Origin of the sequence: Natronolimnobius baerhuensis, assembly GCF_002177135.1 — an archaeon.
Taxonomy (GTDB): Archaea; Halobacteriota; Halobacteria; order Halobacteriales; family Natrialbaceae; genus Natronolimnobius; species Natronolimnobius baerhuensis.
In genome coordinates this window covers 620130-735472 of sequence record NZ_MWPH01000001.1, presented here as the reverse complement: position 1 = coordinate 735472, position 115343 = coordinate 620130, and the positions used below count along the sequence as shown (strand labels likewise).

Sequence of the window (115343 nt, the reverse complement as noted above, 5' to 3'; positions counted from 1 at the left end):
GAGACTGCCCGTTGCCGTGACGCCCCCGAAGATCGCACCGCGGAGGGGACGGCGCGTCTCGGACGAGGCCGTTCGCCAACAGAGCGTGCCCAGAAGAAACGCGCTCACAATCGCAACCGGGAACGCGAACATGCCGCCGACGAGGAGGAATCCGAGCATATCGGACTCGAGTCCTGCTAGCAAGAGCGTCCACGTTCCGCCGAACCAGAGCACGGCCGCGAGAAGCCCCGTCGCGGCCATCGCGAGTCCACCGCCAATATCGCGTCGACTGGCATACGGTAGCCGTCCCGGTCCATACCGATGGCAGAGTCGTCGACCCATACCGGTGTGTTGTTCGCCCGCTGATATAAAGGCAGGCTCCAGCGCCGTTCGCCATAGTTATCTCACACGAGCGCAGTGACGAAATCGAAATGTCAACGCGCGCTCGAGTCGCCCTCCTGCTCGTCCTCGGTGTCGGGTTGCTCTGTAACCCGTTCTACCTCTGGCCGCACTACGCCGACGACGCGCACGAACTCCGTGCGAGCGGACCGGTGACGACCACGGATTCGACGACGGTAATTTCGCTCGAGTCCCTGCCGCCCGAAACGGCGACCGCGGTCGAGTCGGCCATCGAGACAGCCAACGCTGCGGACGATCTTCCTGACGGCTGGCTTCGCGAGGATCAGGGCGGTGGCCACGAGTGGCCACGCTACGAGAGCCGGGAGGCGGTACCCACGGACGGGCTGTTCGAGACCGCGGGATCGGTCGTCGCCGTCGGCGATGCCCACTACAGCTACTCTCTCGTCGAAGTAGATCGGTCGCCGCCTGTCCTGCCCGAACTGTTCCGCATCCCGGTTGGCTTCGCCGGGGCGCTCGCGCTTACGCTCGGCGGTCTGCAGGCTGTTCGCGGGACGGTGCCGTTGACAACACGTGCTGCATGGTGGCTTGTGGGCGTCTGGACTGCCGTTCTCCTTGCCACGGCCGCCGTCGACGGGGGGTTTGCCGGCGTTGCCTTCACGACCATCCATGAAGTCCCGCTTGTTGGCCTCTCGCTCTCATCGCTTGCGGGAGTACTCCTCGGAACGGCCGTCTGGATCCTGCCGGCGATTGGCTTCGTTCTCGGCGTTGGCTTCCGGCGCGAGCGGTGGCGCGAGGGCGTCGGAGGGCCGGTCGAACTCTTGATTGTCCTCGCGTTTCTGGCCGTGACGTGGCCGTTCACGCTCGCTGGGGGAGCGCTCGGCTTCCTGCTCGGAGCGGACTGATTCTCGTAATCGCCGCTATCTAAATCAGCCGTCAGCGTCGAGACAGTCGCTGACCCACTCGTAGTGCTCCCGAACACGCCGTTGGCCGCCATCGGTGAGTGCGTAGACGTCGTGCAATCCTGCAGTTCGCTTTTCGACGAACCCGGCGTCCTCGAGCGCCGAGAGCGTTCCGTAGAACGATTTCGGTTCGATATGCCCGTCGTAGTGGGCCTCGAGTTTCGATTTCAACTGTTGGCTACGCAGTTCGCCGTCCTCGCTCGCGACGAGCAGGAAGCAGATGTCTCGTCGCCGCCCGCTCTGGAGCCACTTGGTCATACGGGTCTCTCGAGCGGGCATCCGCTCGAGCGTTACGGTTCGAGCGTTACGGTTCGGTTGTCGAGAGTTGTTCTCGGACGGTGCCGACGAGCGCCCACGCGAGGCCACCAGCCGTTGCGAGTGCAAGCGCAAGTGGCGCACCGACCTCGAGTGAGGCGCTCGAGCCGTGGCGTTCGTGGAGAAAGAGCAGCCAGCGCCCCTCGGACGCGCCGACGATCACGTCGCCGGAGCCGACGGCGAGCGAGCCGAGTACGGCGACGATGCCGAGAGCGATGAGGCCGGCGAGCGTCCCGACTGCGCCGGTGACGACGCGAGCGAGAACGACCGAGCCGCGGCGTTGGTCGATTGCGTCGGTGCTCGAGTCGCTAGCTGACCCGTCGGCGGGCGGGTAGATCGACAGCCCTTGCACGTCACCCGGCGGGTCGCTCACGCGAACGTTCGCGGGATACTGCAACAGCGTGCCAGCCATCCAGAGGTCGCCGACGGAGCCGGCGACGTTCGCGGCGAGCGGAATAATCAGGATGCTCGAGGGGACGACGGCCAGCGCGAGCAGGCCACCGACCGTGATGACGACCAGCGGCGCGAGCAGGGTGACAAGCAACTGCGTGCGCGTGAAACTCGCGTCGGTCTCCGCATAGGCATAGGGCAGGACGAAATAGGAGACGCCGACCCCGTACGCCGTCTCCCCGCCGTAGACGGCCATGCAGACGCCGTGGAGCAACTCGTGGAGGACGACGACCAGTGCGACCAACACCAGCGAGATGACGAGCACGCGATTGATGCCAGTCGGGGTGGCCGCGATAACGAATGGCTCGAGGGGGCGGCCCTGAACCATCGCCTGTACGGCAGCGAAGACATACGCGGAGACGAAAAACGCAGCCGTTGCACCGGCGAGCCACTGCCAGGCGACACGGCGCGTGAGTCGAACCGTCGCGACCGGTTCGGTGGCGTCGCTTCCGGGCTGATCCGCACCACCGTCGTCCGCTGGGTCCGAGGCCGTCCGACACACGACAGCCAGTCCCGGCGGGGATACAAAATCGGTGTCGGTCTCCGCTCACACTGATGATCGATGATCGTCCGAAACCGACACCTTCCCGGTACTGGACTCCCGAACATGCGTATGACCGATACGGATACCGAGACATCCTCTGCGGACGAGCGAACCGCGACACAGGAGGGCATTACGGCGGCCTACAACGAAACCGAGTCCGAACGCGTCCTCGAGTTCGCAGCAACCGGCGATTCGACGACAGCCAACGCCGGTTCCACGGCAGCAATCGCCCAGAATATCGAGGGCTACGCCATGCTGAAAGTGCGTCCAACCGCCGAGGGCGACGAACTCGAGCGCTACTACGGCTTCGATATGGCGCTCGATCACGCCGCGGAACTGCTTGGAGTGTCCGCGCACGACCTGCCGGTGCCGGAGGCCGCTGCGGACATGGGAATGTGACGATTCAGCGACGACTCAACGACGCCTCGAGACAGTGTTCCCGACAGGGGGTCAAAAGCGGGAATCATAAATACGCAGAGTCGAACCTTCCAGACAAGACTAGCCGTGGCAACTGATCCGTTCCCCCGGCCGATCCGGACTCACCGGCGCTTTGCTGCACTACTGGCAGCGACCGCCCTCGGCGTCTATCTCCTGTTGATCGTCGGGGCGACGACCTCGATTACGAACGCCGCGTCGGCCTGCTCGACGTGGCCGATTTGCCACACGCCAACTGACCCACTGAGTCAGACGGAACTCGCAATCGCCTGGGGCCACCGCCTCACCGCCGTCGTCGTTGGCCTGCTCGTCGCCGCAACCGCCGTCGTCGCCGCTCTCGGTGACGCCTCGAGTCGCGTGCGTCGAACACTGCTCGCCTCGAGTGCGCTCTATATCATCCAGATCGGTGTCGGCGCAGCGACCGCGGTCTCTGGCCCCGCGGCCATCACACCCGGCTTGCATCTCGGCCTTGGCGTCGCCATCTTCGCCGGCATCGTCCTTGCGCTCGCCTGGGACCTCGAACTCACAACCGGGAGCGAGGACGATCAGATCGACATGCGCGGCGAACCCGAGCCAATCGAATCACCCGCCTCGGACGCCGACCCAGCGGGCGGCCGAACGCTCCCCTCGAGTGGATTCGCTCGAGCGCGACTCACCGCCTTTGCCTATTTCAAGATGATGAAGCCACGGCTGATGTGGCTGCTTTGTCTCGTCGCCGCCGCGGGGATGGCACTGGCTGCTGGCCCTGCGCTTGATCGCTACACCATTGTTGCGACGCTCGGCGGCGGCGTCCTCGCAATCGGCGCGAGCGGAACGTTCAATCACGTCCTCGAGCGCGACGTCGACCAGAAAATGTCTCGAACGGCGGACCGACCGCTGGCGAACGATCTGATCCCTGTCTCGCACGCGCTCGCGTTCGGTGGCCTGCTGACGGTTGCCTCGCTCGGCGCATTCGCGACAATCAACATGCTTGCGGCCGCTCTCGGACTCGCCGCGATCCTGTTTTACAGCGTCGTCTACACGCTCTTGTTAAAGCCGAATACCGTCCAAAACACCGTCCTCGGTGGATTTGCAGGCGCGCTGCCAGCACTGATCGGCTGGGCTGCGGTGACGAACGAAATCGGCATGCCAGCACTCGCACTCGCCGGTGTCATCTTCCTCTGGACGCCAGCGCACTTTTACAACCTCGCGCTTGCCTACAAGGACGACTACGCTCGTGGCGGCTTCCCGATGATGCCCGTCGTCCGTGGCGAAACCGAGACGCGAAAGCACATCATCTACTACCTCGCCGCAACACTCGCCTCGACGGTCGCACTCGCCTGGCTGACCGACCTCGGTGCACTCTATGCCGCAACGGTCGCCATCTTCGGCGGCATTTTCCTCTGGACTGCCGTCGTCCTTCACTTCGAGCAAACTGAGGCCGCGGCGTTCCGCTCGTTCCACGCCTCGAACGCCTTCCTCGGTGCCGTGCTCGTTGCCGTCCTCGTCGACGCACTCGTTCTGTAGCGTCGGAAGCTACCCGCGTCGTCTCGAGCGTGGGCTCTCTCTAATGGTTAGATGAATGACAGTAACCACTGCACGTCACTGCGCACCTGATCGCACGACAGCTGTGCGAGCAGTGTGTCACTCGTTGCAGTTGTTACTATCTCGAGTGTATTTTCGATGATCTCCATACACGCCATTTGATGTCATTTTGCAAGAACGTGTTGGGTCACAGCAATTACGCGTGAGTTCCTTGGACGCGCTCGAGGACCGACAGGGTTCCATCAGCGTGTGGCTCCTCGAGCACCTCGTCGGCGGCCGCTTTCGCGTCTGAATCGGCGTTCGAGACGGCGAAACTCCGGCCGGCAGTCTCGAACGTCGAGACATCGTTGATCGAGTCACCGACAGCGACGCAGTCTGCAAGGTCGAAGCCGACGTGATCGGCGATGACTGCGAGTCCGTCACCCTTGTTCGGGTCAGCGTCTTTGACGTGATAGGCGTAGCCGGTGTCGATCACCTCGAGGCCGTAGTCGGCGGCGATCTCTCGGAGGGGGTCGATGGGCTGTTCTAAGTTGATCGCGATTTCGGTCTCGCGCCAGCGGTTGACGGTATCTTCCTCGCCCCAGCCCAACTCGTAGCCAGCGGCACGGTACGCTTCGGCAACGGCCTGGGCGGCGTCGCGGTCGGCGGTGAAGAAGACGTCGTCGCCGGTGTAGACGACGCCGCCGTTTTCGGCGACGACGAGTTCCGGCACGCCGGCGAAGTGACAGAGCGCAACGGGGTAGGGGAATGCTTTCCCGGTGGCGATGACGACGGGGGCGTCCCACTCGCGAATCGGGTCGAAAATGCGCGGGTCGATACCCCAGCCGTCGGGGCGGGTCAGCGTGCCGTCGATGTCGAGGACGAGCGGTGGATCTGCGGTCATAGCCGTCACTCGAGGGGTGGGCGACCTAAAAGAGTCGGTTCGAGCGTGGGGCAGTGCCTACAGCGCGAGGTAGCCCGCGTTGGGGAGCACTCCAAGGAGATAGGCCACGCCGATGAGCAGCATGAACGCCGCAATCGCCATCGCTGGCGGGTCGACGTGAGTCCCCGAGTGCGAGTAGAACACTCGCTGGGAGAGTTCGCCGATGAGTGCGCTGATTGCGCCGAAGAGTCCGGCGACGACCAACACAATCGGGTCGCTTCCAACGAGCGATGCTGCAATCACTGCTCCCGTCGATCCCAGCAGCGTGATGTGGTGCGTGACGGGAATTTTCTCAACGCCGAGGTTGAGAAACAGCAGACTCATCGCTGAAATCGCGTAGCCGAGGAAGATACTCCCCGTCTCGAGCCAGATGAATCCGCCGAGGACGCCACCAACGAGTCCGATGGCGGTGACGCCGCCCCACTTGTACTGGTGGGGCAACCACGGCTCAGTTGCTAACCGATTCGTCTTGGTACCACCGTCGGCTGCGACGCGTTTTTCCTCGCGTTCGAACGGCGACATATCGAGAAGGTTCGAACCACCGACCGTGCCTACAAGCGGGTAATCGAATACGATTCGGGCCAGAAAGGCCGTCGCGACAACCGATAGCGCGATGTTATCGGTGGGGACTCCGGCCCCGTCCATTACGCGAGTGACGAGCATTCCGACTGCACCGAAGATCGCGCCGACCGCGAGGATGTCGGGCTTCGTCCCGAAGGCGTACAGAATGTCTTTTCCGAAGTGGTAATCCCAGTCAGTAGGCTCCATCTCGGGATACTTCCGTCCGGCGTAGGCTGTCGCGGCCACACCGCCAGCAAAGGCGATATGTGGCCCCGTCACTGCACCGAAGCCAATCGTATCGGTGATACCTGTCGCAATATCGCCTGCTGTGACCGCATCGACTGCGTCGAACTCCCCTTCGAGAACGGCGAGTCCCTCGCCGAGGAAGACGACGAAGCCCGTAAAGACGAACGAGGGGAGTGCACCGAGGGCTGCCCCGAACGCGCCGCCCGCAAGGGCTGCGATCAACAGGACTGCAAACGCCTCGAGTTCCATCCCAATGATCGGAATCTGAAAGAGTGGGCCGAACATGGTTACTCCTCGCCGTCACGCGCCCAATCACGCGACCGGTCGACGGCGTCGTTCCAGCGACCGTACCGTCGATCCGCAACGGACCGCGCCATTGACGGCTCGAACTCGCGGTCGACGCGCCAGTTGTCCCGCAGTTCCTCGAGGTCGTCCCAGTAGCCAACGGCGAGTCCAGCAGCGTAGGCCGACCCGAGCGCGGTCGTCTCGTCGACGACGGGGCGGACAATCTCCGAGCCGATGATGTCAGACTGCAACTGACAGAGGAAGTTGTTCTTGACTGCGCCGCCGTCGACTTTCAGCGAGGACATTTCGATGCCCGAATCGGCTTCCATCGCCTCGGCGACGTCGCGCGTCTGGTAGGCAATCGACTCGAGTGTTGCCCGGACGATGTGCTCCTTGCGGGTGCCACGCGTCATGCCAACGATAGTGCCGCGTGCGCGCTGGTCCCAATGAGGCGCGCCGAGGCCGGTGAAGGCGGGCACGACGTAGACGCCGTCCGTCGAGTCGACGCTGCGAGCGAGTTCTGCGGTCTCGGTGGGGTCATCGATCAGGTCGACGTCCTCGAGCCACTCGATGGCTGCGCCGGTGACGAAGATCGAGCCCTCGAGTGCGTACTGGACGTCATCACCGGAGCGCTGGAAGCCGATGGTCGTCAGCAGGCCGTGATCGGAGGTGACGGCCTCGTTGCCGGTGTTCATCAGGAAGAAGGAGCCGGTCCCGTAGGTGTTCTTTGCGTCGCCGGCGTCGAAACAGGTCTGGCCGAACAGCGCCGCCTGCTGGTCGCCCAGTGCGCCTGCGACCGGAATTTCGGCCTCGAGGAAGCCCTCCGGATCGGTCTTTCCGTAGGTCTCTTCGTCGCTCGAGGGGCGAACCTCGGGCAACATCTTCTTGGGAATCGAGAACTCCTCGAGTAACTCGTCGTCCCACTCGAGGTCGTGGATGTTGTACAACATTGTCCGCGAGGCGTTCGTGACCTCGGTGATGTGCTCGCCGGTGAGGTTGTAGATCAGCCAGCTATCGATGGTGCCAAAGAGCACGTCGCCCTCTTCGGCCCGGTCGCGAACGTCCGACGGGCGAGATCGCTCCATCTTGATCGGATCGCCCTCTTCGAGGAGCCACTCGGCTTTCGTCGCCGCGAAGTAGGCGTCGGCCTCGAGGCCGGTTTTTGCCCGGATGTCCTCGACTTTGCCTTCCTCCTCGAGTTCTTCGACGCGTTCGGTGGTCCGTCGGTCCTGCCAGACGATGGCGTTATGCACTGGCTTCCCGGTATCTGCGTCCCACAGCACCGTCGTCTCGCGCTGGTTGGTCACGCCGATGGCCTCGAGTTGCTCGGGGCTGATGCCGGCCTGCCCGAGTGCCTGCGTCGTGACGGTTTTGGTATTCTCCCAGATTTCCATCGCGTCGTGTTCGACCCAGCCGGGTTCCGGGTAGTACTGTTCGTGCTTTTCGTAGGCGTTCGCGACGACCGATCCGCTGTGGTCGAAGATGATGAATCGTGTGCCGGTCGTTCCCTGATCAATTGCGCCGACGTACGTGTTTGCTGTCATGAGTGTCTCCCTGCGATCACGCATTATCTTTACTGCTAATTGCGTGGCGTTAGTAAACAAAACGGACAATCAGTATAAAATTTGCTGTGGAAGACGTGCGGTATCATTTCGCACGTTACTCACCCAGATACGACGTTTAAGCGCCGAATACGGTCTACATTGACGACCAGTTAGGTCGTTCTGTCACTCGAGAATTTCTGCTCTACTCACTACTGTTTGTGATTGTTATGGTCGTTATGGGGTGCACCAATAAAATAAAGAGGTGCCGCGACGGTAGTGAGAGTGAAGGGATGGCACGGGACACCGACGTCCTCGTTATCGGCGGCGGCTCGACCGGCTGTGGCATCGCCAGAGATCTGGCAATGCGCGGCCTCGAGGTCACCCTCGTCGAACGAGGCAATCTAACGGACGGAACGACCGGCCGAATGCACGGACTCCTCCACAGCGGCGGTCGGTACGCGGTTTCCGACCAGGCCAGCGCGACGGAGTGTATCGAGGAAAACCAGATTCTGCGCGATATTGCGGGCCACTGCGTCGAGGAAACCAGTGGCCTGTTCGTCCAGCGCCCGGAGGATCCGGACGCGTACTTCGAGGAAAAACTCGAGGGGTGTCGCGACTGCGACATTCCGGCGCGCGTGCTTTCGGGACGCGAGGCCCGCGAGGTCGAACCTTATCTCGCGACGGATACCAAACGGGCAATCGAAGTGCCTGACGGCGCAATTGATCCGTTCCGCCTCTGCGTCGCGAACGCACTCGACGCGGAGGCCCACGGCGCGCGCATCGAGACCCACGCGGAGGTCATCGACCTCCTGCGCGAGGGCGACGACATCTACGGCGTCGAGGTGCGCCACGAGTCCGGCCCCGGCAAGCGGACGCACGCGACGCCTGGCACGACCGAGGAGATCACCGCCGAGTACGTCGTCAACGCGAGCGGCGCGTGGGCCGGTCAGATCGGCGCGATGGCCGACCTCGAGATCGAGGTTCGACCCTCGAAGGGCGTCATGACGATCATGAACGTCCGGCAGGTCGACACCGTCATCAACCGCTGCCGGCCGAAAGGCGACGCCGACATCATCGTGCCCCACGAGACGACCGCGATTTTGGGAACCACGGACGAGGAAGTTGCCGACCCCGACGACTACCCCGAGGAGCGCTGGGAGGTCGATCAGATGATCGACACGCTCTCCGAACTCGTCCCGATTCTCGAGGACGCCCGGACGATCCGGTCGTTTTGGGGCGTGCGCCCGCTGTACGAACCGCCGGGGACCGGTACGACCGACCCGACCGACATTACGCGCGATTTCTTCCTGCTGGATCACGACGACCGCGACGGCGTTTCGGGCATGGCGAGCATCGTCGGCGGGAAGTTCACGACCTACCGCGCGATGGGCGAGGAAATCGCCGATCACGTCTGTGCGAAACTCGGCGTCCGCGCGTCGTGTGCCACCGCCGAGGAGTCACTGCCCGGCAGCGAAAACCTCGCGCGACTCGAGGATGCGATGGACGACTTCGGCCTGCGCTCGCCCGTCGCCCGCCGGAGCAAACAGCGTCTGGGCAGTCGCTCACAGGCTGTCCTCGAGACCGACGAGCCGAATCCCGTCATCTGTCAGTGTGAGGGCGTCACCCGCGCAGAGATTCAGGATGCAATCGCCCAGTCTGGCTCGGACCTGAACGCGGTTCGGATCCGCACCCGCGCCTCGATGGGCAACTGTCAGGGCGGCTTTTGCTGTCAGAACATGGCGAACGAACTCCATCCTACCTACGACGAGGAGACGACTCGAGCCGCCCTCAACGAACTATTCCAGGAGCGCTGGAAGGGCGAACGCCACGCCCTGTGGGGCCAGCAACTCTCTCAGGCGATGCTCAACTACGCCCTCCACGCGACGACGATGAACCGAGATCGCGATCCCGCGGGCCGACCGGGGGACGCACAGCCAAACAGGGACGCACAGCCGAGCGAGGACGCACTCGAGTACGCGGCCTTCGACGGAGGTGCCTGAGATGGCAATCGAAGACGACGTGCTCGTGATCGGCGGCGGGATTGCCGGCTCGATGGCCGCGCTTTCGGCCGCCGAGCACACTGATCGAGTTCGCCTGGTCACGTACAAACAGAGCACGCTGCGCAGCGCCAGTGGGTTGATCGACGTGCTCGGCTACACGCCGGATGGAACGGGGCCGCTTGCTGATCCGTTCGACGCACTCGAGGACCTGCCCGACAGTCACCCCTACCAGCGCGTCGGCACCGACGCCGTCCGCGATGCGCTGGCGTTGTTCGACGAGATTACGGGCGACGCCTACGCGGGCGACCACACCGAGACGAACGCGCTCGTGCCGACCCATGGCGGAACGGTCAAACCGACCGCCCGCTATCCGGCCGCGACCGCCGCCGGACTCGCGAGCGACGACCGCGACACGCTGCTCGTCGGCTTCGAAACCCTGCCGGACTTCGACGCCCCGCTCGCGGCAGCGCATCTCGAGGCCGCGGGCGTCCCCTTCGATACCCGCGGCGTCACGCTCGCGTTCCCCGGCATCGAGCGCGACGACGCGAAGGTGACGCGGTATGCCCACCTGCTCGAGCGAAACGAGTCGATCACGATGGGCACGACCACTACCGGCGCACGCGAGGCGCTCGTCTCACTCGTCGACGCCCACCTCGAGGACGAATCCCGCGTTGGCTTCCCCGCGATACTGGGCGACGACCACGCGGACGAGGTACGCGAGTCCCTCGCGGACGCACTCGGCGTTGACGTGTTCGAGGTCCCGATGGGACCACCCAGTTTGCCGGGGATGCGACTCGAGGACCTGCTCTACGACGCACTCGAGGATGCTGGCGTTCGCGTCACCTCGGGCGTCCCGGTCGTGGACTACGACTCCGAGACCGTGGCCGCGTCGGAGACGGCAACGGCCGACGAGGTCGCCGCCGACGGTGGCAGCGACCGCGAGACGCCAGGTGACGGCGAGCGGATCGACCGCGTCATCGTCGACCGCAACGGGACGGAAATCCCCCACCGCGCCGACCAGTACGTCCTCGCGACGGGCGGGCTCGTCGGGAAAGGCGTTCGCTCGGAGCGAGCGGGCAGTGCTGAAAACGACGCGACCGGCGTCGTGTTCGAGCCGATTTTCGACTGTCACGTCCCCCATGCCGAGGATCGCTACGACTGGTTCGTCGACGACGCCTTCGGCGAGCAGCCGTTCGCCCGCTTTGGCCTCGAGTCGGATCGAGAGCTTCGGCCGCTCGCAGCGGACGGGACGCTCGAGTTTGTGAATCTGCGGGCGGCCGGTGCGGTGCTGGGCGGCTACGACTTTGCGGCGGAGAAATCGGGCGCGGGCGTTTCGCTCGCGACGGGCTACGTCGCCGGCAAGCGGGCTGGCGAAGAGGTGGGCGAATGAGTACACAGCAGCGACGGCGACTGCCGACGAGTCAGGTGATTCGATGAGTGATGCAGAACAACCGACGGACGATCACGGACCGGGTACAGACAGCGACGACGAGTTCGAGCCGATACAGGTGTTCCCCGAGGCCGAGGAGATGGACCTCCGGCCGGGGGCGGACAACTGTTACAAGTGCTCGACCTGCGATACGAACTGTCCCGTCGCCGAGGTCGACGACGAGTTCCCCGGCCCGAAGTTCCAGGGACCCGAGCAGTGGCGACTCAAACGCCAGGAGGATCAGGATATCGACGACTCAGTGATGAAGTGCTCGAACTGCATGCGCTGTGATAGCGCCTGTCCCTCCGAGGTGCCGCTGTCGCAGATGCACAACACGGCGCGAGCGGAGTACGTCGAGCAGAACATGAGCAAATTCTCCCGCGAGTACTGGCGCAATCGGATGCTCGCGAACTACCGGACGCTCGCGCCGCTGGGTGCGATGTTCCCGCGAACGGCGAACTTCGTGACCGGCCTCTCCGTGACGAGTTGGCTCGGCGAGAAAGTCATGGGAATCACGAGCGAGCGGGACCTCCCCGAGTTCGCCACGGAGACGTTCCGCGAGTGGTGGACGAAGCGGGGCGGTGCAAAGATAGACAATCCAGACAAACGCATCGCCTACTTCCACGGCTGCTACGCCAACTACAACACCCCCGAAGTCGCCAAAGCCCTCGTACGCGTCTACGAGCACTTCGGCTACGAGGTCATGGTCCCCGACCAGTCCTGTTCGGGCACGCCGATGTTCGCAAACGGCATGCTCGAGGACGCCCGCAGAGCCACGGAAACCAACGTCTCCGAACTCGCCGCTGCGCTCGAGGACGGCGCGGACATCGTCGCCTCCTGTAGTTCCTGTTCGATGTCGATTCGCCAGGAGTACCCCGAACTGTTCGACTTCGAGGGCACCGAGGACGTCGCGTCGAACACCTGGGATGCCGTCGAATATCTCCGGGTTCACGAAGACCTCGAGGCGGCGCTCGCGGACGCGTCAGTCGACGACGAGCGGTTCGAAGACTTTGCCTACCACGCGCCGTGTCACGCGCGCAATCAGGGGCTGGATGGACAGACGGTCGAACTTCTCGCGTTAATCGACGGCGTCGAGGCACACGACGTGGGCGACTCCTGTTCCGGTATCTCGGGTACCTACGGCTGGAAGGAGGAGAACTACGAAACCTCAATGAAGATCGGGGAAGAGATGTTCGAACACATGGAGCACGCCGACGCAGAGCAGGGCCTGACCGAGTGTCCGACCTGCTCGATGCAGATGGGACACGGAACCGGCTACGAAATCACGCACACGCTCGAGGTGCTCGCAGCAGCACTCCTCGAGTCAGAGCCGTCTCAGTCGCCCTCGAGTGCTGACTGATGAATCTGCAGGATCGCATCGCTCGGCGTCAGTCTGCCCATCAGACACGGGAAATCGTTGTCGACCGCGATCAGCTCAGCCCAACCGTCCACCGATCAGAGCCGATTGGGCGCGGGCCGGTCTTCGAAGACCTGCTCGATGCACTCGAGCCAGTCTTCGACGAGCAGTTGCCAGACCCCGTCGCTGTTGCCGGGCCGGCTGGTGCGGGAACGTCAGCACTCGTGAGCGCCCTGTTCGAGGTGATGAACAAGCGCTTTGGCGAGGCGGATCGGGCAATCGGAACGACGACTCGCTCCCGCTCGAGGCCGATTACGTGGTTCGTCACCATCGATGCTCGCCGCGTTGACAGTCCGTTTGCGCTGTACCGAACGCTCCTTGCAGCGATTTCTTCGGAGTCGGTCCCCACGAGCGGCATCGGAACGGACGAACTGTGCACACGACTCGGCGACCGTCTCGAGCGCCATGACCGACAGGCTGTCATCGCACTGGATCACCACGACGAACCCGAAACCCTGTCCTACGGCCGCGTTACGACGCTGCTCGAGCCAGTTTCGGATGCTGTGTCTCTCGTTGCGGTGGGACAGGAACCCCCGGCAGAGTGGGGCGGGCAGACCGTCTCAGTGCCGGCCTACCGCCATCACGAACTCGTCGATGTCATCACAGACCGCACATCGACTGGGCTCGCACCGGGTGCACTCGAGCACGAGTTAATTCGGACGCTGGCGGACCGAGCGGACGGGAACGCACACGACGCGCTTGCAGCGCTGTTCAGTGCGGTCGTCCTCGCGACCGAGGACGGTGCAACTCGAATCGAACAGCCACATCTCGAGCAGGCCTGGGAGGCCGTCCACGAGGATGGCGTCCACCTCGACCGAGGACTTGCGCTCTCTGAAACGCGCCAACAGGTTTTGTCACACCTCATTTCGATTGATGCAGCCGACCAACCGGTTCGCGAACTTGCGACTGCGATTGCCGAGCAGTCCGCACTGACCGAGAGCACAGTGACGCGGCTGCTGTACGAACTTGCCGACCGGGGCGTCCTCGAGCGCGTCGCGTTACCGAGTACTGGAAGCGGCCGTCGACCGAGTACGCTCGAGCCACGGATTCCGACGATTCCGTTTCGGGCGATGAGTCAGACGAAACTCGAGTGAGTTGTGGGTCATCCACAGAGTGCTGGACAGTCAGACGGTCTGTTATCCGGTCGGCTGACGAGTCAGGGACCGAAATGATAGGTTGCTTTTTGGTCGTGGAACGGGTTATCTCCCATATTGACTGACGAGCATGACAATTGAGTTTGCGCAGACGACGTCGCCGACCGGACTCGAGATTTACGATTCAATCGAGCAGCGGCGACTCCACGTGCGGACCGACGAGCACTCGTCGGTCACCGATGTCGACGTCGATGGCTTCTGTTTTCCGGTTGATCGAGCCTGTCGCTTTCGCACAGCAACACTCGAGTTCAATCAGGCGTACTCAGCAACGCTTCACGGGCCGGACGGCCAAACCGAGGCAACCGTCGACGTGGGCGAAACGGTACCCCTCGAGGATCGACCGCAGTTTATCGGACTGAGTGGCCCGATCAGGATCTACTGTCGCATCGAGGCGAGTGCAACACTCGAGAGCGGACTCACGTCGATTCGATTGACGTTCGACGAACCCGCGACAGTCATACTTGGCGCTCGCTCGACACACGACCGGCCAGCGGGGACGATCACCACGTCACCGAATCCCGAATCGGTGATGCAGGCAATTTCGACGCTTCCGTCCGCCCTGAAAACCACCTCCCCAGAGCGAACGTGGCCGACACTCCGGGGGCATCCCCCGCTGATCGAACTCGGCGAGACACTCGAGATTCCCGACTCGATTACCGAGCCAGCGAGCGACATCGAACTCATCATCCCGCCCACATACGAAGCGATCTATCAGGCTGCGCCGCTCGCGTTTTTCCTCGGCGCGACACTCCGTCCTGGCGAAGAGCCCGCACTCAAGACGCCACAGTGTACACACTTCCTCGCGGAGGAGCACTCCCTCGAGGAGTCGGTCGCCAGACTGCTCAAGCGATGTTTCCTGCTCGATTGTCTCACCCGCACTGACGGCCTCTTTCAGTACGAGTTCCACGAGCGGACAGTGCTCGCAGACGAGTTGCCGTTCGACCTCGCCGACACCTACGCGGCTCCGCTTCCGGTCCGCCTCGAGCGCTATCTCGAGGTTCCATACGACCTGCTCGAACCGCATGTTCCACGCTGGCCGCTGACGGCACACGTCGACGCTGAGCCGGAAACGGCAGAAATCGTCCCGTTCATCGTCAACGAACTCGGGATTATCCGGACCTCGAGCGGGCAACACGTCGAGACGGCACCCCCAGTTGAATCGACGCCACAGTCCCAGATCGTTCGCTCGGCGAGCAGTTCCCGCACGCCAGCCTCGGAGGTGACCGAACTCGGCCCGTCAGTTATCGTCCCCGACGTCACTGACGAGGCAGTCGAACACGCCTGGTTCAGCGACGGCGTCCCACAGAACGCCTCAAAAGCGACGCTCGAAGCCTATCGGAATCAACTCACCCGCGACGAGCGAACCGAGTCAATAGAGATCTTGCTCGTGTGTAACGACGCCCGGATGCTCGCCGAACACGACCTCCTCGATGAAACCTACGGCAATCGTGACGCGCTTCCGTTCGAAATCGACTCGGCGTTCGGCGTCGATACGGACCAACTCGCATCGCTGCTTGCCGACGGAGGCTATGACTTCCTCCACTACATCGGTCACGCTACGGAGGACGGTCTGCGCTGTCCCGACGGGGACCTCGATGTTCGAACCCTCGAGTCGGTTGATCTCGGCGTGTTCTTCCTGAACGCCTGTCGCTCCTACGAACAGGGGCTTGCACTGACTCGTCGCGGCGCGTTCGGCGGCGTCAGTACGTATGCGGACGTCCCAAACGAGGAGGCAGTCGATGCCGGCGAGACGATGGCCCGACTGCTCAATCGAGGCTTCCCGCTTCGTGGCGCACTCGAGATTGCACGCGAGCATTCCCGACTCGGCGACCAGTATCTCATCGTCGGTGACGGGTCGACGGACATCGCCCAATCGGACGGCGGCGCACCGATGGTCATCGAACTCGAGCGCGACGATGAAACCTACCAGTTCGGTGCGACCTCCTACTCAACCAAGGAGTTTAAACTCGGGACGACAACGGCCTCAACGCTCGAGGCGGCCGAAGACCGGCACCTGACACCCGGAGCGACGCCACGAACAACGGTTGATTCGCAGGCCGTCCAGGAGTACCTCACCTGGACCGAGTTCCCAGTGCTTGCTGATGATGCGTTACACTGGAACGACGGCATCGGTCCGGGGCTCTCGCTGTAGCGTCTCGGTTTCTCGGCTGAAAAATCGCGGTGCAGTCGTCTTCTCGAGTCTGGGGGTTCCTGTGTTGCTCAGGGTCCGAGCTGTGAGGTACTGCCACCGGCGACCGTTCCTGCCTGACTGAGCAGGACAAATATGGTGAACAGGACGCCGATCATTCGTGGGTGCGTGGCCAGGTAGTCGCGCATGTTGTCTGAGTCAACCATACACCAGTGGCAGTTTCCGATGGATATAAGTTTAATTTATCATTACAGACATGGGGCGCTAAAATTGCTGGTACACAGACTCTAATATAGGTAGACTCGAGCGTGGCGTGCCCACTTTTTCGACCGAAAAACTCGGTTGCCACTCCAAACGGGAGAACATGGGCGCTTGCAGCGGCGCTATCGCTACTCAATTCGGATATGGGTGTTGACTGTTCACATTTCGGACCGGGTCTGGCGCTCCCGTACTTGTTCGCACTGATTCCAGGGCGTGACCTGCGGACTGCTCACTACATCTCTCAAAGAAACAGGGTTCAACGAGACACCTCTCGAATCAGCATTCAGCGCCATCGCGCGCAAAAATCGCCGACTTCACGTACCGCTCGCCCAGGTTCCCGTTAGGAAGACACGCCAACCGGCCCGAGCGTTGCTTCCGGATCGTCGTCGTTCGTCTCCGCGTCTATCTCTGCGTCGTCGACATCCTCGAGGTCTCCCTCATCCGCGTCATCCGCATCGACGTCATCTTCTGCTGGTTCCTCGGCTTCTTCCGGTTCGTCGACCTCCTCGAGTGTGACCTCGAGTTGCTCACCGTCGAGGACGGCAGACTCGGGCACGTCGGTCTGGCCCTCGTAGTAGACCAGCGTCTCGTCACCGTCGGTCGTACTGACCGTAATCTCGTAGTCGTCGGCCGCCGCGACGCTACTGTTCGTGTAGCCGTCGTCGACGCCGCGCTCTTCGTTCGTCGCGTACGGCACCGTCAGTTCGAACGTGCCGTCATCGGCGAGGTCGACTTCCTGCGTGTACGTGAACGGGCGATCTGTCCCCGTCTCGAGGTCGACAGCGGCAGTGACGGTCGCGTTTTCGTCAGCCAGTTCATCGTCATCGACAGCGCCGGTGAACGTCGCGCCATCGACGCGCTCGAAGGTCTTCAGCGACGAGGTGATCTGGGCGTTGTGATAATAAGTCCCATCCTCATCGAACGGAATTGCCTGATTGGTCTGATTCGCCATCTCGACTTGGCCAGCTAACTCCTCGACATCGTTCCAGCTATTCCAATCTGCCCGAAGTCGATCCGCCGTACTCATCTGTGGTATCACCTGTCCCGACCGTTCATCTATCTCCACACCCGCACCGACGATGGAGAACTGCGCTGTCTCGTGGACGAGTCGATAGTGCTCGAGACCGTCTGCATCCTCGAGATACAGCGACGAGACCATCGTGTCCTGATAGCGGTCATTGCCTGCGTACGACGCGATTTCGTTCTCACCGACAAGCACGTTCTGTTGCTCGAAGTACGCCTGCCACTCAGGTTCTGTCCACTGTGCGATTGCTGTGAACTTGCCCCCGGCCATCGAGTCATCGATCATCACATAGCGCATCTCCTCGTGGGTGGCGTTCTCGGCCATCGCCTCGAGTTCCGCGTCGGACTCGTCGCCGGGCGATTCACCGGCCGCGATTGAATCGAGGACCAACTCGCCGCGTTCTTCGGACTCTGCGGTCAGGAACGCCGAGGACGATGTTGCACCGGACTGGAAGGGATTCGAGTGCGGGGCTCGCTCACCCTGTGTCGTTATCAGGTGGCCGTAGTCCCACCACGACATGATGCCGTAGGAACCGACAGGGTAGTCGTAGTTTTCGTTCTCTGGGTACTCGTAGGTGCCATAGAGGTCGAATTGACTGGAATTATCTGCACCACCCCAGTCACCCTGTTCGGGTGTGTTCTCTGCAAGCCAATCGTTCGAATCTTCCCAGAGTATTGAGTCGCCGGATGGCGCCGTTACACCGCCGCGGTCCATCGCAGTCGCTGCGCCCATTGGAGTCAACAGTGGGACGAACAGCACGATTACGATGATGAGGCCAACAATTGCCTGGTAGGTCTCGATTTCTCTGAGTGAGTTGACGCCGCTCTCGAGATCGAAATCGAAGAAGCGGATGACGTCGGCAACGAAGGCGGCGTTGATGACTGCAACCGGAAGCACGAGATAGTATGCAAACCGAACCTGCGTTGCAGCCATACTCGTCAGGAATAGCGCCCACACGATGACCAGCGTGTGCTCGGTGCGATACTCACGGTCGAAAAAGGGACGAGCGAGGAGCAATCCGATGCCAAGAAGCATCGTAAAGAACGCTGCACCTGTCTCGTTGAAGACGTGAGTCGCGAAGTTTGGTGGTGATTGGGCCTCCTGAATCGTCGCATCGGTTCCCGCATCAGCGAACGGAACAACACGGCGTGTCGCGTTATCGACGAGCGTACTGAATAGGTCCGGAAGGACCAGCCACATCACCAGGAACGTCGCAGCGATGAGGCCGGCAATCGCACCCGGGTAGTAGCGTCTCTCGAGTCCGTGCTGATTCCATTGGCGAGCGAACCACGCCATGAACACACAGCCGCCCGCGACGAGCGCCGCACTCAGTGGTTGAATGTAGCTGAAACTGGTGACACTCGTACCTGGCTCTTCGATCAGCAACGCCGTCAACAGCGCCGCCGTTCCAAGGCTGACGGCTCCGACGAATGCGGTGTGTTCCGGTGAGCGACCCCGGACGTACTCGAGACAGAGCTGGACCGTAAAGAAGACTGCGAGGATCCCGACCAAGACGACCGCCGGTGGCCAGACCCAGATGTACAGTGTCAGTGCGACACCCGCGAGCGCGCTGTAGAGCGTCGGGCTCCGTAACGTGGCCCAGTCTTTGTCGACCAGTAACTCATACACCGGCTGTTCGCGTTCTGCAGCGCGAAGTGCAACCATCATCGCGAGGACGGCAATTGCCATGAACAACACTTCGGCGACGTGGTGCTGAAGCTGGCCAATCGTCGACTGTACGAGGAATCGACCCGGAAGAAGCGCCAGAATCAACACTGAAACGACCCCGCCGATTGTGCCACCGAGACGACGACCCATGTAGAAGACCGGAATCGCGACCAGTGCAGCGAGAACCGGGACCATGTACAACGACACCGTATACAGCGTTTCAGTCGTCGGATCGCCGAGACCGACGATCATCGCTGCGGTGACGAGAATCTGGTCGAACAGGGTCCCGAACTGCCCGACGTACCGACCCGTTGGGAAACTTGTCCAGATATCATACGGCATCGTGTACGGATAATTCTCCGCCGTCCACTGGACTGTCCGCCAGTGGTACCACGAGTCAACTCCGCCCAAGCGCGGGTTGCCGTCGACCATCGCGACGTTCTCGTATGCCTGAGTGCGTACCCAGACCATAAACAGCATCACAGCCCCGAGAACAGGGATATGATACCACTCATCCAACGCCTCGAGAGCCGATGTCTCCGTGCTCTCTTCGACGTTTTCAGTATCAGTACTCATTAGCTTGCACCAGTGCCAAGTCAAGAATAAGCCTTGTCATCTATTCGCGGTGTTTTTCTCTCATCGCTTCCGAACCCGTAATTTTCACGGACTATCTGTGCCGCTGGCTCCTCGTGAACCCCTCAATACACCCGAACGAAAAGGCTTATTCCCCGTTCACGGCAATCGTTACCCAATGAAGGTCTCCGTCGTCATTTGCACCTACGCGATGGAACGCTACGACGTCTTCTCGGAGTGCGTCGATAGCGTCCTCGAGCAAACCTACGATCCACTCGAGGTCGTCATCGTTGTCGACGGGAACGAGCCGGTCTTCGAACGCGTTACCGACGAGTACGGAGACTGTGAGAGCGTTGTCCTCCACTGCAACGACGAGAATCAGGGGATCTCCTACAGCCGAACGCGTGGGGCAGAGATCGCAACCGGAGATGTTGTGGCATTCATCGACGACGACGGCGTCGCCGAAGACGACTGGATCGCGCAACTGGCTCGCGTGTACGACGAGACCGATGCAATCGCAGTCGGTGGCCACGTCAAACCCGACTGGGTCACCAAGAAGCCGGATTTCTTCCCCGCGGAGTTCTACTGGCTGGTCGGCTGTGACGAACGTGGCTTCGGCGAGCACATGGAGGAGTTGCGAAACACGTACGGCTCGAACATCTCCTACCAGCGAGACGTCTTCCTGAATGTCGGCGGCTACGACGAAAACACCGGCCGCAAAGGCGACCGACACATTCAGGCCCACGAAGCGCCCGTCTGCATCCGGATCGCAAACAAGTACGGCAAGGGTGTTATTTATAATAAGCAGGCCGTTGTCCACCACAAACTGTTCGACTACCGCGGTGACTTCCGCTGGCTCGTCGGCCGCTCGTTCTGGCAAGGCTACTCGAAACGGATCATGGACTTGCTGTTGCCCGAAGCGTCGAGTGATAAGAACGAGTATTTGGGGCAGCTCATGCTCGAGTTTGTTCCAAGACGGTTGTTGGGACTTGCTCGAGCGCCCTCGAGTGCGAAAGCCAAGCAACTGGTGACGATTTTCGTGTTTACGGCGGCGGTTGGATTCGGGTATCTCTACGGATTAATTCAATCAGATGATTCGCTCGTTGGTGCCGAATCGACTTTGACGTAGGCTACCGATCATCATCGGGTGTCAACTCACGTGGGTTGGATAACGACCCCGGGCCGTCGGTATTCTCCCGACGCGACACAAGAAACTCGTGATAGTATCCGATTCCGCGAACGCCAGTCAGCACAGTCGAGAGGAGGCTGAATCCGATTCTATCGCGACGCTCGAGTTCTCTATCGGGCGATTTGATTCCTGACGGTCGGGGCGGGATTCCAGGGTCGCCGTAGCGGTCCGGGTGATACTGCTGGAGTTGACAGAGTCCACGGCCTACGCGATGGTCTTTCGTGATGAGCGCGCGGAGCGACTCCCGAACCGGGTGATACAGCGTCACATTTTCGGCGAAATGAATCGAATAGCCGGCATCTACGACGCGGTTTCCAAACTCTTTGTCACCACCAGAGATCAGCCGATGGTCAAAAAGGCCGACATCCTCGAACACTTCGCGACGCACAAGGAGACAGCAGGTTGGTGTAAAATCCTGTCGAGAAATGTACTGTTTGACGGGGAAACCAGTATGATGATCGTACCGCGCTGGGAGCGTTGGTTCGTCGGGGAGCGTTAACTCGACGTTGCAACCGACATAGTGCTCGTCTCGCGTGGCCATTGTCCGGCGCACCTGCTCGAGCCAGTCCGGTGGGACCGTCATATCCGCGTCGACGAACGCACACACCGACCCCGTCGATTGACGAGCACCCGTATTTCGAGCCGCGTACGACGACTGGATTTCGTCCTCAACGACGAGTTCGACGTGGTCGAATTTGCGTTCGTACTCGGCGACGACTGATGGTGTGCGATCAGTCGAGCCGTTGTCGACAACGAGGAGTTCGGTTTTCGGACCAAGCTGGGGACCAATCGACTCGAGCGTCGCTGCAATACCGTCCGGATCGTTATAGACCGGCACGATGATCGACACCGTTTCGATTTCGGCGTCCGCGGCGGCTGCGTCGCCGTCCGAGTCGTGATCAGTCGTCATCATCCGTGATCCCATCGACCGTCGTTTCGGTTAGCCGAGCCGCCTGATAGACCCTCGCAGTGAGGGTCACCGGGTCCTCGGTGTTCCGATCCAACCGCTCCGTTTCGTCGTTGTAGTGGCGCTCGAGTTGTCCAGTGAGCCACTCGGTGCGCTCTGAATCCGACCCGATGTCGAACACTTCCATCGCGAAGGGAACTTCGAAGCCGACGGGATTGTACGGCGAGCCGTACTCGTTGTCCCAGACGGTGGTAGCGTACTCCGACGACGTGAGGTAAGCGAGGAGTCGTTCGCACACGTCAGTGTCCCAGAATGGATGCTCCGGATAGCGACGCCGTAGCAGCGCGAAGGCGTAGACGTTGAAGGCGTGATAACCGATTGCTTTCCACCGGAGTTGGCGCTGTCTGCTTGGGAGCGGTACGCTACTGGTCAGGAAGGTCAGGCCGATCCGTCCTCGCTCGTCGGCGCGAATGAGGTGTGCGTACCGGCGCAGCGATCGAGACGGTTTGAGCGGGTGGAAGATGAGTCCGTCGTCGTAGAGCCGCAGGTTGGTCTCGAGTTCGTTCAGGTGTTTTCGAACGCGGTCGTCGACGCGCGGGTCCGTCCACGGCAGCCCCGCGAGTATCCCGCCTGCAGCGGCGAACCAGAGTTGGTGGTTGAACGTCGCGTCGAACGGAAGCACTCGGCCGTCGATTTCGACGCGCTTCCACAGCCCGGTCCGATCATCCTGCGGGTGAGCGAGAAAGACATCCTGGGCCAGGTTAGCCAGATCTTCACGTTCCAGCGTGCGAGCGGCGACCGCAAGCGCTTCGATGGTCCACGCTTGCCCGATCAGTCCGTTGCAATGATCCTTACCCTCGATATTGCGGTGGTGAAACGTCGCTCCGTTCGGTCGAGCGGTGTCGCTCTGTAGAAACGACGCCGTCGAATGGGCCGCGGATTCGAACTGTGAATCACCCGTTTGCTCGGCGAGTTTCGCGAAGGTGACGAGCCAGTGGGACGTGTTTCGGGCGCTCGTTTCAGGGTCCTGATAGAGCCCGTTGTGACCGGCCGGCATCCTCCCGTCAGAGTCGATCTCTGCGAGCGCGGCCGCCGCGATGCGTTCGACGAATTCGGGGCACTGATCAGACATAGCCGAGATCCTCGAGATGGCGTACAGTCGCGTCCGACGCCTCGTGTTGGTTTCGGACGATATCTGCCGGTTCAAGTCGTGAGAACTCTGACTGGATGACTTCGTGGGGATCGCCGTCCTCGACGACCGTGGCGGTGTGTGCGTCGGAAATATCGACGATTACGCCGTCGGAATCCCAGGTCAGGTACTTCCGAACCGCGTCTCCTTCTTGTCGATAGACGGTCCGAAGCGTGCCCCCGTACTGATCGATGTCCTCGCAGTACTTGCCGGCGCGCTGTTCGCTTTTGGCCTTCTTGTCGACCGTTGACCCGGTAACAAGAACCGGCCCATCCGCGACGAAAGCATCGTGTTGCTGCTCGTGATCGTCCTCGGTGACGTCAAGGGCGCGTTCGACGACGTTCGGGAACGCCCGAAGCGTCGCGAGTTCGTCCCGTCGTTCGCCGGATGTCTGGCCCGGATACGAGACGACCAACGGCACGTGCAGGAGCGTCTCGTGGAGGCCAACGATGTGGCCCGCTATCTGCATGTCAGGACGGACACGGCTTCGCTCGCCGAACCCCTCCCCGTGATCTCCCGTGATGACGACCAGCGTCTCGTCGAGTTCGCCGCGTTGCTCGAGCGCGGTGAGCAGCCGCCGCACGTGGTCGTCCGCCTGTTTGATCGTTCCGTCATACAGGTCCTCGAGCGCCTCCCACTCGTCCCACGTCTGTTGCGAGCCATAGACTTTCCAGGAGTTCGGGTTCAAATCGGCTTGCATCCGCTGTATTGAGGGTCCGCCCCACTCATCGTACTCGGGTTTCGGATAGAACGGTGCGTGGGTGTCCATCAGGTTGAGACACGCCGCCCACGGGCCGTCGACGCTATCGCTCCACGAGAGGAACGGATCGACGAACCGCTCGCCGGACTGATCGAGGCGGCGCTCGAGTCTCGCCGACGAGAGCGACCGACTGAGCTGTGCCGCCGCACCGTTCGCGAGGGAGCGAACGGGCTGCCCGGAGGTAAGACAGTGTTTGAGATACGCGAGGTGTTTATTCTCATCACCGTCGTGCTCGAGGAACTCAGGACTGTTAAAGAAAATATCCGGATCCGCGGCCGCTGGAAAGAGTTGGCCACGCCTCCCAACGGCGTGCTCAAACGCGAACTGCAGCGAGTTGTCACCAGTTAGGTTAACATTATCCGAAAACACACCGGTCGAGTAGTCATACTGGTCACGGAGGCGTTCCCAGATTGTTGTCCCTTTCCGGAGACGGTGGGTCAACAGATCATGCACCCCGTGTTCGGAGACCGTATAGCCAGTGAACATGCTTGTGTGGCTTGGCAGGCTCGTCATCCCTGGGGCTCGCGCCTGTGTATAGACCGTCGCTCGAGATTGGAACTCGGAGAGAAACGGCGTCGTATCTCGCTCGTAGCCATGAATTCCCGTATGCTTTGCGTTCAGACTATCGAGAACCACGAGCAGAACGTTGGGACGGCTCATATGGGGGAAGGTGGTATCGAATTGAAATATGCCCTTTGATCCTGCGTTATGCCGAAAAATGGATTGTCTGCATCAGAAGGCTAACGGTCCTTTTAATATGCCACGATTTAGTCTGTCGGTAATGGCGACGCTTCTACGACGAGCGCGTCGTGTCTATCGTGAGGAGGGCGTTCGGTCGACGGCTACGAAGATCAGTTCCTATATCATTCGACGGACGTTCCACACACTTGGTACGTGGGGTCTCTATAACTCTAAACGCTACATCTCGTTTTTACGCTGGAAAAACAGTGGCTTCAGTCGGTACCACGCGATTGCGGACCCGTTCAAGATCGTGCCCGCTGATCCGGAATCGATCAAATATGTGACCGGCCGCGGACCAAATCCAGGCAGGTTTCAATGGCAAGATATCGGGATGATCGCTGATGGCGACTGGGATCAGAGTTCCGAACGAGTCGACGAGTTACCTGTCGTTCGTGCGCTATCTGAACGGTTTGAGGAGGGACGCAACTGGGATGAAATCGACTTCATCCAGCGAGTAAAACGGGAAGCAAGACAGGGAAACGCGCTCTGGCGTGGTTGTACGAGCGAGGACGATGTCCGTACACAGTGTCACGCTGTCGATAACCTATACGCTGCGATTGCGGAACATGACTACCAAAGCAAGAAAGAATTGATAATGGCAACGGAGGAGATTCCGTCATCCAGACAGCAGATACCGACCCAATTTGAGCCATATGATGAGGTGGTTGTCGACATTAGTCGCGACGGCGAGTTTCTCTTCGTCGACGGCCGGCACCGACTCGCGATCGCGAAAATTCTCGAGATCGACGAGATTCCGGTTCGGATTTCAGCACGACACGCCGAGTGGCAGCAGGTGCGCGAAATGCTCCACGAGACACCATCTGAAGATGTTCCTGCAGCAGTGAAACAGCATCTCGATCATCCAGATTTACAGGCGCTCATCGACGCCGAAAAGGAGATGTAGAAGAGTTATGGTTACGGACTCGTCTATTACCAGAATAGATGACTGATCACGCTGATTTTCCGTTCTCGGATGCAGTTCTCTCGTCTCTTCGGACGGAGTTGAAGGAATTTCTGGAAACAAACGATATTGAGTTGGAGGATTGCTGTATTATCGGGAGCGTCTGTCTTTCGATTCGCAACCTCAGAGAGCACGGGGATATTGACGTCTGTGTTGCACCATCGTCTCGAGGGAAGTTTGAGCACACCAAAGATCCGATCGAGCTCGCGTCGAACAAATACCAACATATCGGAATTTCGGACGACTCGATCGTCTATGACGACTCGTATCATGATGTCGTCGACGGGATAAAGATCGTTCGACCCGAGATCGAGTATTCCCACAAGTTGTATCGTCAGTGGGACAAAGACCAGCGAGATATCGAACTGCTTGAAGAATACCGGCAGGAGACTGGGGATTGGAACCGAGAGCTCGTCGTCGAAGACTACTCACCGAGTGTCTCGCACGTTTTCAACCGTGGAATACAGTCAGTTCGAAGGGACGGAATCAAGCAAACGCTCGAACACGGAGTCGAGTTCACACGACGTCACGGTCCGTTCAGTCGACGACCACGAAGCGATTACGAGACGAAACCGATGTCCATCCCGGCCAGGGCAATACAATCGTATCAGCAGACCGGACTTAAAAAGACGCTACAGCGGGGCGTTCGCCTCGTAAAGGTTGCCGATCCAACGGGGATCCTCCACCAATATACGAATTTTCGACACAAAATTAAAGTCGGCACTCTAGTTGAAGAGAAATTAACGCTAAAATACGATGCTGCGAAGTTTATCGCCGCACAGTACTCCGGTGGCGAATTTGCTCAGTGTGATCTGCTAGTGTATCTGTTAGCAATCGGAGAATACAGGAGTGGGGGTGAAGGCGACTTTGATCTCTACGAGAAATTCCACCGCTACGCTGACGTCCGACCGCTTGAGGAGTTCCTCGATGTTGTCGACGAGTATTTCGAACAGCAGGACCGTCCACCAGTACCGATCGGGTATTCGTCTGAAGTCCTGGATCCAGTGGTAGCGGCATGTGTACTCTACGAACAACCTGACCAGTTCGAGGTGACGATCGAAAATTCTGCTGCGGACGCCGATCAGTATCCGATGACGTGGTTTGAAAACCGTGATTTCACGGAAACTGCCCTCGATGATCTTCGGACCAAATTTAGTATGCTCCTCGATAGCCACGGCGTTTTGTTCGAGGTAATTGTTTGGCCGCCTGCGAACGATTACTTCGAAGAAATACTCGACAGTCTAATAGAGGAGGAATCTGTCCACTCTTGTACCCGCCTCACGTTTGATCGGGAGACGTTCGATGAGTTCGTATACGATCTCTATGCGACACAAACTGAAGTTCGCTGGGATTATATCGAGCAGAAAATTGAACGGATTGGTGGAGACCCATCGGAGATTTTGTCCATTCAGATTGAAGTCCCGGATCCCCGAATTAGAGAATGTAATTCACACGAAATGAAAGAGATAAAAGAACGCTATAGAGAACGATATAATCCCCAAATAGCACCAGACGATCCAAATACGAGGCGGACTATTCATGCAACTGATGACTACATTCACAACCGAAAAAGTAGGGATGTCCTCGAAGCGTATATGGAAAAGGCAATGGAGATCGACGAACTCATATCACTTGAAGAGCCACATACAGTTGAGCAATTCGAGGAATTAATATAAATGGTGCAGCTATGTGGCTCAAATCTCCAGTTCCGAAAAACTACCACTAAAGGGTAACTAACCGACTATGCGCCTTGGACAAACATCTGTTATTTTCTTCGTTTCCAAAATCGCTGGATCTGCGATTGGTTTTCTCGCAACGATCTATTTTGCTCGGACTCTCGGTGAAGAAGTACTTGGATTCTATGCGCTTGTACTTGCGCTGGTTACGTGGCTTACCTTTATTGGGAGTATAGGTTGGACGGGCGCAGTGACAAAGCGAGTTAGTGAAGGAAACGAACGCGAAGAGTATGTCACTGCCGGTACCATCATCATTGGTTTGTTAGGTTTATCTGTTGCAATTGGCGTCTTCCTATTTCGAGAGCAAGTGAACGCCTACGTCGGCCAACCAGTTGCTGAATTTCTCATACTAATTGTTCTTGCTGTATTGTTCAGGTCGCTCTGGTTTTCAGTTCTCAAAGGATACCATCTAGTTCACATCTATGCCCCCTTGTCGACGTTAAAACTTGGTGTGCGAAGTACTGCACAGATCTCGCTCGTGCTTCTTGGATTCGGGTTAACAGGATTGCTCGTTGGGTACGTGCTAGGAGGGGTTTTCGCCGTCATTGTCAGTATCGCCATTCTCCGATTTCGTCCGTCTCTACCGACTCGAGATCACTTTTCTAGCTTATTTGACTATGCAAAATTCTCGTGGCTTGGTAGTATCCGAGGCCGAACGTTTGACCAGGTGGATATTATCGTTCTCGGCTTTTTCGTCCCGGCAGGTCCCATCGGTATCTATTCTGTTGCGTGGACCCTTTCAGAATTTCTCGACATGTTCGGAAGAGCGATTAGTAATAGCCTCTTTCCAGAAATGAGTGAAATAGCTGCACAAAACGATCCCCAATCCGTATCTGGATTGGTTGAAGATGCGCTCGCATTTGGCGGCCTTATTATTACTCCTGGGCTCGTCGGTGGAACGTTGTTGGCCGATCGACTGATGGCGATTTACGGTGACGGATTCGTTGCTGGTCAAACTGTCCTTCCAATACTTATTGCTGCCCTCCTCATTTACACCTACAACAAACAACTGCTGAACACCCTCAACGCGATCGACAGACCCGATCTCGCCTTCCGGGCCAACGGCGTCTTCATCGTCACGAACGTCGTCCTCAACGTCGTCCTGATCTGGCAGCTCGGTTGGGTCGGTGCTGCCATTGCGACCGCGATTTCGGCCGCCGTCGGACTTGTGGTCGCCTACCACTACGCCAGCTCACACGTCCCGTTCTCGCTGCCGGTCGCCGAGATCGCACGCCAGTGGACGGCCGCGATCGGCATGGGCGCCGCCGTCTACGCCCTCCGGAAGGTCGGCGAACCATATTGGATCGCCGATTACAACGCCGCGTTCGTCGTCGCTCTGGTCGCCGTCGGTGCGTCGATCTACTTCGCCACGCTGTTCGTCATCTCGAGTCGGTTCCGAACCACGGTCACGAACAACCTGCCGTCCGATGTTCCGTTCCTTCCGACGTGACGAGCTCATCGGCTCCCGAGCTAATGATATACCACCTTACAAAGAAAGTCTTAGCGCGTCTGAACCATGTAAAACGTGCAATCAGGCGTGCTGGCCGCAGGCAAAGGAACCCGTCTCCAGCCGTTGACCGACAACAAACCGAAGTTCTCCTCGAGATCGGCGCGACCGAGTTCATCGTTGTCGTGGGCTATCAGAAGGAGGAGATCATTGAACGTTACGTCGGTGAGTACGAAGGGGTGCCGATCACGTATGCTCACCAGCGCGAGCAGTTGGGGTTGGCCCACGCCATCTTGCAGGCGGAGCTCCACGTGGACGACGAGTTCGTGTTGATGCTTGGGGAGAACGTCTTCCGCACGAACCTCAGCGACGTTATCAACCGCCAGCAGGAGGACCGCGCTGACGCCACCTTTCTGGACGAGGGGTGCCCCATGAGGAGGTCTCGAGGTACGACGTGCTCAATACGAACAGAGTACGGCGAGATCGTCGAGGTAATGGAGAAACCCGACGATTCGCCGTCGAACCTCGTCATCGCCGGTTTCTATACGTTCACGCGGACGATTTTCAATGCCTGCTATTTCGTGCAGCCGAGTGACCGCGCGAGTACGAACTTCCGGATGCGATCGATCTCCTCATTCAGTCGGGCTGAACCATCAACGCAATTCACATGGACGGCTGGTGGATTGACGTCGGCTACTCCGAGGACAGGGAAGCGGCCGAAGAACGGCTACAGGAGTCAGCTGTTTCGACACTCTCCGAGTAAGTATCCCATCGGATATCTGTGATTACCCTCGAGCGGTCCCCATCCAAAAACGACTAACACCCACCCGCCGTTGAGTACTGTATGAACGTCTCTATCGTCGGCAGCGGCTACGTCGGCACGACGATTGCCGCCTGCCTCGCCGACCTCGAGCACGACGTCGTCAATATCGAAATCGACGAGGACATTGTCGACGCGATAAACGCAGGCGAGGCACCGATTCACGAGTCGGGTCTCGAGGAGCGCATCGCCGAGCACGCTGGGTCGTCCCTGCGCGCGACGACGAACTACGACGAGGTTCGCGACACGGATGTCACCTTGCTCTGTCTGCCGACGCCCCAAAGCGAAGACGGCAGTCTCGATCTGGCACCGATGCGGGCCGGTTCGGAGATGCTCGGTGACGCCCTCGCGGACAAGGACGACGACCACCTCGTGGTCGTCAAGAGCACGGTCCTTCCGGGGACGACCGAGGATGTCGTCGCACCGATTCTCGAGGAGCACGCTGGCACGACCATCGGTGACGGCATCGACATTGCAATGAACCCCGAGTTCCTCCGGATGGGGACCGCGGTCGAGGACTTTCTCGAGCCGGATAAGGTAGTTCTCGGCGCGCAGACGGACGACGCTACAGCCACGCTCCGGGAGCTGTACGCGCCGATTCTCGAGCGCGAGGAGACGAACCTCGTCGAGACAGACATCCGCGAGGCCGAGTTGATCAAGTACGCGAACAATGCGTTCCTCGCCTCGAAGGTGTCGCTGGTGAACGAGCTCGGGAACGTCGCCAAGGAGTACGGCGCAGATGCCTACGAGGTGCTCGAGGCGGTCGGGCTCGACGACCGCATTTCGTCGCGGTTCATGCGCTCGGGGCTGGGCTGGGGTGGCTCGTGTTTCCCGAAAGACGTCGCAGCGATTCGGGCGGGTGCGCGAGAGCAAGACTACGAGCCCGAACTGTTGGATGCTGTCGTCGGGATCAACGACGAGCAACCGCACAGACTGGTCGAGTTGCTCGCTGAGCACGTCTCGCTTTCGGGGGCCCGAATCGCTGTCCTCGGCCTGTCGTTCAAGCCGGGAACTGACGACATCCGGAAGTCGCGCGCGCTGGACGTAATCGAGTCCCTGCTCGAGCGCGACGCGTCGGTCGTCGCCTACGATCCGGTCGCCGTCGAGAACGTTCGCGAGCAGTACGACTTCGATATCGAGTACGCCGACTCGGCCGGGGCTGCACTCGAGGGAGCCAACGGCGCGGTCGTCGCGACGGATTGGTCCGAGTTCGACGACCTGTCGTTCGACGGGATGGCCCAGCGCGTGCTCGTCGACGGGCGACGGATCGAGGTCGCGGAAGACGCTCTCGAGGTGTACGAAGGACTGACCTGGTAGCGGTGGGGCTGGTGGTGCCACTGCAGCAGCACTCAGAACCCGTTCTCGAGGATAAGTGTTCACTCTCAAGAACGGTCACAACATGTTACGCAGGGATCAATCAGTACGCTTTTGCGCCCGTAGAGGAGAGTCACAGGCGATGGATGATGATGCGGTTCGTGCAGATGGCGGCGCTCCCGACAATGGCGGGGAGGTCCTCGCTATGAGCGAGCGAACGCAGACGCGCGACATCTCCGCCGACGAGGTCTGTATTCTCATTCCGACGCTCGATGAGGCCGCGACGATTGGCGACGTGATTGATGACTTCTACGAGGAGGGATTCGCAAACGTCGTCGTCATCGACGGCGGCTCGAGCGACGACACCCAAGAAATTGCCAGCGAGCGGGGCGCACAGGTCCTCGTCCAGTCCGGCGACGGCAAGGGTCAGGCTGTCCGGGAGGCAGTCGAGTACATCGACGTCCCCTACGTTTTGATGCTCGACGGCGACGGCACCTACGATTCGGCAGATGCAGAACGAATGCTCGAGCCACTGGCGCAGGGCTACGAGCACGTCATCGGCAACCGGTTTGCGGATATGGACGACGACGCGATGAAGGCGCTGAACGGCTTCGGCAATCGGATGATCAACCGGGCGTTTCGGTTCATCCACGGCGCGGATTACGACGATATTCTCTCCGGGTACCGGGCCTTTACGGTCGACTCCTTCGAGCGGCTCTCGCTCGACTCGGACGGCTTTACAATCGAGACGGAACTCGCCGTCGAGTGTGTCAAACACAGCGTCGACACGACGGTGGTCCCGATCAGTTACAGTGCCCGACCCGAGGAATCGGAGACGAACCTCCACCCCGTCAAAGACGGTGGGACGATTATCCTCGCGCTGTACTCGCTTGCGAAGACCAATAACCCGCTGTTTTATTTCGGGAGCCTCGGCGCAACGGGAATCGTCGCAGGTGGCGCGATTGCGACTTACGTCCTCTGGCGCTGGCTCCAGTACGGCATCGGCCACGAAATCCTGGCGCTGGCGTCGGCCGCCGCAATCTTACTCGGCGTCCAGTTGCTCATGTTCGGCGTCCTCTCGGATATGCTCGTCAGCCTGCACCGCGAGCAACGCCAGCGTCTGGAGCAGATTACGCGAGAGGCTCGTGACTCGAGGGCATCGGAGTCCCGTCGACGCGAAGACGACTGAGGCGACAGGTTGGGAAGTCAGTGTCGAATCGGACGCAACGGCACGAGGCAAGTTAGAACGGCAGCATCGACCGCATTTGCTGGAAGACGCCACCTGAATTCTCTTTGCGGTAGGCTTCGAACGGGCCGTGGAGTTCGTTCAGCAGTTCCTGTCGCGAGCGGAATTCGCTCGCGTTGACTTCCTCGAGCATTTTGTGCAGTGCGACGTCGTTTCCGTGGACATCGTACGCAATTCGTTCGTGCCCGAGTTCGGCGGCAACATCGTCTTTCGATGCCGGGAACGAGAGGTCTGTTCGCTTGAGTGTGGCATCGACGGCGGCGATGCCGAATTCGATACTCTCGGGGTCGTCGTTGTCTCCGTTCGAAGGTGGCCGAACGCCCATACACTGTCATAGGCGAGCGGACGTAAAAATCGCTACGAAGACGGGCCGAGACGAGTCATCGATATGCGGAGTCCGTCTGTCGCTGTCGGTACGCATTTGGGTCCGGCAGTGGAGTATCCACTATGACCGAGTACACGACCGTTTCGATCCCGAAGGATCTCGCAGACCGCGTTGACGATACAATCGAGGGAACGAGCTTTCAGAGTACGAGCGATCTCGTGCGCTTTCTGCTGCGCAGCATCGTCATCCAGCACCAGAAACGGGGCGAACTGACTGAAGCCGAGTTCGAGGAGATCACCGAGCAACTTCGAGGCCTGGGCTACCTCGAGTAGTGCATTAGTACTCCGAGAGCGACTGTTCTGGCGGCCGGGCATCGATGACCTCGAGCGGCAGGCGCTCGCCGCTTCGGTTGAACGCGCCGAACGTGTCCTCGCCGAGTTCCCACGGCGGCACGGCGACGAAGATTACCTGCGCAAGGTCGTCGCGTTTCGTCACCTCGAGTTCGCGAACGGGGTGTGAGACGAACTGGCCCTGAGCTTGGCGAGCGGGTGTCGAGAGGTCGACGCCGAAGACGGCGTTGACGGCGTTGCCGGGGTCGGGAAGGAAGAAATCCGTAAAGACGGGCGTTTCCGGCGGGACCGTGTCTGCACCCTCGAGTTCGCCGGCAGAGGTAATGGAGACGCCGGTCGTCACGCGGTCGGGATCGGCGTCGCTGGCCAGATCGAGCAAGACGTCGACGAGGGCGTGCGTGATGTAGACCACGATGAACGTATGTACAGCACGTAGTTAGCTGTATTCCCCGCGAATGCCCGGCGCGGGTCGACTCAGAACGGCAAGGCGCGCCAGAGCGCACCCGCGTAGACCCGCGGCGTCCGTCGCCGTGCCGTTGCCAGCGCATCCTCAAGCGATCCAGTCGCCTTCGAGTGCACACCAGGCCCGTGGCCGACGAGAATTCGGTCGGGGGCGAACCCACCGAGTGTCTCCCGTGGCGGAACCAGTCGCTGCATCGGATGGACGCCGAGGGGTTCAGCGCCTGCACAGAAGTACTCGACCGTGCCGACGGATTCGGGGACAACAAGGGTTCCGTCGTCGGGATTGTAGAGTGCGACTTCCTTCCAGAAGCGATTGTTGACGACTGTGTGTGCCTCGAGTCCCGTCGTCGAGAGTTTATCGCGAAAGCGGGCGACGGGGGCCTCGAGATCCTCGCCGGTGATATCGTCGAAGCTCTCGGGGAGAAACACCGGCACCTCGTGGCGGTTTGCAATTGCGGCGGCGTCGCGGGTGTGACGGTCGAGCAGGACGACAACGCCGGTCACGTCGCCGTAGTCGGCGAGCAACTCGTCGAGTCCGTCAGCGTCGACCGGGTCGATTACCCAGACCTTGCCGTCGATCTCGAGGGCGTGGCTCGCCCGTTGCATCGCCTCGTCGGGATGGGCGATCCAAGTGACGCCGTTTTCGAACTGATCGACCACCGCAAAATCGTCTGCACGCTCGTCGACGCGGAGTGCCATATCGTCCGTACGGTCTGTGGGCGTATAAACGGCCGTGCGTTCGGTCTTGGTGGCACTCGAGGAGGCGGGCAGGGACACCAAACGGCACTGGAACTATAGCGCTCACGCGAGTACTGTGTGTATGCTCACTGGACTCGCCTGGCTCGCACTCGAGACCAAATCCCTCGAGCAAGCCCGGTCGTTCTACGCCGACCTCCTCGAGTTGTCCTGTCGCGAGCGCGGCGAACGGGAACTCGTCTTTGCGGCCGGCGAGACCGATCTCGTGGTTCGCCGACCCGACTCGGTCCCGCGTGGCGGAGTGCACACCCACTACGCGTTCTCGATACCTGCCACGGAGTACGACGACTGGTGGGACCAGCTATCGACTGCGGGCTATGACCTCGAGGACGCACAGTTCGGCGAGTTGACGTCGCTGTATCTGTACGATCCGGACGGCAACTGCGTGGAACTCGGGCAATCGGACGTGGCTGGACCGGGCATCGACGGCATCTTCGAGGTCGTTCTCGAGGTCGAGGATCTCGAGCGATCCCAGGCGTTCTACGCCGCACTCGGGTTCGAAACGGTCGATATGGGGGCAGATCGCAAGCGCGTACGGATGAGTTTGAACGGTTCGACCGCGCTCGAACTCTGGGAGCCACACCTCGGCATCGCCGACGCCCGCGGCGGCGTTCACGTCGACCTCGGATTCGAGACCAGCGAACCGACCGGCGCGCTCGAGGCAGTCTCGGATCACGTCCAGCAGGTCGACCACGTCGCTGACGAGCGGGTTGTCGTACGCGACCCGGACGGGCACGTCATCACGTTCACCGTGTAACCGCTGGGACGAGGCAAGGGACAGACTGGAGGCACAGTACATCTCGCACAACGTCGCTCGAGGCGACAGAACAACCGAGTACGTTAGAGGCGGCTGGTGTCCACGTCGATTCCCGGCGGCGTCACAATCAGGAAGCCACGGAAGTGGACCAGATTCCCGCCCGATTCTTTCACGTCGCGGGCGAATCCGCCCGCGAGTTCATTGACCTCGCCGTCAACATAGAGGATCAAGACGTTTCCGCCCGCAATCGCCTCAAGCCACTTCTCGTCCGATGTCTCGCCGTCCAGTACGCCGAGTACGATGCTGCCCTCGAGTTCGAACTCCTCTTCGATATGCTCCTCGACGGTTCGCAGGTCGAGGTCGAAATCGCTCATATCGCCAGCGTCGAACCGGGATAAGAAAAACGTTCGCCTCTCTCGGTCTGTCGACATGATGCAGACAGTGCGCTGGCACGACGGGAGTGATGCACTCGAGCAATCTGTGAAGCGTCGAATCGTGCTTATTGTGCACAGTACAAGAGCAAGTCTCACGCCGAAACCGAACTCAGTAGTCAACTGTCCATAGCGACGACTCGAGAATGGACAAATTGAAATTACACACTCACAGCGCGGCTGGCAGTGGGCAACTGTCCACTCGTCCCGCGCGCCAGCACGTTGGACTCGCTATCAGCGGAAAATACTGCCCAATTCAGCGCGAAGTCGATGTTTCGGTGGTCGTCGACTGGTATGATACTAGTCCATATAGAATGTATAAGGGCGTTTATGTCGTGCGGTTTTCCGATATCTGTGTCTCTCTGTGGCGTGGTAACTCATCGATTTGGACGGGTATCAGCGGTAGGTTTATATATGTAGTCGCACCTCGGATTTGGATACAATGTCTTCACACGACGCCTCGTCCTCTGACACCAGTCAGGGGGGTCGAGTTCTTCCAGGGCACGTTAGATTCCACTGACGAAATAGAGTCAGCACGTGTCTTCGATACCACCCTCCGGGATGGTGAGCAGTCGCCCGGAACCTCGTTCTCGTACGACGACAAACGGCAGATCGCCGCGATCTTAGATGAGATGGGTACCCACGTCATCGAAGCTGGGTTCCCCGTCAACTCGGACGCGGAGTTCGAGGCCGTTCGTGATATCGCATCTTCGACATCGACGACGACCTGCGGGTTAGCCCGCGTCGTCGACAAAGACATCGATGCGGCGCTGGATTCCGGCGTCGAGATGGTACACACGTTCGTCAGTACCAGCGATGTGCAGATCGAAGATTCGATGCACGCCACTCGAGAGGAGGTAGTACAGCGCGCAGTCGAGTCGGTCGAACGCGTCACCGAGACGGGAACGACGTGCATGTTCTCGCCCATGGATGCGACGCGAACCGACGAACAGTTCCTGATCGACGTGATCGAAGCGGTCACCGAGGCCGGCGTCGACTGGATCAACATTCCCGACACCTGCGGCGTCGCCACGCCGACGCGGTTCCGGGCCATGATCGAAAAGGTCTGTGCCCACACCGACGCGCGGATCGACGTCCACACCCACGACGACTTCGGGCTGGCCACCGCCAACGCGCTGGCCGGCATCGAAGCGGGTGCAGATCAGGCCCAGGTCTCGGTCAACTCCATCGGCGAGCGAGCCGGCAACGCGGCCTACGAGGAGTTCGTGATGGCCGTCGAATCCCTGTATCAGACCGATACGGGCATCGACACGACCCGCATCACGGAACTGTCGGAGATCGTCGAAGAGAAAAGCCAGATGGAGACGCCGGGCAACAAGCCCGTCGTCGGCGATAACGCCTTCTCTCACGAGAGTGGCATCCACGCCGCCGGCGTCATCGAAAACTCCGACACCTTCGAACCCGGCGTCATGACTCCCGAAATGGTCGGCGCCGAACGGAAACTCGTCATGGGCAAACACACCGGCACGCACTCCGTGCGCGAGCGCTTACACGAGCGTGGATTCGATCCTACCGAGGACCAAGTCCGCGCCGTCACCCGCCGCGTCAAAGACTACGGTGCCGAAAAGCGCCGTGTCACGGTCAGCGATTTGGAGCGCTTCGCCGAGGAAGCCGACGTTGACCGCCAACAGGAAGGAGAGGAGGTGCGCGCCTGAGCGATGTCTTCCCCGTTTGCCACCGCTCGCGAGCATCGGCTACGGCGCTCGCGGGCGACGACCCCGTTCACCTCGGCGCACTCCGGCCGCTCGACTCACAAGGATTATATGGCTCGAGCGTCCTACATCGGTAGTAATGACGACCCGCGCTTCACTGTCGGCTCAGCTGGGCGACAGCAGCGCGCTCGCACCGATTCGTATTGTAGGGGCGTCCTAGCCCCATCCCTAGTACTTCGTTGTTCCGGACCCGAACGCGTATCGTTTTCAGAGCGATCAGCCACACCAACAATGAGATCACACCAGCCATCCGGACCAACCGCTCGCCATATCGCGGCGGGGGAGAATCGATGAGCGAACGCGCAGCCAAAATCACTCCGACAGACGACGATGAACAGCCAGACGACCAGATAACAGACAGCGCCACACCGGACGCTGCTGCCGAGACCGAAACCGAGGCCGACAGCGAGTCGACGCCAAAACCGGTCACGAACGGTGCCGAATCCGTGATTCGTGCACTCGAGAACGCGGGCGTCGAGTACGCCTTCGGCGTGCAAGGCGGGGCGATCATGCCCGTCTACGACGCACTGTACGATTCGGATATCACGCACATCACGATGGCCCACGAGCAGGGCGCGTCTCACGCGGCCGACGCCTACGGCATCGTCGCGGGGAAGCCGGGCATCTGTCTGGCGACCTCGGGGCCGGGCGCGACGAATCTCGTGACCGGGCTCGCGGACGCGGACATGGACTCGGATCCGATGGTCGCGCTGACGGGCCAGGTGCCGACGGAGTTCGTCGGCAACGACGCCTTCCAGGAGACGGACACGACGGGCGTCACGACGCCAGTCACCAAGAACAATTCGTTCGCGACCGATCCCGACCGTGTCGGGACCGACGTCAGCGAGGCGTTCGCACTCGCAAGCGAGGGCCGACCGGGGCCGACGCTGGTCGACCTGCCGAAAGACATCACGAAATCGGAGACAGACGTCGAACCTGACGCGCCAAAAACCCCTGATACCTACACGGTTCAGGAGGAGGCGGATCCGGAGATCGTCGAAGCAGCAGCCGAACGGATCGAGAACTCCGAACGCCCCGCCTTGCTGCTTGGCGGCGGCGTCATCAAAGCCGAAGCGAGCGAGGTCTGTCGCGAGTTCGCCATCGAACACGAGATTCCGGTCATCACGACGATGCCCGGCCTCGGCTCGTTCCCCGAGGATCACGAACTCTCGATGGAGATGGCCGGCATGCACGGCACCGGCTACGCCAACATGGCGGTCACGCACTGTGATACCCTGATCGGCATCGGGACTCGGTTCGACGACCGCCTGACCGGCGGCATCGAAACGTTCGCCCCCGATGCGGAACTGATTCACATCGACATCGACCCCGCCGAAATCTCGAAGAACATCCACGCGGACTACCCACTGGTCGGCGACGCCGCGACGGTCGTCGAACAGCTCCAAGAGGCCGTCGACGCCTCGCCACAGGCGACGAAGTGGCGCGCGCAGTGCCAGCAGTGGAAATCCGATTACTCGATGGCCTACGACACGCCGGAGGACGAACCCGTGCAACCGCAGTTCGTCGTCGAAGCCTTAGACGAGGCGACGAGCGACAACGCCATCGTCACCACCGGCGTCGGCCAACACCAGATGTGGGCCTGCCAGTACTGGACCTACACCGAACCGCGCACGTGGGTCTCGAGTCATGGACTCGGGACGATGGGCTACGGACTGCCCGCGGCAATCGGCGCACGTGTCGCGGCCGACGACGATCAGGAGGTCGTCTGTATCGACGGCGACGGCTCGTTCCTGATGACCCTACAGGGGCTGTCCGTGGCCGTCCGCGAGGACCTCGATATCACCGTCGCGGTGCTCAACAACGAGTACATCGGGATGGTCCGCCAATGGCAGGACGCCTTCTTCGACGGCCGTCACTCCGCGTCGGACTACGGCTGGATGCCCGAGTTCGACAAACTCGCCGAAGCGTTCGGCGCGCAGGGCTTCCGCATCGATGAGTACGACGACGTCGCAGACACGATTCAGGATGCCATCGCTTACGACGGGCCGTCCGTGATCGATGTCCACATCGATCCGCAGGCAAACGTCTACCCGATGGTGCCAAGCGGCGGCGACAACGGCCAGTTCGCACTGACGGAGGACCAGCTATGACAGACGAGAAACGCCAGCAGGGACTCGAGGGGCCACCACCGGAAGAGCGACGGACGCCAGCGGGACGGCGCAACAAGCAAGGAATTCGCATCGACCCCGAAGTCGAGGCGACCCACAAGCCCCGCCGGACCGTCATCTCGGCGCTGGTCGAACACGAACCCGGCGTCCTCGCGGAAGTCTCGGGACTGTTCTCGAGGCGGCAGTTCAACATCGAGAGTTTGACAGTGGGGCCCACGAAAGACGACGACCGTGCGCGGATCACCGTCGTCGTCGAAGAGCCCGACCCCGGGATCGACCAGATCAAAAAGCAGCTGCGGAAGCTGCTGCCGGTCATCTCGGTCCGGGAACTCGAGCCGGATGCGATGCGCCGGGAGTTGGCGCTCGTGAAAGTCGACGCCCACGATCCCGCCGCAGTCAGTGCGGTCGCGGAGATGTACGACGCGAAAACCGTCGACTCGAGTCCGGAAACGGCGACGTTCGAGATTACGGGTGCGCGCCAGAAGATCAACGCCGCGGTCGAGACGTTTAGCCAGTTTGGCATTCGGGAGATTTCCCGAACCGGGCTGACGGCGCTCGCACGCGGGACTGACGAGACGGCAGCAGCCCCGAGCACAGACGCAACTGCATCGGCCGCCGACGAGGCGAACCAACAGCAGACCCAACAATACACGCAGACAACAACAGATGACTGACGAATTCACCACCGAGATCTATTACGACGATGACGCAGACGTATCGACGCTTGACGACGAGACCGTGGCCGTGCTGGGCTACGGCAGCCAGGGTCACGCCCACGCGCTGAACCTTCACGAGAGCGGCGTCGACGTGATCGTTGGGCTGCGCGAGAGTTCGTCCTCGCGCTCGGCCGCCGAAGCAGACGGTCTCACCGTTGAGACGCCCGCCGAGGCCGTCTCGCAGGCCTCTTACATCTCCGTGCTCGTTCCCGACACCGTCCAGGCAACGGTCTACGAGAACGACATCGAGCCAAACCTCGAGGACGGCGACACGCTGCAGTTCGCCCACGGGCTGAACATCCACTACGACCAGATCGAGCCATCCGCAAACGTCGACGTGACGATGGTCGCCCCGAAGAGCCCGGGCCACCTCGTCCGGCGCAACTACGAGAACGACGAGGGGACGCCCGGTCTGCTCGCGATCTATCAGGACACGACCGGCAACGCCGAAGAGCGCGCACTCGCATACGCGAAGGCAATCGGCTGTGCTCGCGCCGGCGTCATCGAGACGACGTTCCAAGAGGAGGTCGAATCCGACCTCTTCGGTGAGCAGGCGGTGCTGTGTGGCGGCGTGACGTCGCTCGTCAAACACGGCTACGAGACGCTGGTCGACGCAGGCTACTCGCCCGAAATCGCGTATTTCGAGTGTCTCAACGAGCTCAAACTGATCGTCGACCTGATGTACGAAGGTGGCAACATGGAGATGTGGAACTCCGTCTCTGACACCGCCGAGTACGGCGGTCTCACCCGCGGAGACCGCATCGTCGACGACACGGTTCGCGAGAACATGGAGGAAGTCCTCGAGGAAGTCCAGAACGGCGAGTTCACGCGCGAGTGGATCCTCGAGAACCAGGCTGGCCGCCCAAGCTACGGACAGCTTCGACAGGCCGAACAGGAACACGACATCGAAGAAGTCGGTGAACGACTGCGCGACCTGTTTGCGTGGGCAGACGAGGAAGACGCCGACGCTGAGACACAGGAAGTTCCAGCGGACGACTAATACGGTGATGACACGATGAGCGACAACCAGAACGACACCACACGAACGATGGCCGACGTCAGCCACTCGAATCCCTACACGGGACGGCGTGCTGGCCACCTGTTCCATCGCGGCCCGACGGTCGCGGCGGACGGGGGCGAAGAAGCGGCCGCTGAGGGGACTGACGACGAATCAGAGACGGAACGAACCATGGCGGAAGTCGACCATACGCCGCCACACGATGCCGAAGATGCAAACCGCGTCTTCGAGCGCGGAACCCGGTCTGTAGAGGGTGAAGAATGAGCGAGGGAACCCTGTACGACAAGGTCTGGGACGAACACAAGGTCACCGAACTGCCAACCGGGCAGGACCAGCTGTTCATCGGCCTGCACCTCATCCACGAGGTCACCAGCCCACAGGCCTTCGGCATGCTCGAGGAGCGCGACCTCGAGGTTGCCTTTCCTGAACTGACCCACGCGACGGTCGATCACATCATCCCGACTTCGGACCAGTCGCGGCCGTATGACGAGGACGCAGCCGAGGAGATGATGTCCGAACTCGAGCAGAACGTCCGTGATGCGGGCATCGAGTTTTCGGACCCCGACAGTGGCGATCAGGGAATTGTCCACGTCGTCGGCCCGGAGCAGGGACTGACCCAGCCCGGCAAGACGATTGTCTGTGGCGACAGCCACACCTCGACGCATGGCGCGTTCGGCGCGCTCGCCTTTGGGATCGGCACCAGCCAGATCCGTGACGTGCTCGCGACGGGCACCGTCGCGATGGAGAAACAGAAAGTCCGCAAGATCCAGGTCGACGGCGAACTCGGCGAGGGTGTCGAAGCGAAAGACATCATCCTCGAGATCATCCGCCGACTCGGCACCGAAGGCGGCGTCGGCTACGTCTACGAGTATGCCGGCGAGGCCATCGAAAACCTCGGCATGGAAGGCCGGATGTCCATCTGTAACATGTCCATCGAGGGCGGTGCTCGAGCCGGCTACGTCAACCCCGACGAGACCACCTACGAGTGGCTCGAGCAGACGGACTACTTCCAGGACAACCCCGAGAAGTTCGACGAACTCAAACCGTACTGGGAGTCGATCCGGAGCGACGAGGACGCCGACTACGACGACGTCGTCCACATCGACGCGAACGAACTCGAGCCGGTCGTCACCTGGGGGACGACTCCGGGACAGGGTATCGGCATCACGCAGCCGATTCCAGCGCCTGAAGACCTGCCCGAGGACAAGCAAGATACCGCACGACGCGCCCAGGAACACATGCGCGTCGAGCCCGGCGAGACGATGGAAGGCTACGAAATCGACGTGACCTTCCTCGGGTCGTGTACGAACGCTCGACTGCCTGACCTGCGACGCGCAGCGGCGATCATCGAAGGCCGACAGGTCGACGACGACGTTCGCGCAATGGTCGTTCCCGGCAGCCAGCGCGTCCAGCGGGCTGCCGAGGAGGAAGGCCTCAAAGACACCTTCGAGGAAGCCGGTTTCGAGTGGCGAAACGCTGGCTGTTCGATGTGTCTCGGTATGAACGAGGACCAACTCGAGGGTGACGAGGCCTGTGCCTCCTCCTCGAACCGGAACTTCGTTGGGCGTCAGGGCAGCAAGGACGGCCGCACCGTCCTGATGAACCCGCAGATGGTCGCCGCGGCGGCGATCACTGGGGAGGTTACTGACGTGCGCGAACTCAAGGAGGTGACGACAGCATGAGCGATGCTGATGCAGTCGAGATTCCGGAAGTCGAGTACGTGTCTGGCTCGGGTGTCCCGATTCGGGGCAACGATATCGACACCGATCAGATCATCCCGGCGCGATTCATGAAGGTTGTCACGTTCGACGGACTGGGCGAGTTCGCCTTCTTCGATGTCCGCTTCGACGATGACGACAACCAGAAAGACCACCCGTTCAACGAGTCACAGTTCCAGGACTCCTCGGTGATGGTCGTCAACAACAACTTCGGCTGTGGCTCCTCGCGTGAGCACGCACCCCAAGCGCTGATGCGCTGGGGAATCGACGCGATCATCGGTGAGAGCTTCGCCGAGATTTTCGCGGGCAACTGCCTTGCACTCGGCATTCCGACCGTGACAGCAGACGCCGAGACGATTCAGGAACTGCAGAACTGGGTCGACGAGAATCCCGAGGGCGACCTCGAGATCGATATCGACGCCGAAACCGTCACGTATGCTGGCGAGACCATCGACGTCACCGTAGATGACGCCCAGCGCAAGGCACTCGTCGAAGGCGTCTGGGATACGACGGCACTGATGAAGTCGAACGCTGGCGAAGTCCAGAAGAAGGCAGAAGCATTGCCTTACGTCGACGAGTCAGCGATTCCGAACGCAGACTAACGGACGCAGGCGACTGACGCGAGACCCGTAAGCGCCTCGAGAACGCGACTGTTCTCCTCGAACGTGTTTCTCTTCGAACCTTCCTCGAGCATGTTTCTCTCTGCGTTCCCTCGAGCAAGGGCTGATAAGACAATCATCAGTGTAACAGCCATGTTTAACCGCGCTGACTGTCTCCAATTCAGTAATGTCTGTCGTGCAGTGGAGTCGGCGACCGTGCGCTGGTGCGTTGGCGGCCGGAGTCGTCGTTCTCACGCTTGTCGTGTTCGTCATCGCTGTTGCACTCGCTGGGAGTGTCGGAGCGATGCACTCAACCGGCGACGAGACGACAGCGCCAGCCCCGATTGATGACGATCTCCTTGAGGCGAATGGAACCGTGTCCGTGCTCGTCCGACTCGAGGCGTTCGACGAGACACACGCTGGGGCAACTGCAGACTCCATCGATGCACGACAGAGCCACGCAGAGACAAGCCAGCAGCCACTCGAGCAGTATGCGAACGCAACGTCGGGCGTCCACCTCGAGCGTGGGTTCTGGATCACGAACGCCGCGCTGGTGACGGTCGAGACGGATCGCGCGGAGCGGCCACTCGAGGATTTGGCGAGCGTCGAGGGTGTTGTCGCACTCGAGGCTGACCCGGACCTCTCGCTCTCGAGTGCGAACGCAGCAAGCGCAAGTGACGCCTCCAATAGCCAGCCAGCACCATCGCTGGGGACGACTGATGCGGCGTACACGACCGGCCTTGAGACGATTCGCGTCCCCGAGGTCTGGGACGGCTTCCACACGAGGGGTGACGGTGCCACGGTTGCCGTCCTCGACTCTGGTGTCGACGGTGAACACCCTGATCTCGATATCGACGGCTGGGCGGATTTCGACGACGACCCATCGGAGACGCCAATCGACTACGACGGCCACGGGACGCGCGTCACTGGAATCGTCGGCGGCGGCAACAAGAGTGGCAACCATATCGGCGTCGCCCCCGAGGCAACGCTGTTACACGGGGCTGTCGCGACCGACTGCGACGAGCGCTGTCGTGCCCAGTCCTCGAACGTACTGGCCGGTATCGAGTGGGCACTCGCCGAAGATGCCGATGTTATCAATCTGAGTCTGGGGTGGCAACGTCCCGGTCCGGCGACGGTCGATGCTCTCGAGAACGCCCGCGATGCGGGAACGGTCGTCGTCGCTGGCATCGGCAACGCCGGTGAGGGAACGTCGCTCTCGCCGGGGAATGCTGCGGACGTGATCAGCGTCGGTGCCGTCGACCACCGCGACCGCGTGCCATCCTTTTCGGGCGGCGAGGAGATCGACACGACAGCAACGTGGGGCTCGCACGCCCCTGACCACTGGCCCGACAGCTACGTCGTCCCGAACGTCGTCGCTCCCGGTGTCTCCATCGAGACGACTAACGACGGCGGTGGCTACACTCACGCTCGTGGCACCAGCATGGCCGCGCCACACGTCGCCGGCGCGGTTGCACTCGTCCAAGCCGGTACTGCCGAGGACCTCGAGCCCGATGAGATCAAACGCGCACTCGAGAAAACCGCCTGGAAACCCGATGGAGAATCCAACGAGACAGATACGCGCTACGGTGACGGCATCATCGACACGTACGCCGCACTCCAAGAAGTTGGGACGCACGCAACGCTCGAGGGGACCGTCAGCGACGCCAAAACGGAGGGAGGGCTGTCGAACGTCTCGGTCACGGTTGTCGACGACGGGACCGTCTATGAGCGCACGACAGCCGCAAACGGAACGTTCGAACTCCCTGGACTCGAGGGCGGAAAAGAGTATACAGTTACTGTCGAGAAACCGGGCTACGACGCGACAACGGAGACCGTCGCGGTTCCGGCGGATGAGACGACCACGCTCGACGTGGCGCTCGCTGGGAGCGGGTCGATTACAGTCGACGTGACGGACGACCACTTCGGCGACGGCATCGAAACCGCGACGGTCGAAGCTGTCGGCTCGCAGGGAACGTACGCCGGGACACACACCGGGAATGGGAGCTACCAACTCGAGAACGTGCCCACGACTGGCGAGTACGACCTTCACGTGAACGCGGCAGGCTATAGTAGCCTCAACCGATCCGTCTCTGGTACGCTCGAGTCCGAGTCTCAAGCGGAGTCTGTGTCGCTCGTCGGTGACGCCACGCTCGCAGTCACGGTCGAGACCGACGATCACGAACCAATTGAGAACGCGAGCGTCTCGCTCAAGCGAGATGGAGGCGCATACGATGCCGGAACGACTGACGAGAGCGGCGTGCTCGAGATCACTGTACCCGGGACGGGCGAACAGTACACACTCGAGGCGTCCGCAGCCGACTCGGCGTTCGAACCTGCCAGTCTCGAGACCGACCCGGTCGGCTCCGCGGAAACGATGGCCGTCACGGTGTCGTTGTCGGAGCCATCATCGGTTCCAGGGTTTGGCGTCGGTGTGACAGTCGCGGCACTTGCAGCGGTCGTGTTAAGCGCGATGGCTCGAGCGCGCATGACGGCGTAGCCCGGCTCTGAAACCGGTCTCTCGACGTGATTTCTCAGCGAGGAATCCATACCGTAGTTTTATCTGTCTGTTGCCCGCCTCTACCGACATGGAGTGGCGATCCGATACTCGTGCGGCCAGTACGCTCACCGAGATACTCCTCTGGGGGATCGTCGGACTCATCGCGCTGATGGTGGTGATTGCGATTGTGTCCGCAATCGTCACGGCTGTCGTTGGAGTTCTCACGGCGCTCGTTCCGATTTTGATCCTCGGCGCGCTCATCTACCTCGCAGTCGCGTATCTCCGCAACAAAGATTCGACCAACAATACGAGTGGCTACGGACTCGACTCGCTCGGTGGGAGCAGTCCTGAGACGTCGACCCCGCAAAGCCCACAGGACCGCCTCACCGAGCAGTACGTCCGCGGCGATATCTCAGAAGACGAGTACGAACGCCGCATCGGAGAGTACGTTGACCGCGAGGCCGGCGGACACTCGAGTTCGTACGGTTCGTCAGACTACGACACCGACCGATCCCGCAGCCGCGAGTTCGAGCGCTGATCCAACGGTCGCTCGCACACATCGATACCCTCTTTTTACCGCCCACTCGAGATGGGAGCATGACTCACGAAATCGCCGTTATCCCGGGCGACGGAATCGGTCAAGAAGTCACTCCTGCCGCTGTCGACGTCCTCGAGGCGCTCGACCTCGAGTTCGAGTTTATCGAAGCCGACGCAGGCGACGCGGTCAAAGCAGAAACCGGCGAGGCGCTCCCACAGGAGACCTACGACCTCGCGGCATCGGCTGATGCGACGCTGTTCGGTGCGGCCGGCGAGACGGCAGCTGACGTCATCCTGCCGCTTCGTGACGCGGTCGACTCGTACGTCAACATTCGACCGGCGAAAGCCTACCCCGGCGTCGACGCTGTTCGACCGGAGACGGATCTCGTTTTCCTCCGTGAGAACACCGAAGGCGTCTACTCGGGCATCGAGGACCGACTCACGCAGGACGTCGCGACGCTGACCCGTGTCGTCACCGAATCAGCCTCTGAGGATTTGGGCGAATTCGCTTGCGAGTACGTCGCAGACAACGACTACGATGGGTTTACCATCGCACACAAGGCGAACGTCATGCGCGAGACGGACGGCGTCTTCCGTGATACGATTGCCCGCGTCGCCGAGGAACACGGCATCGACGCCGATGAGGTGCTGATGGATGCCTTCGCAACCCGCGTCTGTCTCGACCCCGAACAGTTCGACGTGATCGTCTGTCCGAACCTCGCGGGCGACGTGCTTTCTGACCTCGCAGCCGGTCTCGTCGGCGGTCTCGGCCTCCTGCCAAGCGCCAACGTCGGCTCCGAGCGCGCGCTGTTCGAACCCGTCCACGGCACCGCCCCTGACATCGCCGGCGAGGGCGTTGCCAACCCCGCCGCAACGATCATTTCGGCCGCCATGCTCCTTGAGTACCTCGGCTACGACGAGGAGAGCCAGGCAGTTCACGACGCCGTTGAGGCGACGCTCGAGGAGGGGCCACGAACGGCTGATCTGGGCGGCGACGCCTCGACTGAAGACGTAACGAACGCGATTATTGACCGGCTCTAAGCTCGATTCTCCAGTTGCCTCCTGTTGCGTCTAACAGTCAATAAATTGAGTTTTTCGGGCTGTGGTTGTGTTCTTTTACAAAATAGATGTAATTGCGACGGGAGTTGCAGAAAATTCCCTCCAGACGTGACCTTCTGCTCGGATTCGGAGCTAGTGGGACGGCGACAGTAGCCGGCTGTCTCGGGAGCCGTGACGCCGACCCCGGTACCAGCGACTTCTATGCGTGGCCTCCTACAGGCGCTGCCCTCCCCAACTCGAGAGCGATTCCCGACGGTCGGGAGCGAATCCAGCGCAGGCCGAATTGATCGCGCTCTCGTGACCAGCGGACTCGAGACTGTAACGTCAAACGAGCCTCCATGCGGAGACAGCGGTGGAACGAGAGAGACGACGCCAGAGTATAGTGGTATTCGAATACATACTGGAGAATACCAGGTAGGCGACCAATATAGATCGAGAAGGAATTCGGTGTCGACCGAACTGCAAATCCGCGAACGCGCTGGCGGAGATGCTGGCAATACCGCACCTGGACGATTGCTCTGCTTCGGGAAGGAGGTCTCGTTATGTTCCCAAATAGAAATTCGACAAATGATTTTGTTGAGTTCTATAATATAATAATCCGATATATATGGGCCTATTTATCCGATATAGGAAACAATCATCGGCTCGAGTACCACAAACTTGAGAAATAACTCCTATTCCGTTGCGTACCCGGGTTTGATTTACTCGACTGGTGGACGCAGTAGCCTCATATCTGAATAATACTTTGTTATTTGTTATATTTGTTTGAGTAGTAGCGATGAGACGGCCCCAGTGAGCGCCGGCCGCGTTACACTGATACGTCGACTGCCTCGAGAATGTCTCGAGACGAGCGGCCGACGAACACTCTATTTGTTCCGTCGGCGACGGTCCAGCGGTCGTCCTCGTCGTAGTAGGCGAAGTCCTCGCGCTCGAGTGCGATTGTAACGGTCGCCGCTTCACCTGCCTCGAGCGAGACGGAGTCGAAGCCAACGAGTTCGCAGTCGGGCGTTGGAACCGGCGCAGCCGCTTTATTGGCGTAGACTTGGACGACCTCGGTGCCGGCTCGGTCACTGCTGTTGGTGAGGTCGACAGTGACGTCGATGCCGTCGTCCGTTTCGGTGACGGTTGCGTCCTCGTAGTCAATTGTCGCATACGAGAGTCCGTGGCCGAACGGGAACAGTGGCTCGAGCCCCTGTTCGTCGAAGTACCGATAGCCGACAAAGACGCCTTCGTCGTAGGCTGCAACGCCATCAACGCCGGGGAACGCTGCCTCGTCGGCGGTCGGATACTGTTCGGCGGACTGGCCGAACGTGACCGGGAGTCGACCGCCCGGATCAGCGTCGCCGAACAGCACGGCCGCGAGTGCCTCGCCGTCAGCCTGGCCGGGATACCACGTCTCGAGGACGGCGTCGACCGACTCGAGCCACGGCATCTCGACGGGACCGCTGGTCCGGAGGACGACGACGGTGCGCTCGGCGACGTCAGCGACGGCCTCGATGAGGTCGTTTTGCTCGCCCGGGAGTTCGATGTCTGGTCGGTCTGTGAACTCCGTCGCGTCGTCCTGCGCGATGACGACGGCACAGTCGGCGTCGCGCGCGGCCGAGACGGCGGCGTCGATGTTTGTATCCTCCTCGAGTGTTTGCTCGTCGTCGCCGAAAAACGACGATTCCGTGATCGGGTCGACTCCACGTTCGAAGCTCACGTCGGCGCGGTCCGCGAGTCCCTCGAGCGGGCTGGTGTCCGTCGCAGGCGTCACTTCGGAGGAGCCGCCACCGCCGAGTTTTGCAGCGTCGGCGTTCGGACCGATCACAGCCAGCGAGTCGTCGCTCGAGAGCGGGAGTGCGTCGTCGTTTTCAAGGAGAACGGTCCCCTCGATAGCAATCTCGCGGGCAAGCTTGCGATGGGCCGTTGTCTCGAGTGCACCCTCGCGAGCGTCGTCGTTGAAGCGGCCGATCTCGTCCATGACACGGAGTACTCGGGCGACCTTCTCGTCAATGACCGCTTCATCGACTGCGCCCGATTCGACTGCCTCGCGGAGTGGTTCACCGAAGTATGCTGGAACGTCCGGCACCGGCGGCAGTGAACTATCGCCGTCGTCGTTCACCTCCATTTCCTCGGGGTCGTCCGGCATGAACGCCTCGGGTTCGATACCGGGCATTTCGATGTCTAAGCCGGCGGTGGCTGCCTCGATGGTGCTTCGAGTGCCCCACCAGTCGGAGACGACGACGCCATCGAAGCCCCACTCGTCTTTGAGGACGTCCGAGATGAGTCGCTCGTGTTCGCCCATGTGGGTGCCGTTGACGCGGTTGTACGCGGTCATCACGGCGTGGGCGTCTGCCTCCTCGACGGCAGCACGGAACGCGGGCAGATAGAGTTCGCGCAGTGCCCGTTCTTCCACGTCGGCGCTGACCTCGTAGCGGTCGGTCTCGTGATTGTTCGCAACGTAGTGTTTGACGGTCGCGGCGACGTCTTCGGACTGGATTCCCTCGATTGTCCCCACTGCGAGGTCGGCCGTCAGCTGTGGGTCCTCGCTGTAGTACTCGAAATTGCGCCCGCCGTGTGGGACGCGGACGATGTTGACTCCTGGGCCGAGCAGGACGTCCTGTCCGTGGGCTGCCGATTCTCGGCCGAGCGCGCCGCCGAATTCCCGTGCCAGCGCCGGCTTCCACGTCGCTGCCAGCGCACTCGAGGCCGGAAATGCCGTTGCCTGCTTGCCGAGTGCCCGGACGCCGAGCGGGCCATCGACCATCGTCAGCGGTGGGATGCCGACGCGGTCATTCCCGGGCAGGTAGCCCGTCGCGACGCCAGCCGGATCGACTGCCCCGTGGACGAGGGCGAGTTTCTCATCGAGTGTGAGTTCCTCGAGGAGCGCGTCTGTATCCGTCATCGGTGGACCACCAGTGTGTGCATACGTGATCCACTCAGCGGCCGGTAGAGAAGGCTGCCAATGCGGTGAAACTGTCCGGAAGCACACAGCACACCATTCGTTTACATACGTATGATTGTAAACTACATACCGCTCGAGGTGGGGTCGACTCCCTAGCCTTACTCGAGTGTGAATGCGAACGTGTATGACCCGGAACCGACCTCGAGGGTGGCTGTGTCTTCGTCGAGTGACCGAACGCCAGCCGGCAGCGATTCGGTCGTCAGATCGGTTCCTGACTCTGCAATCGTCTCCGCTGCGAGTGGCCCTCGAATCGTGGCGCTGGTGTTCCAGGGAATCGTCACCTCGAGGTCGAGCACGGTGGCACGTCGCTGCCAGGAGACGTCGAGGCGTCCAGTCGGCGTCTCGAGGGTCGCATCGACCCACTCGAGGTCGTCGACGAACGCGGGCGCGATTGTGACGTGTTCGGAGACGGGCTGGTCGCCGATGGAGATTCCGGCCAGCACCTCGTAGAAGAACTCCGAGACGTGGGTAAACGGCGAGTGGTTGAGCGAGTTCATGCCGGAGCCGACGCGGTCGTCGGAGTCCCACCGTTCCCACATCGTCGTCGCACCTTGTCTGGCCATGTACACCCAGCCGGGCTGGGCGGGGTTGCTAACGAGATCGTAGGCGAGGTCGGCGTGGCCATGCTCTGCCAGGGTGTGCAACAGCGGCCGCGTACCGAGGAAGCCGGTTTTCATGCCGTCCTCTCTCTCCTGGAGTGTCTCGACGAGGGCCCCAACGACGCGGTCGCGCTCGTCATCGGGAACGAGCCCCACGAACAACGGGACCGCAAACGACGACTGCGTTCCGGGCCCGTAGACGCCGCGGTCTGCGTCGAAAAAGCGCTCGTGAAACGCCGTCGCGATGTCGTCCGCTCGAGTTCGATAGGTCTCTGCGTCAGCCTCAGTGCCGACGATTCGGGCGATTTTCGCGAACGTCTCGGTGACCTGGTAATGAAAGGCCGTATTGAACAGGTCGTGTGGGAGGCCGCGGCGTTCGTCCTCGTCGGCGGTGTGTTCGAACGCGAGCCAGTCACCGAACTTGCCGTAGGTGTCCGGAATGATACCGCCATCGACGGTCACGGCGTGCCAGTAGTCGACGTAGGCCCGCATCGACGCGTACTGCTCGCGGAGAATTCGCTCGTTGCCCTCGTGGAGATAGAGATACCACGGCAACATTACTCGCGTGATCGACCACGTTGGGTCCGCCGGATCGACCTGATTCTTGTTCGGGATGACGTCGGGAACGTAGCCCATCGGTGAGGCAGCATCGTCATGATCGCGGAGCCACTTCGACTCGAAACGGCCCGCATCGAAGTTGAACAAGAGCGACCGTGCCGAAATCTGGGCGTCGCCCGTCCAGCCGAAGCGCTCGTCTCGCTGCGGGCAGTCTTCCGGTATCGAGTGCGTGTTGCCTCGCAATCCCCAGACCGCATTGTGCTGGACCTGCTCGAGGTCGTCGTTCGAGCAGGAGACCTCACCGCGGCGATCCATCGCGGTGTGGACGACGCGAGCGCTTACCCGCTCGGGGTCGAGGTCGCCGGGATAGCCCGTGATCTGTGCGTAGCGAAAGCCGTGGTACGTGAACCGAGGTTCGTACCGTTCGTGGTCGTCACCGCGAGCGACGTAGGTGTCCGTTGCATCTGCCGTCCGCAGATCGGTTCGTGAGAGGTCGCCATCGTCGGTCAGTGCCTCGGCGTGGCGGATGGTGAGTTCGTCACCATTGTCTGGATCGACAATCTCGAGGGCGACCCAGCCGGTCAGGTTCTGGCCGAAATCGAGGATAGGACCGTCAGGATGGTCGATAACGTCCTCGACCGAGCGGGTCTCAACGACGCGCATCGGCTGGATTCGCTGTGGTCTGAGCGTTCCGCCGGGGTCGTCAACGACGGTTGCCTGCTCCCACTCGCCATCGTCAAAGCCGGCCGTTCGCCAGCCAGGCTCCTCACCGTGCGCATCGTAGCGCTCTCCGTCGTAGATGTCGTTCTCGAGGAGCGGGCTGGCAGTTGCACGCCAGTTGTCGTCAGTGACGACCGTTCGTGTGCGTCCGTCTTCGAACTCGAGGGTGAGCATAACGCGAGCACGCGGCGAGCCGTCGCCGACCCAGTAGGCGTGTCGTTTTCCGAACCAGCCGCGTCCGAGCCAGAGTCCAAGCGCGTTCTGACCCGCCTCGAGTGCGTCGGTCAGGTCGTACGTCGAATAGAGGACGCGGCGCTCGTAGTCGGTCCAGGCCGGCTCGAGTTGCCGGTCGCCGATACGCTCGCCGTTGACGTGGAGTTCGCCGTAGCCCACGGCGGCGACGTGTGCTCGGGCGCGTTTGAGCGGTGCCTCGAGATCGATTTCGGTTCGCAACTGCGGAGACGTGGCGGCGACACGGGAGCGAGATTCGCCGTTGACAAGCTGTGTTGTCCCCCACGTCGTCGATTCGACGGACGACGATGCTGTCACCGGCTGGGAGCGGACAAGATCGGTTCCAGTCTCATCGCGAACGCTCAATGCGGCAAGTGCGAAACACGACCAGAGAGAGAGAGCGATTCCGTGTGGCGACTGTCCGCGTCCGCAGCGTCTGCAAGCCACGTCGTCGGCTCGACGGTGTAGGGGTCTGTCGCGGTCACTCTGACGTACCGGCCCGTTGCGGACAGGTCGTCGTGGCGATGGACACTGGCAGCCTCCCCGTCTGCTGGCGTCGTCGCGTTGCCTTCGCTATCTACGACGGAAACGACGACCGTTGCGTCCGTAAACGCTGGATCGTTGGCGACCGCGATCCGGTAGCCAACCGGAAAGCCAAACGCCTCGAGCGGGTCGTTGTCCCACGACGGCGTGAGCGTGGCATCGTCGGGCGTCGTGACGATGTCGATTGGGTCGGTCGGGTAGAGTTCGACGGATGAAATTTCCTGGCTCTCACCGAGGTCGACTTGGAACCACTCGGTCGCCTCAGCGGGCGGTTGCCAGCGGCTTCGCCAGCCGTTCGTATCGCCGGTGCCGGGCTGGTGGGAAATCCAGTCTCCACGCCAGTCCTCGGGGCGAAGCGCCGTCTGAAACTGGGCTGGCGTCGCCCAGTCCGTCTTCGTGCCGTCGTCAGTCCAGAGTGTGACCGACCAGTAGTAGACGGCGTCGGATGCAAGTGGTGGGCCATCGTACGTGATGGCTGTCGCCGACTGGGACTCGACACGACCGGAGTCCCAGATCGTTCCCCGTCCGTTCGCAACCGCGTGCTCGTCGTCGCCAACGACCAGCCGATAGGCGGTCTGGCAACTGTCCCGGCGCGTCGTCTCGAGGCGCCACCCGAACTGTGGGGTCCGTGTTGGATCGACGTTTTCGGGAGCCGTCTCGCCTGACAGGGTGAGCGCTGTCGGCTGGCAGCGGCGGTCGCCCGTAGGTGGTGATGACATACTCTATCGCTCACGACGGGGCCACGTTAACGCTGTGATCGCTCACAGATGGCTCGAGTCTGTCCCGATTCCAGTGTCTCGAGGCCTCTTACGTGAATTGACGGCACTTTCACTCGTACAGGGTGTTAGTTTAGTTAGGGAGAACGATGTCCTTGCATGGCGAACACCTATTCTGAAACATAGATTTGTGTTGGACCCTGTCTGTACTGGCGCAGTTCGATTCGTCACATCCTCGTCGCTATTGCAGTCCACTCACGAGGTTTCTGGACTATACTGAACACGAAACAGCCTGGCACTCCCTCGAGTCACCAGCAGTACACAAAAGTTCGACAATTGTCGTAGTAACGTTTTAGTAATCAGCGATACTGCTCGCTCGTATGGAATACACATGCCCACGCTGCTCGCAGGCAGTCCCGGCCAGCGACCCGACGCTGGTCTGTCACCACTGCGGATTCACACCAAAACACGGCGCTGATTGACCGTTCGTGCCGTTCGTTCCTCCCTACTCGAGGCGGACGCGCGCGACAGCGGCCGGGTCGAGTGAGAGCGTCAAGTGACCATTTTCGATTGCAAGTTCCTGTTCGTCGACAGCGTAGCTCTCGAGGTCGTCCCACTCGTACCAGGCGTCAGGCGCATCGCCGACACCGTCCTGGAGCTCATGTGGGTCGTCAGTCGGGCGCTGGACGACGACGCTCGCATCGGTGCCGTCGAATGCATCCGGGACCTCGAGCGTGACGTCGGCGTCACTGCGGAGGTTTCGGTTCGTGAGGAACGCACAGTACGCGTCGGTGTCGGGCGTCGCAATCGCCGTGACGTCGACGTAGGAGACGTCCGCCTGCTCGCGGATCCGAACACCGGTTTCAGGGAGGTCGCGTGTCATGCCGTCGACTGATGCGTCGATCACTTCCCAGGTTCGCTCATCGTCGAAAACGGTTGCGTACAGCGAAAGTGTGTACCCAACCGGCAGCAGTGGATTCGGATTCGCCGGGTGGTCGATGTGTTCCGGTGGGAACATCCGAACAGGGAGATGTGTGTGGCTGGCTCGCCGGAGCCGGTCGCTCTGGCGGATAAATGCGTTGAACATCCCCGCGACGTAGGACGCGCCGGCCATCGTCGGCATCCCCGGCCACGGATCGCCCGGTGTGACCGTCGGGTACAACCCCCACTCGCCGATAACAAACTCGAGGTCCTTGAGGCCGTACTCGGCGGCTGCTCGCTCGGCGGTTTCCTCAACCAGTTGGCCGAACTGGGTCGGAAACGAGACCAGCACCTCGTTGTAGTCGAGTGCGTCAGCGTCGTTGTCGGCTTTCCACTCCTCGACGCTGCCTGGGTCCCCGTCGCGAATACCCCAGTTGTACCGATGCATGCCGATGCCGTCCATCTTGTCGCCGACGATGTCGAACAGCGCGTCGTTCCAGTCGTCGGGCTCCGGTAAATCCGCGTCGCCGTACATCGGATCCAGCCCGTCGGGAATCACCGTAATTGAATCGTCGACGGCCGTCATCGCCTCGATGAACTCGAGGGCGCGCTCGGCGAACGCCTCGCCGTCGTGGGTGCCGCCGGCTTGCCACTCGCCCCAGACCTCGTTGCCGACCTCCCAGACCTCGATGTCGAAGGGCTCTTCGTAGCCGTGTTCGGCCCGCAGCGCGCCGTATTCGGTGTCCGTGTCACCGTTGCAGTACTCGACCCAGTTCGCCGCGTCTTCGGGGGTAATCGGCATGGGTGGCTGGAACTCCCGGTCGGTGTCCTCGACGGTGACGCCGACCGTAATCGTCGGTTCGACGTCCGTCAGTTTGCAGAATTCGACGTACTCCGCGGTGCCCATCAGGTTCGGGTCGAGCCCGTTCCAGACCACGTTCGGTCGGATCGGTCGGTCTTCGACGGGGCCAACGCCGTTTTCCCACTTGTACGTGCTCGTGACGTTGCCGCCGGGCCACTTCAGCAACGAGACGTTGCGGTCGTCCATCAGGTCAATCGTCGTCGGGTTGAACTTCCCGTTGACCGCGTCAGCAGGCAGCAGGGACGCCCAGTCGAGGTCGAGCGTGCCCGTTCCCTCCGCGACAATCTCGAGGACATACTCGCCGTAGGGCGAGGCGAAATCACCCTGTGCACCGCCCTCGAGTTGACTCCCGCTTTCCGCCTCGAGCGTGAGTGCGATGTCCTCGAAACGCTGCCACTCGCCGGCGAGTCCGTCGACTGTCTCATTCGCGAGTTCGTCGCCGTCGGGTGCGGTCAGTCGAACCTCGAGCGTGTCAATTTCGTCGCTGCGAGCCGAGATGGCGAACTCGTAGCTCAGTGTGCGCCAGTCGGGAAGTGGGATCTGCTGGCGCAGACCAGCCGTTTCGTCCTCGAGCGTGAGCCGTTGGTGTGCATTTCGTGGCTCCTGACCGACGTCGGGCCAGCCGCCGTCGGAGTCCCAATCCTCGAGGCCGCGGACGCCGCCGGTTTCGGGTAGTTCGAACGCGGCGTCACCGAGGGGTTCCCAGGGAAAGGGCACACCGTCGTACTCGCCGACTTGGTCGAAGCCGTAGACGTGAGAGGGGCTGTCCGGCTGGACCTGCCCCCAGGCGACGAAGGCCGTGTTCGTGACGTGTTCGGCGTAGATGCCGGGGTAGATTTCGTGATCGCCGTAATGTTCGGCAAAGCGCCCGAACAGCGTCTCGGGCACCTCGCGGTCGTTTCGCTCGTCCGGATCGACGGAGACCGTCGCGTCGAACGACGCTGGATGGGACTCGTCCCCGTCCGTGTCGTCGCTCGAGTCCTCACTATCGTTGGCATCAGTCTCGTCGTCGATTCCGTTCTCGCTACCGGTGTCGTCCGAGCCGAGTTCGCTACAGCCAGCGATCAGTCCCGCGACGGCCGCGGCCTGGAGTCCAAGACACTGTCGTCGATACGTCGACCTCGTCGGTACGGAGGAGTCGTGCTGATCCGCCATACCCTAGGCGCGGACGCAACCGCCATAATAGTTATTACTTATTAGAAGTGGTTCGGTACGCGCTTACCCCTCGAGTGCATCCGCGAGCAGCGTCTCGAGGAGCGCGGCCGCCATCGGCTGTTCGTTCCCGCGGTGAGCAGTCGGTCCATCACCGAGGGCACCGGCAAGCCGGAACGTACACAGCCGAACGCGCCCGTCTCCGTACTCGCGGCCGGCAATCGTCGCCGAGGCATTCGCCAGCCAGCCTTCGACCGACCCCACGCTGACTGCTGCTGCTGCTGGCATGTCGGTCGCGACCGTGTACGGATACAGTCCCTCGAGTTCCCAGCCGAGAACCCGTCCGAGAAGCTCCTCGAAGTCGTCATCGACGGCATACAGCAGGGAAGCGACGAGGTTCCAGCTCTCGTCTTCGGGCAGGTCCCGATAGTCGAAAACCGTCTCGTCAGTTACGGTGCCGTCGCCATCCGCGAGCAACACCACGTCACCGCCGTCGGCGGCGTACTCGAGCACTGCGTCTGTCGTTTCGCTCGTAATCACGAGGTCGACGGTATCGCCGTCGCTGTCAGTAATGACATCAACGACGGTCACGCCACGATACTCGAGCGCGGCCCCAATCGACGCCTGAAGCGCCGGGGCGACGTAAATCGACGGCTCGCCCGCAACGGCGGTGATGGAGCCGTCGAACGCCGCTCGAGAAACGACAGTCACGGCCGCATCGGTTCGGGCGTCCCCGAACTCGAGCGTCGCTGTCACGCTCGTCACGTCCTCCACGGCGGGAGCGTCAATTGTGAGACAGTCCTCGAGTCGAGTCGTCGAGGCAGGCTCTACCGTCACCGATTGCTGGTCCGAGTACTCGCCGATGCGCCACGAGAGCGTCTCCTCGAGTTGTTCGTTCGTATCGTTGATGACCACCGCGTCCGCGGTGATCGAGCCGTCGTCCCAGACGACCCGCGAGTCGAACTCGAGCGAGACGGCGACGGGGGCGTTGAGCCGGGCGAATTCGTCGGTAAACGCCTTCGGCTCGCGCCGGTAGTCGAGAATGCCGTTGAACTCCCACTCGATATCGGAGAATTCGGTGATGACGTAGCCCGCAATCTCGTCTCGCGTGCGCATCTGTTCGATTACGTCCGCGTTCGAGCGGAACTGCCGCCACTGCCACGCCTCGACCAGCTCGTCGACCGTCTCGAACGCCGCGGAAAGTGATGTCTCATCGAATCGCTCGCGGTAGCCCTCGGGGCGTTTCAGCCCCGCCTCGAGGAACTCGTAGTCGAGCCACGGGGGCCGTCCGTCGGAGGACGCTTCGATTGCCGGCGCGTCGCAGAGTCCCCACGTGCCGAACTCCGAGATGATGATTGGGGCGTCCTGTGGGTCGGTTACGGTCGCTGCGTAGTTTGCCTCGGGCCGGTCGCTGATGCGGTCCAGATCGGACGCCCACGCCTCCGCGCGGTCCGGGCTGACGAAGTAGCGGTGGTAGTCGTTGACGTCGGTGGCAACGTGCGCCCAGCCGGAGTTGTCACAGACGAGTCGCGTCGGGTCCGCCGCTTTCGTCTCCGCGTACAACTCGGCGAGGTACTGTTGTTTCGCCTCGTCCTCCCAGAGCGAGGTCTCCACGTCGAGTCCCTGCGGGTTGCCGATTCCCCACTCCTCGTTGTAGATGCTCCAGATGACGACGCTCGGGCGGTTGTAATCGCGCTCGAGCAGGCCCTCGAGTTGCTCGCGCACCTCGCGTTTCGAGCGTTCGCTGTGGACGGTCGGATTCGCGGGCTCCTCCCAGACGAGCAGTCCCTGTCGGTCCGCCTGCTCGAGGAAGTCGGGATGGGCCGGCTTGATGTGCTTTCTCAGGAGGTTGAATCCGAGGTCTTTCGCGAGTTGGACCTCGGTTTCGAACCAGTCGTCGTCGAACGGCCGGTACAGCGTTTCGGGGTAGTATCCCTGCTCGAGTGCGCCCCGGATGAAGTACGGCTCGCCGTTCAGGTAGATGCGGCCGTTTCGGGACGCGACAGATCGCATGCCGAAGTAGTCCGTATAGCGGTCGAGGACGGTGCTATCGGCGTCGTCACTGCTGTCACTGCCGGCATCGCTGGCATCAGTGCGCTCGAGCGTAACTCCCACGTCGTACAGCGTTGGATTCTCCGGCGTCCAGTAGTTGGGGTCGTCGATCTCGAGCGAGACCGACGCCGAGCCGTCAGTCTCGAGTGGTGCTTCGGCGCGTGCAACATCGTCTCCCTCGCGCGAGACGACAACTGTCGCAGTCACGTCCGCGGCCAGCACGTCGGCAGTCGTTGCAGTCGTCTCGAGGGCGAGTTCGACGCTATCGGTCTCGAGATCCGGCGTTGCACGCAGCATCTCGACCCGCGTTTCCGGGACGAACGCGAGGGTGACATCCTGCCAGATGCCGCTGACGCGCTGATACCAGGGCTCGCCCTGTTTGCCGTGTGGAATCTCGCTTAAATCCTCGGGATCGGTGACTGAGACGACGATGGTGTTCTCGCCGGCGGAGAGCACGTCGGTGGCGTCGAGCGCGAACGGCAGGTAGCCGCCGCGATTCGTGCCGATTCGTTCGCCATTGACCCAGACCGTCGCCTCGTAGTCGACGGCACCGAATCGAAGCAGTGTACGAGTTGGCTCGCTCTCATCGTGATCAGGAACGCTCTCGAGGGCGACCGTCCGGCGGTACCACGCCGTTCCGGTGTACTCCCGATAGGCCTCGAGTTCCTGCCAGGCGCTGGGCACGTCGACCGACTGTGCGCGGTCAGGCCAGTGCTGTCCCGGCTCGTACCACTGCTGTTCGCCGCCGCTGTCGTTCGGATCCGTGACGAACTGCCACGTGCCGTTCAGATTTGTTTCCTGCCGATAATCGTTCGAAGAGGTCATTGAAAGTCTCGAAAACTGCGCCGTTTTGGTTATGCGGCCTCTTCGACTTCGGATTCCGAGGCGCGCTTTCTGCGGTACTCGGCGAGCAAATTATCGCCATCTCGTCGGTCGAACAGATGGATGTCCACCGGATCGAAGGCGATTTCGACCTGCTCGCCGACGTCGGGTTTCACGTCGCCCGGGACCCGAACGCGACACTCCGCGCCTGCGATGTCGAGGTAGACGAAGTTGTCGCTGCCTGCAACCTCGAGCACGTCGACGGTCGCCGAAATCGTGTTTTCGCCGCTGACACCGTAGTCGATATCTTCGGGACGAATCCCAAGCTCGAGGTCGTCGCTGGCGGTTCCGCGCTCGATTTCCTCGACAATCGACTCCGGCAGGTGGTACTCGAAGCCGTCAGCGACGAGTGTCGACCCCGTCAGTGTCACGTCGAAGAAGTTCATCGCCGGCGAGCCGATGAAATCGGCGACGAACCGATTCGCGGGGTTGTTGTAGACCTCCTCGGGCGGCGCGAACTGCTGGAGTTCGCCCTCGTCCAAGACGACGATTCGGTCGCTCATCGTCAGCGCCTCGTGTTGGTCGTGGGTGACGTAGATCGTCGTCGTCCCCAGTTCCTCCTGGAGGCGCTGGAGTTCGGTCCGCATGTGGACTTTGAGCTTCGCGTCGAGATTCGACAGCGGCTCGTCCATCAGGAAGATTTTCGGATCGCGGACGATTGCCCGGCCGGTCGCAACCCGCTGTTGCTGACCGCCCGAGAGTTCACTCGGCCTGCTCTCGAGTTGGTCGCCGATGCCCATCATCTCCGCCGTCTCCTCGACTCGTTGCTCGATTTCTGTCTCCTCGAGATCCGTCGTCAGCTTCAGCCCGTAGGACATGTTCTTCCGGACGGACATGTGCGGGTACAGCGCGTAGTTCTGGAACACCATCGCAATTCCTCGGTGCTGGGGTTCGACGCCGTTGATGCTCTCGTCGCCGATCCGGATGTCGCCGCTCGTGATCTCCTCAAGGCCGGCGATCATTCGCAACAGGGTCGACTTGCCCGAGCCGGAGGGGCCGACGATGGTGATGAACTCGCCGTCTTCGATGTGGGCGTTGAAGCCCTCGATGGCCACGAAGTCGTCGAGATAGACCTTCCGGACGTCCTCGAACGAGACTGCCGCCGAGTCGCCGCTCGTACTCGCCGGGACGGACGTGTCTACACTCGAGTCATCGGCTGTCGATGCTGCGTCGGTTTCTGGGGTGTCGGTTGCGTCACTCATAGGTGGATGGGAAGTACTGTCGCTGGTTGGGTTCGATGCGGTCGTCTGTGGTCGCCTCGGTGGCGTGATTGATCGGCTGATTCGATGGCGCTGTCCGCTTCCTGCGGGAGTTACGCCGATACTCGCTCACGGCTCGGTCACCTCCGGCCTCGCTCGCGTCTCGGCGGGGGCACTCGGGTGCTCGTCGCTCACTGTTCGATCCGTCTCGAGGTCGAAGTCACCGACGCCGGCGACGAACTCGACGTGCAGCGTGGACGCGACGCCGGCGAACAACAGCACGACGGCGACGGTCAGCAGTGAGCTGACGACGAACAGGACAGCAGTGACGACGCCGACAGCGACCGCACCGACGGCGTGGTGGGCGGTCCACCGGTAGCCGTCGATGACCGCTGCGGGGGCGGACTTGCCCGTTGCCAGTCCGAGCAGGGTTGGCATCGCCACGAGTCCCGCATAGAAGCTCGCGTACGCACAGCCGAGTGCGAGCAGGCCCGCCGTGACGCTCGCGCTGGCAAGATACGCGAGCGTGTAGTTCACCGCGACGACAAGCAGTGCAAACGGGACGAACGCGAGCAGCGTCGCATGGACGAACTGCTCGCGTACGGTCTCGAGCACCGCCGATCTATCGATCCCGTCGGTCTCGTCATCTCGCAGCGAGAGCACGGCGCGGTACGCGCCGACCGTCGCTGGCCCGATTGTCACGAGCGGGACGGCAGCGAGGAACCACGCGAAACTGATCGCGATGATCGAGACCAGATGGTCCCAAACGAACCGGGTCGTCCGCTCGAGCGTGGCGTACATCGGGTCGAGATCGGACGACTGCGTCTCGATCTGTTGGTGTGTCCCCGTCATCTTACTTGGTGGTTCCCTGCATTTCGACGGCGCGCACGAGGTGTTTTTGCATCACAAGGAAGACAATCAACAGCGGAATCGAGGCGATGACCGCCGAGGTCATGATGATACCGGGTTCGGTGACGCCTAAGTTGTCCTGCAGCGTGACGAGACCAATTGGCAGCGTGTACATCGCGTCGTCCTGGAAGATCAACAGCGGCCAGACGAAGGCGTTCCACGTCCAGATGAAGATGAACAGGCCGAGTGCGGCAAGCGCCGACCGCATCAACGGCAAGACGATGTGGCTGAAGATCCGTAGCCTCGAAAAGCCGTCCAGTCTAGCTGCTTCCTCGAGTTCTTCGGGGATGTCCTTGAAGAACTGGACGAGCATGAACACGCCCAGCGGGTTCGCAGCGCTCGGGAGGACGACCCCCCAGACGGAGTTGACGAGACCGAGTTCGCTGACGATAATGTAGACCGGGACGAGATTAACGATGCCGGGCACCATGAAACTCGCCACGATGACTGCGAAGATGACGCGCCGGCCGGCCCACTCGAGGCGGGTCAGCGAGTACGCGATCATCGCGTCGATCAGGATGACGACGGCGGTCGTGATCGCCGCCAGGATGAACGTATTGATGGTCCACTGGACGATCAGCGAGTTCGTCAGCAGGTACTCGTACCAGTAGAGCGTCACGTCCCACGGGATCATGTAGGGGACCTCGGCGTACACCAGATCGCGCGTCATGAACGACGTCGCGAACATATACCAGTACGGAATCAGGAACAACACCGCCGTTCCGTACAACCCGGCGTACAGCGCAATCGTTCGTAGTCGGGTATTCGATAGCGACACGGCCTCGAGTGGGTTTCGTGAGTCGACGCTCATCGCTTATCACCGCTGAGGAAGTAGTAGCTGGTCGCCGAGACGGCGATCAGGATCATAAACAGCACGTAGCCGACTGCGGCTGCATAGCCGAACTCGCGGCCGGTAAAGGCTGTATCGTACAGGTAGAGAACTATCGTCGTCGTCTCGAACGACGGGCCGCCGTCGGTCATGATGAAGGGTTGCCCGAACACCTGGAAGGAGCCGACGAACGTTACGATGACGACAAAGATGAGCGGATTCTGCATCTGCGGGATCGTGATGTCGCGCATCATCCGCCAGGTGCTTGCGCCGTCTAATTTCGCGGCCTCGTAGAGCCGGTCGGGGACGTTCTGGCGGGCTGCCAACAGGATGATGAAGTTAAACGCCAGTTGCCACCAGACCGTCGCAATGGCGAGTGCCGGCATCGCGAGTGTGTGATCGTTCAACCAGTTGCCGCCGCCGACGTAGTACGGAATCAGGCCAGACGCGCTGAAGACTTCCGTCCAGAGCAGGCCGACGACTGCCACCGTTAAGACGTACGGGCTGAAGAAGATCGTCCGCAGCAGCCACTTGCCTTTCACGTCGCGGTTGACACCGAGTGCCAACAGCAACGAGCCGATGACGATTGGTGGCACCGTCAGAATCACGAAGTAGACGGTGTTCCACAGCGCGTTCCAGAAGTCTGGATCGCCCAGCAGAATGCGATAGTTCTCGAGGCCGATGAACTGCGATTGGCCGGGATCGAGTGCGTTCCAGTCGTGAAAGCTCATGTACAGCGCCAACAGGAGCGGCCCGAACAGGAACAGGCCGGCGATGATGAGATACGGCACTGCAAACGAGAGTCCAGCAACTAACTCGCTGACTGACGAGTCCGAGCGATCACGCAGTCCAGAGTCGTCACCGCTCGAGTCCGATTGTTGTGTTGAGTGTGCCATCTATGATCGCCTCTCGAATGTGCGTCGAACGCCGGCAGCGGCGTCCTCGATGACTTCTTCCGGCGTTGCGTTGCCGGCGCGCATGTCATCGAGTGGCTGATAAATCTGTTCCATGTACTCTTCGACGTTCGGCGTGGCCGGCGGCCGGATGAACTGCTCTTCCTCGACCATCGTATAGAACGTCTCGAGGGTGTCGTCCCAGGTCTGTGAGTCTCGCAGTTCATCGCTTTCAATCGCCGCTTCGCTCGCCGGCAGATGTCCAGCATCGTACCCCCACCGGTCGTTGAACTCCTGTGAGAGTAGTCGAACGGTTTCGAACGCATCCTCGAGTTGGGCGTCGGTGCGTTCGTCGCTTTCGGGGATGATCAGCATGTGACTGTCACCAAGCGTGACGGGGTCGTCGGCCTCGGGCATGACGAACGGTTCGGCCAGGCCGAAGTCGAAGCCAGCCTCGCGGACGACGGTCACGTGCCAGGTCCCTTCGATTTTCATGCCGACTTCGCCGCGGTTCCAGGCGTCCCAACCGGTGCCGGGATCGACAGGTGCCCACTCGTGTTCGTGGACCCAGTCGTGCATCTCTTGGACGACTGCCAGCCCGTCCTCGGTATCGAAGGCGGGTTCGTGGGTGTCAGTCAAGAGTTCGCCGCCGCGACCGTGAAGGAGCATCCGCATCGTCTCGGCGTGAAATTCGCCGTCGGGATAGTCGAACGCGTAGTGATCCGTGTTTTCGACGATTGCTTCTGCAGCCTCCTGGAACCGTTCGGGCGTGTTCGGCGGCTCCTCGGGGTCCAGGCCCGCTTCCTCGAAAATCTCTTTGTTGTAGTAGAGCCCGAACGGGTGTGTATCGAGCGGGACGGCGAGCTGTTCGCCGTCGACGACGCCGCCCTGGGCCACCTCCTCGAGATACGGCTCGGTCCCGATTGCGTCGGTCATCGGGACGAGACTCTCCTCGTAATCGCGCATCATCCGCGAGTGCATCACGGCCACGTCCGGCGGATTGCCACCGACCATCGACGTATAGAGACGGCCGTAGTGTTCGTCCCACGGGACTCGCTGGCGGTTGATCTGGAGATCGTACTCGTCGCCGTCGTTGATCTCGTCGACCATTGCCTCCATGACGTCGCCGTCCCCGCCGCCAAACAGCGTCCAGTATTCGACGCCGTCCTGTGTGCTACCGAGGTAGCCGGTACACCCGGCGACGCTCGCGAGGCCCGCAGTTCCCGTCGCCTGTAACAGTCGGCGACGGCTTACACCTCGTCTCGAGTCAGGGTCGGGTGGACGAACCAACGTCTCACCGCTATCGCTGTTTCCCGTTGGCATACCACTATATGAATTAAACATCGCATATGTATGTTCCGGTCGTTCGAACCGATAGCGGACGACTCGGACGCGATAGTCGCCAGGCGAGCAATAGCGGTTAGGAGTGGCAATCAGCACCGGCTGATGTCTCCGGCCTCGAGACGGGAGATTCTCGAAAACAGGGCTCGAGAGCGGTCAGAACGCGCTGTCGGCGAAGCCGCCGTCGACGGTGAGGACTTCGCCGGTGACGAACGAGGAGGCGTCGCTTGCGAGGTAGATCGTCGCGCCGATCAGTTCCTCGCGGTTGCCAACGCGCCCGAGCGGCGTTCGGTCGTCGATTTTCTCGCGCTTTTCGGTGCCCTCGGCGTAGGTGTCTTGGTTCTGTGGCGTGATGAAAAAGCCGGGCGCGATGGCGTTGACGCGGATTTCGGGGGACAGCTCCTTTGCGGACGCGCGGGTGAACGCTTCGACACCGCCTTTGGCGGCCGAGTATGCCGGCAGATTCCCCATCGCGAGTCGCGCCGCAAGCGAGGAGATATTGATGATGCTCCCGCCGTCGTCCATTGCGGGTGCGAACGTCTGGGTGATCCGACGCACGCCATCGAGTTGCACGTCGGTCACGAAGTCCCAGTCGTCGTCGCTGATCTCGAGGACGCGCTCTCGAGAGATTGCGCCCGCCGATGAGACCACGATATCGACGCCGCCGAGGGTGTCTTCGACGACCTCACGGAGGGCCTCGAGCGAGTCAGGATCCGTCACGTCGCTTGTTACACGGGCCGTCGTTGCGCCCTGGTCCTCGAGCAAGTCGGCTGTCTCGTTGACGGCGTCTTCGGAGCGACTCGTTGCGATGACATCTGCGCCGTCGGCGGCGAGTCCGACAGCGATTGCTTTCCCGAGGCCGCTCGTCCCGCCGACGACAACAGCGCGTTTTCCGTCCACAGTGACCGGCGTGTGCGTATACGAGTCCATACGCCAGATACACACATGCACTGGTATGAACGTTTTCATAAGTGGAAAGGCCACACAGTGCAGGTCGAATTCGACGCGGGCCGCGACCTGTTCAATCGACCACAAGGCTGGCGGGGGAGTCACCGCTGACGCCGCCGTGGAGTGCGCGCTGTCCGCGTACGAGGTTGCAACTGCTGGGGACTTGATCCTCGTCGACCGACCACTGTTCGTTCGCTGTGATGGTTCGTTCTAACCGGATGGAACCGTAGTTGGAAGTAAAATATGAATGATGTTCCGTTCAGAACGGATCGAGTTCTAGAGGGATACCAGACTCTAGTGTACAGTATTCGAAGAATGTTATCGGTCTCGTATGTGTTTAAAGACTGTTATATCATCCGGAGCTACCGGATGGACACGAACCCAGACCGTGTACATCGAATGCGTATTGGCAGGCCGTAAAACCGATACGCGCTCGAGCGAAAGACTCGAGACAAGACACATATGCCAACCGATCCATCGATCCGCGTCGGCGTTCGCACGCGCTCGCTCGCGGAGCCACGGCTGCAGTACATCCGCCAGCTCGGCGCAACCGACATCTTCATCGACCACGCCGATACCGACGAGGAGCCGGACGAGTTCAACGACCGCGATGCCGGTGCGACACTCGCCGTCGGCCGCGACGAAATCCCGACCGTCGACGCCCTCGAGGCGGCCAAAGAGCGAACCGAGGCGGCCGGACTCTCCCTGACTGGTATCCAGTCGCTGCCGTACTCGCTGTACGGCGACATCATGTTCGGCCGTGACGGACGCGAGGAGGCACTCACGCAGATCACGACCCTCATTCGGAACCTCGGCGAGGCGGACATCCCGATCCTGGGCTATCAGTGGAATCCACGCGGCGTCGTGCCGATGCGAACGGGAACCGTTGACCTGCGCGGCGACGCGCAGGGGACGGCGTTCGACTACGACCTGCTCGAGGCTCCCGACGAACTCGCACCGGGACTCGACCGCGAGTACACCGAAGCCGAGTTCTGGGACAACTACGAGGAATTCCTCGAGACGGTTCTCCCAGTCGCCGAGGAGGCCGGCGTCGAGATGGCGCTGCACCCGGTCGATCCGCCCGTCCTCGAGTCGATGTGTGGGATTCCGCGGCTCTGTCGGAGCGTCGAGGCCTTCGAGCGAGCGATGGGACTCGTTAAAAGTGAGAACCATAGCTTGAAGCTCTGCCTGGGTTGTTTCTCGCAGATGGGCGAAGACGTGACAGAGGTGTTGCGGACGTTCGGCGAACACGACCAGATCGGTTTTATCCACTTCCGAGACGTCGTCGGCACGGTCCCGAAATTCCACGAGACGTTCGTCGACGAGGGCAACTTCGAGACGACCGGGGTCATCGAAACCTTAGACGACATCGGCTACGACGGCGTCGTGATTCCGGATCACGTCCCCGAGATGACCGACGACACGGACTGGCGACACCGCTCGCGCGGGTACACCGTTGGCTACCTGCGCGGCGTGATCGACACCGTGCAGTGAGTTCGGTCGCAATCTATCATTTCATAGTAACAACTGCAAGTCAGTGGACACCTGACCGCCAGATGGCTCGAGGATCAGGTGTAAACCGTTGCAGTGCCTACTAGAGTCCGGTGTCGCCGGACAACTGTTAAATAGATCGTGTACATAGAGGTGTGCAAATGGCACACAATGCACGCTCCCCGGTGCAGGCTGCGGCAACGACGTTTCACATCATCGAGACGCTGCACGAGTTGAATGGTGCAGGCGTCGCCGAACTCGCAGCCGAACTCGAGATGCCAAAGAGTACCGTTCACGACCACCTGCAGACGCTGACCAGCGCCGAGTACCTGATCAACGACAACGGCACCTACCACGTCGGCGCGCGCTTTCTCGAGTTGGGCGGGTTCGCGCGCAGTCAGATGAAACTGTATCAGGTTGCCTCGCCCGAACTGAAGAAGCTCGCGGACGAAACCGGCGAGCACGCGAATCTGATGATCGAAGAACACGGGAAGGGTATCTTCCTGAACAAGTTCAAAGGCCAGGACGCCGTGACGCTCGATACCCACATCGGCAAGCGCGTCCACCTGCATACGACCGCGCTCGGAAAGTCGATTCTCTCACAGCGCCCGGAGTCCGAAGTCGACGAAATCATTGAACGCCATGGTCTCCCCGGCGTCACCGAACAGACTGTGACGGACCGCGAGGAACTCAAGACCGAACTCGAGGAGATTCGCGAGCGCGGCTATGCAATCGACGACGAAGAGCGCGTCCTCGGGATGCGCTGTGTTGCGGCACCGATCTGTGACGAAGACGAGACGCCCCTCGGCGCGATCAGTGTCTCCGGGCCGACCAACCGATTCAACGACTCGGTGTTCGAAGACGAAATCCCCAAACACGTCCTGAGCACCGCGAACGTGATCGAGGTCAACATGACCTACTCGTAAGTATCGACACAGCACTGTCTGTGGCGTTTCTACTGCACGAAGACAGACGGATGCGAGTCCGCCTCGAGTCGATTAGAGTTCGTCGAAGACGAACTGGTTGTGCGCCGTTCCGTCGTGGTCCCAGAGGATGATGTTCGTCCCGGGCGCTTCGTTCGCACCCTCGACATCGAACCCTTGATCTGCGCCGTCAGGATGGATCGTGTAGACGAACTCGCCATCCGGGGTGAAGATGGGCTCGAGCGACCAGCGCTGGTGGGCTGCGCCGGTATCCTCGGCGACGACGACGCTCTGGCCGTCGTCGATGTCGCCGTCTTCGACGCTCAGGACCTCGCCAGTCCCCTCGAGTTCGATGCGGTAGAGATCGCCATCTTCCTCGACGATCCAGCGCTGGTCGTCCGCGCCGTCCCACTCGTCCATGACGACATTGTCGCCATCAGCCGTGACGGGCATACCGGTGTGGTTCGCGTTCAGCCGATAGGTGCCGGCATCGACCGTCTCGAGGTCGATGCTGCCCTCGCTGGCCTGGGTCTTGTCGATAACGTACGAGAGCGTGAGATTCTCGCCGGGGTCTGTCTCCCACTCGATGACGAGGTCCCACGCGTCGCCAGTCCACTCGAAGTAGTGTGACCAGGCCGTCGGACTGGAGGGTGCTTCCTCGAGTTCGGCGCGCAGGTCGAAATCGGCGTTGAACCGCTCGTGAATGTCGCTGATGCGTGCGGCTTCCTCGCCGCCGCTCGTGAGCGTGACTGTGCCCGAGGCGTAGCCGCCGCCGAGGTTGTCGCGGACGATGGTGTTCAGCGCGTTGACTTCGATGTTCTCCTCGCCGGCGTCGCGAACGTCGTTGTTGACGATGCGGCCGTTGCGGCCGAAGAACTCGATGCCGCGAGTCTGGGTCGGGTCGTCCGGCGCGCCGTCGCCGTCGGGAAGGGTGATCTCGGCGCGTTCCTCCTCGGAGAGATCGTCGACGATGTGAAGGTTCGACACCGAGAATCCGTTTGCGGTCGAGGTAACGCCGGCGCGGACGACGTTTTTGACGAGTCCGCCCTGAATCGTGATGTTCTCGACGGCGTCGACGACGATACCGTGGTATCGCGCGCCGATGATGTTGACTTCGCCAATCGTGATCTCGTTGGAATCGGTCGTGAGGTGAATCCCACGCGGGGCATCCCGGCTGACGACCTGCCCGACGGAGACGTTCTCACAGCCGTTTGCACAGCGAAAGGTCGCATACCAGGTCGGCGACTCGGGGTTTTCGCCGACGACGTTGTTGACCGCTGCGTTTTCTGTCTCGTTCAGAATCACGGCAGAGCCCTCCATGTCGACACCGATGACCTGATCGATCACGACACGTTCGGCGTCGTACGTCTCGACGGCGTGGTGGCGGCCGCCCTCGACGTAGACCGAACTGATGAAAATGTCCGACGTGGGGTCGTCTCGAGCGCGGGCGTCGATTCGAACGGCTTCGAAGAACGAACCGACCCAGCCCGGATCTGCCAGAATCTCCTCGCGGCTGGCGTCGGGATCGAACGAGGTTGGCGGCCAGCCGGGGGCGTCGACCTCCCAGTAGTAGTCGAAGCCGTCGGTGTCGCTAAAGCGAATGTCGATGTCGCCGAGCCTGATGTCGTCGGTGTCCTGAATCCAGATTCCGAACCGCGGATTCCCACGGACCGTCAGGCGCGGGATTTCGATTGCCTCTTCGTCGAAGGCACGGATCGGAATCACCATCGGCTGGTCGCCGGTGTCTTCGACGTAGATCGTCCCCTGAACGTCCAGGATGGTGTAACTCGGCAGTTCGATCTGCGTGAGGTCCTCCGCTGGGCCGAGCGTCCCCGACGCGGTGACCAGAACCGTTTCCTTCTCGGTCCGACCCTCGCTCAGACTGTCGACGGCGGTCTGAATTGCCTTCCGGTAGTCCGTCCCGCTGTAGACGGTCGTCTCAGCGGTATCAGCGTGATAGATTCCTTCGTCGTCCTCCCAGACGACGACCTCGGGCGTCCGGGCCGGTGTGTGAACGTGTCCCGTCTGGAGTCGCTCGAGGTTGTACAGTCCGTTGTCGCCCGCATCCACGTCCGCGTCCCACTCGTACCACGGTTGATTCCCGGTGACGGGGCCGTCGCCGTTGGCTTCGCCTCGAGCGCTCGCCGACCCCGAAAGCGCGACGCCAAGGCCGGTTGCACCGAGCATCGCCAGTGCCCCGCGTCGCCCGAGCGACAGCCCGGACGGCTCCGTGTTCGGTCGGGAGTGTTTCCGCCCCTTGCTTCCGTTCGCGTTCGTCTGCTTTGGACTGTGCTGTCCAGCGTGATTGCTATCGTTGCCCATGTTAATTACTGTCGCTCCTGCGACAGCGTAACGCTCAATATATCATTATATAATATTTTCGTCTTAGAATAATTGTGTTGGTTCCGCGTCACCACTGTGACGACTATGCTGTTCAATAGCAAGACCCAAATCCCAGCCCGCGGTAACACCACGCAAGCAATGGCGACACTAGAGACGTTCGAAACGAACCTCGAGGCGGTCCGAACCCGGATCACTCGAACGAACACGGCAGGATTCACGGACACAATTGCTGCCGTCATCGACGACCCGGCTGTCGGCGTCGAACTGCCGTTCGAGGACCTCTCGCTTGCGGAGACGGGCGTCGTTTGCAACCCAACACCGACACAACTTCGCGAGGCCGCCTGTGGCGTGACGGCCGCGACGCTCGGCGTCGCAGACTACGGCTCCGTCATCCTCGAGTCGACGCCAGACGGTGCGGAGCTGTCGGCGCTGTTCCCCGAAACACACGTTATCGTCATCCGTGAGAGCGACGTCGTTCCCGACATGACCGCAGCGTTCGAGACCATGGGCGAGCGATTCCGCGAGGGGCGAAACGACGCCGTCATCGCCACCGGCCCGAGCGCGACCGCCGACATGGGCGAACTCGTCCACGGCGTCCACGGCCCGCGCGAAACGCACGCGATCATCGTGGAGGACGACTGATGGCAGCCGACCGAGCCCAAAAGGCAGAACGCATCCGGCATCTGCTGGCCACCGAGGGCGCAAGCGTCGAGGAGAACGCCCGCGGCTTCAACGACGGCCGCTACGAATCCGTTGCCCGACTCGAGGAGTACGAGGACTACAAGGACCGAGCGCGGGCGATCAAAGAAGACGCAATCGAGCACCTCCCCGACCTGATCGAGCAGGTTCGCGAGACGGTCGAAGCCAACGGCGGGACGGTCTATCTCGCCGAGGACGCTGCGGATGCCAATCGCTACGTTCGCGAGGTCGCCAGCGACACGGAGGCCGACACCGTCGTCAAATCGAAGTCGATGACGACCGAAGAAATCGAACTCAACGAGGCACTCGAGGCCGAAGGCAGCGAGGTCTGGGAGACTGACCTCGGCGAGTTCGTCCTGCAGGTCGCCGAGGAGGCCCCGAGTCACCTCGTCGCGCCGGCAATTCACCGCTCGTGTGAGGACATCGCCCACCTGTTTAACGAACACTTCGACACGGACGAGGACCTCGAGACGGCCCAGGAACTCACCGACTTCGCGCGGGAGTACCTCGGCGATCAGATCCGCGAGGCGGACCTCGGCATTACCGGCGCGAACTTCGTCACGGCGGATACGGGGACGATGGCGCTGGTGACCAGTGAGGGCAACGCCCGCAAGACCGTCGCCGTGCCGGACACCCACGTCGCAGTCGCGGGCGTCGAAAAGATCATTCCGACGTTCGAGGACCTCCAGCCGTTCGTCGAACTCATTGGCCGTTCGGGGACGGGCCAGGATATCACCTCCTACGTCTCGCTGTTCTCGCCACCGGTGTCGACGCCGCCAGTCGACTTCGAGAGCGACGAGCCGATCGCCGACGATCCGGATGACCGGGAGTTCCACCTCGTCTTGCTCGACAACGGCCGGATGGACATGCGCGAGGACGACCAGTTGCGCGAGACGCTGTACTGCATCCGCTGTTCGGCCTGTGCGAACTCGTGTGCGAACTTCCAGTCCGTCGGCGGCCACGCCTTCGGCGGCGAGACCTACACCGGCGGCATCGCGACCGGGTGGGAAGCCGGCGTCCACGGCCAGGACAGCGCCGCGGAGTTCAACGACCTCTGTACCGGCTGCTCGCGCTGTGTCAATCAGTGTCCGGTCAACATCGACATCCCGTGGATCAACACCGTCGTTCGCGACCGGATCAACCACAGCGGCGAGGACGGCCAGTTCGACTTCCTCGTCGAGGGACTCACACCCGACGCAGAACCAGCCGGACTCGATCTCCAAAAGCGGTTCTTCGGAAACTTTTCGACGCTCGCGAAACTCGGCTCCGCGACCGCGCCGCTTTCGAACTGGGGAGCCGATCTCTCGCCCTCGAGGTGGCTCATGGAGCGCGTCCTCGGCATCGACCGGCGGCGCGAACTTCCGCGGTTCGAACGCGAGACGTTCGTCGAGTGGTTCCGCAACCGCGACGTCCCCCGCTCTGTCGACGCCGACTACCACGCCGTTGTCTATCCCGACCTCTACACGAATCACGTCCGGACCGAGCGCGGGAAAGCCGCCGTTCGAACGCTCGAGGCGCTCGGCGTCGCCGTCGAAGTACCCGATGTGGCTTCCTCGGGACGCGCACCGCTCTCGCAAGGGATGGTCGACACCGCTGCGGGTCACGCTGACGAGGTTGCAGCCGATCTCGAGTCCTATCTCGAGGCGGGCTACGACGTGGTCGTCATCGAGCCGAGCGATCACGCGATGTTCCAGCGGGAGTACGAGAAACTGCTCTCCGAGGAACAGCACGAGTCACTCGCAGACCGGAGCTACGAGGTGTTCGAGTACATCTACGGGCTTCTCGAGAACGGCGCTGATATCTCCGAGTTACGGAACGCTGACCGAGGCGCGACCGAGGAAATCGCCTACCACTCACACTGCCAGCAGCGCACGCTCGGCCTCGAGTCGTACACGACGGCCGTCCTCGAGGACCTCGAGTACGACGTGCTCACCTCCGATGTGGAGTGTTGTGGCATGGCCGGCAGTTTCGGTTACAAGAGCGAGTACTACGAACTGAGTATGGACGTGGGGAGCCGTCTCGGCGAGCAGTTCGAGACGCCCGAGGCAGCGGATCGGACCGTCGTCGCCAGCGGAACGTCCTGCCTCGAGCAACTGGATTCACTGTTGACGCGCCAGCCTCGCCACCCGATTACGCTCATCGAACCACCGAAATCGTAGCGCGATGGTTGTAGTCGGTGATTCTGGATTTATGTGAACCGTTGGCGTCTCTTCCAGTGCGACCACCACCGTCTTGTGGTCACTGGCCAATCAGGACAACAGACTATCTCACTGTCTCACAGTGGTGCCTGTGGAGAGAGCGTCCTTCCTGTCCGGTGGCTTCGGCTGTTCGTTGACCCATGGAGGGATGCGTTCTGTGCTCGGCCACTCGAGGAACCGCTCGGAGAGCGCCTGCACTAACCCGCAGTTCGACTTTCTCTCCGTTCATCTTGTGTCACTGTGTCCCACAGATGTCCGTTATCACCGGACGAAGGCCAAGCCGAGCGCTCTGGTGCAATAACAGCGTTCTGTGATGAGGTTCCCAGTTACACTTGAGTAGATACACATGTATTTACTACCGTATGAATGTAATATCTCGAGCAAAGTCTGTCGTCTTTCTCGTCGTCAGGTCCGGTTGTCCCGGATTTAGATTCGTGATGTATTGATGCTCGTTCCGGTAAAACGGTGGCTACAGGAATTGAAACGCCCGTAGTGCATTGATTCGGTTATCCCGGACGTAAGACAACCAGCCCGTCATTTTCTGGAAGGGTAAGTATCTTTACATAATGTTTTTCACCTCCCCCAGCATCGGCATAGCTACCGGAACGTTCCGGTAACTGGCACCACTTCACCAACCGCACCTTGCGGTCCCTGGCATATTCACCGGCGGCGGGAACTCCCCCTCTCGCCGCAGTCTCGGCCGGCCGGGAACAGGAGCCACGACGTGTGCGCCGCGACATCGCATACGTCGAACGGTCCCGGCCTCGAGATCTGCCAGTCGAATCCTGTCACTCCTCAGCGACGGGTGAGTCCGACTCAACTGCCCACGAGAGCGAACAGCGACTTTGAAGGACTATGCTGTCTAATCCTGTGTCAATGACACACCACGTCACCTGCACGCTGTACGGTCCCCTGCGAGAGATCGTTGGCACGAAATCACTCGAGCGAGAAATCGACGATGAGGCCACCGCTGGCGGCGTGTTCGACGACCTCGTTGCGGAGTATCCCGACCTGCGAGCGCTGCTGTTCGACGAGGACGGGACGTTCAGCGATTCCGTGAGCGTCATGAAAAACGGCCGGAACGTCGCCTTCGAGGACGGCGTCGATACCGCACTCGAGGATGGCGATACGCTCAGTGCGTCGCCGCCGGCAGAAGGTGGCTCCGAGCGGTAACGGGACTGGTTAGTCCGCCGTCGCTTCCGACTCGAGGGCGTCAGTCGGCACCGTGCCGTCGTCGTTCCAGCCGCGCAGTTCGTAGTACTCCTCGATTGAAGACTCGAGATCCGGCAGGTCGTATGGGAGTCGGTCTTCGGCGGCGTCGTAGCCACGCTGGTTTCGGAAGTGACGCTCGAGTTCGACGACGCGCGAGCCAACCTCGAGGAGGTCGTCATAGTCGGCGTCGAACAGGAGTTCGAAGCGCTCGCCCTCGACGGCGCGGCCGACGCCGAACTGGCAGATGATGCCACAGTCGCGGAAGGCGTTGCGGTTTTCGTTTTCGATCACGAGTCCGGCTTTGCCTGCGGTCCCCTGTGGGTCGATCTCACCGCCGTACTCGTCGCCGAGCGTCGTCGAGTACATGTGGTCGCCGCCGCGGTTCGCCACAGCGTAGGAGAGTCCCTGGCCGTGGAGTGCGCGGCCGTCGTGGGCGGCGAACTCCATGCCCTTGACAGTGAAGTTCTCGACGCCGAGGTCGTCGTGGATACGAGCAACGCCCTCCGCGAGCTGGTCGCCCTCGTCCTCGCGGAACGCGATTTTCTCGAGAAGATCGTGGACGAGCTCGGCGTTGCCGAACTCGTCGTTGGCTGCGAGGTAGGCTGCAACGGTGACGCCGGCCGAGATGGTGTCCATACCGTACTGGTCGCACAGCTCGTTGGACTTCATCAGGTCGACGATGTCGCCGACGCCACAGTTCGAGCCCAGCGAGTAGACCGTCTCGAGTTCGGGGCCTTCGGTTTCAACGCCGCGTTCTTCGTCCTTGGTCGGGAGTTTACACGCAAAGGCACAGACCGAACAGGAGGCCTTCGTGTACTTTTTCTCCTCGATGGCGTCGCCGTGGATCTGGTCGATGTCTTCGAACGACTGCTCGGAGAAGTACCGCGTCGGGAACGAAAAGTTGTCGTTGACGAACTCGACGGAACTGGACGTTCCCTGCCGGCGCATCATGTCGTCGCTGGTCGCGGCCTCCCGATGGACCGTCGAGTGAATCTCCTCGGCGTCTGCTGGCATCTCGAGGTCGGGCGCGGAGTCGCCCTGGAACGAGATGCACTTGACGTTTTTCGCGCCCATGACCGCACCGAGACCGCCGCGGCCGAACGCGCGACTGTCGTAGGTCATCACGCAGGCGAAGCGAACGCCGTTCTCGCCGGCGGGACCGATGGTCGCGAGGTTCTCGGCCTCGAGGCCGTGGCGGTCGTTCATCGCGGCCGTGACCTCGGTGACAGTGGCTTCCTCGAGTTCGGGCACTGCCTCGAATTCGACGCCCTCGTCGGTGACGTGGACGGCGAGCAGTTCGTCGCTTTCACCGACGAGTTCGACGGCGCTGTGACCAGTGTCGACGAAGTTTCGCGAGAGGTAGCCACCAGCGTTGGCGGAGGCGACGCCGTCTGTCAGCGGCGAGAGCGCGGTACAGTTCATTCGGCCGGTAAAACTCATCTGGGATTGCTGGAGTGGGCCAGCCGAAAGGTAGAAGCGATTTTCAGGCCCGTAGGGGTCTGCATCGAACGGAATGCGGTCGTGGGCAAGTTTGGTTGCGACACCGCGACCGCCGACGAACGCCTCGAGTTCCTCGTCGATGGATTCGGTCACCGACGACCGCTCACCGACATCAATCGAGCACAGCGTTCCTGTAGCGTGTAGCATATCATGATCGATGCAACAGATAGGCAAAAAGCTAGGGATTATCGAGGATCGACTCGAGTCGTTTGCCGGTATTTCTCACCTCGGACAGCAGCGAGCAAACAGACTAATAGTCATGCGTACTAGCTGTTCAGCACATGACCGAAACGGACGCAGACGGGGTCGCGATACGCGGGACGGACGGCCGCGAGAGCGACGGGACAGACCGTGCGGCGACCACCTCGCTCGTAACCGACTCGGCTGCACCAATTCGGTACGTCGGCGATGAGTCGGTCGTCGACATCGCAACCGGCGACCTACAGGACGATATCGAGCGCGTGACGGGCCATCGACCGGCCCGCGAACACGGCCTCGAGGACTGCGGTGAGCGAGCCATCGTCGTTGGAACGTACGGCGTCAACGATGCCTTTGATCGCGCGCTCGAGCAGATTTTCGCGACTCACGAGAGCGGAGACGATTTCGGACTCGAGGGGCCGGAGAGCTACCTCATCGCTGCGGACTCAGCAGCCGGTGCTTCCGACGCCGCCGTCCCGTTTGACGCCGAGGAGGTGTTGCTCATCGCCGGCAGTGATCCCCGTGGGACGGCCTACGGCGTCTACGAATTTGCACGGAAAATCGGCGTTTCGCCGTGGTACTGGTGGGCAGATGTCCCGACTGCAGACCACGACGAATTACACGTCCAGTGCGGCCTCGAGCGGTCGGGTCCGCCGTCGGTTCGATATCGCGGCGTGTTCATCAACGACGAGGATTTCGGCATTCGCGAGTGGGCACAACAAACCCACGAACCCGAGGTGCCGGACGGAATCGGGCCGAAAACGTACGAACGGCTGTTCGAACTGCTCTTGCGGCTCAAAGCGAACACGATCTGGCCGGCGATGCACGACGGGACGAAGGCGTTCTATTTCTGTGACGGGAACAAGGAGGCCGCCGAACGCTATCACATCGTCGTCGGAACCTCTCACTGCGAGCCGATGCACCGGAACAACGTCGGCGAGTGGGACGCTGACGCGCTCGGCGAGTGGAACTACGAGACTAACGCCGAGACGATCCGTCAGTACTGGACCGACCGCGTGGAAGACGTCGCCGGCGCAGAGAACATGTTCACCATCGGGATGCGCGGCATTCACGATTCGGGGATGCCCGGCGGTGACACGCTCGAGGAGCGCGCCGACTTGCTTCAGCAGGTGATCGACGATCAGCGTGAGATTCTCGAGGCCCACCACGAGTCGCCGGTCGAGTCCGTCCCGCAAATTTTCTGTCCGTATAAGGAAACGCTCGAGATCTATCGCAGTGGCGTCGACGTTCCCGACGACGTCTGTCTCGTCTGGCCCGACGATAACTTCGGGTTCATGCGTCGGCTGCCGAGGGCGGACGAGCGGGAGCGAGCCGGCGGCCACGGCGTCTACTACCACCTCTCCTACTGGGGCCGCCCGCACGACCACCAGTGGCTCTGTACCATCCCGCCCGCGCTGATCCGACAGGAACTGGTGCGAGCCTATCGCCACGGCGCTGACACGCTCTGGATCGCCAACGTCGGCGACCTCAAACCCGCCGAAAAAGAGACCGAGTACTTCCTCGAGTTGGCCTGGGATCTCGAGGGGACCGCGGCGCGTTCGGAGACGGAGTGGCTGGCAGACTGGGCTGCCCGCGAGTTCGGACCGGAACACGCAGACGACATCGCAGACGTACTTTCGGAATACTACCGACTCGCGCTCGCGCGAAAGCCCGAACACCTCGGCTGGAACAGCGTCTATCCGAACACCGAGAAGAACGAACCCGAGTTCAGCGCGATTGCACACGGCGACGAGGCCGAGCGCCGACTCGAGGACTACGAACGGATCGACGAACGAGCCGCCGATATCGCATCGTCGCTGCCCGACGACGCACGGACAGCGTTTTTCCACCTCGTCGAGTACCCGATTCGAGCGTCGCGGGCGATCAACGAGGGCGTGCTCACGGCGATGCGAAGTCGTCTCTATGCAGGACAGGGACGAACGGGCGCTGAGAGGTACGCCCAGTACGCCGATAACGCGTTTGCGCACCTCGAGGCGGCGACGAGACAGTACAACGCGACATCGGACGGCAAGTGGCGACGAATGATGTCCGCGAGCCCGCGGGAGTTGCCCGCGTTCGACCTGCCTGCAACCGGCGGCGTAACCGACGAGCAGGCACCGACGCTCGAGGTGACCGCCGAAGGTGAGAGTGGCGTCGCTGGCACCGGACCACAATCCCGACAAGTGCCGACAGTCGTCCAGGGACTCGAGCGCCGACGGTTCATCGACTGCTACAATCGCGGTTCGGGAGAAATCGAGTGGGAGGCGACGACCGACCCCGAGTGGCTCTCCATAGCGCACACGTCGGGGACGTTTGAGGACGAGGAGCGCCTCTGGGTCGGTGTCGACTGGGACGATGCGCCCGCCGAACCAGCGACTGGGACGATACAGCTCACTGGCGCTGGTCGCGAACTCGAGGTGTCGGTGCCGATTCAGCCGCGGCCGCTGTCGGCGGTCGGCGACAACGAACCCGAGGCTCGTACGCCACTGTTCATCGAATCGAACGACCGGATCGCACTCGAGGCCGAGCAGCCGACTGCACTCGAGCAGGGCGACACCCGTTGGGAAGCCGTCGACGGACTCAGTCGAACGACCGGGAAAACGATGGTGAGCCGGCCGATTGACGGCCCGCGACTCGCCGACGCCGAGACTCTCACGGCGGACGCGGCCCGCCTCGAGTACGACCTCGAGATTTTGAGTGCGGTTGCGGAGGTGTGTGTCGAAGTCCATCTCCTGCCGACGCACGCGCCGACCGACGAGACGCCCCACCGGTACGCCGTTGCAGTTGACGACGAGGAGCCGACAGTCGTCGACTTCGACGCGAACGGCGGCGAGCACGACCCGCAGTGGCAGGAAAACGTGCTCCGCTCGAGTGTTCTCTCACGAACGCACCACGAGGTGTCAGCTCCCGGCCGGCAGACGCTCTCGGTGTACGCGGTCGATCCGAGCGTCGTCATCGACCGCATCGTCGTCTCCACGGGCGACGACACCCGGCGGTCGTATCTCGGCCCTCGCGACACTCGAGACAGACGACTCGAGTGACAGCGCTACGTCTGTTTCTGGTATGCAAAGAACAATGTGTGTGACTGGCACACTATCCGCTATGAGTCTCGAAAAACTCCCGCGGCTCGGGTTGGGAACGTACTCCGAAGGCGACCGCGAGCAGTGGACCGACCGCGTCCAGACGGCCCTCGAGGTCGGCTATCGCCACGTCGATACGGCACAGGGGTACGGCAACGAGGCGTATCTCGGCGACGGACTCGCGCAGACGAGTGTCGACCGCGACGGGATATTTCTCGCGACGAAGGTCGATCCGGGGAACCTCGCATACGAGGACGTGATCAACTCGGTCGAAGACAGCCTCGAGCGCCTGCAGACGGAGTACGTCGATCTGTTGTACGTCCACTGGCCAATCGACACCTACGACGCCGAGGAGACGCTGTCGGCGTTCGACGAGTTGCGCGACCGCGGGCTGATCCGTCACGTTGGGGTCTCGAACTTCGAACCGGACCAACTCGACCGTGCGCGTGACGTTCTGGACGCCCCGATTGTCGCTCACCAGGTTGAATGCCATCCGTTCCTCCAGCAAGACGAGTTGCGAGCGTACGCCCGCGAGCACGATCACTGGCTCGTCGCGTTCTGCCCGCTCGCGAAAGGCGAGGTGTTCGGAACGTCGACCGACCGCGACATCGACGACCCGTTCGCGACGCCGATCACGTTCGACGTCTCCGCCATTCCGGACATCGCCGACAAACACGATACGACGCCCGCACAGGTGTCGCTTGCATGGTTGCTCTCGAAAGAGAACGTCGCCGCGATTCCAAAGGCCAGTTCTGCGGCCCATATGCGTGACAATCTCGAGGCACAACACCTCTCGCTTGAGCAGGCAGATCTCGAGCGGATCGACGCCCTCGAGCACGAGCACCGACTCATCGATCCGGAGTTCGGCCCCTGGAATCAGGAGCGCGCATAACGGACGTGTCCGGCGTCGGGTGCCGCCTTCCGAACCATTACGTATGTGGTGTGTGAACGACCCCTATGAACGTACTCGTTATCGGCGGCACGGGATTGATCAGCACCGGGATCGTTCGACAGCTAGTCGAGGCGGGCCACGACGTGACGGCGTTTCACCGCGGCGAAACCACAAAACCGCTGCCTGACTCGGTCGAGCACATCTACGGCGACCGGACGGAGTACGATGAGTTCGAGGCACGGATGGCTGACCTCGAGGTCGAGTGTGTAATCGACATGGTCTGTTTCCAGCCTGCGGATGCTCGAAGTGCAATTCGGGCGTTCGAGGGGGAGATCGAGCAGTTCATTTTCTGTAGTACAGAGTCGGTCCACAGCCGTCCGTTCGAGTCGATGCCAGTCGGCGAAGACGCACCACGAGCACCGGCGACGACGGACTACGGCGCGAACAAAGCCGACTGCGAGGACCTGTTCATGGACGCCCATCACGACGGCGCATTCGAGACGACGATCATCCGCCCCTGGTCGACCTACGGCGAAGGCGGCTCGATCTTGCACACGTTCGGCACCGAAACGTACTACATCGACCGAATCCGCCGTGGGAAGCCGATTGTCGTCCACGGCGACGGCAGCGGCGTCTGGGGCCCGTGCCATCGAGACGATGTCGCTCGAGCGTTCGTCAACGCCGTCGACAACGAGCGGGCGTTCGGTGAGGCCTATCTCGTCACGAGCGAGGAGAACATGTCCTGGCGGCAGTACCACCGCCGAGTTGCCGAGGCACTCGATGCGCCCGAGCCGGACCTCGTACAGATTCCGACCGATATCTTGCGGGCGGTCGCCCCGGACCGAACCACCCATCTCGAGGACTTTCTCCAGTACAGCGCCGTCTTCGATAACACGAAGGCCAAACGGGACCTCGACTTCGAGTACACGGTCGACTGGGAGACGGGCGTCGAGCGGACGGTTGCGTGGCTGGACGATCACGACGAAATTCAGGATAGCGACGCCGTCCCGTTCGATGATCGCCTCATCGACGCGTGGGAGAACGCACGCGCCGACGTTCTCGCTCAGTTTGAAGTGTCGTAGTGGTACTATAGTAGCCACTGCAAGTCAATGCACACCTGATCGCCAGACGGATGCGCGGTTCGGAACGAACGGAGTGAATGAGAACCGCGGGTTAGCGAGTGGGGAGGTACGACCCGTGAGCAGGCTCGGAGATCAGTGTGTAACTAGTTGTAGTTGTTACTATAGCTTGAATCCCCGGCTAGCGAAGGTTTTTGTGTCCATCGACGGAGGAACATGCCATGGCGACACACCTCACACAGGGACCGGACGCTGGTCGAACCTGGCCGGCCGAACGGGAGACGACAACCGATCCGGTGACGGGCGCGACCGTCCACCGACTGACGACGCATCCAGCGGGTGACTGGCATCTGTACTTTACCGAACCGGCGTTTTACGACGACGGCGACCGGCTCCTGCTGCGTTCGGACCGGGGCGACACCCGAAACCTCTACTCGATTTCCCTCGAGTCAGGCGAACTCACGCAACTGACCGATCTTCCCCACGATATCGGCGGCGTCACGCGGTTTCCGAACCATCCCGTTGCGCTCTTCTGGTGTGACCAACACCTCGTCTCGCTCGACCTCGAGACGCGCGCACTCGAGACCCACTACACGCTGCCCGCGGGGTACAACGGGGGCCATCTCGGTGGGACGGCAGATGGAACCCGAGCCGTCGCTGCGATCTCGGAACAACTCGACCTCGACGAGGAGAAGGATCCGGAAGACCGCGAGGCGTGGATGGCCAAGCGACTCGAGGCGAAGCCACACTCGCAGGTCATCTCGGTCCCGATTGACGAACCAGAGCGAGAGCCAACGGTACACGTCGATACGGACCGCTGGCTCACACACGTCAATCCCTCGCCCGCGCCGGAGCACTCGGAACTAATTACGTACTGCGAGGAAGGCCCCTGGGAAGACGTCGACAGAATCTGGGGACTAAACCTCGAGACCGACGAGACGTGGCAGATTCGACCGACTGCTGAAGACGAGGCTGTTGGCCACGAGTACTGGTTGGACGACGGCGAGTACGTCGGGTATCACGGCTGGGAAGGCTCTCGTGAGGAGCCAACTGCCTTTTTCGGTCAGGTCCGCTACGACGGCACGGACCGCCGCGAATGGCCCGCACCCGACATCTACACGCACTTTCATAGCCGGACTCGAGACCTCGTCGTCGGTGATGGCTCCCATCGCGGCCCCCAGGCGCTGTTGCTCTGGCAGTGGGACGACGAGACGGAGACGTACGACGATCCGCGAGCGCTTGCGACCCACGACTGGGCGGGCGATGACGACGTTCATCCGCACTCTCGGATGAGTCCAGACGGTTCCCGTGTTGCTTTCGACAGCTCACAGGGTGGGACCGACAGCGACGTGTACTTGGTTGAGATCCCCGACAACCGCTCGGAACTGCCCCCACTCGAGGAAATTCCCTCGGAGAGTGACCGTCGTCGGTCGCGATAGCTCGTCCGGTAAGAGCGAACGCCTGTGAGGTGTCGGCTACTGATTCAGGACGGCTTGAGCAGAATTTTTACACAAGTACAACTGTATTGTGCCGTCGAATGGGCGCTGTTTGTGCTGGAATGTATCGTCTGGCAGTGCTCGTGACTCTACGGTTTGCAGTCGGAAACGGTCGGCTATGTGTCTCTCGTGTCCCAATTACATCCTGTGCGACCGGAAATCATCCGGCAATAACGGACGTTTGGACATGCTGGTGCGACGTTGGGACGAGTCTGTCTTCGCTGTTGTCCGCTCGTTCCCTGTCGCTATTGGGTCTCTCGCGATCCTATGGCGAAAGGAGACGCGAAGACGTCAGGTTTCGGGTACGTTTCGGAACTGAACTGCGTTCGTTTCGACAGTTCTTGAGGTAGTTTGTCCGCTCGTGCCGGACAACTTCCGTGAGCGGTTCGTAATAGTCACCGCGTACGACTGTCACGCAGTTCAGCGGAATTCTCGGAGCCAGTAGGCTGTTTCTGTCGGGTCGTGGCGTGTCCGTCGGTCGATTGTACTACTGCAAGCGCTGTACGCTACCGAGAATCACTCTTAGTTCCAGAGACAGTGGTGGGTCTCACTCAAAACGTATCGAACGCGTCGAAGCCGGTGTAGGTAAGGATGGCAACGAGAGCCAGCATGATGAGACTGAGCGCCAACGTGATTGTCGCAGCAACGTAGGACTCACTCCCCGGTTCGAGAAACGGATAGGAGAACGCAAGCAAGACGAGTACGACCATATTGAACGCAAACACCAACTTGAGCACGGGTCGAGTACGATTCATCGCTCGAGTAATTGGCCGGCGATGAAATATAAGTTTGTGCTCCGCTGTGGGATCTCGTTTCGTTCTGACTCTGTCACTGGCTGAGACGGATTGATTGGAAAAATATATATGGTTCTATCATGAATACCTGGTCGATGCCAACGAATAGCAATGACTGGCCTAGTGCGATTACTCGGCGGACTGCGTTAAAAGCCGGGGTCGCGGGTGGTGTCGCAGCACTTGCTGGATGTGCGACCGACGAAGGGAACGGAAACGGAGACGTTGCTGGTGACCGCGACCCAGTTGACGAACGAGTCGAGCGCCAATTCACCAAGTCGCTTCACCGGGGGACCTACGGGATGGACAACGCCTCGTGGAATCCGTACGATCCATCCAACGAGATGGCGAACTTCGATCCACCGGGACTGATCTACGACCCACTGCTCGTCCACTACCACAGCCACGATACGTTCCAGGGCGTGATCGCGGACAACTGGGAAGACGAGGGTGACTCTCTCTTGCTCGAGCTCAGTGACGAGTGGACATGGCACAATGGCGATCCAGTCACAACGGCTGATATCGCGACGGATATGGATATCCGCTTCCGTATTTCTGATATTACTTCTCCGGATTCTCCGGCGAGTACGTACATCGAGGACTACGAAATCGTCGACGACTACGCGATTCGATACCACCTTCGCGACGAGTTCACCATGGAGTCCGTCCTCGCCAACGAACTGGCGGACGACCTCATAATCATCAACGAAGACGTTGGCTCGCCATCCTTTGGCGAGTGGCGCGACGACCTCATGGACGTCGATGCCGACAGTGACGATGCAACACAACTGGTCTCGGACTTCCAGGAATGGTCGCCCGAGATCGACGACGTCGTCGGAAACGGCCCCTTCGAACTCGAGGAAGTCACGGACACTTCCTTCGTTGGAACGGTCTACGACGACCACCCGAACGCGGACAACATCTACTTCACGGAGTACGTCATCGAACACCACGAGGACCAGGTGCTTGCGTTCATGGAGGAGTCGGTCGACGCTATTGGCCTCAATCTGCCGGAGTCGCCTGACGTCATGGAACAGCTTCCCGCCCACCACGAGATCAACCGGGATTACGACCACCTCTGGTCGATTCTGTTCAACTTCGGTGACTACGGCTGGTCCGATTCGCCGGCCAGCGATCCGACGAATCAGCCGATTACGGCCGATGAGAACGTCCGAAAGGCCATCGCGTGTGCACTCGACCGCGAACAAATCTGGGCGTCCGTGCCACAGGAGTACGAACTGTACGAACTGCCACCGACGTTCCTCAACCAGACCGCCGTCGACGAAGGCCTCGTCGACATCGATGGCTACGACAACTACGACGTCGATCTCGAGCGGGCAACGCAGCTGATGGAGGACGCGGGCTACGAACTGGACGACGGAACGTGGTACGACGACGACGGCGAGCCAGCCGAACTCGAGTTGCTGGCTCAGTCGGGAACGAGCGTGCAAGTCGACGCACTTGACTCCATACAGTACCAGCTCAACGAGTTCGGATTCGACGCAAATCTCAACGCAGTCGACGAGGCGACGTACGGTGAGAGCCGCTTCAACGGCGACCACGACCTCCTCTTTGACAACCACCCTGTATTCTCCATTATGGGGCTAACCTTCGTTGATTTCGTCTGGGAGTGGTTCAGCCAACTGAACCACGCGGACTACGAGAACGAAGAGTGGGATGTCCCTGATGAGATCGGCAACCCCGACGCCAGCGGGACGATGAGTCTCAATGTCATGGACGAGATCGAACAGCTCCACCTCACCGGCGAGGACGAGTACCTCGAGCGGCTGACCTGGTGGTACAACCAGTCGCTGCCGATGTACGGCTGTGTCATCGCGGGTGACTACGGGGCAATCCGCTCTGATGAGTGGCACGTCGATGGCCCCGACGAACTCCTCGACAACCGTGTTGGTGAGTTCAACCTGACGAAGATCCCGGATGGCGAACTGATCCCGTACGAAGAGTAATCTCACTCTCTCCCATATCGTCTTCATTTGCCACGGTACAGAACACCACAATACTAATGATACCGTATCACGACGTTGCTATACAATGAATTGGAAAATACGACGGCTTGGCCAGGGCCTTTTCACAATCTGGGCAGTGATAACCTTAGCGTTCGTCTTAACGCGGATGATGCCAGGGAATCCGGTCGACGCATTCGTCGCACAGATCGGTCCTGAACTGGACAACCCCCAAGAGGCCTACGAGCTTGCAGAGATTTACATGAACATCAACCCTGAAGACCCGATGCATATCGCCTACATGGATTACATGGTGGCCATGCTTCAGGGTGATATGGGCTACTCGATGAGTCAGAACGACACGGTCGCCGCCATCATGGCCGATGCGATCCCGTGGACCCTGTTCGTCATGAGCTGGGCGATCTTCATTGGCTTCGTCGTGGGCATCTCACTCGGCGCGCTGATGGCCTACTGGGAAGGTACCAAGTTCGATGTCGCACTCACCAGCTACGCGACGATCATCACGTCGATTCCGTTCTACGTGCTCGCGCTGTTGCTATTGATTACCTTCGCCTACCGGCTCAACTGGTTCCCGACCGCCGGTCGACGGCCAACAGGCGTCGAAGCGGGATTCAACCTGCCGTTTATCCTGGGGATTATCCACCACGCAACATTACCCGTCTTCTCGATGTTCGTCGCCTCCGGCGCGGCATCGCTGACGATGCGTGGTAACAGTGTGCGTGTCCTCGGTGAGGACTACCTGCGCGTCGCCAGACTTCGCGGGCTGCCCGACCGCACGATTGCCGTCCGATACGTCGCCCGTAACGCGATCCTCCCGATGTACACCGGACTGATGATCGCCATCGGGACGATGTTCGGCGGCGCTATCGTCCTCGAGGAAATCTTCGCGTACCGGGGCATGGGGTACTATATGATTCAAGCCGTACGTGCACGTGACTATCCGCTTATGATGGGCGCATTTACCGTTATCACAATCGCCGTGGTCATCGCGCTGCTGATCGCCGACCTGACCTACGGCAAAATCGATCCACGCGCAGGAGGTGAAGACCGTGAAGCCTTCTGAGGACGACACGCCCGTGGCCGACGACTCGGACTCGGGGCCATCAGTCGACGCGTTCGTCCCTGCTCGAGAGAGCGACAGTGACGCTGACGCCGATGCTGTGTCCAGCAGCGAGTCCGACGATGCGACAACGCCCGTGCGAAGTGATGGCGGGACGGTTGATCGCGACTCGCCGTTCGAGACAACAGCTTCCGTCGCAGAAACACGCAATGACCGTATCGACCGGTTCCTCGAGGAGTACATTCGGACGCCGTGGTCGATTCTACGAAGCGACTGGCGGGCGCTTGCCTCCTTTGCGATCATCGGGATCTACCTCATCATCGCAACTGTTGGAGTCTACCTGGTCGAACCGACTCATCCAGGACAGGGGGCGCAATTGGTTGGCGCGTTCGAGACCTGGGATCACCCGCTCGGAACCACGACCACCGGCCGTGATGTCCTCTCGATGACCGTGCATTCGACGCCGTCGATCCTGATCATGATGGCCTCTGGTGCCGTCTTCACTGTCGTCGTCGGGACCTTCTTCGGTATCGTCGCCGGCTACAAGGGTGGCATGGTCGACACCGTGCTGAGTTCGATCACTGACATCTTCATCAACATTCCAGGGCTACCACTCGTCATCGTCCTGGCAACGCTGCTCGAGGCGTGGATCACCAACCCGGTCACGCTCGGTGTGTTACTGGCCGTTGCAGCGTGGGCCGGCCTGGCACGGGCGATTCGGTCGCAGGTGCTGACGCTCCGAAACGAGTCGTTCGTCGAGGCTGCTCGAGCGATGGATATGCCCACGCGGTGGATCCTGCTCAAGGAGATTCTGCCACACCTGATGCCGTACATTGTGGTGAACATGGCCAACGCAGCCCGTCGGATCATCTTCGCGGCAGTTGCACTCTACTTCCTGGGTGTGTTGCCGTTCTCCGATGCCAACTGGGGCGTCATGCTGGATAATGCGTACAACAGTGGCGCGCTGTACCGTACTGACGCGCTCCACTGGCTGCTCGTGCCGATGATCGCCATCTCCGGGATCGCGATGGGGCTTATCTTGCTCGCCCAATCGCTGGACCAGGTGTTCAACCCACGAATCCGAGCACGCCACCAGGAGATTGGCGATGACGACGAACTGGAACCGGACTCCGAAAACGACACGAAGGACATGATGAACGTATGATGTTGTCTATGACACCCGCGACACCGATTCGGCGTTCGACCATCGAAAAGCGACACGCACACGGCACAGTGTCCGTGTGGGAGGTGGCCCGATGACAGTCTCGCAATCAGCGCCACAGACCGACCGCCAGGACAAAGACGTCATCGTCGAACTCGAGGATACGTCCGTCTCGTTCGGGATGAACCGCGGCCGATCCAAGGTCCTCAACGAGGTCGACTTCGAAGTCTACCGCGACGAAATCGTCGGCGTCATCGGCGAATCTGGCTCCGGCAAGTCGATGTTCGCCTCGGCGATGCTCGACGCCGTCCCCGAACCGGGACTGACGACCGGCAACGTGACGTACTACCCCGAAGAGGGTGAACCGATCTCCGTCACGGATCTCTCGAAAGAGGCGCTTCGCCAGTTCCGCTGGGAGGAGGTCTCGATGGTCTTCCAGGGGGCGATGAGTTCGTTCAACCCTGTCCTACAGATCCGAACCCACTTCGTCGAGACGCTGAGCGCCCACGACTACGACGTTGACCGTGGGATCGAACGCGCAAAAGACCTGCTCGAGGACCTGTATCTCGAGCCCGAGCGGATGCTCGAGTCGTATCCACACGAACTCTCGGGTGGGATGAAACAGCGCGTGCTGATCGCGTTGAGCCTCGTCCTCGATCCGGACCTGCTGGTGATGGACGAGCCAACCGCTGCGCTTGACTTGCTGATGCAGCGCTCGATCATCTCGTTGCTCCACGAGATCAAAGAGAAGCACAATCTGACGATTGTGTTCATCACACACGACCTGCCGCTGGTCGCAGACCTCGCGGATCGGCTCGCGGTCTTATACGCCTTCGAGTTCGCAGAGGTCGGGCCAGCAGACGACATTCTCGAGGATCCGGCCCATCCCTACACGCGGGCGTTACTCAATGCAACGCCGAATCTCTCCGCGCCGCTCGAGGAGATGCGCCCGATTGAAGGCGAGAGTCCGGATCCGGTCAACATTCCGACGGGCTGTTCGTACCATCCGCGGTGTCCGCTTGCAGACGATGAGTGTCGGTCCCACGACCCCGATGCATACGATGCCGGGTCGGAACACGACGTATTCTGTCATCACTGGGAAGACTCCATCGAGAATATCGACAAGGCATTTGCCAAGTCCGACGAGGACCAACCCAGCGTGCCGACGGTTTCGGAATTGCCCAACACCGAGCCGATGGTGTCGCTGACCGACGTCGAAGTCGAGTTTGGGTCGAAAAACGACGGGTTCTTTGACTTTGGCGACTCCGAAGTCGTCACGGCTGTCGACGGCGTCTCGCTCGATATCTACGAGAACGACGTGGTCGTCCTCATCGGCGAGAGTGGCTGTGGCAAGACAACGCTCGGAAAAACCTCGGTTGGACTGCAACGGCCTACCGGCGGTGCAATCGAGTACAACGGACAGGACATCTGGGAGGGCAGCTCCGGCAGCAGCACGCTCGCCGACAAAGAGATCCGCCGCGCGCTCCAGATCGTCCACCAGGATCCCGGTAGTTCGCTCAACTCACACCACCGCGTCCGAACGATCCTCGAGTCGCCACTCAAACGCTGGCATCCCGAACTCGACGGTAACGACCGGCGCGAACGGATTCTTGGCATGCTCGAGTACGTCGGGATCAGCCCGCCGGAAGACTACATCGACCGGTACCCACACCAGCTCTCGGGTGGAGAACAACAGCGGATCGCGCTGATCCGCGCGATGTTGATCAATCCGGATCTCATCCTCGCGGATGAGGCAGTCTCGGCACTCGACGTCTCGTTGCGTGTCAGTATGATGGATCTGATGATCGAACTCCAGGATGCGTTTAACACGTCATTCCTGGCGATCTCGCACGATCTCTCGAACGCGCGGTACATGGCCGAAAAGACCGGCGGTCGAATCGGCGTCATGTACCTCGGCGAACTCGTCGAGATCGGCACCCCCGAGCAGATCATCCACAACCCACAGCATCCCTACACGCAGGCACTGCGCTGGGCAACGCCCGAACTCGAGCCCGAAGACGAGAGCGACGAGAATCCGATGCGAACCATCGACGTTCCCGACCAGACGAACATCCCCTCGGGCTGTCGGTACCACACCCGGTGTCCGAAGGCCCGTGAGGTCTGTACGGAGCAGAAGCCGGATATGATCGACTGTAGCGACGAAAACGGCGTCCAGAACGCGGCCTGTTTCCGCGCACTCGATAACCACGAGTACTGGCACAGCGAGCCGATTCCGGACGATCCAGTAGACGCGGACTAAGCCGTCGAACTGGATTCGTTTGGGTTCTGTTTTCAGCAATTCCGAGAGTCTATGAGCCGGAACGCTTGCTTGCAGAGGGGACGTACCTGTGGTCCCATTTTCCTCGAGTGGACTGCCCCACTGTTAAAAACACAGTGATAAAAGATTACATAGTGTCGAAATACGGATTATTTTCAAAATATCGGTAGTATTATTCGATTCGGCCTGAAAGCGGTGAGTGCATAATGGTACGCTATGACTCGCTGACGCGGCGACGCGTCGCGTCGCTACTTGCGACAGGAGCCATCGGTGTCATCGCAGGCTGTGCTGACAACGGCGACGATGACACTGACGACGAAACGGACGCTGAAACTGACGACGACGCTGATGACGACACCGATCTCGAGTTCGGATCAGACGACCCCGATTTCGAGATTCTCCTCGAGGATACGAACGGCGAGGCAGTCTCGAGTGAGGACGTCACGCTCGAGATTCTCGACCACGAGACGGATATCGAATACACAATCGACCAAGAGATCGAAGACGGCGTGGCGGAGCCGGACTTCACTGAGGCGACGACGTACACAGTGGCAGTCGTCAGCGACGAATACGAAGACACAGCGGACGAAATCACGCTCGAGGAAGGCGACGACGAAGAACTGTCGTTCGAACTCGAGTCGGCATCCTAACGGCTTTTTGTGTGAAAATAGGGGTTTTCTGCGAGAACAGAGAACCGTCTTATCCGCGCGAACCACGTCGCGAGAAGATAATCAGGAGATGGGATGCAAGCCCAACCATCATGAGGCCAGCACCCCAGATCGCCAGAACCGCGGCCCAGACACCGGTGTTGATAATGAAGCCGACAGCGATGAATAGTACACCACCGAGGAGAATCTGAATCGACAGCGAGTTCGCAACCGTCTCGAGCACCGACGTCTCCTGTGCATCGGCAGCCTCACGGCGAGTGAGTTGTGAGTCCTCGTCAGTATCTACGGACATACGTTCCCAATTGTCGTGGGGCCTGTTAGCTGTTTCGGACGGAGAGGGTCGCCGGTCAACTCGCAACTCAGAACCGAAACTCAGTTTTCGAGGACGGCTGCGTTCTCGAGGTCGTACTCGTCGAAGTACTCGCGTTCGATCTCGATCAGTTCGGCGAACAGGTCCTGTGCGTCCTCGCGCGAGATCGTGACGAGCGGTTCGTTGAGGAACGCCTCGAACGCGAGGTCGAGATCACCCGCGAAGCCGGCTTCGACGAGTGTCTCCTGGTTGTGGACCGCGGTCGTGACCATGTTACGAATCTCGCGTGGCAGTTCGCCCGCCGTAATCGGCTTGACACCCGCGCCGGTGATGAGGACGTTCGACTCGACGACCGCACCGTCGGGCAAGTCCGGAATCTGGCCGACGTTTGGGTGGTTGACGTTCGTCTTGAGCGCCTCGAGGCCGACGAGTGCGCGCATGATGTCGACGGCTTCCTCGCCGGACTGGGTAAATTCGAACTCCTCGGGGTCTGCCAGGTAGGTATCCATCTTCGCGGGGCCGTCGTCGCTGTCGCTGACGCGAGCGGAACTCGGCGTCAGTCGGAATCCCCAGCGCTGGATCTCGGCCGGTTCGTCGATGTCGAGATACCACGGGACGAACTCGACGAGGTGACGGTCGCCAGCGGCACCCAGCAGGCCGAATGTGTCGTAGAGGTCGAAGGCGATCTCGTGGTGGTTGATCCAGTAGTCCGCATCCTCGAGGTCGCCGGTTTCGGAACTTGGCAGTGGTTTTCGCACCTCGAGTTCGTCATCGAGATACTGGAAGACGTCGTGGCCGTACCAGGTGGCCTCGTCGATCCAGGTGAAGTGGTTGATGCCTTTGACGTTGACGTCGATCTCGCTACCGGCGACGTCCTCGGCCTCGTCGATGTACTTCTCGGCGAGTTCGGCCAACAGAATCTGGATGTGGAACACCTCGTGACAGAGACCGATGGCGTTGATGTCGGGATACTCCTCGTACAGCGCGCGCGTACAGACGGTCATCGGGTTCGTGTAGTTGAGCACCCAGGCGTCAGGGCACTGCTCGCGGACTGCGGCCGCAATCTCGCGATACTGCGGGATGGCTCGGAGCGACCGCACTGCGCCGCCGGGACCGCAGGTGTCTGCGACGGGCTGGTAGATGTCGTACTCTTTCGGCACGTCGATATCGTGGACGAACGTCTCTTCCGGCGGGTCCTGAATCGAACAGATGACGAAGTCCGCGCCCTCGAGTGCGTCCTCGAGGGCTTCGTAGGCGTCGAACGTCCAGTCGCCCATGGCGTCTTCGCGGGCGGAAAGATCGTTACCGAGCGTCGCGTTCTGTTCGGCCGCGGCGTAGTCGACGTCGTAGAGGGCGACGTGTCCGGCGAGGTCTTCACACTGCAGGAGATCGTTAATGAGTGTGTGTGCCCAGCCATGGCTGCCGCCGCCGATGTAGCCAATTTTGATGTCCGAAACCGTGTCGGGAAACGATGTGTCTGCACTGTCCAGCTGATGCATGCTACTGTGACTGCTCGAGACACCCAAAAGCGTTGCCGTTCAGGCGGAGCCGGCCGGTGGTCTCGAGTCAGCCAACGCAGCGAAAAACGCGGTCGGTCGATTACTGCCAGTCCAGTACGTTCGCGACGGCCTCGTCAGCGTCGCCGACGGGCGAGAACTCACAGCCGACGTAGCCGCCGTAGTCGGTGTCGTCGATGGCCTCGAGAATCCGCTCGTAGGCGAGTTCGCCGGTGCCGGGTTCGTGGCGACCGGGGACGTCGGCGATGTGGAAGTGGCCGATCTTCTCGACGTTGTCGGTGATCGTGTCGATGAGGTTGCCCTCGGTGATCTGCTGGTGGTAGATGTCGTACAGCAGTGTGACGTTCGGCGAGCCCACGTCGTCGATGATCTCGAAGCCTTCCTCGGAGGTCTCGAGGAAGTAGCCGGGGTGGTCGACGGCGGTGTTCAGCGGCTCGACGACGAGCGTGACGCCTGCGTCTTCGGCGTCGGGCGCGACCGTCGAGAGGACGTCCACGATGTTGTCGTACTGCGTCTCGCGCTCGAGGCCGTCCTGATCCTGTCCGGTCGTGACGATCAGCGTCGGCACGTCGTGTTCGGCGGCGGTGTCGATGGACTCGCGGATCGTCTCGACGGTGTCATCAGCCGCGTCGGGGTCGGTGAGCGTCCCGCCGGCGACGAAGCCAGCGATTGGCACGTCGGCTGCGTCGGCGGTTTCGACGACGGTCTCGAGGTCTTTCTCGCGCCAGTCCCAGAACTCGACGGCATCAGCCCCGACATCGGCGGCCCGCTCGATTCGCTCGGCAAATGGCTCATCGTCGTAGACCATCTCGACGCAGATCGAAATGTCTGCCATCTAGTCGTCCTCCTCGGCCATTGGCTCGGGCGACAGCTGTCCGGCCTCGACCATCGAATCGAGCGGGTTGTCGTCGATATCGAGTGGCAGGTCGACGCGCCCGCGACGGCGTGCGGACTCCCAGGTGGCAAAGATCTGTTCGGTCGCGTTTAGGGCGTTCGTCGCGCTGAGTTCCGGCTCCTCGTCTTCCTCGAGACAGCGGACGTTCTCCGCAATCGCGCGGTCGATGAACTCCCAGCTATGGAGGCCGTCCTCGGTGTCGACGACCTCCCAGTCGTCGTCGCCAGCGCGTCGGATGCGCAAGACGGGAAGCGCCTCGTCTTCCTCTTCGTCGTCGCTCGAGGGGCCGAGTTCGATGGTTCCCTCGGTGCCGATCAGGCGGTTGTGACACTGGACAGCGCCGGCGGGGCCGCCGGTGCCGGTGGCGTCGCTCGTACCGAGTCCGTGGACGCCGTTTTCGTACTCCCACATGACGACGGCCTGGTTTTCGTTGTGCGAGCCGAAGACGAGATTCTCCTCGCTGTAGTCGATCTGGCCGAGGACCCACTCGGCGGAGACCTCGTCGTTGAAGTAGTTACAGAGATCGAAGGAGTGGCTGCCGTAGTCGAAGATGCCGACCGGTGCGGAGAACTCGACCCGCTCGAGGTCGCCGATTTCGCCATCATCCAGCAGTTGTTTGGCGGTTCGGACGGCGTCGCTGAATCGGCGCTGATGGTTAAAGGTCAACTGGACATCGTGGCGGGACGCCTCCTGTGTCATCATGCGCGCACCGCCGTAGGTCTGGGCCATCGGCTTTTCGCAGTGGATCGCGTCGACGCCGGCGCGGATGCAATCAATCGCGATTGATGCGTGGATGACTGGCGGCACACAGAGCGAGACGATATCCGGCTCGACCGTCTCGAGCATCTCGGTGTAGTCTTCGAAGATATTCGCATCGTCAACATCGTACTCGTCAGCGAACGCCTGGGCGTTCTCGGGGACGATGTCCGCGCAGGCGACTATCTCGCACTGATCGTGTTTCTCGTAGCCTTCGGCGTGATGGTATGCCATCGCATAGCCATCCCGTCCGGGGTTATCGGGTTCGGTTCCAGTTCCGATCATCGCAACCTGATACGACATACCATCCCATTTCTGTGCAACCAGTATAATAGTTCGTTTCGAGGGTGTTCGCTCGTGTTGGGCGGCTAAACTGTTCCCAGTAGAGTCGCAACCGACCTGCGGTGATCGATGACCGACAGTGGTCCCGGAGCGAAAGAAAGATTGAAGATTCAGGCCAGAAAGGTCGACACGATGCAATTCGTTCGATACGCGACCGACAGCGGGCCGAGTTGGGGAGTAACTGTCGACGACCAGACCTACGGTCTCGAGCGCCTCGGGGAACCGACACTCGAGGAACTCGCGACGCCAGGCTATCGCCGACAGGTCGCCCGCGCCGTCGAGACGGGTCGGCTGCCCGAGATCGAGGAGCCGACGGATCTGCTCTCGCCGGTGCCGGTTGATGACGTCGACCAGATCATCTGCGTCGGCCTGAATTACCACGACCACGCGGAAGAGCAGGATGAGGACATTCCCGAGAACCCGATGCTGTTCGGCAAATCGCCGACGACAGTCACTGACCCCGGCGCGCCGATTATCCACCCCGACGATGTCGAACAGGTCGACTACGAGGTCGAACTCGGCATCGTCATCGGCCGCACCGCAGACTCCGTCGACGCCGAAGACGCCGACGACTACATCGCGGGCTACACTGTCATCGACGACGTGAGCGCCCGAGACGCCCAGTTCGACGACGGGCAGTTCTTCCGCGGCAAGAGCTACGATACGTTCGCGCCGATGGGACCAGCGCTGACGAGTCCCGACGCCGTCGACCCGAACGACTTAGAGGCAACGCTCCGACTCAACGGCGAGACCAAACAGGACTCGACGACGGCGGAGTTCATCTTCGACGTCGGCGAGGTCGTCGAGTACATCAGCAACGTCACGACACTGCGGCCCGGAACCGTCATCTCGACGGGAACGCCCGGCGGGGTCGGCATCTTCCGCGACCCGCCGGAACTGCTCTCACCCGGTGATACGGTCGAAGCGGAAATTGAGGGCATCGGCACGCTCGAGAATCACGTCGTCGGCGAGTAAGTTCGAGTCGTGACGGCTTGCTGGCCTCCTTAAAGGCCAGCCAGTTCCGCGAACGACCGCTCAGTGAGCCAGTTACGGTCTTTTGTCGACAGTGTGTCAACGTGCTCGAGCCACGCGAGACTCTCCTCGTATGCTGCCTCGTCGCTGACGTTCGGGAAGTCAGAGCCCCAGACGACTCGCTCGCGCCCGAACGTCTCGAGCAGCCAGGTGACGTGGTCGTGCATGTCTGTGTAGGGAAAGTCCTCCTCAGAGCGGTGGACGACTTCGGAGATCTTTATTGCGACGTCGTACTCGTCGCTGGCGAGGGGCTCGAGCGGGGCGAGTGCCTCCTCAGGGGTGACATCGGGGCCGGCGTGACAGAAGTGATCGAGCGCATAGGAGAGGTCGGGATAGGTCTCGACGAGGTCGACGACCTGCTCGAGTTGGTCGACATGTGCGAGGAGCTGGACCAGCGCGTCGGTGTCGTGGGCGGCCTCCCAGAAGTCGGGTTCGTCGATGGCATCCTCGAGCCAGCTTACGTCGGGGTCGAACGTTTCCCACATGCGGTCGTAGGGACAGATCGCGCCGAGTCGAAAGCCGAGCACATCGTCCGTGGCCATGGCCTCGCGCAACTGGGCGGCGGCGTCGTCGGCGAACTGATCGAGCATGACGATGCCGTAGAGATCCTCGTACTCGGCGGCGCACTCGATGGTGTAGGCATTGTCCGTCCACTCACAGATTGGGTAGCCGACGACGACAGCTTTGTCGACGCCGATTGCGTCCATGTCCTGTTGGAGGGCCTCGGCGTCGTAGACTGTCTCGGTCGAAAACGTCTCGACAGTCTCCACGAGCGGGCCGTTGACCCAGGGATGAGCTCGTGACGGGCGCGTCCACGCGTGCGTATGCGTATCGAGTACCATGTCACTGAGAGTGATGTATTGAGCGATACTAAACGTTGTGCTGTCTGTGTGGACGAGTACCGAGCAGAAGACAGGTCAGAGCCGTAGTCGCTCTTCGGTTACAGATTCGAAAACGAAAACACCGGCTTGCAGGTTTCTGACTCGAGGAACGCTTCGAACGCTGCGGTTGGGTCGTCAATACTGTAGGAGTGGTCTGCGATTTCGTCGGCGTCGATCTCACCGGCATCGAGGAGTCGAATCGCCTGTTCGAAGTTTCGCCAGGTTGAGCCATACGAGGTGTTGACGTCGATTTCACCACGAACGACTGGCGTCATGAACAGTTCGCTTGGTGCACCCGGGAGGCCAACGACGACGACTTGCCCTCCTTTTCGGACGTATTCGATTGCCATCTCGACGCCGGTCTGGTGGCCGGTCGTATCGAAGACGACGTCGAAACCGCCGCCGTCAGCTTTCTCGTCGATCAGTTCCTCGAGGTCGTCGTTTTCGACGTCGACGGTTTCGATGCCGAGTTGTTCGACGAGCGGGAGTCGGTAGGTGGTATCCTTGCCAAGGCCCGAGACGACGACGTTTGCGCCGAGTGAGTCGGCGACGGCGGCGACGAGGACGCCAATCGGGCCGGGACCCTCAACGAGGACGGTGTCGCCGGGCGTGACCGTTGACTGATCGAAGACGGCCCGTGTCGCGATACTCAGCGGTTCGGTAATACTCGCCTGGGTCAGCGGAACGCTGTCGGGAATATAGTGGAGATCACCGGGATTGACGGTCGTGTACTCGGTGTAGGCCCCGTCTTTGTGCATGCCAGTGATCTCGAAGTTCTGGCAGACGTTGGGCTGGCCGTTTTTACACTGGAAACACGAGCCGCAGTCGTGGATTGGTTCTTCAACGACGTGGTCGCCCACCTCGAAGTCGGAAACGTCTGCACCTACCTCGACGACCTCACCGGAGTACTCGTGGCCCATGATTCGGGGCAACGGAATCCACTGATAGCCGTCTTCGTAGGTGTAGGCGTGTGCGTCACTGCCACAGAGCCCCGCCGTGTGGACGCGGACGAGTACCTCGTCATCGTCGGGCGTCGGTTTTTCTCGTTCGCGGATTTCGATAGATCGGGGTCCGGTATGAACTATAGCCTTCATTATGGAGCTACCTCACGCTCTAGTCGAGCTATCGGTAATTGGGGCGTTCACACACATATAACTTTAGGTGTCTTCGACAGTCGAGCGCTCGAGTCAACGCAGTGAGATGCGAACTCCACATCCAGCGTGCACGTTCGAGTTCGTTCCGGCCGTCCGCGAGACGTTTTTCAGTCCGTTTCACTCGAGAGTGGCTGCAATCCGGTTGGTGGCTTCGGACGGCCGCCTCGCGCGCGGCGTCGAAACGATCCCACTGCGCGCGTCCGGTTTTCCCGCGGCGGCGGAGTGATCGGCGCAGTAGAAAGGATTTTGTCGCTGCCGAAAGCACAAGCACCTACGAGGAAAATAATGGAAATTACAGACGTCAATGCGACCAAAATCAGCAACGACTCGTGGGGCGAGTTTGTCGAGTTCCCGCTCACGACGATCATGTCGAAGTACGAAGAGTACCGAAACATCGACGGCGAGAACCCCCAAGCGCGCCGCAAGTGGATGGGACCCATTGGCGACGTCGTCGTCGAGGTCGAAACGGACGCCGGCATCACCGGCGTCGGCGTCGGCAACTGGGGAACCGGGGCCATCGCCACCATCGCCGAGGAGACGCTCTCGAAGATCGTCATCGGCAAAGACCCGGCCCAGCGCGAACTCCTCTGGGAGCAGATGTACCGCGCGACGCTGCCGTTCGGTCGGAAGGGTGCTGCCGTCATGGCAATCAGCGCGGTCGATCAAGCGCTGTGGGACATCGCAGGCAAGGAAGCTGACAAGCCGGTGTACGAACTGCTCGGCGGCCCGACCAAAACCGAGATTCCCGCCTACGCATCGAACCTCCACCCCGTCGACATGGAGACACTCGAGCGCGAGGCTCAGGAGTACGCCGAGGCCGGGTTCGACGCGATGAAGATGCGTTTCCTCCACGGGCCGGAAGCCGGTCGCGCGGGGATGAAGAAAAACGAAGAGATCGTCAAGACGGTTCGGGACGCCGTCGGCGACGAGATCGAAATCGCGGCCGACGCCTACATGGGCTGGTCGGTCGGCTACGCGAAGAAAATGCTTGACCGCCTCGAGCCCTACGACATGGCGTGGGTCGAAGAGCCGGTCATCGCCGACGACATCAGCGGCTACGCCGAGGTTCGCGAGGCCGCGCCGATGCCGATCTCTGGCGGCGAGCACGAGTTCACCCGCTGGGGCCACGAGGACCTCCTCGAGGCGGGAGCAGTCGACATTCTCCAGCCCGACGTGGGCCGCGTCGGCGGGATTACTGAGATGATGAAGGTCGCCGACATGGCCGAAGTCCACGACGTGCCCGTGATTCCCCACGCCGGGACGAATCCGACGCTACACGCTATCGCAGCACACACCAACATGCCGATGGCGGAGTACTTCCCGACGCCAGAGTGGTTCCAGGAACAACAGGAGGAACAGGAATCGACCTACGCCGACGCAATCTTCGAGAACCCGCCCTCGCCCGAGAACGGGTCGATCCCAATCCCCGAGGACGCCGGCGTCAGCACCGAACTGAACCGCGAGGCGCTCGAACACTTCGCCGTCGAGTAACCCATGACATCGGATATCTCATTCGAATTCAACGTGCCGGTGTTCGCCGGCGCGCCCGACGAGGGCGACGACGAACCGGTCCATCGCGATACCCCGAAACTCGAGGGTCTCGACTGGGACCGAACTAAGGAGTCGATCCTCCTCGCTGAGGAACTCGGCTTCGACGCCGCGTGGGCACCCGATCACCTGATGCTCGGGCGCGACAAGGCCGAGTACGAGGTCTGGACCCTGCTGTCGGCGATGGCGGGCTTCACCGAGGACATCAACATCGGCTCGCTCGTGCTCTGTAACGACTACCGCAATCCCGCGCTGGTCGCGAAGATGGCTGCAACGCTCGATGTCATCTCCGAGGGTCGCCTCGAGCTCGGCCTCGGCGCGGGCTGGCACGACGGCGAGTACGAGGCCTACGGCTGGGAGTACCGCGATGGCTTCGAGCGCCTGATGCGCTTAGACGAGGGCATTCGCCTTATCAAGAACATGTGGGACACCGACCCCGGCGAGGGTGCGTCGTTTTCGGGCGAGCGCTACGAGATCGACGAGGCATACTGTACGCCCGGTCCCGTCCAGGACCCCCACCCACCGATTCTCGTCGGCGGGCAGGGCGAGCAGGTGACGCTCAAACTCGTCGCCAAACACGCCGACTGCTGGAATACCGACGTCTTCAACGGCGACGTCGACACCCTCGAGCACAAAATCGGCGTGATCGAGGATCACTGCGACACCGTCGGTCGCGATCCCGACGAGATCGAGTACTCCTGGGACGGCCACATCATCTGTACGCACGACGAGGCAAAACTCGAGAATCTGATCGATCTGATGACGCCGATCCAGTTCGAGGAGGAGTACAAGGATCAACCGCCGATTGAGACCGTTGAGGACGCCCGCGAGTACTTCATCATGGGCACGCCCGAGGAGTGTGCCGAGGCAATCCAGCGCCGGATTGACGTCGGCGTGACGAAGTTCCAGGGCTGGTTTATCGACTTCCCCGAGACGGACGGGATGGAACTGTTCGCCGACGAGGTCATGCCGCAGTTCCAGTAACGCCGTCTCGAGACCACAGCAGCCATTTTCTCGCGTTTGGTTTCGAGAGGACGTATCAGTCGCATCTGCGTATGGTAATACCTGTTCTGTCACACCCTCTCACGATATCGACAAAACCGTTCGGTCATACCGGATGTGGCTGGTTGAACGCTCTCTCTATCACCAGAAACCGGTATTTGGTCTACTAAAGCGCTCTATCTCCTATTTCTCGTTCTACGCAGTCTCTTCGAGCGCCAGTATTTACACTGGTACGACTGTATTTTCTTCGAGCAAGCACTTTGGCAATAGCGGACGTTGGGCCTACACGGCATGTGTCTTTCTCACACGCATCGGGAGCGAGTGTTGGTGTTACACCCACATGATGGTAGTCCCGTGTAGACAGTCGATATCACATATCCGCTCTCACCGGACAAATTGCTGGGAGTTACTGCGTGCAGTTCGTGCGAGCGCCGGTGTCGATACGCATAAGGAACTGTTGCGCCCATACGAGTGTATGACTGCACACACTCGAGAGTTCGACGACGAGACGGTTATCGTAACAGGTGGCAGTTCCGGTATTGGTCGCGCCGTCGCGCGACGGTTCGGTGACGCTGGCGCGACCGTCCTCGTCGCCGACCTCAACGAATCGCCGAAAGGTGACGAGGACCGACTGCCGACACACGAGCGAATCGAGCGCGACGGCGGCACCGCGACGTTCGTCGAAACCGACGTCTCGAGGCCGACCGACCTCGAGACGGTCGTCGAAGCCGCCCGGGAGTTCGGCGGCGTCGATGTCATGGTCAACAACGCGGGTATCTTCCGGGGCGGCTCCTTGTTCGACCTCGACGTCGAAACGTTCGATGCGGTCTACGAGACGAACGCGCGAAGCGTCTTCGTCGGCACGCAGGCGGCGGCAAAAGATATGGCCGACCGGGGTGTGTCGGGGTCGATCATCAACACGGCGTCGATCAGTTCCGAGTACGCCCAGACCGGTCACGCCGCCTACGACCCCTCGAAGGCCGCGATCATGATGCTCACACGGGTAGCCGCCCTCGAGTGTGCAGACGCCGATATTCGGGTCAACGCGGTCGCACCGGGACCGGTCGCGACACAGATCAATACGGACGGCGACGGCTCGAGTTCGAACACTCGAGACCTCGGCAAGGAGAATCCAATGGGCAGGCGTGCCTCACCCGACGAAATCGCCGGCTCATACCTCTTTCTGGCCAGCGAGGACGCCTCGTTCATTACGGGCCACATGCTCTACGTCGACGGCGGGCACGCGATCTACTGAGGCTGGCGTCTCGACGTCCCGTTAGCAATAACACGTTGTTCGCACGCGGTCTCATCCGACGTGAACAGCGACTCACCCGAGGCGAAAATACGACTCGAGAGTGCGTTAGCTGTCGAGGAACGCAAACAGCTGGTTACTGCTGCTGCCTGGTTCCCAGTGGCGCAGATCTGCGCCTGGGTCCGGATCGACCTCCCAGACGTCGACCGCGAGATCGGCGTGGGTCGGCTCGAGCGTGTATGCCTCCGGGCTGCGCGGAACGGCCTCGAAGCGCTGGTGGTCCGCGTCTTCCCAGGTGCCAAGCTCGAGGTTCGTTCCCGTGTCCGTCTCGCCGTCTGCCGCCTCGAGTGCGAGGTCGTCGTCACCGGCGGGACTGATGCGATAGACGCCGTCCTCGAGTTCGGTGACTGTCCACTCTTGAACTGCGGCTTCGCCGACCGTTTCGTTGTAGACGTTTGCACCGTCGACAAGTCCATCATCGTCATCGACGCTCATCACGATCTCGTCGTCGTTGAGTTGGGCGGTAATCTGGTAGGTGCCTGCCTCGAGGTCGTCGACGAGTTCGTCGCCCTGCCCGGCGTCGCCGGTGCCGAGGTTCGCCCGTGGCGCGTCGACGACGTACTGCACGTCGACGCTCTGGCCGGGGTCATGTTTCCACTCGAAGACGAGATCCCACTCGCCGCGGCCATCGTTCCAAAGGAAGTAGTGATCGTACGCGAAGGTTGCGTCGGTGGCCTCAACGGGATCGGCTCGCAGCGATGGCTGCTGGTAGCCGAACGGGCTCACACCCTCGACGACGGCGGCCTGATCCATGCCCGTCTGCAGGGTGACCGTGCCGGTCTCGAGGCCGCCGCCGTGGTTGTTCACGAGGATGGTCTCATCGGCGTCGACCCGGATGTTCTGTTCGGTGCCGCCTTTGCGAACGTCGCAGTTGACGATCCGGACGTTCGAGGTCTGGCCACCGGAGACGTAGATCCCGTAGCTTTGCTCGCGTTCGTCTTCCGGCCGGTCGTCGTAGGTTCGAAGGTTCGTGATCGTCACGCCGTTTGTTGGGTCGTGACCGAAGTCGTCTCTCGAGTGAATGCGGACGGCCTCCCAGTCGCAGTTTTTCACGACGCCCCCATTGATCGTGAAGTTCTGGTTGTCCTCGATGAAGATGCCACCGAGCATCTCGGCAATGTTGACTTCGCCGATGGTGATGTTGTGCGAGCCTGAGACGCCGAAGATGCCGCGTGCACCCCCGCGGACGACGACCTGATCGCAGGTCACGTCGTGGGTGTCGTTAGCGACGCGGAACCCGGCGTAGCCGCCACCGGGGTCGATATCCTTGCCGATGACCGAGCCAACGGTCGCGTCCGTCGTGTCGTTGAGCAAGACGCCACAGCCGCCCTCGACGCCGTTTGCGATGACGCTGCCGACGTGAATGCGGTCGACGGCGTACGTTTCGAACGCGTGTCCGCCCGAGTTCTCCACGTAGACGTTTTCGACCTGAATGTCGGTACAGCGAATGGTGTCTTCGCCGCGCCCGTGTGCGAAGCCATCGATTCGAACGCCGATGTTGCCGCGGAGATCATCGTCCGTCATCTCGATGTTGATCGTGCCGAGATGGAGGTTTCGAACGCTCTGCAGGAACATCCCGAACCGCGGATTGCCGACGACGTTCAGGTTTCGAACCTCGACGTGTTCGGCGTCGGTGATCGTCACGGGAACGACCAGCGGCTGGTCGCCATCGTCTTCGACATGCATCGTCGCTGGCACGTCGAGTACCGTATAGCTCGGCAGATCAATGCTTTCGACCTCGTCCGAGGGATCGTAATCGCCGATATCCTCGTCGCTGTACACCGGTCCGACCGTACTCGGCGACACGACCGCGACCGTCTCCTTCCAGTCGCGCCCGTCGGTCAGACTGTCGACCGCCGCCTGGGTCACCTCGAGGACGTCCTCGCCGCTTGCGACCGTCTCCTCGCGGTTGTCGGCGTGGAACACACCGTCGTGGTCCTTCCAGACGATCACGTCCGCATCGCGGGCGGCCGTATAGATGTGATCGACCTCGAGTGCGCCAAGGTCGTGCAGGTCGTGGCCCTGTGCGTCGACATCTCGATTCCACGGTCGTCCGTCTCGGCCGCCGCCACTATTGCCAGGGCTGTCACCAGCAGCCCCAACTCCTGCCATCGCTGCACCGACTGTTCCGACGCCCAGCAGGCTCAGTGCCGTTCGGCGCGTCAGTCCGCCGTCTGTTTGCCCATGCGATCCACTACCGTCTGACAAGTCATTCCCTGCCATAGTCGTGGGTCCACGAATCTCTATTTATAATTACTGATTGTTGCTGAAAGATGTCAATAGCGGTAATCGCTATCGGTGTCCCAGGGTGATGCCAACGACCTGGGACCGACGAAAATCGAGTGTGGAGCGGCGGTTACTCTTCGTATGGGATCAGTTCGCCGTCGGGAATCTTTGTCAGGTTGAACTCGGCGACACGATTGTCGAGCAGTTCGTCCGGCCCGTCGACGTGCCACTCATCAGCTTGGATCGCGCCGTGGTCACCCGCAATGACACAGCCGTACATCGGCAGCGACTGGTTGTACCACCAGGTGAGGCGTTGGATGTACTCGTCGTCGCCGGTGAGGTGGAGCTGTTCGATCTCGTCCATGACGTTGATCTCCATCGTGCCGCTGGCGTCGGGGTTGCCAATTTCGTCGGGCACCTCCCACTCCTCGTCCCCGTAATCGACGTGATTCAGCTGACTGAACCAGTCCCAGACGAAGTCGACAAAGGTCATGCCCATGATCGAGAACACAGGGTGGTTGTCGAAGAGGATGTCATGGTCACCGTTGAAGCGACTCTCACCGTACGTTGCCTCGTCGACCGCACTGAGGTTCGCGTCAAACCCGAACTCGTTGAGCTGGTACTGCACGGAGTCGAGGGCGTCGACCTGCACACTCGTCCCCGACTGGGCCAGCAACTCGAGTTCGGCTGGCTCGCCGTCATCGTCGTACCACATGCCGTCATCCAGTTCGTAACCCGCGTCTTCCATCAGGTTCGTCGCTCGCTCGAGGTCGACGTCGTAGTTGTCGTAGCCATCGATGTCGACGATGCCTTCGTCGACGGCGGTCTGGTTGAGGAACGTCGATGGCAGTTCGTACAGTTCGTACTCCTGTGGGACGGAGGCCCAGAGTTGCTCGCGGTCGATGGCGCAGGCGATAGCTTTCCGGACGTTCTCGTCGGCTGTAATCGGCTGATTCGTCGGGTCGCTCGCCGGCGAATCGGACCAGTCGTAGTCACCGAAGTTGAACAGAATCGACCAGAGGTGATCGAAATCACGATTGATTTCGTGGTGGTCGGGCAACTGTTCCATGACGTCTGGCGACTCGGGAAGGTTCAGCCCGATGGCGTCGACTGCCCCTTCCATGAACGCCAGTACCTGATCCTCGTGGTGTTCGATGACGTACTCGTCGAAGTAAATGTTGTCCGCGTTCGGGTGGTCGTCGTAGACTTCTGTGACAAAGGACGTATCTGTCACTTCCACCAGTTCGAAGGGGCCGTTACCAACGACTTCGTCGAGTTCGGGCGACCACTCCTGGAAGTCAGACACCATCTGCGTTGCCTCGTCGCTTTCTGGATCGACGTTCACGAGGTCGTCGCGCCACTCGCCAAAGGACGGCGAGCCAACGTCTTCTTTGATGATCAGAGGTCCGTTTGCAATCTCGTTGACGAGGACGGACTCCATCGTAAAGTCATCGCGCAGGTGGAATCGAATCGTGTAGTCATCGAGCGCTTCGTAGTCCTCGATGTACGTGCTCGGGTCGCTATCTGGCGACGTAATCTCTGAAATCGCAAACCAGATGTCGAGGTCCGTGATCCAATCGTGAACCGTCACCGGATCGCCGTTGTGCCAGGTCCAGTTGTCGTTGAGTTCAACCAGAATGGAGTCGCCTTCGTCTTCCCAGTTGTCCGCAACAACGCCCTGGAACGTATCGTGGCTCTGGTAGTGGACGAGCGGCGGGTCGTAGATCAGTCCCGGTGGATCGAAGTCCGCCATCTCGTTTGCGGGATCAAACGGGTTCCACGAGGCGTTGTCCATTCCGTAGGTTCCCCGGTGAAGCGACTTCGTGAATCGCTTTTCGACACGTTCGTCGACCAACTCTCCGGACGGCCCACCGTTCCCGTTTCCGTTGCCGTTCCCGTCGTCACCGCCGCCCATACACCCTGCAAGCAGTGCTGCACCGCCGATAGCCCCACTTGTGAGAGCAGAGCGACGGCTTAGCCAGTTACCCTGGTCACTGTTGTTTGATACCATCAACCACATGTATATCATTATTTTATAAATAGTTTTTGTTGTCACAGGTCGCCAGTCGTACTCTTCACGTGTCCAACCCTCATCCATACGATCTAACAAACACACACGACACTCGAGTGGGTTATCGGACACCTCACACACCAGACGTGAAACGCACCGGTCAACGACTCGTCAAAATAGCTGTCAATCCGGGTACTACAGGTGAGTAGAGGCGATTATCGAGCAGGCGGGACGGTTCCGCTCGTGACGAAGTCATGCGTGTCCTCGCCATCGAGTGCGACGGTAGCGTCGGAGAGATCATTCCCCGCGAACAGACGTTCGTCAGCAGTCGACTCGAGCACGAGGAACGACTTGGTACCAACTCGAGCGCGCGAGTTTCGAATCGAGAGCCGCCGGGAGTGTCGGATCAAAATGGCAGCAGCCGAGGCGTCCGCGTGAGCCTGTCGTCCCGCGAACCCGTCAATTTCGAGGCCGTCGACGTCGGTACACCTGATCCCGTTCACGTAGTACGCTGGGATATCATCGCCCCACTCGAGGTCAATCTCGCGCAGGGCCACGTCGGTTGCGCCCTCGCAGTCTATCCCGGCGATGTCGCGTTCGGCAATCGGCGCTTGCACCGCTGTCGGCTGGAGGTCGATATTGCCGCCGACGCGGTCGGCGTGTGGACTGTCCGAAATCTCGAGGCGGACGCCCTCGAGCGTGACGTTCGCCATATCGGCGTCGTCGTGGGCGTAGACGAGCACGCCGTTTTCGCTCCGGGCGACGATGTTCGAGAATCGGATGTTGCGCACGCACCCCAAATCGGTTTCGTCGTCACGCGGGACCGATGTCACGTAGATCGGTTCGGCTTTCCCCCACCACGGACCGGGGAGCAACCCGGTCTCGAGGACGATGTTCGAAAAGAGCACGTTCTCGAGGTCGCCTTCGTCACGATGCTGGATGCCGAGGCCGCGATTCGAGTCTCGAATGACACAGTTCTCGAAGAGACAGTCGCGAATCGGGCCGTGGGTCTCCGATCCGAACTTAATCGCACAGGCGGCTGAGGAAAGCGTGCAGTTCGTGACGGTGATGCCAGCCGTGGGACCATCGCCGTCTGGTCGCGAGCCAATCGTGATCGAGTCGTCACACGAACGGATCGAGCAGTCCGAGATGTGGACGTTTCGCGAGTCCATAATCGAGATGCCGTCACAGTTCGGAATCTGCATGTGGTTGTCGATGTCGAGACCGTGAATATCAGCCTCCTCGCAGTCGTGGAGGCTGATTGTCCAGCCCGGCATATCTCGGAGAGTGATCGTCTCGAGGCGGACGTTTGTCGCGTCCTCGAAGAAGAACATCGGCCCTGGTCGGAAGTCGGATTTGGCGCGGGGCCACTCCTCGGTGCCGCGTTCGGGGTCGAGGTAGTCCTCGCCCTGACGGGCCTCGTGGGGCGCGTTCGAGATTAGCGGGTGGCCGTCGCTCTCGCCGGAATGGCCCCGCAGCGGTTCGTCCATCTCGTGAAACCAAGTGCCCCGGCCGTCGAACGTCCCGCGGCCCGTGATCGCGACGTTTTCGACGCCGTCACCGCGGATGAACGGGCGCTCGCCGTCCGGCCCGTACTCGCCCGCGTAGGCGTCCCGCTCGCGGGCCGCATACACCGTTGCCCCGGCCTCGAGCGAGAGCGTAATGTCGCTTCGGAGGTCGACTGTGCCAAGTTCGTACTCGCCGCTGGGGACGACGACCGTCCCGCCGCCCGCGTCTGCACAGGCATCGATGGCCGCCTGAACCGCGTCAGTCGCCAGTTCCGCGTCGGACTCAAGATAGTCAGTGATCGAAACGGACGCTCGTCGAGGGTTCATGCGGCAGTCTCTCGTGTGCTCGTTCTTAACCATTGTGCGCTGAGGCGGTGCGTTCGGTGAGATTGGTACCACTCGCTGCCTCCGACAATCCCGGCACCTATTACTTGATTGACCCACAACTGCGTCTCAGATGACGCGGATACACCCTACGGACTGTCAAACCGAGTTCGTCCGGCGACCGCTCGGCATCGACGAGCGAGCACCTGACCTGCGCTGGCGCGTCGACACCGACCGCCGCGGGGCGAAACAGACTGCCTATCGCGTCCTCGTCGCCTCGAGTCCGGATCGACTGACCGTCGAGGACGCCGACATCTGGGACACGGGCACACGCGAGAGTGTCCGGCCATCGGTCACCTACGACGGCCCGCCGCTCGAGGCCGACACGGACTACTACTGGACGGTTCGGGTCTGGGACGGCGAGAACGAAAGCGACTGGAGCAAACCCGCGATGTGGGGGGTGGGACTACTCGAGGCCGACGACTGGGAGGCAAACTGGATCCGCCGCCCCGCGGAACTTGAAACAACCGACGTCGCAGACTTCGACCGCGGGCAGTTCACCTACGCTCGCCGTGAGTTCGACCTCCCCAAGGGTGTCGAACTCGAGCGAGCGCGCGCGTATGTCGCCGCCTGCCACCAGTACGAACTCTCCGTCAACGGCGAGCGCGTCGACCGCGGGCAGTCCTTCTCCTATCCCGAGTATCACTATTACAAGGCCGTCGACCTGACCGATGCACTCGAGGCGGGCGAAAACGCCATTGGCGGACTCTTCACGTGGCACGGGGAAGGGCAGGGTCGTCCGACCGCCGAACCGGGCTTCATCTGCCAACTCGAGATCGAACTCGCTGACGGCAGCGAGCGAACCATCGTCACCGACGACGAGTGGCGGCTTCGCGAGGCCGAGTGGAACGAGGACGCGCCGCTTCGAAACGACGAAATCGGCGAGGCAGTCGAGATCATCGACGGCCGCGACATGCCCGTCGGCTGGGCCGAGTCCGGATTCGATGACGGAGACTGGGACGCGGCCGGCGTCGTGGGCGACCACCCGACGGATCCGTGGGAGCGCCTCATCGCACAGAATCGAGAGGTCGTCGACCGGCGACTCGAGCCGGAATCGATAGAACAACTCGAGGACGATTCCTACGTCGTCGACTTCGGGAAGGTCTACACCGGGTTGCCAACCATCGAGTTCGCTGAGGGAACTGCTGGCCACCGCGTCGAGATTCGGGCGGCGTACCTCCGGCGCGATGACGGTACAGTCCACGAAAAGGACGGAACCCAGTGGACTAACATGGGTTACGAGTACGTCCAGCGCGACGGCGACTGTACGTTCCAGCCGTTTAACTACCTGGGCGTGCGCTACTTGCAGATCGACGACCCCGGCGAGGACCTCGACCTCGAGCAAGTCTGGCTCCGGGCGCTACACAACGATATCCCGGACACGCACGCAGGCACGTTCGAATCGTCGAACGAGACCGTCGACGCGGTGTTCGAACTCGCCCGGCATTCGGCGCTGTACGGCACCCAAGAACAGTTCATTGACACGCCGACCCGCGAGAAGGGCCAGTTCCTCATGGACGCGTTGAACATCTCTGCGGTCTCGCGGCGCGCGTTCGGCGAGCGCGCGATGAGCCGGCAGGCGATACAGGAGTTCGTCCGCTCGCACTATCGCTACTGGGAAGCGGAGGGCCGACTCAACGCCGTCTATCCGAACGGCGACGGCAAGCGCGACATTCCCGATTTCACCGAAGCGTTTCCCGAGTGGGTCTGGCAGTACTATCTCGAGTCGGGCGACGACGCGATCCTCGAGACGGCCTACCCCGTCGTCGAGTCGGTGATCGACTACATCGCAGCCCACGTCGACGAGGAGACTGGCCTCGTCACGAATCTCTCGGGCGGCGTTGGCGGCCCCTACGAGGAAGGCATCGTCGACTGGCCACCTGAGATGCGCTACGGCTACGACCGCGACTGGCCCGCCCGGACCACCGTCAACATCCTCGGCGCGAACGCGTTCGCGAAAGCCGCGGCAATCGCCGAGGCGCTCGAGCGTCCTGCCGATGAAATCGAGGGTTATCGCGACCAACAGGTCGCACTCGAGGCGGCCATTCGCGAACGCCTCTTCGACGGCGAGTTGTTCGTCGACGGCTGTGACGCAGCTGCGGCAAGCGACCACCGCTCCCAGCACGCCAACGCCTTTGCGCTCGCGGCGGGGATCGTTCCCGAGGACGCACGGGACGGCGTCGCCGACCACATTGCCGACATGGGCATGCGCATGGGGCCGATGATGGTCCCATGGCTCTGTCGCGCACTCGAGACGAGCGGCCGGACCGACGCGCTGGTCGATCTCATCACCAATCCCGATGACGACGGCTGGGCGAACATCCTCGCACGGGACGGCACGTTCACCTGGGAGACCTGGCACTGTCGCGACCCTGAGTTGCCGACCAGCGAGCGCCGCAATCGCAGCGAATCCCACGCGATGGGCGCGCCCGTTCTCGTCAGCATCCAGCGTGCGCTCCTTGGCGTCCGACTTGTGGGCTGCGAAGGCTCGCACCTCGAGATTCGCCCGCCGGAGTCGGGCCTCGAGTCTGCTAGCGGAGCCGTCCCAACGGAACGCGGGCCGGTTGCCGTCGACTGGAGCCGCGAGGGCGAGAGGTTCGACCTCGAGGTGACGGTGCCGTGGAACGCGACGGCGACGGTAACGCTGCCGGTCGCCGCCGCCGTGACGGTAAACGGAATGACCGTCTCCGCTGAGGACGCATCGGTGTCAGACCTCGAAGGCGTCTCTGCAGTTCGATTCGATGAGGGAGTGTCTGTCGGGGTCTGCTCGGGGACGTATCAGCTCACACTCGAGTGAGCAGGTGGGGGTTCGTTCTGTTGGTACTATAGTTGCGCTGCTGGAGCGTCCCTCGCCGGGGACACGGGAGACGCTCGAGCGGCCAAAGCGTATTTCATCAGTGACACGAGTGTGTGACCTATGGTTGACGATAGTTGGTGGGTTCGAGTACGGGAGCGACTGGCTTTCACCCGGTGGGTCCCAGACCAAATTCGAAGCCGCTATTTGGTGAAGTTTGGCCTTATCACGGCCGTTGTCGTAATGCTGTTGCTCGCAGCTTCAGTGTTCTTCTACGTCGATATTACGACGCAGATCACTGCCGATGTGCAGGGTAATCTGGAAGCGAATACGGCCGGCAATGCTGCCGAGTTCGAGGACTGGCTCGACGAGTACGACCAGTCGCTGGGGACACTGACTGGCTCCGGCGTCCTGGCAACGGCATCCGATGCACGGGCTACGAGTGAATTACAACAGTACCGGCGCACGATGCCAGCCGAATCACAGCACGTCCACTTCCTCGACTTCCAGTCCGACGACCTCATTTACACGAGCGATGCCACCGCCGATACCGAAACGCTGTCCGAACTCCAGTTACAGGTATACGAACGCAGCGGCGACGAGCCGCGTCATCTAAACTACGACGACCTCGGCGGGGAAGACTTTGAGGGTGGAGTTACCGAAGTGTACGAACGAAACGGCGACACGCTCGTCGCGTTCATCGAGCCAGTTCCCGGGGCTGAACACACCGCCGTCGTGCTCGAGGCAGATATCACAGCGATTGATGACCGCTTCGATACCGCCGTTGAGGGCGAGTCCGTCCAGGTCGTTGACCCGAACGCTGAAACGGTGGTCTACGCCGAGAACGACAGCGCGATTCTCTCGGCGTATCAGGACGGCTTTCACGCCGAGTTTACCAACGATATGACCGGCACTGGCGTCTTTGAGAACCAGGACGCCGACTCTGTCCAGTCCTACGCGGGAATCGAGACGACCGAGTGGGTTGTCGTTTCCGACGCGCCGCAATCGTCCGCATACGCACTCGCCGACAACGTTGCGACCTCACTCGTGTTGCTCATTGGGATCGCCCTCGCCGGTTTCGTTGTCACAGGGGCGACGATTGGTCGTTCGACGGCAGCCGCGATGGATGACCTCGCGAGCAACGCCAGTTCGCTCTCGAGAGGTGACACCGAAATCACGGTCGATGAGACTGACCGCATCGACGAGGTCGGGCAGGTCCAGCAGTCGTTCCTCGATACTCGGAACTACCTCGAGACCGCAGCCACACAAGCCGATGCCATCGCCCGCCAAGAGTTCGACGACCCGATTCTCGAGGCGGAGGTTCCCGGAAAACTCGGCGACTCACTGGAGACGATGAGCCAGGACCTCGAGCAGTATATCGACGATATCGAAGCATCGAAAGCCGAGGCCGAACTCGCACAGGACGAAGCCGCCGAGGCCCGCAAGGAGGCCGAAGCGCTCGCGACGCGACTCGAGGAGCGCGCACGCGAGTTCGGCGACGTGATGGCGACGGCCGCCGATGGAGATCTCACCCAGCGTCTCGACGAGGACGTCGATAACGAGGCACTGGCAGAGATTGCGACTGGGTTCAACGGGATGCTCGAGGACTTAGAGCGGACAATCGTCGACATTCAGGGCCTCGCGGAGGACGTCGACCAGACCAGTCTGTCGGTCACCGAACGCGTCGGCGAGATCGAACGCGCCAGCGACGAGGTGAGTCGTTCGACGGAGGAAATCGCATCGGCCAGTGCCGATCAGAGCACCCGCTTCCAGACCGTCTACGGCGAGATGAACGACCTCTCGGCGACCGTCGAAGAAATCGCCTCGACTGCGAGCGACGTTGCGAACGTCTCCCAACAGACCGCCGAAAAAGCGACCGTCGCGGGCGAGGCAACCGACGAGATCCAAACGGAAATGAACCAACTCGAGGAGCGCGCCGAAACGATCACCGGGCAGGTCGGCCAACTCGAGTCGGAGATGGGTGAGATCAGCGAGATTGTCGACCTCATCGACGACATCGCCGATCAGACGAACCTGCTGGCGCTCAACGCCTCCATCGAGGCCGCAAGCGCGGGTGAAGAGGGTGACGGCTTCGCCGTCGTCGCGAGCGAAGTCAAGGCGCTCGCAGAGGAGACCGGACAGGCGACGGCAGAAGTCGACGCACTGATCGGGAGAGTGCAGGACTCTGTGGATGATACCGTAACGGAAATTGACCGAATGCGCGAGCGCGTCGACCGCGGCGCAACCGTCGTCGAAGACGGCATCGAAGCCATCGATGCGATTGCGGACCAGGTCGAGACGGCAAACAACAGCATTCAGTCGATCAACGAGGCCACCGACGAACAGGCTCGAGCCAGCGAGCGCGTCGTGACGATGGTCGACGAGGCGACCGAGATCAGTACGGAAACCCAGTCGGAGACGGAAACGGTCGCGGCCGCCGTCGAAGAGCAAACGGCCTCCATCTCGGAGGTTTCGGCGGGCGCACAGTCGCTGACCGAGATGGCCGATGACCTGCGCGTTTCGCTGGATGCGTTCGAGGTGGATGGCGATTCCGCTGACACAGCGGAGACGACCTCGAACGTTTCCGAGGAGACGGACCTCGTCCTTGGATACGACTCGAGCGCTCCCTCGTCGTCCGAGTAAGGCAGCTACGGGCGGCTGCTCACTCGAGTGTGGGAGCATAACAATTAACTCACTTCCTCGAGAGCGGCTGGTATGAACGCGTTCGCTGACAACCCACTCCAGACGCGTGAGGATATCGCGCGCGCAGTCAGCCAACTGGTCGAGCCACTCGAGACGCATCGCAGTCCCGGCGGTGCTCGGCTGAAACCGAGCGCAGGCGGGGCCTGGTTTCCGGATATCGCGGCCGACCTCGAGGGATTCGCACGGCCGCTGTGGGGGCTCGCCCCACTCGCTGCGGGGGCCTCGAGTGCAACGGGTGAAGACGAGTACGATGGTTGGGACCGGATTCGCGAGGGGCTACGAAACGGAACGGATCCCGACCATCCGGAGCACTGGGGACCAGCGGGCGACAACTCACAGAAGCACGTCGAGACGGCGGCAATCGGATTCTCACTCGCACTTGCGCCCGAACGAATCTGGGACCCACTCGAGCCAGCGACACAGGAGCAAGTTGCAACGTATCTCCGGCAGATCGACGACGCCGACCTGCACGACTGCAACTGGCTGTTCTTTCGCGTGCTCGTCCATCTCGGGCTCGAGAACGTCGGCGAGGCCTACGACCGCGACCTGTCTCGAGAGACGCTCGACCGCCTCGAGTCGTTCGCGACGGCGGACGGCTGGTACGCCGACGGGCCGCCGGCTGAGAGCGCGCGCGATTACTACATTCCGTGGGCGATGCACACCTACGGACTGCTCTACGCGACGCTGGCCGAAGACGATGATCCCGAGCGGGCCGCGCGCTTTCGCGAGCGGGCCGTCGAGTTCGCGCCGCAGTTTCGCCACTGGTTCCGTGAGGACGGTGCGGCCCTGCCCTACGGCCGGAGCCTGACCTACCGGTTCGCCCAGACGGCCTTCTGGGGCGCGCTCGCGTTCGCCGACTGCGAGGCGCTCCCGTGGGGGCAACTCAAGGGGCTCTGGCTGCGCAACATCCAGTGGTGGGCCGAGCAGCCGATTTTCACCGACGGCGGTGTCCTCTCGGTCGGCTACCGCTACCCGACACTGAAGGTGAGCGAACCCTACAACTCGCCGAGTTCGCCCTACTGGGCGTTGAAGGCGTTCCTCCCGCTTGCACTCGAGGCGGACCATCCCTTCTGGCAAGCCGAACCCGAGCCGCTGCCAGCGTTGCCCGAACAGACTGTCCAGTCCGAACCCGAACTCGTCGTCTGTCGCGACCGGGGCGCAGATCACCACTACGCACTCGCCGCCGGCCAGTCCACGCAGTACCGCGAAAAGTACACCAAGTTCGCCTACTCGAGTGCGTTCGGCTTCGGCGTCCGCGGTCGACGACCCGGCCTCGAGGGGGCCGGCCACGATAGCGCGCTCGCGCTGAGCGAGGACGGCCGCGACTATCGGATTCGAGAGCGCATCGACGAAACGGCCGTTATGGACGACGTGCTCTATTCGCGTTGGTCGCCCTGGGATGACGTGCGCGTCGAGACCTGGCTCGCGGCCGCGACGCCGTGGCACGTCCGCGTGCATCGCCTCGAGACCGAACGTCCGCTCAACAGCGCAGAAGGTGGCTTCGCGCTGCCGAAAGGCGAGGCCGACAGTCCAGCGCGTCACGAGAATCGAACGGACGACGAGCGCGCGTGGTGTCGAACACCTGGCGGCTCGAGTGGCGTTCGTGACCTCCGCGGCCATCGGGCGGGCGAGGCAAGGGGCCAGGAGCCGAACACAAACGTTAGTCACCCGCGAACGGTCGTCCCGACGCTCGTCGGCGAGCACGAACCCGGCGTTCACTGGCTGGTGACGGCGGTCACGGCAGCCAGTCCGGACGGCGATGATCGGTGGGACGAGCCGCCGCGCCTCGAGTCGACGGAGCCGATTTGTGTCGTCGACGCTGACGGCTCGGACCTGATTCGCTGTGATCGGTGAGCGCTGCGCGGTGGACAGTGGCCTGTTCGCACCACAACGAAGTCAGCGGTTAGCGGGCTACCAGTAGCGCTGCCACGCCTCCGTCGCCCGAGTCAGGCCCTCGAGATAGAAGTAATCACCCCAGATGCAACACTCGTCGTAGTCGTCTTCGGGCTGGTTGTACGCCGCGTCGCTCAGGAGGCCGTTCGAGTCGGTCGGTGCGCTATAGTTCTCGGCAAGTGACTCGAGCATCGCCAGTGACGCCGCCCGGTACTGGGGCGTGCGTTCGTCGGTTGCTGGCAGCACGCCTGCGAGTTCGTCGAGCCCGCAGGCCGCGATAGCGGCGGCCGAAGTGTCTCGGACGGCAGCTGCCGGTGCGTCGAAGTCCCAGCGGGGGACGTGATCTGACTCGAGGCGCTCGAGGTAAGCGTTCGCCAGTTTCGCCGCGAGGTCGACATACGCTGATTCGCCGGTGTAGGTCGCGGCGAGCGCGTAGCCGTAGACCTGCCACGCCTGCCCGCGTGCCCAACAGGAGTCGTCGGCATAGCCCTGATGTGTCTCGATTGCGAGCGGATCGCCGGA

90 protein-coding genes (2 of these 90 cut by a window edge) are annotated in these 115343 nt (G+C 61.4%); 49 read left to right on the top strand and 41 right to left on the bottom strand.

What is annotated here, in order from left to right:
- Positions 1-321, bottom strand: the 5' portion of a protein-coding gene (locus B2G88_RS03520) for a hypothetical protein (RefSeq protein ID WP_087713985.1). Its footprint begins 204 nt before the window's first position; only the first 321 of its 525 coding nucleotides appear in the window; its start codon is at positions 319-321; its stop codon lies off the left edge, out of view.
- A gap of 89 nt (positions 322-410) precedes the next feature.
- Here B2G88_RS03520 and B2G88_RS03515 point away from each other — a divergent pair, with 89 nt between their 5' ends.
- Entirely contained in the window at positions 411-1241 is an 831-nt protein-coding gene (locus B2G88_RS03515) for a hypothetical protein (protein WP_087713984.1), read from the top strand.
- Positions 1242-1265: 24 nt separating this feature from the next.
- On the opposite strand, the gene B2G88_RS03510 is transcribed toward B2G88_RS03515, so the two are convergent.
- Both B2G88_RS03510 and B2G88_RS03505 read right to left on the bottom strand, forming a co-directional pair.
- On the bottom strand, positions 1266-1556 hold the full coding sequence (locus B2G88_RS03510) for a PadR family transcriptional regulator (protein ID WP_054863787.1): 291 nt from the start codon (positions 1554-1556) through the stop codon (positions 1266-1268).
- 46 nt (positions 1557-1602) lie between these two features.
- On the bottom strand, positions 1603-2565 hold the full coding sequence (locus tag B2G88_RS03505; RefSeq protein ID WP_087713983.1) for a DUF3267 domain-containing protein: 963 nt from the start codon (positions 2563-2565) through the stop codon (positions 1603-1605).
- A gap of 111 nt (positions 2566-2676) precedes the next feature.
- On the opposite strand from B2G88_RS03505, the gene B2G88_RS03500 reads away from it, so the two are divergent.
- The gene (locus B2G88_RS03500; protein WP_054864127.1) at positions 2677-3006 is read left to right on the top strand and encodes a DUF7111 family protein; all 330 of its coding nucleotides are present in this window, start codon (positions 2677-2679) and stop codon (positions 3004-3006) included.
- Between the two features lie 105 nt (positions 3007-3111).
- Complete coding sequence (locus tag B2G88_RS03495) at positions 3112-4548, top strand: heme o synthase (RefSeq protein WP_087713982.1); 1437 nt, start codon at positions 3112-3114, stop codon at positions 4546-4548.
- Positions 4549-4762: 214 nt separating this feature from the next.
- Here B2G88_RS03495 and B2G88_RS03490 read toward each other — a convergent pair whose 3' ends face one another.
- From B2G88_RS03490 to glpK, 3 genes are read right to left on the bottom strand one after another with little or no spacing between them, the layout of a single operon-like run.
- Positions 4763-5449: an HAD-IIB family hydrolase gene (locus B2G88_RS03490; RefSeq protein WP_087713981.1), complete on the bottom strand. Its 687-nt coding sequence runs from the start codon at positions 5447-5449 to the stop codon at positions 4763-4765.
- Between the two features lie 57 nt (positions 5450-5506).
- The gene (locus B2G88_RS03485) at positions 5507-6580 is read right to left on the bottom strand and encodes a hypothetical protein (protein WP_087713980.1); all 1074 of its coding nucleotides are present in this window, start codon (positions 6578-6580) and stop codon (positions 5507-5509) included.
- Positions 6581-6582: 2 nt separating this feature from the next.
- Positions 6583-8124 carry a glycerol kinase GlpK gene (gene glpK / locus B2G88_RS03480; RefSeq protein ID WP_087713979.1) on the bottom strand — a complete coding sequence of 514 codons (1542 nt, stop codon included), beginning with the start codon at positions 8122-8124 and terminating at the stop codon, positions 6583-6585.
- Between the two features lie 290 nt (positions 8125-8414).
- On the opposite strand from glpK, the gene glpA reads away from it, so the two are divergent.
- The 5 genes from glpA to B2G88_RS03455 all read left to right on the top strand — a co-directional run bounded on the left by glpA (position 8415) and on the right by B2G88_RS03455 (position 16276).
- A complete protein-coding gene (gene glpA, locus B2G88_RS03475; protein ID WP_087713978.1) occupies positions 8415-10124 on the top strand; it encodes an anaerobic glycerol-3-phosphate dehydrogenase subunit GlpA in 1710 nt (569 codons plus the stop codon).
- Between the two features lies 1 nt (position 10125).
- A complete protein-coding gene (glpB, locus tag B2G88_RS03470; protein WP_087713977.1) occupies positions 10126-11514 on the top strand; it encodes a glycerol-3-phosphate dehydrogenase subunit GlpB in 1389 nt (462 codons plus the stop codon).
- Positions 11515-11557: 43 nt separating this feature from the next.
- Positions 11558-12913 (top strand): anaerobic glycerol-3-phosphate dehydrogenase subunit C, encoded by a 1356-nt coding sequence (locus B2G88_RS03465; protein ID WP_054862218.1) that lies wholly within the window; start codon positions 11558-11560, stop codon positions 12911-12913.
- Positions 12913-14064 (top strand): Cdc6/Cdc18 family protein, encoded by a 1152-nt coding sequence (locus B2G88_RS03460; protein WP_087713976.1) that lies wholly within the window; start codon positions 12913-12915, stop codon positions 14062-14064. The genes B2G88_RS03465 and B2G88_RS03460 overlap by 1 nt, the downstream gene beginning before the upstream one ends.
- Before the next feature lie 130 nt (positions 14065-14194).
- Positions 14195-16276 (top strand): hypothetical protein, encoded by a 2082-nt coding sequence (locus tag B2G88_RS03455; RefSeq protein WP_054862219.1) that lies wholly within the window; start codon positions 14195-14197, stop codon positions 16274-16276.
- Between the two features lie 68 nt (positions 16277-16344).
- On the opposite strand, the gene B2G88_RS20040 is transcribed toward B2G88_RS03455, so the two are convergent.
- Both B2G88_RS20040 and B2G88_RS03450 read right to left on the bottom strand, forming a co-directional pair.
- Positions 16345-16479, bottom strand: coding sequence for a DUF7503 family protein (locus B2G88_RS20040; RefSeq protein WP_281253830.1), 135 nt, complete (start codon positions 16477-16479; stop codon positions 16345-16347).
- A 395-nt stretch (positions 16480-16874) separates the two neighbouring features.
- Entirely contained in the window at positions 16875-19802 is a 2928-nt protein-coding gene (locus B2G88_RS03450) for an oligosaccharyl transferase, archaeosortase A system-associated (protein WP_087713975.1), read from the bottom strand.
- 175 nt (positions 19803-19977) lie between these two features.
- On the opposite strand from B2G88_RS03450, the gene aglG reads away from it, so the two are divergent.
- Positions 19978-20928, top strand: coding sequence for a glucosyl-dolichyl phosphate glucuronosyltransferase (aglG, locus tag B2G88_RS03445; RefSeq protein ID WP_054862220.1), 951 nt, complete (start codon positions 19978-19980; stop codon positions 20926-20928).
- 1 nt (position 20929) lies between these two features.
- Here the strand turns inward: aglG and B2G88_RS03440 are convergent, their stop codons facing one another.
- Genes B2G88_RS03440 through B2G88_RS03430 form a run of 3 tightly spaced genes read right to left on the bottom strand, consistent with a single transcriptional unit; the run spans position 20930 to position 24504 of the window.
- Positions 20930-21898, bottom strand: a complete 969-nt coding sequence (locus B2G88_RS03440) for a glycosyltransferase (protein ID WP_054862260.1) — start codon at positions 21896-21898, stop codon at positions 20930-20932.
- The gene (locus B2G88_RS03435; protein ID WP_245835288.1) at positions 21888-23027 is read right to left on the bottom strand and encodes an agl cluster protein AglQ; all 1140 of its coding nucleotides are present in this window, start codon (positions 23025-23027) and stop codon (positions 21888-21890) included. The genes B2G88_RS03440 and B2G88_RS03435 overlap by 11 nt, the downstream gene beginning before the upstream one ends.
- Positions 23020-24504, bottom strand: coding sequence for a sulfatase-like hydrolase/transferase (locus tag B2G88_RS03430; RefSeq protein ID WP_087713974.1), 1485 nt, complete (start codon positions 24502-24504; stop codon positions 23020-23022). Before B2G88_RS03430 ends, B2G88_RS03435 begins: the two co-directional genes overlap by 8 nt.
- A 28-nt stretch (positions 24505-24532) precedes the next feature.
- Here B2G88_RS03430 and B2G88_RS03425 point away from each other — a divergent pair, with 28 nt between their 5' ends.
- The 6 genes from B2G88_RS03425 (at position 24533) to aglJ (ending at position 32052) form a co-directional block, all read left to right on the top strand.
- Positions 24533-25489 (top strand): hypothetical protein, encoded by a 957-nt coding sequence (locus B2G88_RS03425; protein WP_140408813.1) that lies wholly within the window; start codon positions 24533-24535, stop codon positions 25487-25489.
- Positions 25490-25527: 38 nt separating this feature from the next.
- Positions 25528-27222 carry a hypothetical protein gene (locus B2G88_RS03420; RefSeq protein ID WP_087713973.1) on the top strand — a complete coding sequence of 565 codons (1695 nt, stop codon included), beginning with the start codon at positions 25528-25530 and terminating at the stop codon, positions 27220-27222.
- Positions 27223-27289: 67 nt separating this feature from the next.
- Positions 27290-28732, top strand: a complete 1443-nt coding sequence (locus B2G88_RS03415) for a lipopolysaccharide biosynthesis protein (RefSeq protein ID WP_087713972.1) — start codon at positions 27290-27292, stop codon at positions 28730-28732.
- A 23-nt stretch (positions 28733-28755) separates the two neighbouring features.
- Positions 28756-29514, top strand: a complete 759-nt coding sequence (locus tag B2G88_RS03410; protein WP_281253829.1) for a sugar phosphate nucleotidyltransferase — start codon at positions 28756-28758, stop codon at positions 29512-29514.
- Between the two features lie 59 nt (positions 29515-29573).
- On the top strand, positions 29574-30866 hold the full coding sequence (gene aglM, locus B2G88_RS03405; RefSeq protein WP_054862225.1) for a UDP-glucose 6-dehydrogenase AglM: 1293 nt from the start codon (positions 29574-29576) through the stop codon (positions 30864-30866).
- 139 nt (positions 30867-31005) lie between these two features.
- Positions 31006-32052, top strand: coding sequence for an S-layer glycoprotein N-glycosyltransferase AglJ (gene aglJ, locus B2G88_RS03400; protein ID WP_054862226.1), 1047 nt, complete (start codon positions 31006-31008; stop codon positions 32050-32052).
- 52 nt (positions 32053-32104) lie between these two features.
- Here the strand turns inward: aglJ and B2G88_RS03395 are convergent, their stop codons facing one another.
- The gene (locus B2G88_RS03395; protein WP_054862227.1) at positions 32105-32434 is read right to left on the bottom strand and encodes a hypothetical protein; all 330 of its coding nucleotides are present in this window, start codon (positions 32432-32434) and stop codon (positions 32105-32107) included.
- 122 nt (positions 32435-32556) lie between these two features.
- On the opposite strand from B2G88_RS03395, the gene B2G88_RS03390 reads away from it, so the two are divergent.
- Complete coding sequence (locus B2G88_RS03390) at positions 32557-32766, top strand: ribbon-helix-helix domain-containing protein (RefSeq protein ID WP_054862228.1); 210 nt, start codon at positions 32557-32559, stop codon at positions 32764-32766.
- A 4-nt stretch (positions 32767-32770) separates the two neighbouring features.
- On the opposite strand, the gene B2G88_RS03385 is transcribed toward B2G88_RS03390, so the two are convergent.
- Both B2G88_RS03385 and B2G88_RS03380 read right to left on the bottom strand, forming a co-directional pair.
- Positions 32771-33196, bottom strand: coding sequence for a hypothetical protein (locus tag B2G88_RS03385; RefSeq protein WP_087713971.1), 426 nt, complete (start codon positions 33194-33196; stop codon positions 32771-32773).
- 62 nt (positions 33197-33258) lie between these two features.
- Positions 33259-33945, bottom strand: coding sequence for a hypothetical protein (locus B2G88_RS03380; RefSeq protein ID WP_054862263.1), 687 nt, complete (start codon positions 33943-33945; stop codon positions 33259-33261).
- Between the two features lie 121 nt (positions 33946-34066).
- Here B2G88_RS03380 and B2G88_RS03375 point away from each other — a divergent pair, with 121 nt between their 5' ends.
- Entirely contained in the window at positions 34067-34759 is a 693-nt protein-coding gene (locus tag B2G88_RS03375) for a VOC family protein (RefSeq protein ID WP_054862229.1), read from the top strand.
- A gap of 83 nt (positions 34760-34842) precedes the next feature.
- Here B2G88_RS03375 and B2G88_RS03370 read toward each other — a convergent pair whose 3' ends face one another.
- Complete coding sequence (locus B2G88_RS03370; RefSeq protein WP_054862264.1) at positions 34843-35133, bottom strand: DUF5779 family protein; 291 nt, start codon at positions 35131-35133, stop codon at positions 34843-34845.
- A gap of 524 nt (positions 35134-35657) precedes the next feature.
- Between B2G88_RS03370 and B2G88_RS03365 the strand changes: the two genes are divergently transcribed.
- The 7 genes from B2G88_RS03365 to leuD all read left to right on the top strand — a co-directional run bounded on the left by B2G88_RS03365 (position 35658) and on the right by leuD (position 43106).
- Positions 35658-36866 (top strand): LeuA family protein, encoded by a 1209-nt coding sequence (locus tag B2G88_RS03365; protein WP_245835306.1) that lies wholly within the window; start codon positions 35658-35660, stop codon positions 36864-36866.
- A gap of 347 nt (positions 36867-37213) precedes the next feature.
- Positions 37214-39034: a biosynthetic-type acetolactate synthase large subunit gene (gene ilvB / locus B2G88_RS03360; protein WP_087713970.1), complete on the top strand. Its 1821-nt coding sequence runs from the start codon at positions 37214-37216 to the stop codon at positions 39032-39034.
- Positions 39031-39726, top strand: a complete 696-nt coding sequence (gene ilvN / locus B2G88_RS03355) for an acetolactate synthase small subunit (RefSeq protein ID WP_087713969.1) — start codon at positions 39031-39033, stop codon at positions 39724-39726. Before ilvB ends, ilvN begins: the two co-directional genes overlap by 4 nt.
- Positions 39719-40768: a ketol-acid reductoisomerase gene (gene ilvC, locus B2G88_RS03350; RefSeq protein ID WP_054862231.1), complete on the top strand. Its 1050-nt coding sequence runs from the start codon at positions 39719-39721 to the stop codon at positions 40766-40768. The genes ilvN and ilvC overlap by 8 nt, the downstream gene beginning before the upstream one ends.
- A 15-nt stretch (positions 40769-40783) precedes the next feature.
- The gene (locus B2G88_RS03345) at positions 40784-41050 is read left to right on the top strand and encodes a hypothetical protein (protein ID WP_087713968.1); all 267 of its coding nucleotides are present in this window, start codon (positions 40784-40786) and stop codon (positions 41048-41050) included.
- Positions 41047-42468: a 3-isopropylmalate dehydratase large subunit gene (gene leuC / locus B2G88_RS03340; RefSeq protein WP_087713967.1), complete on the top strand. Its 1422-nt coding sequence runs from the start codon at positions 41047-41049 to the stop codon at positions 42466-42468. Before B2G88_RS03345 ends, leuC begins: the two co-directional genes overlap by 4 nt.
- Positions 42465-43106, top strand: a complete 642-nt coding sequence (gene leuD, locus B2G88_RS03335) for a 3-isopropylmalate dehydratase small subunit (RefSeq protein WP_054862232.1) — start codon at positions 42465-42467, stop codon at positions 43104-43106. The genes leuC and leuD overlap by 4 nt, the downstream gene beginning before the upstream one ends.
- Here leuD and B2G88_RS19410 read toward each other — a convergent pair.
- Complete coding sequence (locus B2G88_RS19410) at positions 43103-43258, bottom strand: hypothetical protein (protein ID WP_176393166.1); 156 nt, start codon at positions 43256-43258, stop codon at positions 43103-43105. The two genes, leuD and B2G88_RS19410, sit on opposite strands and share 4 nt — an antisense overlap.
- Positions 43259-43290: 32 nt before the next feature.
- Between B2G88_RS19410 and B2G88_RS03330 the strand changes: the two genes are divergently transcribed.
- The 3 genes from B2G88_RS03330 (at position 43291) to B2G88_RS03320 (ending at position 47178) form a co-directional block, all read left to right on the top strand.
- The gene (locus B2G88_RS03330; protein WP_087713966.1) at positions 43291-45600 is read left to right on the top strand and encodes a S8 family serine peptidase; all 2310 of its coding nucleotides are present in this window, start codon (positions 43291-43293) and stop codon (positions 45598-45600) included.
- 88 nt (positions 45601-45688) lie between these two features.
- Positions 45689-46138: an SHOCT domain-containing protein gene (locus B2G88_RS03325; protein ID WP_054862233.1), complete on the top strand. Its 450-nt coding sequence runs from the start codon at positions 45689-45691 to the stop codon at positions 46136-46138.
- A 59-nt stretch (positions 46139-46197) separates the two neighbouring features.
- Positions 46198-47178, top strand: coding sequence for an isocitrate/isopropylmalate dehydrogenase family protein (locus B2G88_RS03320; protein ID WP_087713965.1), 981 nt, complete (start codon positions 46198-46200; stop codon positions 47176-47178).
- An 826-nt stretch (positions 47179-48004) separates the two neighbouring features.
- On the opposite strand, the gene B2G88_RS03315 is transcribed toward B2G88_RS03320, so the two are convergent.
- The 12 genes from B2G88_RS03315 to B2G88_RS03270 form a co-directional block, all read right to left on the bottom strand.
- Positions 48005-50083, bottom strand: a complete 2079-nt coding sequence (locus B2G88_RS03315; protein WP_087713964.1) for a beta-glucosidase family protein — start codon at positions 50081-50083, stop codon at positions 48005-48007.
- A 158-nt stretch (positions 50084-50241) separates the two neighbouring features.
- Positions 50242-52617 carry an alpha-L-rhamnosidase gene (locus tag B2G88_RS03310; RefSeq protein WP_217895822.1) on the bottom strand — a complete coding sequence of 792 codons (2376 nt, stop codon included), beginning with the start codon at positions 52615-52617 and terminating at the stop codon, positions 50242-50244.
- Positions 52614-53513 (bottom strand): discoidin domain-containing protein, encoded by a 900-nt coding sequence (locus tag B2G88_RS19790; RefSeq protein WP_217895821.1) that lies wholly within the window; start codon positions 53511-53513, stop codon positions 52614-52616. The genes B2G88_RS03310 and B2G88_RS19790 overlap by 4 nt, the downstream gene beginning before the upstream one ends.
- 502 nt (positions 53514-54015) lie before the next feature.
- Complete coding sequence (locus B2G88_RS03305) at positions 54016-56448, bottom strand: hypothetical protein (protein WP_054862234.1); 2433 nt, start codon at positions 56446-56448, stop codon at positions 54016-54018.
- 63 nt (positions 56449-56511) lie between these two features.
- A complete protein-coding gene (locus B2G88_RS03300) occupies positions 56512-59322 on the bottom strand; it encodes a glycoside hydrolase family 2 protein (RefSeq protein ID WP_087713963.1) in 2811 nt (936 codons plus the stop codon).
- Positions 59323-59351: 29 nt separating this feature from the next.
- Positions 59352-60581: an ABC transporter ATP-binding protein gene (locus B2G88_RS03295; RefSeq protein ID WP_087713962.1), complete on the bottom strand. Its 1230-nt coding sequence runs from the start codon at positions 60579-60581 to the stop codon at positions 59352-59354.
- Positions 60574-60711 carry a hypothetical protein gene (locus B2G88_RS19405; protein WP_176393165.1) on the bottom strand — a complete coding sequence of 46 codons (138 nt, stop codon included), beginning with the start codon at positions 60709-60711 and terminating at the stop codon, positions 60574-60576. The genes B2G88_RS03295 and B2G88_RS19405 overlap by 8 nt, the downstream gene beginning before the upstream one ends.
- Positions 60708-61430: a DUF624 domain-containing protein gene (locus tag B2G88_RS03290; RefSeq protein ID WP_087713961.1), complete on the bottom strand. Its 723-nt coding sequence runs from the start codon at positions 61428-61430 to the stop codon at positions 60708-60710. Before B2G88_RS03290 ends, B2G88_RS19405 begins: the two co-directional genes overlap by 4 nt.
- 1 nt (position 61431) lies before the next feature.
- Entirely contained in the window at positions 61432-62298 is an 867-nt protein-coding gene (locus B2G88_RS03285) for a carbohydrate ABC transporter permease (protein ID WP_054862239.1), read from the bottom strand.
- Positions 62295-63212, bottom strand: a complete 918-nt coding sequence (locus B2G88_RS03280) for a carbohydrate ABC transporter permease (RefSeq protein ID WP_087713960.1) — start codon at positions 63210-63212, stop codon at positions 62295-62297. Before B2G88_RS03280 ends, B2G88_RS03285 begins: the two co-directional genes overlap by 4 nt.
- Positions 63213-64532 (bottom strand): extracellular solute-binding protein, encoded by a 1320-nt coding sequence (locus B2G88_RS03275; RefSeq protein ID WP_087713959.1) that lies wholly within the window; start codon positions 64530-64532, stop codon positions 63213-63215.
- Between the two features lie 174 nt (positions 64533-64706).
- Entirely contained in the window at positions 64707-65480 is a 774-nt protein-coding gene (locus B2G88_RS03270) for an SDR family NAD(P)-dependent oxidoreductase (RefSeq protein WP_087713958.1), read from the bottom strand.
- Positions 65481-65960: 480 nt separating this feature from the next.
- Between B2G88_RS03270 and B2G88_RS03260 the strand changes: the two genes are divergently transcribed.
- Positions 65961-66992 carry a mannonate dehydratase gene (locus B2G88_RS03260; RefSeq protein ID WP_087713956.1) on the top strand — a complete coding sequence of 344 codons (1032 nt, stop codon included), beginning with the start codon at positions 65961-65963 and terminating at the stop codon, positions 66990-66992.
- Positions 66993-67150: 158 nt separating this feature from the next.
- Positions 67151-67915, top strand: coding sequence for an IclR family transcriptional regulator (locus B2G88_RS03255; RefSeq protein ID WP_054862240.1), 765 nt, complete (start codon positions 67151-67153; stop codon positions 67913-67915).
- 72 nt (positions 67916-67987) lie between these two features.
- Here B2G88_RS03255 and B2G88_RS03250 read toward each other — a convergent pair whose 3' ends face one another.
- A complete protein-coding gene (locus B2G88_RS03250; RefSeq protein ID WP_087713955.1) occupies positions 67988-70234 on the bottom strand; it encodes an RICIN domain-containing protein in 2247 nt (748 codons plus the stop codon).
- A 159-nt stretch (positions 70235-70393) separates the two neighbouring features.
- Here B2G88_RS03250 and B2G88_RS03245 point away from each other — a divergent pair, with 159 nt between their 5' ends.
- The 3 genes from B2G88_RS03245 to B2G88_RS03235 all read left to right on the top strand — a co-directional run bounded on the left by B2G88_RS03245 (position 70394) and on the right by B2G88_RS03235 (position 74325).
- On the top strand, positions 70394-70897 hold the full coding sequence (locus B2G88_RS03245) for a LutC/YkgG family protein (protein ID WP_087713954.1): 504 nt from the start codon (positions 70394-70396) through the stop codon (positions 70895-70897).
- Positions 70897-73113 (top strand): LUD domain-containing protein, encoded by a 2217-nt coding sequence (locus B2G88_RS03240; RefSeq protein WP_054862245.1) that lies wholly within the window; start codon positions 70897-70899, stop codon positions 73111-73113. The genes B2G88_RS03245 and B2G88_RS03240 overlap by 1 nt, the downstream gene beginning before the upstream one ends.
- A gap of 915 nt (positions 73114-74028) precedes the next feature.
- Entirely contained in the window at positions 74029-74325 is a 297-nt protein-coding gene (locus tag B2G88_RS03235) for a ubiquitin-like small modifier protein 1 (RefSeq protein ID WP_054862246.1), read from the top strand.
- A gap of 9 nt (positions 74326-74334) precedes the next feature.
- On the opposite strand, the gene B2G88_RS03230 is transcribed toward B2G88_RS03235, so the two are convergent.
- Entirely contained in the window at positions 74335-76011 is a 1677-nt protein-coding gene (locus B2G88_RS03230) for an aldehyde ferredoxin oxidoreductase C-terminal domain-containing protein (protein WP_087713953.1), read from the bottom strand.
- A 134-nt stretch (positions 76012-76145) separates the two neighbouring features.
- Here B2G88_RS03230 and B2G88_RS03225 point away from each other — a divergent pair, with 134 nt between their 5' ends.
- The 4 genes from B2G88_RS03225 (at position 76146) to B2G88_RS03210 (ending at position 82552) form a co-directional block, all read left to right on the top strand.
- On the top strand, positions 76146-79103 hold the full coding sequence (locus tag B2G88_RS03225) for a glycosyl hydrolase 115 family protein (RefSeq protein ID WP_087713952.1): 2958 nt from the start codon (positions 76146-76148) through the stop codon (positions 79101-79103).
- Between the two features lie 61 nt (positions 79104-79164).
- Positions 79165-80034: an aldo/keto reductase gene (locus tag B2G88_RS03220; RefSeq protein WP_087713951.1), complete on the top strand. Its 870-nt coding sequence runs from the start codon at positions 79165-79167 to the stop codon at positions 80032-80034.
- A gap of 65 nt (positions 80035-80099) precedes the next feature.
- Positions 80100-81116 carry an NAD-dependent epimerase/dehydratase family protein gene (locus B2G88_RS03215; RefSeq protein ID WP_054862250.1) on the top strand — a complete coding sequence of 339 codons (1017 nt, stop codon included), beginning with the start codon at positions 80100-80102 and terminating at the stop codon, positions 81114-81116.
- Positions 81117-81334: 218 nt separating this feature from the next.
- Positions 81335-82552: an oligogalacturonate lyase family protein gene (locus B2G88_RS03210; protein WP_087713950.1), complete on the top strand. Its 1218-nt coding sequence runs from the start codon at positions 81335-81337 to the stop codon at positions 82550-82552.
- Between the two features lie 608 nt (positions 82553-83160).
- Here B2G88_RS03210 and B2G88_RS03205 read toward each other — a convergent pair.
- Positions 83161-83364 (bottom strand): hypothetical protein, encoded by a 204-nt coding sequence (locus tag B2G88_RS03205; protein ID WP_054862251.1) that lies wholly within the window; start codon positions 83362-83364, stop codon positions 83161-83163.
- A gap of 134 nt (positions 83365-83498) precedes the next feature.
- Between B2G88_RS03205 and B2G88_RS03200 the strand changes: the two genes are divergently transcribed.
- The 5 genes from B2G88_RS03200 (at position 83499) to B2G88_RS03180 (ending at position 90535) form a co-directional block, all read left to right on the top strand.
- Entirely contained in the window at positions 83499-85367 is a 1869-nt protein-coding gene (locus B2G88_RS03200; protein ID WP_087714287.1) for an ABC transporter substrate-binding protein, read from the top strand.
- Between the two features lie 85 nt (positions 85368-85452).
- The gene (locus tag B2G88_RS03195) at positions 85453-86448 is read left to right on the top strand and encodes an ABC transporter permease (protein ID WP_054862252.1); all 996 of its coding nucleotides are present in this window, start codon (positions 85453-85455) and stop codon (positions 86446-86448) included.
- On the top strand, positions 86435-87610 hold the full coding sequence (locus B2G88_RS03190; RefSeq protein ID WP_245835285.1) for an ABC transporter permease: 1176 nt from the start codon (positions 86435-86437) through the stop codon (positions 87608-87610). The genes B2G88_RS03195 and B2G88_RS03190 overlap by 14 nt, the downstream gene beginning before the upstream one ends.
- 91 nt (positions 87611-87701) lie before the next feature.
- Positions 87702-89867, top strand: coding sequence for an ABC transporter ATP-binding protein (locus B2G88_RS03185; RefSeq protein ID WP_054862253.1), 2166 nt, complete (start codon positions 87702-87704; stop codon positions 89865-89867).
- A gap of 224 nt (positions 89868-90091) precedes the next feature.
- Positions 90092-90535 carry a hypothetical protein gene (locus B2G88_RS03180; protein ID WP_054862254.1) on the top strand — a complete coding sequence of 148 codons (444 nt, stop codon included), beginning with the start codon at positions 90092-90094 and terminating at the stop codon, positions 90533-90535.
- Positions 90536-90584: 49 nt separating this feature from the next.
- On the opposite strand, the gene B2G88_RS03175 is transcribed toward B2G88_RS03180, so the two are convergent.
- From B2G88_RS03175 to B2G88_RS03160, 4 genes are all read right to left on the bottom strand, one after another.
- Positions 90585-90845, bottom strand: a complete 261-nt coding sequence (locus tag B2G88_RS03175) for a hypothetical protein (RefSeq protein ID WP_054862255.1) — start codon at positions 90843-90845, stop codon at positions 90585-90587.
- Between the two features lie 80 nt (positions 90846-90925).
- A complete protein-coding gene (locus tag B2G88_RS03170) occupies positions 90926-92362 on the bottom strand; it encodes a family 4 glycosyl hydrolase (protein WP_087713948.1) in 1437 nt (478 codons plus the stop codon).
- A gap of 100 nt (positions 92363-92462) precedes the next feature.
- Complete coding sequence (locus B2G88_RS03165; protein ID WP_087713947.1) at positions 92463-93215, bottom strand: hydroxypyruvate isomerase family protein; 753 nt, start codon at positions 93213-93215, stop codon at positions 92463-92465.
- On the bottom strand, positions 93216-94334 hold the full coding sequence (locus B2G88_RS03160) for a Gfo/Idh/MocA family protein (RefSeq protein ID WP_087713946.1): 1119 nt from the start codon (positions 94332-94334) through the stop codon (positions 93216-93218). It abuts the gene before it with no gap.
- A gap of 171 nt (positions 94335-94505) precedes the next feature.
- Here B2G88_RS03160 and B2G88_RS03155 point away from each other — a divergent pair, with 171 nt between their 5' ends.
- Positions 94506-95348 (top strand): fumarylacetoacetate hydrolase family protein, encoded by an 843-nt coding sequence (locus tag B2G88_RS03155; RefSeq protein WP_087714286.1) that lies wholly within the window; start codon positions 94506-94508, stop codon positions 95346-95348.
- A 29-nt stretch (positions 95349-95377) separates the two neighbouring features.
- On the opposite strand, the gene B2G88_RS03150 is transcribed toward B2G88_RS03155, so the two are convergent.
- Complete coding sequence (locus tag B2G88_RS03150) at positions 95378-96247, bottom strand: amidohydrolase family protein (protein ID WP_054862256.1); 870 nt, start codon at positions 96245-96247, stop codon at positions 95378-95380.
- Between the two features lie 98 nt (positions 96248-96345).
- Positions 96346-97380: a zinc-dependent alcohol dehydrogenase gene (locus B2G88_RS03145; protein WP_054862257.1), complete on the bottom strand. Its 1035-nt coding sequence runs from the start codon at positions 97378-97380 to the stop codon at positions 96346-96348.
- 67 nt (positions 97381-97447) lie between these two features.
- On the opposite strand from B2G88_RS03145, the gene B2G88_RS03140 reads away from it, so the two are divergent.
- The 4 genes from B2G88_RS03140 (at position 97448) to B2G88_RS03125 (ending at position 101245) form a co-directional block, all read left to right on the top strand.
- Positions 97448-97666 (top strand): hypothetical protein, encoded by a 219-nt coding sequence (locus B2G88_RS03140; protein ID WP_140408812.1) that lies wholly within the window; start codon positions 97448-97450, stop codon positions 97664-97666.
- Positions 97667-97725: 59 nt separating this feature from the next.
- Positions 97726-98931: an L-rhamnonate dehydratase gene (rhcD, locus tag B2G88_RS03135; RefSeq protein ID WP_087713945.1), complete on the top strand. Its 1206-nt coding sequence runs from the start codon at positions 97726-97728 to the stop codon at positions 98929-98931.
- Positions 98932-98934: 3 nt separating this feature from the next.
- Complete coding sequence (locus B2G88_RS03130) at positions 98935-99972, top strand: LLM class flavin-dependent oxidoreductase (protein WP_087713944.1); 1038 nt, start codon at positions 98935-98937, stop codon at positions 99970-99972.
- 493 nt (positions 99973-100465) lie between these two features.
- Positions 100466-101245, top strand: coding sequence for an SDR family NAD(P)-dependent oxidoreductase (locus B2G88_RS03125; RefSeq protein ID WP_054862259.1), 780 nt, complete (start codon positions 100466-100468; stop codon positions 101243-101245).
- Positions 101246-101350: 105 nt separating this feature from the next.
- On the opposite strand, the gene B2G88_RS03120 is transcribed toward B2G88_RS03125, so the two are convergent.
- The 3 genes from B2G88_RS03120 to B2G88_RS03110 all read right to left on the bottom strand — a co-directional run bounded on the left by B2G88_RS03120 (position 101351) and on the right by B2G88_RS03110 (position 107374).
- Positions 101351-103525 (bottom strand): RICIN domain-containing protein, encoded by a 2175-nt coding sequence (locus tag B2G88_RS03120; RefSeq protein ID WP_087713943.1) that lies wholly within the window; start codon positions 103523-103525, stop codon positions 101351-101353.
- A gap of 133 nt (positions 103526-103658) precedes the next feature.
- Complete coding sequence (locus tag B2G88_RS03115; protein ID WP_054862265.1) at positions 103659-105539, bottom strand: ABC transporter substrate-binding protein; 1881 nt, start codon at positions 105537-105539, stop codon at positions 103659-103661.
- Positions 105540-105754: 215 nt separating this feature from the next.
- Positions 105755-107374 (bottom strand): glycoside hydrolase family 28 protein, encoded by a 1620-nt coding sequence (locus tag B2G88_RS03110; RefSeq protein WP_217895820.1) that lies wholly within the window; start codon positions 107372-107374, stop codon positions 105755-105757.
- 130 nt (positions 107375-107504) lie between these two features.
- Here B2G88_RS03110 and B2G88_RS03105 point away from each other — a divergent pair, with 130 nt between their 5' ends.
- The 3 genes from B2G88_RS03105 to B2G88_RS03095 all read left to right on the top strand — a co-directional run bounded on the left by B2G88_RS03105 (position 107505) and on the right by B2G88_RS03095 (position 114782).
- Positions 107505-110228, top strand: coding sequence for a family 78 glycoside hydrolase catalytic domain (locus B2G88_RS03105; RefSeq protein ID WP_087713942.1), 2724 nt, complete (start codon positions 107505-107507; stop codon positions 110226-110228).
- A gap of 120 nt (positions 110229-110348) precedes the next feature.
- Entirely contained in the window at positions 110349-112868 is a 2520-nt protein-coding gene (locus B2G88_RS03100; protein WP_087713941.1) for a methyl-accepting chemotaxis protein, read from the top strand.
- Between the two features lie 72 nt (positions 112869-112940).
- A complete protein-coding gene (locus tag B2G88_RS03095; protein ID WP_087713940.1) occupies positions 112941-114782 on the top strand; it encodes a DUF2264 domain-containing protein in 1842 nt (613 codons plus the stop codon).
- 57 nt (positions 114783-114839) lie between these two features.
- Here B2G88_RS03095 and B2G88_RS03090 read toward each other — a convergent pair whose 3' ends face one another.
- A protein-coding gene (locus tag B2G88_RS03090) for a glycoside hydrolase family 88 protein (protein WP_087713939.1) crosses the window boundary here: on the bottom strand, positions 114840-115343 show its final stretch. The gene runs 705 nt beyond the window's last position; only the last 504 of its 1209 coding nucleotides appear in the window; its start codon lies off the right edge, out of view; it ends in the stop codon at positions 114840-114842.

Bases quoted from the DNA above. Each gene is read 5' to 3' on its own strand.
- B2G88_RS03515 (WP_087713984.1), top strand. From the start codon at position 411: ATGTCAACGCGCGCTCGAGTCGCCCTCCTGCTCGTCCTCGGTGTCGGG.
- B2G88_RS03510 (WP_054863787.1), bottom strand. From the start codon at position 1,556: ATGACCAAGTGGCTCCAGAGCGGGCGGCGACGAGACATCTGCTTCCTG.
- B2G88_RS03500 (WP_054864127.1), top strand. From the start codon at position 2,677: ATGACCGATACGGATACCGAGACATCCTCTGCGGACGAGCGAACCGCG.
- B2G88_RS03490 (WP_087713981.1), bottom strand. From the start codon at position 5,449: ATGACCGCAGATCCACCGCTCGTCCTCGACATCGACGGCACGCTGACC.
- B2G88_RS03485 (WP_087713980.1), bottom strand. From the start codon at position 6,580: ATGTTCGGCCCACTCTTTCAGATTCCGATCATTGGGATGGAACTCGAG.
- glpK (WP_087713979.1), bottom strand. From the start codon at position 8,124: ATGACAGCAAACACGTACGTCGGCGCAATTGATCAGGGAACGACCGGC.
- glpA (WP_087713978.1), top strand. From the start codon at position 8,415: ATGGCACGGGACACCGACGTCCTCGTTATCGGCGGCGGCTCGACCGGC.
- glpB (WP_087713977.1), top strand. From the start codon at position 10,126: ATGGCAATCGAAGACGACGTGCTCGTGATCGGCGGCGGGATTGCCGGC.
- B2G88_RS03465 (WP_054862218.1), top strand. From the start codon at position 11,558: ATGAGTGATGCAGAACAACCGACGGACGATCACGGACCGGGTACAGAC.
- B2G88_RS03460 (WP_087713976.1), top strand. From the start codon at position 12,913: ATGAATCTGCAGGATCGCATCGCTCGGCGTCAGTCTGCCCATCAGACA.
- B2G88_RS03455 (WP_054862219.1), top strand. From the start codon at position 14,195: ATGACAATTGAGTTTGCGCAGACGACGTCGCCGACCGGACTCGAGATT.
- B2G88_RS20040 (WP_281253830.1), bottom strand. From the start codon at position 16,479: ATGGTTGACTCAGACAACATGCGCGACTACCTGGCCACGCACCCACGA.
- B2G88_RS03450 (WP_087713975.1), bottom strand. From the start codon at position 19,802: ATGAGTACTGATACTGAAAACGTCGAAGAGAGCACGGAGACATCGGCT.
- aglG (WP_054862220.1), top strand. From the start codon at position 19,978: ATGAAGGTCTCCGTCGTCATTTGCACCTACGCGATGGAACGCTACGAC.
- B2G88_RS03440 (WP_054862260.1), bottom strand. From the start codon at position 21,898: ATGACGACTGATCACGACTCGGACGGCGACGCAGCCGCCGCGGACGCC.
- B2G88_RS03435 (WP_245835288.1), bottom strand. From the start codon at position 23,027: ATGTCTGATCAGTGCCCCGAATTCGTCGAACGCATCGCGGCGGCCGCG.
- B2G88_RS03430 (WP_087713974.1), bottom strand. From the start codon at position 24,504: ATGAGCCGTCCCAACGTTCTGCTCGTGGTTCTCGATAGTCTGAACGCA.
- B2G88_RS03425 (WP_140408813.1), top strand. From the start codon at position 24,533: ATGCCCTTTGATCCTGCGTTATGCCGAAAAATGGATTGTCTGCATCAG.
- B2G88_RS03420 (WP_087713973.1), top strand. From the start codon at position 25,528: ATGACTGATCACGCTGATTTTCCGTTCTCGGATGCAGTTCTCTCGTCT.
- B2G88_RS03415 (WP_087713972.1), top strand. From the start codon at position 27,290: ATGCGCCTTGGACAAACATCTGTTATTTTCTTCGTTTCCAAAATCGCT.
- B2G88_RS03410 (WP_281253829.1), top strand. From the start codon at position 28,756: ATGATATACCACCTTACAAAGAAAGTCTTAGCGCGTCTGAACCATGTA.
- aglM (WP_054862225.1), top strand. From the start codon at position 29,574: ATGAACGTCTCTATCGTCGGCAGCGGCTACGTCGGCACGACGATTGCC.
- aglJ (WP_054862226.1), top strand. From the start codon at position 31,006: ATGGATGATGATGCGGTTCGTGCAGATGGCGGCGCTCCCGACAATGGC.
- B2G88_RS03395 (WP_054862227.1), bottom strand. From the start codon at position 32,434: ATGGGCGTTCGGCCACCTTCGAACGGAGACAACGACGACCCCGAGAGT.
- B2G88_RS03390 (WP_054862228.1), top strand. From the start codon at position 32,557: ATGACCGAGTACACGACCGTTTCGATCCCGAAGGATCTCGCAGACCGC.
- B2G88_RS03380 (WP_054862263.1), bottom strand. From the start codon at position 33,945: ATGGCACTCCGCGTCGACGAGCGTGCAGACGATTTTGCGGTGGTCGAT.
- B2G88_RS03375 (WP_054862229.1), top strand. From the start codon at position 34,067: ATGCTCACTGGACTCGCCTGGCTCGCACTCGAGACCAAATCCCTCGAG.
- B2G88_RS03370 (WP_054862264.1), bottom strand. From the start codon at position 35,133: ATGAGCGATTTCGACCTCGACCTGCGAACCGTCGAGGAGCATATCGAA.
- ilvB (WP_087713970.1), top strand. From the start codon at position 37,214: ATGAGCGAACGCGCAGCCAAAATCACTCCGACAGACGACGATGAACAG.
- ilvN (WP_087713969.1), top strand. From the start codon at position 39,031: ATGACAGACGAGAAACGCCAGCAGGGACTCGAGGGGCCACCACCGGAA.
- ilvC (WP_054862231.1), top strand. From the start codon at position 39,719: ATGACTGACGAATTCACCACCGAGATCTATTACGACGATGACGCAGAC.
- B2G88_RS03345 (WP_087713968.1), top strand. From the start codon at position 40,784: ATGAGCGACAACCAGAACGACACCACACGAACGATGGCCGACGTCAGC.
- leuC (WP_087713967.1), top strand. From the start codon at position 41,047: ATGAGCGAGGGAACCCTGTACGACAAGGTCTGGGACGAACACAAGGTC.
- leuD (WP_054862232.1), top strand. From the start codon at position 42,465: ATGAGCGATGCTGATGCAGTCGAGATTCCGGAAGTCGAGTACGTGTCT.
- B2G88_RS19410 (WP_176393166.1), bottom strand. From the start codon at position 43,258: ATGGCTGTTACACTGATGATTGTCTTATCAGCCCTTGCTCGAGGGAAC.
- B2G88_RS03330 (WP_087713966.1), top strand. From the start codon at position 43,291: ATGTCTGTCGTGCAGTGGAGTCGGCGACCGTGCGCTGGTGCGTTGGCG.
- B2G88_RS03325 (WP_054862233.1), top strand. From the start codon at position 45,689: ATGGAGTGGCGATCCGATACTCGTGCGGCCAGTACGCTCACCGAGATA.
- B2G88_RS03320 (WP_087713965.1), top strand. From the start codon at position 46,198: ATGACTCACGAAATCGCCGTTATCCCGGGCGACGGAATCGGTCAAGAA.
- B2G88_RS03315 (WP_087713964.1), bottom strand. From the start codon at position 50,083: ATGACGGATACAGACGCGCTCCTCGAGGAACTCACACTCGATGAGAAA.
- B2G88_RS19790 (WP_217895821.1), bottom strand. From the start codon at position 53,513: ATGTCATCACCACCTACGGGCGACCGCCGCTGCCAGCCGACAGCGCTC.
- B2G88_RS03305 (WP_054862234.1), bottom strand. From the start codon at position 56,448: ATGGCGGATCAGCACGACTCCTCCGTACCGACGAGGTCGACGTATCGA.
- B2G88_RS03300 (WP_087713963.1), bottom strand. From the start codon at position 59,322: ATGACCTCTTCGAACGATTATCGGCAGGAAACAAATCTGAACGGCACG.
- B2G88_RS03295 (WP_087713962.1), bottom strand. From the start codon at position 60,581: ATGAGTGACGCAACCGACACCCCAGAAACCGACGCAGCATCGACAGCC.
- B2G88_RS03290 (WP_087713961.1), bottom strand. From the start codon at position 61,430: ATGACGGGGACACACCAACAGATCGAGACGCAGTCGTCCGATCTCGAC.
- B2G88_RS03285 (WP_054862239.1), bottom strand. From the start codon at position 62,298: ATGAGCGTCGACTCACGAAACCCACTCGAGGCCGTGTCGCTATCGAAT.
- B2G88_RS03280 (WP_087713960.1), bottom strand. From the start codon at position 63,212: ATGGCACACTCAACACAACAATCGGACTCGAGCGGTGACGACTCTGGA.
- B2G88_RS03275 (WP_087713959.1), bottom strand. From the start codon at position 64,532: ATGCCAACGGGAAACAGCGATAGCGGTGAGACGTTGGTTCGTCCACCC.
- B2G88_RS03270 (WP_087713958.1), bottom strand. From the start codon at position 65,480: ATGGACTCGTATACGCACACGCCGGTCACTGTGGACGGAAAACGCGCT.
- B2G88_RS03260 (WP_087713956.1), top strand. From the start codon at position 65,961: ATGCCAACCGATCCATCGATCCGCGTCGGCGTTCGCACGCGCTCGCTC.
- B2G88_RS03255 (WP_054862240.1), top strand. From the start codon at position 67,151: ATGGCACACAATGCACGCTCCCCGGTGCAGGCTGCGGCAACGACGTTT.
- B2G88_RS03250 (WP_087713955.1), bottom strand. From the start codon at position 70,234: ATGGGCAACGATAGCAATCACGCTGGACAGCACAGTCCAAAGCAGACG.
- B2G88_RS03245 (WP_087713954.1), top strand. From the start codon at position 70,394: ATGGCGACACTAGAGACGTTCGAAACGAACCTCGAGGCGGTCCGAACC.
- B2G88_RS03240 (WP_054862245.1), top strand. From the start codon at position 70,897: ATGGCAGCCGACCGAGCCCAAAAGGCAGAACGCATCCGGCATCTGCTG.
- B2G88_RS03235 (WP_054862246.1), top strand. From the start codon at position 74,029: ATGACACACCACGTCACCTGCACGCTGTACGGTCCCCTGCGAGAGATC.
- B2G88_RS03230 (WP_087713953.1), bottom strand. From the start codon at position 76,011: ATGCTACACGCTACAGGAACGCTGTGCTCGATTGATGTCGGTGAGCGG.
- B2G88_RS03225 (WP_087713952.1), top strand. From the start codon at position 76,146: ATGACCGAAACGGACGCAGACGGGGTCGCGATACGCGGGACGGACGGC.
- B2G88_RS03220 (WP_087713951.1), top strand. From the start codon at position 79,165: ATGAGTCTCGAAAAACTCCCGCGGCTCGGGTTGGGAACGTACTCCGAA.
- B2G88_RS03215 (WP_054862250.1), top strand. From the start codon at position 80,100: ATGAACGTACTCGTTATCGGCGGCACGGGATTGATCAGCACCGGGATC.
- B2G88_RS03210 (WP_087713950.1), top strand. From the start codon at position 81,335: ATGGCGACACACCTCACACAGGGACCGGACGCTGGTCGAACCTGGCCG.
- B2G88_RS03205 (WP_054862251.1), bottom strand. From the start codon at position 83,364: ATGAATCGTACTCGACCCGTGCTCAAGTTGGTGTTTGCGTTCAATATG.
- B2G88_RS03200 (WP_087714287.1), top strand. From the start codon at position 83,499: ATGCCAACGAATAGCAATGACTGGCCTAGTGCGATTACTCGGCGGACT.
- B2G88_RS03195 (WP_054862252.1), top strand. From the start codon at position 85,453: ATGAATTGGAAAATACGACGGCTTGGCCAGGGCCTTTTCACAATCTGG.
- B2G88_RS03185 (WP_054862253.1), top strand. From the start codon at position 87,702: ATGACAGTCTCGCAATCAGCGCCACAGACCGACCGCCAGGACAAAGAC.
- B2G88_RS03180 (WP_054862254.1), top strand. From the start codon at position 90,092: ATGGTACGCTATGACTCGCTGACGCGGCGACGCGTCGCGTCGCTACTT.
- B2G88_RS03175 (WP_054862255.1), bottom strand. From the start codon at position 90,845: ATGTCCGTAGATACTGACGAGGACTCACAACTCACTCGCCGTGAGGCT.
- B2G88_RS03170 (WP_087713948.1), bottom strand. From the start codon at position 92,362: ATGCATCAGCTGGACAGTGCAGACACATCGTTTCCCGACACGGTTTCG.
- B2G88_RS03165 (WP_087713947.1), bottom strand. From the start codon at position 93,215: ATGGCAGACATTTCGATCTGCGTCGAGATGGTCTACGACGATGAGCCA.
- B2G88_RS03160 (WP_087713946.1), bottom strand. From the start codon at position 94,334: ATGTCGTATCAGGTTGCGATGATCGGAACTGGAACCGAACCCGATAAC.
- B2G88_RS03155 (WP_087714286.1), top strand. From the start codon at position 94,506: ATGCAATTCGTTCGATACGCGACCGACAGCGGGCCGAGTTGGGGAGTA.
- B2G88_RS03150 (WP_054862256.1), bottom strand. From the start codon at position 96,247: ATGGTACTCGATACGCATACGCACGCGTGGACGCGCCCGTCACGAGCT.
- B2G88_RS03145 (WP_054862257.1), bottom strand. From the start codon at position 97,380: ATGAAGGCTATAGTTCATACCGGACCCCGATCTATCGAAATCCGCGAA.
- rhcD (WP_087713945.1), top strand. From the start codon at position 97,726: ATGGAAATTACAGACGTCAATGCGACCAAAATCAGCAACGACTCGTGG.
- B2G88_RS03130 (WP_087713944.1), top strand. From the start codon at position 98,935: ATGACATCGGATATCTCATTCGAATTCAACGTGCCGGTGTTCGCCGGC.
- B2G88_RS03125 (WP_054862259.1), top strand. From the start codon at position 100,466: ATGACTGCACACACTCGAGAGTTCGACGACGAGACGGTTATCGTAACA.
- B2G88_RS03120 (WP_087713943.1), bottom strand. From the start codon at position 103,525: ATGGCAGGGAATGACTTGTCAGACGGTAGTGGATCGCATGGGCAAACA.
- B2G88_RS03115 (WP_054862265.1), bottom strand. From the start codon at position 105,539: ATGGTATCAAACAACAGTGACCAGGGTAACTGGCTAAGCCGTCGCTCT.
- B2G88_RS03110 (WP_217895820.1), bottom strand. From the start codon at position 107,374: ATGAACCCTCGACGAGCGTCCGTTTCGATCACTGACTATCTTGAGTCC.
- B2G88_RS03105 (WP_087713942.1), top strand. From the start codon at position 107,505: ATGACGCGGATACACCCTACGGACTGTCAAACCGAGTTCGTCCGGCGA.
- B2G88_RS03100 (WP_087713941.1), top strand. From the start codon at position 110,349: ATGGTTGACGATAGTTGGTGGGTTCGAGTACGGGAGCGACTGGCTTTC.
- B2G88_RS03095 (WP_087713940.1), top strand. From the start codon at position 112,941: ATGAACGCGTTCGCTGACAACCCACTCCAGACGCGTGAGGATATCGCG.